Genomic DNA, 91,726 nt, shown 5'->3' with positions numbered 1-91,726 from the left:
CCGAAGTCCCCAACGGGTTCACCGTCTCCTCCTTCGGATAAGTCCTTCCGGATTTTCTGCTTTCGTTACTCACCCTGAACGCCTTGATGTACAAATACCTATTTCATGTTCGGCCCTTCCGCAGGGTGTTGCAACACCTTTACGTACTATGGCTTCTGCTGACTTCTGTACGTTCAGCCTGTATTTCTATACAGGTTTACAAAGTTTGCTTTGCGTTTCGTACAGATCTCCCCAGGTAAGAACGCTATCTTCCTCTCCATCTATCTGCTCCATTTACTCTCGCACGTCTTTGGCAGTATGGACTTTGACTTGTGTAGCAGCCTCATCCAACGTACGTTAGCCTTGTATGAAGTTCGTGTTCCTCAGACCGGAGATTTGCCGCCGACTTCCTTCAGATTCGACCTCGCGGTCGACACCCTTGTCTTAAGCTATGGCTACTACTGCCTTCGCCATTCGGGACTTGAACCCTAAAGATAGCGCCCATGCTGGGCGCACTACCAAAAACCCCACTTCATCGAAGTGAGGTTTCGCACTAGCCTTATTCATCTCGCTTGCCTTCAATCAGGTGATCATCAATCCTTACACCTTACGCGAAGTCAATTTCGCTTGTGTCAACAGCATCAAGTAGTCATAACCGCCAGCTTTGGAGTCGGTACCCGACATATTGAAACCTCCGAACGGATGCACACCTACAAGGGCTCCAGTACATTTGCGGTTGATGTACAAGTTACCGCAATGAACGGTCTCCAACGCTTCTGCGATGCGATCCTCGTCCGTTGAGAAGTACGAACCTGTCAAACCGAACTCTGTGTCGTTGTACATCGCAATCGCTTCTTTCCAATCTGCCGCTTTTGCAATCGCGAGCACAGGTCCAAAAATCTCTTCCTGCATCAAGCGCGCTTTGCCGCTAACATCTCCGAACACCGTTGGCTGAATGTAGTAGCCATTCCCATCAGCTTTTCCGCCGCCAGTAAGTAGCATGCCTTCACCTTTACCAATTTCGATATAGTCCAAAATCCGCTCATACGACGCTTGATCAATCACCGGACCTGCCGCGAAGTTTTCTTCTGGCAGACCACTTTGCAGTCTGTTCGTCAGCGCAACAACCTTCTCCACCACTTCATCGTAGACCGATTCTACGATAATGGCGCGGGAGCCCGCGGAGCATTTCTGACCTTGGAAGCCAAAAGCCGAAGCCACAATCGCAGCTGCAGCTGCATCTAGATCCGCCGTTTCATCAACGACGATGCCGTCTTTGCCACCCATTTCAGCAATTACACGCTTGATCCAAATTTGACCTGGCGCTACGTCAGCGGCTAGTCTGTTGATACGTAAGCCAATCTCTTTGGAGCCGGTGAAGGAGATAAAACGTGTTTTCGGATGCGTCGTTAAGTAGTCTCCTACCTCAGCGCCGCTGCCTGGAATGAAGTTAATAACGCCAGCAGGAAGACCCACTTCCTCCATCAAAGCGACGAACTTATGGGCAATCACAGGAGTCGTAGAAGCTGGCTTCAATAGAACTGTATTCCCAGAAACAACGGCGGAAACCGTCATCCCTACACAAATCGCAAGAGGGAAATTCCACGGCGGAATCACAACGCCAACACCTAGTGGAATATAAGAAATTTGATTGTTCTCACCTGGAATTCTCACCAAAGGCTGTGTCTCATTAATTAGACTCAAACGGATCATTTCACGCGCATAGAACTCAATGAAATCAATCGCTTCTGCCGTATCTACATCGGCTTCTACGTAGTTTTTACCGGATTCAAGGATCATCAGAGCCGAGAATTCGTGCTTCCGAGCACGCATAAGTGCTGCAGCTTTGAACAAGTATTCTGCGCGCTCTCTAGCGGGAACCTTTTTCCAAGACTCGAACGTTTCGAGTGCGGTATTCATCGCTTTTTCAGCCAAAGCCTGATCCGCTTTACTCACATAGCCAATGACTTCATCCACATTCCCAGGGTTAATCGATGTAATCTTCGCTTCTGTCATCACCTTTTCGGAACCAATATAAAGCGGGTATTCACGCCCAAGCTCTCCCTTCACCTTCGTGATCGCTGCTTGCATCGCCTTCACATTGTCCTCCAGCGCAAAATTCGTAAACGGTTCATTCGCATATGGCAAAACCTTCGTTGTTAAAGTACTCATCGTATAATTGCTCCTCTCCGAATAGAAACTTTGTTTGTATGGTGAAAAGTGTTTATTTAAACATATTCTTCAGAACAAACCAGACATTCGCTGGACGCTCCGCTAACCTTCTCATGAAATAACCGAACCAATCCACGCCATACGGCACATAAATACGGACACGGTAGCCCTCTTTCACCAATTGCTTTTGCAGGTCTTCACAGATGCCATAGAGCATTTGGAACTCGAACTGGTCCTTAGAAATCTTATTTTCATTAACAAATTGCTTCGTAAATTGAATGATAGCCTCATCATGACTCGCGATCGCCGTATAATGTCCGTTCAGTAGATGCTTATGGATGATCGCCTTGTAATTCTCATCGACAGCACTTTTCTCTGGAAAAGCAACCTCTGGCGACTCCTTATATGCGCCTTTCACCAGTCGCAAATTCGCGCCTAGCGCATGTAAATCATCGATATCCTGCATGGTGCGGAACAAATATGCCTGAATCACAATCCCTACATTGTCGTATTCTTGGCGAAGCTCACGATATATATCAAGAGAAACTTGACAGTGCGCATAGTCCTCCATATCGATTCGGACAAAGTTCCCATGCTGACGAGCACGATCCAGAATCCGTTTCATGCTGTTCACGCAAAGCTCTCTGCTTATATCAAGCCCTAATGAAGTCATCTTCAGGGATAAATTGGACCGAACACCCGACTCCGCAATCGCATCCAAGGTTTGAATGCACATCGCAGCTGATTCTAACGCTTCCTCCACGCTGAAAACAAACTCTCCCAAATGATCCAACGTCGCTACGCGGCCATCCTGATTCAAACCACGTACGACATCTATCGATTGCTGTATTGTCTCTCCCGCCACAAAGCGTGCTGCGCCAAAACGCAGACCGTATTTCTTCGCTAAGCGGTTTGCTGCGCGACTTTTACCTAGGGATTGAAACATATTTCGCATCATGAGTTCCATCTGTGGTTGCCTCCAAGAAGAAATTGTACACTTTTGTTTAATTCATAATTGAATTATACACTTTATTTTTAATATTGAACACTAATTGTTCAATATTATTTTTAAACTTATACATTTACCTGAATTTCACTCCATATCTGTACGATATTCAGACAAGAGACAACATGTGTTGAATCGCCTACCTTTTCATGGTAAATTAATACCAAATAAGGCTGATAAATGAGGTTAAACATGTTCATTCCTGAACACTTTCCATTGAACACTCGGATTCAAACACTTCCCATAGAAACAACACTGACAGAGCTATCTGCTGCCATTCAAAAGGATACGGCTGTACTCGTCCATCACGGCAGTGACATAGCTTTATTTACAAGAGAAGATGCCCCTTTATTGGATGCCATCACTGAATCGACGGTGCAGGCATTACTGCAAATGAACACCTATTTCAACTCTCCTATACGTTCCATCGAGGAACTCACCGATCTGTCCCAAACACAAGAGCTTCCGCAAGACATGAGCAGACCCCTTCTTTGCAAAAATGAACATGGGGCCATTCTAGGCTATGTCACCCTACCTGCGTATGCCGCATACGCGATGAAAGAGGGCCAGAAGTGGTACGCCTACTTCGCCGCCTTGGCGGATACCGTGACAGACGCCGTAACCGTCGTCGATCGGGAGGGGGCCGTTATTTGCTGGAACCCTGTCGCGGAAGAGCTCTACGGGCTGCCGCGTGCAGACATTGTGGGTAAACGCATTGGTGAACATTTTGACGTGGAAACCTTGATGGTTTTGAAAATGATAGATGAAGGCCGTCTCATCCGGAATACGTATCACCGGCCAAGACCGGACACACATGTCCTTATTAATGCTTCACCAATCAAAGATGGGGCAGGCTCGATCATCGGTGGAATCGCCACTGAACAAGATATTACCCAGCTTGTTCGCTTGAACGAGCAGCTGACAACCGTCGAGTCTGTTGGACTGCCTACACAGACGTCGCAGGAGGATCCTTTTGCCCTTATCAAAGGAAAGGGGCCAGCTATCGGAAAGGTGATTCAATGGGCCAAAAAAGTTGCAGCAACCGAAACACCCGTCCTACTCATTGGGGAATCCGGGGTTGGCAAGGAGCAGCTCGCGCTAATCATTCATCAATCGAGCTCGCGGTCGGCGCAGCCTTTTTTAACCGTTCATTGCGGAATTGTACCTGCAGGCATACTGGAGACGGAATTATTCGGCTATCAGGGCGGGGCTTTTAGTGGGAGTGAAAGTGGTCAACCCGGTAAATTAGAATTGGCCAAAGAGGGTACACTATTTATTAACGATATTGAGAAAATGTCTCTGGAGCTTCAAGCCAAGCTCTATCGATACATTACCCAGCAGACACTTGTCCGCTCGGGCGGCACGCAACCCATCCCTGTACGCACACGTATTATCATTGCGACAACAGAGGATCTAGCCAGCAAGTTAGCTTCCCATGAATTCCGATCTGACCTCTACTATGCGTTGAATGTCGTCTCGATCCGAATCCCGCCTTTGCGGGAGCGCATTGAGGATATTCCAGCGATGGTTCATATGTATCTGAAGCAGTTTTCCATGCACTATCAGAAACCAGCCCCTGTTTTATCGCCTGAGGTCATTTTGGCATTGACGCAATATCATTGGCCTGGCAATATACAAGAATTGAAAAATGTCATCGAGCGCTGCATCATTTTAAATGAAGATGAAGTAATTACACTAGAGCATCTACCCTCTGCCCTTCAGGAGCAACAGCCCAGTCTGATTCAAGATGTAGAAGCGCTTAGTACTACGTTAAAAGAAAAAATCACCGAAATGGATGAAATCTCCCTTATTGAAGAAGCACTTGCCAAAACAGCTGGAAACAAAAGCGCAGCCGCTAAGCTGCTCGGGATTTCGCGTGGAACACTTTATAATAAGATAAAAGAGTTTGAGTTGGAATGAGCTTTTCTGAATAATATTGTTAAAAACCCCTGAAAATTTCAAGGGTTTTATTTTTTATGTTCAATTACTTCTTAAGTTTTCGTCACTTTAGCCTTTTGGAAGGAATAGATTGAAGGGGGATAACGTTTGTTGGATAGGGAGGCTATCATGAAAGGAATCATTCTTGCCGGTGGTACCGGCTCTCGTCTGTTTCCTCTAACCAAAGTGACCAATAAGCATTTACTTCCGGTAGGAAAATATCCAATGATTTTTCATGCCATTCATAAATTCAAAGAAGCAGATGTTACCGATATCTTAATCGTCACCGGGAAAGATCATATGGGTGATGTGGTAAGCTTACTTGGAAGCGGTCAAGAGCTGGGTGTATCGTTTACTTACAAAGTACAGGATGCTGCCGGAGGGATTGCCCAGGCTTTGGGACTTGCTGAACATTTTGTTGGTAATGACCGGATGGTCATTATCCTTGGCGATAACATATTTGAAGACAGTATCAGAGTTTTTGTAGAAAATTTTAAAAGTCAGACTGTCGGAGCGAAAATTTTCATACACGAAGTTCATGACCCTCATAGGTATGGGGTACCTGAGTTGCAAGGTGATTTGATTGCACATATTGAAGAAAAGCCGCACTATCCTAAAAGCAGGTATGCTGTTACCGGAATATATATGTACGACAATCGCGTATTCGATCTGATACGAACATTGAAACCATCTGAGCGAGGTGAGCTGGAAATTACGGATATCAACAATGCCTACATTGAAAGATGCGAGCTTTCTTATGGCGTGCTTCAAGGTTGGTGGACGGATGCAGGCACACACGAATCGCTGGCTCGGGCTAATGAATTAGCGAAATGTTTCCAAATGGGCAAGACATTCGGGTAGCTGAAATTGTAGAGAGTTTAAATGATAATATTTCACTTTCCAGTTTCATTAGCATACTCACAAAAAAGCTCAACTTACTATCATTCATTCCTAGCCTAAATAGCGATCCCGATGCTGTAGCTGAATATATCATAAATAATCGAGTTATTGCTGTTACAGGAATGCAATCGGTGAAGTAATACCACCTGCAATCGGACTAAGAATATTACTTGTCGCACTATATAATTTTTCAGTGATTAACCAAACAAATGAAGTTGCTGAAGTTTCTTGCCGCTTCAAGCGCCAGGTATGGAGCACCAAAAGCATGCCCGAGACTCAATCGCTCAGCTAAAGTATAATCGTTGACGTCTACCCAGACCGCGTCGTCATTCTGCGCCGCGAGCATACAGAAAAGCGATGGATTAAACCATCCATCGCTAAGAGGTATGATGTGAAGTAGACTAGTTGTTGAGCCTCGTAGTCCATAGCCTAATTACAGGTTCTTCCCTACCAAGTATGAAGTCCATAATGACAAAAAACAGTTCCTACCTTGAATTAGGTGAGACTATTTTCCGTTTAAATATACTTTATTTAAACCATTAAACCTGTAATTTGACAGATCGACACTGCTACTGGGTTAGTTCCGGCACCTGGGGGATCAATGATAACGATTCCCATGCCGATTCCAATGATAGTACCTGAAACAATGCCGAATGTTCCTCCATCTGTCGTCATGGCCGTTACAGTGGTAAGCGTTGAAAGTCTTTCTCGAATTGGTCTTTCGCAACAATTGCATTCGCCAGACGTTTCGATAGCTGGATTAGGGGGAGTCAGTGGGAACGCTGCTGTAATAGCACTTGATGATACACCAACGATAAAGCAGATCGGCAAAATTTGCGTTCCACCTTGTGCTGGAAAGGTCAACAAGAAATCGTTTATTGTTACAGATGCACTTGAAAAGTCGATATTATTGAAGATTTGGTCAACGCTTCCTACATCAACCGATGTTGCGCCTAGTGTTTTTAGCTGTTGTAATACAGACTGCATAGGGGTTACACAGCAATCGCATTCACTAGATGCAGCTGGTCCTGTAGCTCCTGTTGCTCCGGCGGCTCCGGCGGCTCCGGTGGCTCCTGTTGGTCCCACTGGACCCATTGGACCAATGGGTCCGAGTGGTCCTTGATCCCCTTTATCACCTTTATCCCCTTTTTCACCTGTTGGACCTGTTGCACCTGTTGGACCTGTTGGACCCGTCGGTCCAGTATGACCTTTTGGTCCGCGATCACCATCATCACCATGTTTTCCTTTTGGTCCTGTGGCTCCTGTATCTCCTTTTGGACCAGTTGCACCCGTTGGCCCTGTTGGCCCTGTCGGTCCTTTTGGTCCGCGATCGCCATCATCACCATGTTTCCCTTTTGGGCCTGTGGCTCCTGTATTTCCTTTTGGACCAGTTGCACCTGTTGGTCCTGCTGCTCCTACTGCTCCCGCTGCTCCGTTCGCACCTGTTGCTCCGGTCGCTCCTGCTGCTCCTGCTGCTCCGGCCGCTCCAGCTGCTCCGGCCGCTCCAGCTGCTCCATTTAAGCCTCTGAAACCACGTGGACCGCGATCTCCTTTTGGGCCTTTTTTACAGCATTTGCGCTTGATTTTCACGACAACAATTTTGTGACAAGTTTTCTTTACTTTTTTCTTACGTTTGCGACAGCCGCATCCACTTACTTTGTGGAGCTTAACCCCACTTTTTTTAATAATCAACCGTTTTTTTCCTGTATTGGTACTTTTCTTTTTGCCAACTAAGAGACTCATTACAACACCTCCTGTGATGCTTCATCATACGAGGTATCCCAAAGGTTTGTCTGTACTTTTTGGCAATAGATGGTTGTCCATTACAAAATATGCATTTGACTATACGTAAAGAAAATGTGTTTCTTCAATAAGGCCATCTTTAATCGGTATGTGATTTCATCTCAAAAAATATGTAGAGAAAGGGACCACCTCAACTTGTAGATAACCACGTGACGGTTAGGGCGATCCCTCTCCTATTTTTCTCATTTACAGTTTTTCATTCTATACGTTCTACAAAAAAATGAAAAATAGTAATATTTAAGAGATTTTTAACTAATTCATTTTTTATCTATTTAATAATTTAATCAATTTCAATACCTGCACTTGCATAACCATCAACAACACCTGCGACACTTGCTGAAACACTAAATACTACTAAAATTCGATCGCCTGCTGATACTGGAATAGCTAATGGTGCCACATCACTTACAGCTGTTCCTGGTACAGCTAATGGTGGAAGGACAGGTAATGGTATAGCAGCTACTTGCGTAAAAATAATTGAAGGTGGAGCTGAAATGAATACTCTTGCTGTTATTGTTGAAGGTGCTACTAATAGTAGTGAAACATCTACACTAAAAAATGCTGCAATGGAAGTAAGTGTTCCATCTCGAGGTACAGAAAATGCAAAGTTGATTAGTGTACCTGGTCCACCAGTCAAATCAATTGGATTTCCTAAGATTTCAACGATTGGTCCAGAACCTCCAAATCCAATAGCTGCTTGAGTTGATGCAACACCTCCTAATACACTAGTCAATGCTACTGGCGAACCTGATGCAAACGGAATAATAGCACTAGAACCAGTTGCTCCTGCTGCACCTGTTACTCCAGTTGCTCCCGTCGCTCCTGTTGCTCCTGTTGCTCCTGTTGCTCCCGTTGCTCCCGTTGCTCCCGTTGCTCCTGTTGCTCCCGTTTCACCTGTTACTCCGGTCGCTCCTGTTGCTCCAGTTTCACCTGTTACTCCGGTCGCTCCTGTTGCTCCAGTTTCACCTGTTGCTCCCGTTGCTCCAGTTTCACCTGTTACTCCAGTCGCTCCTGTTGCCCCAGTTTCACCTGTTACTCCTGTTGCTCCTGTTGCTCCAGTTTCACCTGTTACTCCGGTCGCTCCTGTTGCCCCAGTTTCACCGGTTACTCCTGTTGCTCCTGTTGCTCCAGTTTCACCTGTTACTCCGGTCGCTCCTGTTGCCCCAGTTTCACCTGTTACTCCTGTTGCTCCTGTTGCTCCGGTTTCTCCTGTTGCACCTGTTGCTCCGGTTGCTCCGGTTGCTCCAGTTTCACCTGTTGCTCCTGTAACTCCCGTTGCTCCTGTTGCACCTGTTGCTCCAGTGTCACCAGTTGCACCTGTTGCACCTGTTGCTCCGGTCGCTCCTGTAGCTCCTCCTGCTGGACCTGTTTCACCTGCTGGCCCTGTTGCACCTGTAGCTCCTGTCGCACCCGTTGCACCTGTTGCTCCTGTCACACCGGTAGCTCCTGTAGCTCCTGTTTCACCTGTAGCTCCTGTTGCACCTGTAACACCCGTAGCACCCGTAGCACCCGTAGCACCTACAGCTCCTGCAGCTCCTGCAGCTCCTGTTACTCCTGTTGCTCCTGTTGCCCCTGTAGCACCCGTAGCTCCTGCAGCTCCTGTTACACCCGTAGCTCCTGTAGCACCTGTCGCACCTGTAGCTCCTGTAGCACCCGTCGGACCTACATAACTATCAGGAAATTCGATCTCTATTTTTCCTCCGTTGTACAGTTCAATTTCAATTTCCTCGACCTGAATCCAATCAATGGCTGCTAAAAAATCCTCAAGTTCGGATAATCTTTGAATTGCACCATCGCCTGTATTGAATTTTAATTTGTATTCAGTATCATTAAAATACTCAATTTCAATTTTTTTAATATTCGTAATACCCACGATTCCAATTAGATTCATTAACTGAGCAAGTTTACTCAAAAGCCTTGCACCTCCTTATGATTTTGAATACTTTTTACATACAATCGAGATACATTTTCTATTAATAACACCAACCTCCCTTACTTAACATGAAACTACTCTAGTTTCCTCGTATATTATATGAATACAAGCTTTCAGTGCATGGACGAATGAGAGAGGACAAGTGCTGAAAAAAACATTTTTTGTAAATATTGATTGAATTAGTAATTAAAATCGGGACTATAGCCTAAAATCGAGCTACTAAACATTCTGTAAAGTATGGAATAGTTAAGAGTATCTTAGTCTCATGTACGAAAAAAAGCAGCGGCTGCGCCCACGATGAAATGGGGAGCAGCCGCTGCTTTTATAAGCCTGAGGTATCAATGATATACTGGATCACTGTATCTCTCTTTTTGTCACTAGGGACAAGAATACCTAAGCCATTATTTGTGTAAACACGGTGAAAGCTAAGAGAAAAAGCCGTTACCTTTAGGAAATCTTCAATTGCCGTCAACACACCGTTATTCTCTCCGTATTCATTCATCGCATTGTAGTGATTTTCATTTATGCCCCCTGTCTCAACAAGCTCGCTGGAGCCAGCTTTCAACCCTTTTTGGGCATGCGATTTTTGATATTGAATTGGAATGTTTTCCGGAAAGTAATACGAATCACGTCTTCCATATGGCCACTCCGTGTCATGAAGAATAACGATCGGAAATTTACCCGTTCTTGTTGCTATTTGCTCAATCGCCATTAGTTCATGATAAACGGTGTACCAGTTATGATCTCCGTCAATGAGAAACACATCAGCTGCTTCGATCTCTGATACTACCTCCAGACTGTGCTTGATATGAATGACCAATTCCTCTGAAAAAACAGCTTTGTAAGCATACGTATTAAATCCCGGTGCAGGATCAATGACGGTTAACTTACTGTCCATCATTTTACAGAACTCAAGCAATTTTATTGTGGTACGACCTGCTAGGAAGACTCCAATTTCTACAATGTGAGAAGCCTCATATTTGATAAGAATTGGTTTAATTATTTTTTCAAAAAAACGATTCATTCTGCACCTCCTCTTTGATCACAATATTCCGTCAGAGGAATTTTGGTTCGATATAACCATCCAGTTAATCAAAAGATTCGCATGGCAGGGGACATACCATTGGTTCAACTGCCGTGCCCCATTTTGAAAGTATGAATAGATTAGAATGACTGTTTCAAACTTATAACCGAAAAGAGGTGGGAAGAAAGTAATGAATATTGTCTTATCCATCCTGATTCCCTCTGTACCAGAACGCATGGGCTATTTGTCACGAATGATTGGGCACTTATCTGTACAAACGCAAGGCATGCCTGTAGAAATTCTGGTATTGCTGGATAATAAAAAAAGTACCATCGGTACAAAACGGAATGTGCTGATCGAACAAGCAAAAGGTGATTACATCGTTTTTGTCGATGATGATGATCGCATTGAACCGCATTATGTGAGTACATTATGTTCACAAATTGAATCAACGCCCCATGCAGATTGCATCGTTTTCGATGTCGCCGTGTATTTTAATGGACGATTTAACAAGTTATGTAAATATGGAAACGAGTACTCTCATGGAGAAGATCACTTTTATTACTATAGAAAACCTAACCATATCATGTGTTATGCCAAAAGAATTGCAGCCAAACATAAGTTTAATGACATTAGCTTCGGTGAAGATGATGAATGGGGAGCAAGAGTGTCCAAGGATATCATCAACCAAATCAGAATTCCCTCTGTTTTATATCATTACGATTGTGATCTTACCAAACCAACGAGCTGGTACTCATTAAACTGAAAGAAAGTGAGTGAACACTTTGATCACCATAAGTCTTTGCATGATCGTTAAAAATGAAGAGAATACGATTCGTCCTTGTTTATCCTCCGTTGCAAAAGCAGTTGACGAGATCATAATCGTAGATACCGGTTCCACCGACCAAACGAAATCGATAGTAAGTTCCTTTACGGATAAAATCTATGATTTTAAATGGATAGATGATTTCTCGGCAGCGCGTAATTTCGCTTTTCGCCAAGCGACGAAGGATTACATTCTTTGGCTGGATGCGGATGACATTTTGAAGGAAGAAGATTGCAACAAGCTCATTGCGTTAAAATCAGATCTGGAGCCTTCGGTTGATTCGGTAACGATGTTTTATAATTATGCTTTTGATGAGTTTGGCAACCCAATCTCCAGGTTTAAACGAAACCGGCTGGTGAAACGGGAGAACCAGTTCAAATGGATTGGAGCGATACACGAATATTTGGAGGTAAACGGGAATATTTGGGACTCCGACATTACCATTACACATTGCAGAATCCATAATAAGAGCGACAGGAATCTGAAAATATTCCAGAACAGGCTGCTGCGAGGAGAGCCATTCACGCCCAGGGACTTATATTACTACGCGAATGAATTAAAAGATCATAACAAGTACTCTAAAGCAATTATTTATTATAATAAATTTCTGGCAACCGGAAAATGCTGGGTGGAGGATGAAATCTCATCCTGCAGCAAGCTAGCGGATTGTTACAATCATCTAGGCAACAGTGAAATGGAATTACAGTCCGTATTCCGATCATTTCAATATGACAGTCCGCGTGCTGAGTTCTGCTGTCGTCTAGGCTATTATTTTCTAACCCGCAAGCAATACGAACCAGCTGTGTTTTGGTACAAATTAGCAACAGAATTAAATGTTCCTGCACACAATTGGGGATTTTCTAATCCAAAATTTTCGACTTGGCTGCCCCATCTACAACTCTGCGTCTGTTATGACCAGCTAGGGCAACATGCAACGGCTAATAAGCACAATGAAATTGCCCGCAACTACAGACCCGAAGACCCGAATATATTACACAATAAAAAGTACTTTGAGACAGTTCTGAATGGTTCGTAAAACTCCAAAACTGCGGAATGAAAAAGCAGCGTCTGCGCCTTAATTAAATCTGGCGCAGACGCTGCTTTTGGGTTTTATCCTCTTTCTTCCTCGATGATTGTCTGATATATTTCAAGATATTTATCTGTCATCCTGCTTGTCGTAAAATGCTCCAGTACATATTCACGGAGCTCATCGGGATCAGGTAAAGTCGCATGGATTAATTTATCCGCCATCTCTTGGACAGAGCGGCATATCAATTGGGGAAAACCGCTCATAACCTCAGGAACGGAACCATTTGGTAATGCTAAGACAGGTGTTCCGCATGCGAGAGCTTCAATCATGACTAGACCGAACGGCTCCTCAACCAACGTCGGGAACAACATGCATCTGGCATGCTTCAATAAATTTTGACGATCTTGCCCCCCGACTTCACCTACATATTGTATAGAGGGATTCAACATGGTCTTGGAGAGGATCTCCTTATGGAAATAATCATGATCATAGACAGGTCCTGCTATAATTAATTTCTGGTTGGCCCGCTCCGCCGCCTCTATAGCATGATGAACGCCTTTGTACGGAAGAATCGCTCCAATGTAGAGCAGATAGTCGCCTTTTTGATCAGAGAATTGAAATTCATTCGGGTTTAAGCCGTTATAAACAACGTTGTCTTGAGGACTGCCGAACAAATCCCGGTGTCTTTTACTCAAATATACAGCATGTTTCACCGGATTGGTTAATGGGTTGTGAATCGTACAGACAGTTGGTACTGAAAGTTTCTTTTGGCCGACAACGGAAAGCTGCGTATGGTCATGAATGATATCAACGCCTGAAGGCAATGTAAGCTTTACAAAACCAGGAATTTTCCACATGTCATGACCCTCGTGTAAATAGGGCATCAGTTTTCCGCGTACTTGGCTTCCGAACGGAGCATATAGAATGACTTCATGTCCTCGATCTACAAGCTCCTCTGCTAACGTATATACAACCCGCTCTATACCGCCGTATTTTACGGGTGGAACGGGAAGATAATCCGGACTTATCAGCGCAATCCTCATTCCATTTCCCTCCTACAAGTTTCTCTTTGAGAAACTACTTCATACTATAGGAATATAATGCCGTTCTACCCGGAAAGGCTTTTCTCGTTCCACAATTTCTGAGGGATTGTAACCAAATTGATCCAGTTCTAAACCGGAGACGCCCAACGACCACTTTCTAGAAAATCTTTCTGCATTCATATAGGCGCTGGCTGAATAATTGGTTTGGTTCGTTTTGAACGTACTTCCACCATAATGATGGATATAAACATCGTTAGCTACCCACAAAATTTGACCACTTATACGTGCACGTAAACAGAAATCGTCATCTTCATAATTCCCAGGAAAAAACCTTTCGTCCAGCCCGCCTATTTTGGTAATGAGATCCTTATGAAACAGCATACAGTGCCCGATTAATTTATGCGGGAAGAAGCCTTTATCTTTATGCTGAAGTGACCATTGGAAGGCGAAAACATCCATTTCCTGAGACGACTTATAAGGAACATTGTAGACGAGCTGCGACCATGCGACATTGTTGGAACGTGGCCCTACGATGCCGATGGTGGGGTCCTTCTGAAGACATCCCAGTAAACGAGTCATCCAACCTTGTGTAACAACGGTGTCGTTGTTAAGCAAACAAATATAATCACCATCAGCGGCCAAGATCCCTTGGTTGTTTCCAGCTGCAAATCCCTTATTTTCGTGATTACATATGAGCTTGGAGGAAGGGACTGTCCGTAAATAATCCACGGTTCCATCCGTCGAGCCATTGTCTACAAACACAAATTGAATCCTTATACTGTCATCGGAATGACGCAAAATACTTTCTACGCACTCTTTCGTAAATTTCAAACCATTCCATGTGAGCATGACAATAGAAATAAGCGAAGACACCATGGTTCCTCCTTTCAACTCGCCCCTTTTTATCTAAAATGACCATATTATTATTATTCATTTGATTTTCATATGGTGTAGACTCTGTTGCACTTCAATTGAAAAAAAAGCCCCCTTTCAACATCGGTAAGTTGCCAATCTCGTATCGCATAATGAGGCGTAGCCCCATCCGCTTGGGAACCTGGGATGACATGCATACAGCCATTATCAAGCGCAGCTTCATCTAGTGTGATCCACACCCCTTCAACGGCTTTCTCATAAGCCAGGTTACCGTATGCCATATCTTGATGCCATGGCTTTCTCCCCTCCACCAAGAGGAGGCTTGAGCAACGCCATATTCTGAACGAGAAATGGTGTTTCACCGAGAATATCTCGGACCATGGCGAGAATAGACGCAATCCCTCTCAAACGATCATCCACTTGAACAAAATGTCATTAATGTCATGACAAAACCAAAGAAACCCCTTAAGCTTAACAGCTTAACGGGCTGATTTTTATGGATACTTTTACGTAAAGTCATCCATCGTTAACATCTCATCAAAGTCAATAGTGCGATTCGCCGTTTTTCCGATAAGGAGGTCCATGGAAATAGGTGAAATACCCGTGCCAGGCCGTTTCGTATCCAAATCATCGTAACCGATGACAGCTCCCGCTTTGATTTCCCTTGCGGCAACGATACTACGGCGAAAAAATTCCCTATTTTTTCGTTCCTCTTCGCTTACTTGCCGTTCATAGCTGCCCAGCGCCGCGTTGATGCGTTTGGCATCTGTCACAATTCGCTTCATTTCGTCCGGTGTGGCAGATACTTGATGATCCCAGCCGGGCAAGCTTTTGTCCAGCGTAAAATGCTTCTCGATGACACGTGCGCCTTTTGCCACGGCAGCAAGCGGGATGGCGGTTCCGATCGTGTGATCGGAAAAACCTATTGGATATGGAAATTCCCTCCTCAAATTATCCATATTGTTCAAATTCACGTTGCTGTCATTGGGGGGATAAACAGAAACGCAATGAAGGATTACGATTTTTGTATTGCCCGTCTTTTCCAGGATCCGGACAGCTTGAGCAATTTCTTCCGACTCTCCCATTCCGGTCGACATGACAATCGGCAGCCCTGTAGCGCCTGCGTGCCGAAGCAGCGGAAGATTCGTTAATTCGGTGGAAGATAACTTGATGAAGGGCACACCCAGCTGAACGAGGAAATCCGTTTCACCCTTGGAAAAAGGTGTACAGGCGAAGGCGATACCGATTTCATCGCACAGTCGTTTCATTGTGGCCAACTTTTCTTCTGTCATACTGTAAAGATCTAATGCACGCTCCAGCTCTTGATCAACTCTGCTATGAATCATCAGACTGTGTTTTGTCCAAGATTGAAATTTCACACAATCACAGTCTGCTTCTTTCGCCAACTTGATCAACCGCTCAGCAAGCGCCATATCCCCATTATGATTAGCTGCAATTTCAGCGATAACATACGGTTCGGCGTGTTCTGCAGTTAGTCGCTCCCAAAAATCCATGCTATTCGACTCTCCTATCATTCATGCGGCGGGACTGATGAAACGGAACTGCCGCCATCCATCTGTCTAATCACGCGAGCCGGAGCCCCGAAGGCGAGACTATGGTCTGGTATATCGGAGAGGACAACGGAACCTGCTCCAATGATACAATGCTTGCCAATTGTTATACCTGGGAGTACAATCGTGCCTGTACCCAGTTCACATAGCTCGCCAATGTTCACGGAGCCGGACAATCTACTCCCTGGCCCTATATTGACAAAACTTGCAATCCTGCAATCGTGATCGACACTAGATGATGTATTTATTATGCATCCCTGTCCAATAACAGCGTAGGGGTTGATCACTGCGCCAGCCATTAAGCTTGAGCCTTCCCCGATGACCGATTGCTCCGAGCACACGCTTCGGTCATGAATCGCGCTGATTAGCGGGAATCCGTTCGCAAGCAGCCACTCTATTTTCCGTTTACGGATCGCTGGACTGCCGATGGCCACATGCCAGCCCTCCACAGCTGAACGGAAATCCAGAATTTGCTGCTCGCTGTCAACATAAATAAGACCCTCTTTTATTGCAGAAGGCGAAGTGTCTGCCGAAAAGTAAATAAAATCCGCATGACGGTTTCTGCGCCGCAGCGTATCTGTAATCACCTTGGCATGACCGCCTGCTCCAATAATGCCAAACATCACGAAAGCCCCTCCCCTGATCGTTGCAGCAGTTGTCGAACGAGCCGTTGAACCTCGACCCCTGGCTCCGTTTCGCTTGGATTAAGCGTTAGGTTTTTAAATAATGTGCCTCGCTCCACAAGCTCACGGCGAACATCTTGCTCTTCCAACCATCTTCGTATATATTGCTTAAGTTCTAGAGCAGATTTTGCCACAAAACCAGCGTCCGCTCTAGCCAGATGACTCGCATATCCATTGTAATTCAAATGATAATCATAAGGCATTTCCGGCTGCAGGATGATGACCCCTTTTCCATACATCGCGGATTCAACAGCCGTTGTAGACGATATCGTCAAAATCAAATCGGACGCTTGAAGAACTTCATGTAAGTGAAACCCTACTGGGATTTTTCTCAATTGTTCGCTTATATATGGCTCATATGTCAAAGAATCATCGGGGTGCGGTTTGATTAAGACCCAAACTGGTAAAGAGCGAACAGCCTCCTTGATCCACTCCATGACCTGATGGTTAACTGTGTATCCGTACTGTTCAGTCATAAACGTAATGATCGGCTGCTCCTTCTCCCATCCCAATTCTTGATGAAGGTTCTCACTCGTTAGACTAATTGGCTTTTGGCTAAGCTCCAACCTTACACTGCCTACCTCCGAGATTGCCGCTCGTTCAATGCCTCTTTGGACCAACCAATCGGACATGTGCTTTCCCCAAACCGCATAATGGCTTGCTCGAGTAGGAATCATGGAAGCGTCACTGGTTAAATGGTGCTGGATATGCAGAAATGGCAATCCATGCATGCGAGCAAGCAGTGCAAGTATGCTTTGTCGAGGCAGTATATCTGTATGCTCAACGATCAATTTAATTGGTCTTGACAGAACAATGTCATGCAGCTCATCGATTAATTCAGTCATCAGCGGAATTTGTTCATGCATCCAACGCTGAAATGAAGGTTTGGCAAGTATCGGGTGGGCGCCTACTTGCTTGCGCATAGCATGATAGATGTCATCGAATGTTTCTGTGAGCTCTTTTTGTTTTCTTAACACTCGTCTGGGTACTCGGCCGAATAACAATTTCTCACCCAACCGGTAAACTTGAAACTGTTTAGGAAGAGTTCGGTTTTTCAAGTATTTGCGTTCATACAAATAATGTGAAAGTAGAATGACTTTATGTGAGGCAAGATGCTTAATCGCAAAATCAGCATAATTCCCGCACAACAGAATCATATCCCGGCCGGGATCTTCGCTTAATCGGTTTCGTTGCCTAGGCAGCCTCTGTAATTGAGCTTGCGCATCGGACATCGATTGAAGCTTCCATTGCTTATTTTTGATTCGTAAATAGGCATCGTTATCCAACTGTTGATCGACGAACCTGCGAATGTACTGATGATAGGGCCTGATTTGCGGCAAGGGCAGCTCGATACCATGAAACCGAAGCGGCGAGTACGATTTGAAAAAATCCAGCGTGTAGCCATAACGTAAAAGTAAATGTGGATTCCATTGATCACCGCCATACACAGCTAACGCCCCCGATCGTCAGCTTGATTAGAAGCTGTCACCGTTTTCTAAATCGCGAATCAAACGGATCAAGAGCCTTCGGTTTCTTCGAATGCTTCTTCGCAGAAGCCGGAGCTCAAAAAGCAATCTTCTTCTCACAACCAGACACCTCCCCCTATTCGGTTATTTTTGCTTAACAAGCGTAAACGTAAATGAATTGACGAGCTTGCGCAAATTAATAACCGCTGTCACATCTTTCAATCGTATCTTTTTGCAGTTTTCCACTTTCCAAGTCAAAAAATCAACAACATCAAGTGCTTGATTCATTACATGCAGCTCCATTTTCAGAATATCCAGGAGACTGATAGTTAGTTTCGTATTATTTGCCACTCGGATCATACTCCCTCCTGCAATGCCTATAGACTAGTAAATGCTCCCAACTGCTTACCTGTACTAGGCTAATATCTTACGAATGAAGCCTATTTTACGATTAGCCCTTGATGATAGTAGGTTAGCGCATTGAACATTGTCATTACTTATCCTGTCTTTTCTGAAAAAAGGCTTCTGCTTTTATCAAGTCCCATTCCGAATCGATTTCAATAGAGCGTTCTAGGGGCATAATGAACCCCAGTGTTTCGTTCGAAATGAACGTTCGATGCTTAAGAAACCATGCTGATCGAGCGATATAGACAGCACCATTTAACAGGTAGGTGTCTGGCGCATCCTGCCTTCTCGGATAAAGCATTTGATCGTGACAAATAGGTTGTATGCGATGCTGTTGATCGCAATGGTACATCCATGAAGGAGGCTTCTCGCTAAGTGTCAAAGATACGCAGACATTGGCTTGCTCCTCATGGCACATCTCCATGCAACGATCGATATCGGAAACAAGACGCAGCGGAGATGTAGGCTGCAGCAAGATGATGTAATCATACGTAGGTAAGCTCTCCAAGGCATGCACAATAGGCTCGATGCCTGAGACATGATCCTGCGACAGCTCCATCGGGCGGATAAAAGGTACTTCACAGCCAAATGCCATGGCTACGGAAATGATGGCTTCATCTTCACTGGATAAAATCAACCGATCGATATAGGATGATTTCATCGCCTCACGAATCGTCCAGGCCAGCAGCGGTAAGCCAGCCAGGTTTCGTATGTTTTTGCCAGGCAGTCCCTTTGATCCTCCGCGTGCCGGAATGACAGCCAAAACCGACTTATTGTGAATCATGGGACGGCCCCCGTAATTGATCGATAAACTTCCGAATCCGCTCGCTAGGTGTCTCTTCACCTTTAACCAAAGTATGGTTGAGATAATTCTGACCTTGCTCTACAACTAGCTGGGCATATGCTGGTTCGAGCATCCATTTTGAAATTTCAGAAGAAAGCTCGTGTTCCGTATGAACGACGATGCCTGCTTGAGCTTTGGATAAATGATACGGATACCCGTTGTAATTGATGTGATAGTCATAGGGAAGCTGGGGATGCAGCACGAGGATACCTTTCCCCAGCATCGCGCCTTCTAAAGCGGTCGTTGAGGATATGGTAGCAATGATATCGGAGGCATTCAAAATCTCCTGTAAATCAAATGAATCAGGAGATATAACTATGCGATTGGACAGATACTGTGTATAGGATAGACGGTCGGATGGGTGCGCTTTTACGATGACGAGAACAGGCTGCTCGGTTGTCAAATACTGAAACCACTCCATCATGTGATAATTGATTTCTGACGAATAGCATTCTGTCGTATAGGTGAGGATCAATTGTTGCTCTGGCAGACCTAAATAAGTTAAAAGATCCTCTCTCGATTTTTTGATTTTTTTGTCGTTATTTTCCAACCTCAAACTTCCTATCTCCCATATTTGTTCGCTCGCAACTCCCCGTTCGCGTAACCATTCCGTCATATGCTGGCCCCATATGGCATAGTGTGAGGCGCGCGATGGAATAATGGAAGCATCACTGGTCAAATGATTTTGTACATTAATAAACGGCAAATTGTATTTTCTTGCAAGCAGCGCCAAAATGCTTCCTGGATATATAAGCTCCGAATGATCAAGAATCACGCCGATAGGATACTTAATGAGCAGGTTATCTAAAATGTTAACAAGGATAAGCGCCTGATTGGTTTGGCCCCGCATCCATTCATGGAATTTCGGATGAGAAAAGACGGGATGCTGAGCGACGTATTGATCTCTGGAAGTTGCTCGATTCAGCAAAATTTCATCGACAGAAATGTGAACATCCTTGGGCATATTCCATTCCAAAAGCTTCTCATGCACGCTGAAAACTGAAAATCCTGCAGGCAGCTTTTTACCCTCTAGCGCTTTTAAATCATAGGGGTTGGAGTGAAGTAAAATTACCTTGCGGTCACTAAACTGATTGATTGCCATATCCACGAATTGACCGCACATTAAAATTGTGCTCCGGTCCTTTCGGTTTTCCCAATTTCTCTGTTGTTCAGGCCAGTGCTGTAAATCCATCTGTACATCTTTCATGGATCGATAGCTCCACTTTTTCCATTTTTCAGCTACCCAATCCCCATCACTTAGTTGTTGATCAATGATGTCTCGAATGAACACATGGTAAGCCCGAAGCATATTAAGCGGTAATTCCACACCTCTATACACCAGTGGTGAGAACCATTCCAAAAAATCCTTTGTATATCCGTATCGAAGGAGCAGGTGTGCATTGAATTCATCCCCACCGTACATGGTTTATCCCTCCTTGTGTTCTTCTCATAGCCATTTATGACGCATAACTTCTTTCATCAGGTGATACAGTCTTTGCGATGGCGAAATGCTGTCAATGACCATCGAGGAGTGAAGAAACTTGCTTTCTCTGTACATCAAATCCTTTTTCTCTGAATCATTATGCATGATGGTCAAAAGCTTCATTCGCAATTCCTCGGAAGAACAGACTGTCACACCCGCTGAAGCTTTGGCAAGATGCTCAGGGTATTCATTGTTATGCAAGTTAAAATGATACGGAATTGGCGGCTGCAAAACGAAAAGCGGCTTGTGAAAATAAGCTGCTTCTAAGGCAGTTGTTGATGAAATCGTCGTCACATAATCGCTTGCGATCAAAATATCCTGCAAGGTAAATCCCTGTGGCTGGAGCTTGATATTGGCACTCAACCAAGGATCATACGAGCAGAAATCGTCTTTATGCGGGATGATGACGAGCACAATGGACAGCTCAGCAATCGCTTCTTTCAACCAAGTTATCATGAGCTCATTCGTTTCAACGGAATAAGGCTGAGTGGTCCATGTAAGAAAGGAAACTTCCTCCGTGATCGACCATTCTTTTAATAAATCCAATTTGGTTTTCGCTGGTATTTTCTTTACATGTTCAAATCGCAAATTCCCGATGGCTCTAACCTGGTAAGGATCCACGCCTTTTTGAATAAGCCATTCCTCGGTATATCGCCCCCAAACACAGTAGTAGCTCGCCCATGAAGGAATAATACTTACATCGCTTAGTAAATTATTCTGCACATTGAAAAATGGAAAATGATATTTTCGGGCCAAAAGCGACATGACATTCCCTGGATAAATAAGCTCGGAATGATCTAGGACGATTCCAATCGGGTATTTTTCCAACACCATCTCACCTGTTTCAATGAGACAAATATTTTCAATGATTTGTGCGTACAACCACTCCACAAAGCTCTCTTTACCAAATAGAGGATGATCTCTATACGGCTTCGTTAACGCTGTAATTCTTGGTATCCATTCTTCTCTACCCTCATAAATCAACTTGCTGCGAAACTTTACATATTGTTCCTGAAAGTTAAACTGCTTGAAATGGGTTGGAATGGATTGACCTTGAACAGCCGCAACATCCAAACGATTGCTCAACAGGAAAAGCACTTCTTGATCTTGAAATGCTTTAATCGCTGTGTCGATAAACTGACCGCATATGAGAATCATGGTCCGATCCGGATCGAGCCTGTAGTTTCCTTGCCTCTTCGGATATCTCTGCAAGCCCGTATAAAAATCATTCATCGTAGTTTCATACCTTTTGACACGTAATTTAGCAACATATTCAGGAGACTTCAGCTGCTTGTTTACGGTATCCTTCATAAAATTGTACCAGGCCTCGATCATCAGCAAAGGAAGCTCGATATCCTTGTACTGCAAAGATTCGAAGGCAGTCAATAAATCATCCACATAAACATACCTCAGCAGCATATGATCATTGATTGTGTTTTCTCCATACATGTTACATACCCCACAATCCTCAAACTATTGAATGTGCTCCCAACAGAAAGCTTCGCCAGCCTTCAAATCCTGAAGCAACGTTTTTCCAAGGAGTTGTACAAAATCGCCTTGCTCCATATCACCCTGAGCTTCCGTCCGTTTAAATTGAATATCTTCCTCAGCAAGCACAGTACCGATGGGCAGATCTTTGGATGCGAGCATGCATTTACGAACCAACGAGAAATATTCACGTTCCTCCGCCTTGAGATCGAATTGTTGGTTGCCTGTCATGACACTGACTAGCTGGAGCTGTTGCTTCAGAACTTTAAATCCCTCCACCTCTAAGGCCGCTTCGTCGTCTTCTCTTTTAACGGTCAGATCTAGCGTGACATGTTGTTCGAAAATCCGCACACCCAAACCATACGCAGACGCATATACCAAGTAACGGGTTAAATGATCGATACTAGCGGTATGATCGGCATATCCGACAGGGCATTGAAATCGATTTTGATACAGCAGGAGCTTATGCAGATGAATACTTTGAGGAGGCGTTGGATAATGTTGAATGCCATACATCAAAATAACGCTTTTCTTGCCCGACAATAATTGCAAGGAACGTTCAATTTCTGACAGCTGAATGCCGCCGATACCGATAAATAAAGGTTGTTCCATTTCCGACAGCCGCTTCAGCATAAAATAATCGTTGATACAGGTTGCGTGAATGCCGATAGCATCGACCTTCTCTTCAATGAGAAATTCCAACGCAGGCAGTTCATCCGCCAGTCCAACGATTTCCAATCCTCCCTGACGGCAGCGGGCAAACACTTCCCGCCATTGCTCACGGGTAAACAGCCATTTCTCCAAATCTGCATATAGAGGATGTTCGGCTACCATGTAAGCATCTAAATCAAGCATCAAGTGAAACTTGACCGCATCAGCACCTGATGCAATCAAAGCGTCAACGAGATCAAGCAAATACTGGAAGTCGCCTTCATGTGTATAAGCGGGCTCCGCAATCCAATACATGTCGGATGAATGGTCTTGATTCTCATCGAACAACCGATTTATACGTGTCATTCCTCATTCACTCCCTATCTCTTGTAATTCGCTGCTTTGATTTGCAAAAATTTGTCCTTCTGATGCTCGTAGTGCAGCCGAACCTCATCCATCACTTCCTGCGGAACTTTCATCTGAATAATATGCTGATTGACAAACGCTTGAGCAGGCAGCTTATCGATCGCTTTGAGCAGATCCGGGTAGCTGATGCCGTCTTCCGTTCTACGCGCTTCCTCGAGCTTCTGAAAAAAAGCGAAATCTTCTGGCGTATCCAAGGTGAGCCTTACCTGCCTATGTTCTTCCTTGCGGGCTTCAAATACATGAATTTGAAAAAGATCCGGATGGTTGAACCAAGTTCCCCAGATCTCCGTATCTTTCCGATTTTTGAATTCAACCACGGTTTTGAGCGCTTCATAGCGCATCCCATAGAGACCAATGCCAATCGGAAGTCCTTCTGTATACATATAATCCGGTTGGGTCAGTATCGCTTGATTAGCCAACCGATTTGCATATTCGACGGAAAAGTACACATCGTCGGCTGTTACATTCAATATATAATCCAGCCGATAAAAGGTGGCAGCATCGTATAATCGTTTGAGAACATCATCAGGTTCTCCCATAAAATAATGGATATGATGTTGCATTGCAGCGTCGACAAGCGGGGCATCCTGCGGATGGGGTGAGGTGCAAAGAATGACCTGATCGACAAAGCTGACAGCCTTACACCTTTCAACGACATGGTCGATGACGCGTTTTCCATGGAGATAGGCAAGCAGCTTCAGTGGTAAACGAGAAGATTTTAATCTTGCCGTAATAAGAATGCCAATTTTCATGAACGATCCCCTCTTTCAACTCGTTACCATGCGCCAAAGCCTCCGTCTACGACCAGATTGTGGCCATTGACATACGAGGAAGCATTAGACAATAGAAAAAGCACTGCTCCATTCATTTCATTTTTTTGTGCCATTCGCTTGAGCGGAGTACGCTCGCTATACCGATTGATGAACACCTCAGGCTGACCATCCTCAATACCGCCTGGTGTAATGGCATTCACCCGAATTTGACGCTCACCCCAATAACAAGCTAAATAACGCGTCAATCCTAGAATGGCTGATTTGCTCGCTGCATAAGACGGAGGGGTGTTGAAAGGCAAGCCCTCGTACAGCGAAAAATTAGCGCCATTCACGCCGTAAATGGATGAAATATTGATGATGCTGCCGCCCCGCTGATTTACCATCGCCTTGCCGAAGACTTGCGTGCAAAGGAATAAACCATCGAGATTGACGGACATTACTTTACGCCAAGTAGCCAGCTCATAGTCTTCAACAGATGCACAGAAGCCTTCGGGTTGAATGCAGGCGTTATTCACCAGTCCGTCAATCGCTCCCCATTGGCTAAGTATTTGGGCAGCTGCATCTTTAACGGATTCGGGTACTGTGATATCGACCGATAACCGCAGCTCTGTGTCGGAAATAACGGACATACCAGAAGGAAAGGTGACATCCAGCAAAGCCGCCCTCCCGCCATGCTTCTGAACAGTTTGAGCAAACTGCGAACCTAACCGGCCTCCAGCACCTGTAATCACAACCACTTTCCCGTTCAGATCAAACTCATCCATGCAGAGGTCTCTCCCATCTTCCCAGTATGGGTACATCTTATAAATATCACCTATCGTGCTTGCCTGCTTAATTGATCAACCAATTTCAAGCTGTTCCAGCGTCTCAAGCAGCTTTAAATCATCCGGATAATCGTGTGGAAACGGACGCTCACCTAAGAGGGCCAGCAGGAACGCTTGCATCTCGCTCACATACATATCTTCATATTGAAATGGGCGTTCTCCGCTCATGAGGGGCACACACGTCGTTATTTGCAGCTCTCCATCATAAATGACCAGGTTCGGCTCAAAGAAATTCCAACGCACCGTCCCCTTCTCTCCCACCCATGTAAATGTCCTCGTCGCTTGACGAGACACCACATCCACTGTCATTTGTCCCTGAATACTTGGCCCAAATTCGAGTATCATCTGATACACATCGTCGATATCAGCCTGCAAACGGCTCACCTTACGCTTCAACGAATAACCCTTACCGATGGAGCCGAAAACGGAAGTCAACCAAACCCATTCAAAAGGAACGATTTCCCGACACCCGCCAGTTTCACGCTTAGAGACATAAAAATGCCGGTAATCTTCGAACGGATGCCAATCCGGCAAATATTGTCCGGAATGATAAGTAAAAAAGCTATTTTCACCTAACGTATTATTTTTCATAATCTCCCGCAGCACGTGGGTAGCGGGATGAAAACGCATGGTGCATGAAGGAACAGCAACAAGTTCTGGTTTTTCTTTCAACTTCTCGATAAGCTCCGGCATCCCTTCCTTTGTCACGCTGGCTTCTGTGAAGAATGGGATATTTAAATCTGCTGCCAAATGCGCATATGGCATATGAAGATCAGGCGGTGTCGATATGATGATTGCCCTCACCGGCTCTTGAAGCGCACGTTCTATAGAATCGAAGGTTTCGATGCCGAATTTGCTTTCAGCCTCACAACGCCGATCTTCACGAAGGTCAAAACCGATGACTCGCTCCCCGCTTAAAGCGATAAGATCCCTAATCCGGCGCTTGCCCATCGATCCCAGTCCGATGACCAAATAAGACATAGGATTCCTTCTTTCTAATTAAATTTACGAAAAACCGGCTTGACAGCAGGACCTATCAGAAACGAATCGACACCCTGTTCCAAAGCCTGTTTATAAATGGCGCAGGTTCGATTTAGTGCTTCAAGTGTCCGGGCCACTTCACGCTCGCCATGCGAATAACTGATTGAAATATAAGGTATCAATACGCCTTCCTTAATCATTTCCTGGAGAAATAAGGTGCGGAATGAGGCTGAGGGAAGCTCATGTTCATCCTTGCAAACGACGATAGGGCTATTCGGATACCCCCCGATTTGCACATGCGGATCCAAACCATGAGCTTTCACTGTATGCCGCCAGCCATTTTGCAGCATTTTTCCAATGGTTTCAATATGGCCGACCACATTTTTTTCTCGGAATTCAAGTATCGTCTCCTTGGCGGCAGCTAGTGAATGTGTTTCTGCTCCGTTGGTAGCAGACAGTAAAAACAGCCTAGGCTGCTTATGTTCGAGTCCTCCCAATGACATAATATCCCGTTTGCCCGCTAAAACAGCGCAGGAGAAACCATTCCCAATCGCCTTACCAAAAGTGGATAAATCCGGTTCGACACCAAAAATCGTTTGCGCCCCAGGCAGCCCGAACCGGAAACCCGTAATCATCTCATCAAAAATAAGCACAGCACCATGCTGACTCGCTAGTTCACGAACACGCTCCAGGAATCGGTCAGCGGGTGCTTCACTTGTGACTGGCTCTAAAATAACAGCTGCCACATCGTCAGGATACAAATCAAAAATTCGCTCTAAACTTTGGGCATCATTGTAATGAAATGGAATGGAAAGTTCAGACAGTTCTTCAGGTATCCCGTTATTGCATGGCGTCGTGCCAATAAACCAATCATTAAAACTGAAAAAAGGATGCTCTTTGCAAAAAGCAATTCGTTTGCGGCCTGTATATGCCCGGCTTAAACGAATCGCCGCGGACGTCACATCGGAACCATTTTTTGCGAATTTCACCATCTCGGCAGAGGGAATCACGTCCATGAGCAATTCAGCTAATTCCACTTCAATTGGTGCCGGTCTCGTAAAATTAGTGCCTAACTGGACATATTCAATTACTTTCTGTGTGATTCGAGGATACCCGTATCCGAGTGACACAGAACGCAGCCCCATTCCCCAATCGAGAAAGGTGTTGCCATCAACATCCGTTACCCAGGCTCCCTTTCCTGACTGGATAAAGCCCGGAGAAAGCTGAGGGAATTGATCCACACCTTTACTGTACGTATGGCATCCGGCAGGAATCCATTGAACGGCCTTCTGCTGGAGAAGATGTGATTGAACATAACTTTGGCCACTCACGCAGATCCCCCGTCTCTGTGCCACATATACTGTTGATGAAAGCTGGTAATCATCTGCTTCAACTCGCTCTTCCCGATACGCACATCTAGATCGGAGCGGTAAGTATGCACGCTGGACGGTTTGAAGTGCAGATACGGTCCTTGCCTACGAGGTCCAAAAATAACCAACAGTTCATCATCCTCATACAATTGGCCGGTTTCGTTGTCAAAGACAAGCTCTTCATTCATTTTCTCGCCATGCCGCAAGCCTACGATTTTGATGTCTATATTCATTTGCAGTTCTCTAAAATAAAGGCGAACTTCCTGTGCTAGATCTCCAATACGCAGCGTCTTCATTTTCAGCACAAATGTTTCTCCGCCCTGACAGTAAAATGCGGTTTTTATGATTCGATCTACGGCGTCAGGTATTGAAATAAAGAAGCGAGTCATTTCCATATCCGTGACCGTCAGCTCTTCTCCCCGATTTGCTTGATCAAAAAATATAGGCAGTACAGACCCCCTGCTTCCCATCACATTACCAAAACGAATTGTACACAACTTGGTATGCTTATTCATTGGATCGCTATTGCCTTGAATAAACAGCTTTTCCGCAATCAGCTTGGTCGCTCCCAACGTATTGTAGGGATTGACAGCCTTATCTGTACTTATATTCACGACAGTATGCACACCATTACGTATCGATGCACGCACCACATTTTCACTTCCGATAATATTCGTTTTCACAGCCTCGAAAGGGAAGCTTTCACATATGGAAACCTGTTTTAAAGCAGCCGTATGAAATACGATATCGATACCCGAAGTCGCATTCTCCACATCTGAATAATTGCGAATATCGCCCAAATGAAAGTTAATCATCGGCTCATGCTGATAACGAAGCTGCATCATATATTGTTTGGAATCATCTTTATTGAACACAACGATCCGTTTAGGCCGAAAAGTCAACAATTTTTCCACGATCCCCCGACCAATTGACCCGGTACCTCCTGTTACCAACACTGACTTATTCGAAAAAAAAGAATGTAAATCCTCAGCTATAACAGTCAACGAAGACACCACCTTCCTAGATGTATACATATGTAAGCACCAGATTTTTGCCTATGCTGTTGTCTATTTGCCAATATTTGGGCAGTATTAGGAAGCGTTCTACGGACCATTCTTTCGACCTTACATAAAATAAAATGACATCAGCTAGAGTTCTGGGAGGAATGAATGATTCATGATGATTTCATTAGCGCGGCCGGACATATCCGAATTAGAGAAACAATATGTGTTTGAAGTGCTCGATTCTGGTCAGCTTAGTTTTGGCGAGAAGCTAAGCCGTTTTGAGCAATCTTTTCAGAAGGAGCTTGGCATCCGCCACGCCATTGCCATGAACAGTGGAACAAGCGCCCTGCACGTTGCAGTCAAAGCGCTCGGACTTCAGCATGGGGATGAAGTCATTACTACGACTTACAGCTTTATCGCCTCAAGCAACTGTTTGTTGTACGAAGGTGTTAAGCCCGTGTTCGTCGATATTGACCCCCTGACGCTGAATATGGATCCCCGTGCCATCGAAGCTGCGATAACACCAAGAACAAAAGCCATATTAGCCGTTCATGTGTTCGGTCAAACCTGTGATATGGATATCATCATGCAGATAGCCAAAGAGCATCAGTTATATGTCATTGAGGATGCTTGCGAGGCTCTAGGGGCAGAATGGAAAGGCAAAAAAGCCGGAACCTTCGGAGATGTCGGGGTATTTGCCTTCTACGCCAACAAGCAGGTAACTACTGGGGAAGGAGGCATTTTGGTTACAAATCAGGAAATCCTTGCACAGACAGCTTTAAGCCTTCGAAATCAAGGCAGAGGAAACGATAACGCTTGGTTGGAACATGTACGAATCGGCTATAATTACCGGATGTCTGATTTGCAGGCAGCCGTAGGCACAGCTCAGATGGAGCGTTTAACAGAGCTGATGGAAAAGCGTGAAAGAGTCGCCCAAACGTATAAAGAGCTTCTCCACGCTTATAAAGTTCCCATCACTTTTCCAGCTGTTTTGGAAGCTTGTACCCTGAGTTGGTTTGTCTTTATTGTCATACTGCCAGTTGGCGTTAATCAGGTAGACGTTATTAACGATTTGAAGAATCAAGGCATACAGTCTAAACCCTATTTTCCTGTGATTCATCTGCAGCCGTGCTATAGAGAGATCTTTCAAACGACCGAGGGGTCTTTTCCCATTGCAGAGGAAATGGCACAGCGTACGATCGCAATCCCTTTTCACACGCTATTGACTGGCGAGGAGCAAGAATATGTTGTCAGACACTTGGCTGAAGCCGTAAAGAGAGGATGACGTACTTGCCATGCATATCATATGCTTCACAGGAACCAGAGCGGACTATGGAATCCTTCGGCCCGCACTCATGGAACTGCATCGCGATCCTCGCTTTCATTTAGAACTCGTCGTAACAGGGATGCATCTGCTTCCTGAATACGGAAACACTTGGATAGAGGTGACGAATGACCCTGTCCCCGTTATTGCTATGCCATCGATTCTCATGAAAGGAGATTCGCTTGAAAACCAAAGCAAATCACTTGGACTCGGATTGCTTCATTTTGGTGATATTCTTCAGCGTAGTAAACCTGATTGCGTTTTACTCCTCGGTGACCGACCTGAGATATTAGCCGCCGCGATTGCCGCACATTATCAAAACATCGGAATCGTGCACCTGCACGGCGGAGAACAGAGCGGGTCTGCTGACGATGCCGTGCGCCATGCCATCAGCAAGCTCGCGCATCTCCACTTTGTCGCATCAATAAAAGCAAAGCAGTTATTGCTGCACATGGGCGAATCCGACTGGCGAATTGTACCTATCGGTTCGCTGAGAAAACAACAAATAAAGTGTGTTCGTACAATAGATGCTGCGACGACACAACTTTGGAATGAACGCTATGGATTGAATTCCATAAAGAACAAGATTCTGTTATGTATGCATCCGGATTCCAAAGAGCCGTTATCCTACAACCATCAAATCGACTGTGTGTTGGACGCATTGCATCCTTATGCCGCGGACAGCAACATCTATGTAATCGGACCCAACAGCGATCCAGGAGGCGAATTATTTCGCGAGAAGCTCCTGGCCTTTGTGAGCGAAAACGAAAATGTAACCTACATCCCGTCTGTCCCCAATGATCAGTTTCTTTTTTTGCTTCAAAATGTCGATTTGCTCATGGGCAACAGTAGCAGCGCAATCATCGAATCGCCTTTTTTCGGATTGCCTGCTGTTAATATCGGAGGCCGCCAGTATCGACGCGAAACCGCTGATAATGTTCTCCATGTCCCTTTCGATTCCATAGCCATTCAACAAGCGATTAAACAACAATTGAGCAATAACAACCGTATACCATGCTCCAATCCGTACGATCTTTGCGAGAATCCTGAACGGGAACTAGCAGATCAGCTTAACAGGCTTGCCCAAAGGCCTGAGGTTTGGAATAAATTGAAATAAGATGAGCGACCGCGTTTAATAGTAAGTTTTAATGTCAATTAGATAGTATAAGTTTTCAGTAACCGAAAACTTATACTATTTGATGTGGTAAACTATGAAAGCACCATTCTATTTGTACTATTTTACATAGAGGAGCCAATAAATTTCATGTCTGTTTTCTCACCGCAAGATCTGCTGCTCAACCCTTATTTCGGTAAAGTCATCTGTGAGGTGAATTGGAAGTGGAGCCGCGATCACGAGCCCTTCCAAGACTTCGATTTCTGGTATGTATGGGATGGTGAAGGTGAGGTCACCTTAAATAGTAAGCGTTACCACGTTAGTTCCGGCGATTGTTTCCTGTTCAAGCCTGGAGACTTATCCAGTGCCAAGCATAATCCAGAACGACCGCTAACGGTAACGTACATTCACTTCTCAGTCCAAGGGGACCACGCCCTCCTGATGTCATTACCATCCTTTGTTCACTTCGATCCTGCTGAGTTCCATGAATCCTACTTAGATCGTTTCGTACATGTGCGTCTGACGGAAGCTTATGGACATGAGGAAGAAGCGAAAGCGCTGCTCAGGCTGGTTCTGTTGCTTTTTGAACGTCAAGCACCTGCCCATCAATCACAGGGTGATCCGGCACGACGCTCCATGAACCGAGTGATGATGGATATCGCGGCTCACATTCGTCAAGATCCGGGGCGTCAGCATAGTATTCAAGATTTAGCTAAACAAGCCCATCTTTCTCCACGTTATTTCTCTTTAAAATTCAAAGAAATCATGGGCCAAACGATTGAATCCTATCTCATTCAGTCCAGAATTGAGCGCGCTGCTTATTTGTTAAAACTAGGGATGAATGTCAGTGAAGTCGCTGAAGCGCTGGGCTATCGGAGCATTTATTTCTTTAGCCGCCAGTTCAAAAAAGTTACAGGAACGAACCCATCTCAGCTCCGTTCTTGATAATTTTTTTTGCAACTCTGGCTGGGCGTGATAAAATGTACATTTACGACAGCATCGCGCTAGTTCATCACGGAAGGTTTGGTCATCATGAATTCATCCAACTTATTGCGCTCCTTTAACTTTTTGTATTTCGCTTTACTCGCTCTCTTCGTTTCATTTCTGCCCGTCTATTTAGATGCTCAGGGACTTTCCACATCCAAAATTGGTCTCATCATAGGGACCGGTGGCTTTATCGCTATTTTTTCCCAGCCATTATGGGGCATGATTAGCGACCGAACGAAAACCATCAAAAAAGTTATGTTACTTCTACTCTTCTGTTCGACGATCATCGGCTACTTGCTCTATGATTCCAAAACCTTTATCGTCCTTCTCCTTTTTACCATGCTGCTTTACTTCTTCTTGATGCCCCTGGATCCATTGACGGAAAGCCTTAACTTCCAAACCGCGGAAGCCGTTGGCACCAGTTATGGTTCGATCCGTACTTTTGGCGCTGTTGGGTATGCGGTGATGTCTTTAATTGTTGGCTATGCGGCTCAATACTTCGGCATTCATAGCTTGGCCTACCTTTTTGGTGGAATAGGTGTCATTAGCTTAATTATTTGCTTCGCGTTGCCAGATGCTCCTGTGACTGGGAAACCTATCTCACTGCGAAGTCTACGAAATTTTCTAGGCAATAAAGAAACCATATGGTTTATGGTATTAATCTTCATTTGTGCAGTTCCGCAACGGATTAACGATACGTTCCTTGGCGTCTATATCCGAGAATTGGGCGGCAGCAATCATTTGGTCGGAATTGCTTTTTTCTTAGCAGCTGGGAGTGAGATTCTAGTCTTTGCACTTAGCTTCTGGTGGCTTCGAAAAGGGAAGGAATTAGCTCTTATTTCATTCGCAGCGTTCTTCTATTTCTTACGTTTCCTTATCAGCGCTTTGGTGACTGAACCGCATGTACTCGTCGCGATCCAGCTCCTTCAAACCTTCACATTCCCTATCTTCTACTCAGCTGCCATACAGTATTTATATCAAATTGTCCCTGAAGAATGGCGTGCAACTGGACAAACGGTTCTAGCTATTATCTTTTTCGGTATCTCGGGTATTGTCGCTTCTTATCTAGGAGGATGGTTCTATCAAGTATTTGGTGGGGGGCAGCTTTTTATCTGGGTGTCAGTCATGTCGTTCGTTGGATTCTTGTTTAGTCTAGTGCTGCGTGCGGTCTATCGTAAACAGAAGCTGGCATACTAAGCATTTTCTGCTAAAATGATAGGATAGAGATGAAACGGGGGCACACACCATGGATTACATTATATTAGATATCGAATTTAACGGCCGAAAGTTTGCCAGTGATCTACCGATGGAAGTTATCGAGATTGGGGCAGTTCGATTAGATGCTTCTCTGGGGCAAATAGATGAATTTTCTGCTTTAATTAAGCCCGTCTATTTCTCCAAATTGAACGCATTTATTAAGAAAAAAACGGGAATTCCCCAAGAAGATATCGATGAAGCTGCTGGCTTTCGCAAAGTGATTGCCGACTTCTTGGAATGGCTCGGACGGAGTGAAGAATTGCTGCTCGTGACATGGGGCGGCGAAGATCTGAAGCGTATCATATTCGATACCCGCATGCACAAGCTAGATGATGCGTATTGGATGGCAGCCTACTATTTCGACTTACTGAAAGGGTTTACCCGCTTCAAAAAAGTAACAAATGACGTCAGTGTGGAAGCAGCGCTCGTTGATCTGAATATCGAAGCGCAGGGCTCAGCACACAGGGCTTTGGATGATGCGCGGATGACGGCGGAGGTATTCCGCTCGATCTTCACTGAGCTAGACTTTGATCGCAAGCAACAGTACGTCGATATGTACACGAATGCCAAGGAACGAAGGCTGATCAAAACAGCCGTAAAAACCATCCACATGCAAAAGGTCGTTCCGACCTGGGAGCTGTTCGTGGAGAAGTATTACGCGGATAAAATCGAGGCAGCCGACGCCAAAAAGATCGCCGAAATGCAAACGCTATTCGCCGCGGAAGTCGCGAAGGGCATACCTGCAGCGAAACCTGCGGGGAATACTGCGACATCGAAATAGCCGCGCCAACAACGAAAAAGCCAATCTACCGACTAATCTTGCTGAGCAAGCTATCGGGTAGATTGGCTTTTTAATATGCCAACCATTACAGCTGATCCACGCCTAGTCGGTTCTGATAGAAACCGGGGATCACTTTGTCTTTGGTCGTCTTGGATTCGTGGGACTGCAATGAAAGCAAGGTATCCGTTAGTTCCATAAACCACAGCTGATCTTTGATTTCAAGGGCAATGTCGATCATACTGCGTACGCCAACTTCTGTATCAAGTCCGCTTATTGGTAATGTCTTCACACTGGAGATTTTCACTTCAATTTGATGCCCAATAATTTCATCTTGATCGGAAGCAATGACATGAACGAAGGCGATACCATGCTGCCAAGCGATCGCTTCCACATAACCATGAACCAATTCATCTTCACTTGTTGTTGCGACTACCCAATCACCAATTGCAACGTTCAACATACGCCTCGCCACCTTCACTAAGAATGTTAATTCATACTGTAATTATAATGATTACAGTATGAATTGTCAAGTGAGGTTAAAAGACTTTGGAGGCATCCACCAGATATGGACATCAGCTCTTTAGGAAGTACAAATTGTCCCTGTTAAATTTACAAGTTAGTCTCGACATTTTATACTAGATGAATGTCATCTTATCGTAGGTATCCAAAGGAGTTTGAACATGTCTTCTACACCCGTTTTGAATGATGACCAATGGTCGAAATTGCTTGAATATGTGGCCGAAACGTTCAACGAAGTTACACTAAGTCGGGGCTTTCATTTCTATAAACAACAGATGGTTACGTCTCTTATTATTGTACCTGAGATTCGGAAGGTTCATGCGGTCGTGGAAGAGTTTGGCGAGAATTGTAAGGTTGCGATTGACCTCAATCAGCTGAAAACAAGCTCATGCACATGTCCTGTGCGCACGTCCTGTAAGCATGTAGCAGCCGCTCTCATGGAATTAGCTGATCGACAAGGTTACCCTGCTTCACAAATTATGAATGCTAAGATGGCGTTAAAGCGGGTAGCTGCTTTGTCCTCTAATGTGTCTACGCTGGAGAATCTGCCAGAGATGACCGTGGCTGGCTGGCACAAATTCATGGAGCATTACACGTATCACTTTAAACCCTCCTACGATCAATGGAACTATGTTGAATTGCTGCGAGGGCAGTTTGCAAATCTCAAGCGAACGACGATTCCGTTTTCCGAGACGGATCAGTTTTATTTCGAATTCCATCAGAGGTTGTTCATTCTGCGCAAAATTGTCGAGCAGAACACACAAGCTGGCGTCACGTTCTACACCGCCGCAACCGTATATCATTTAAGTGATGAGCTCGATGATTGGCTGAAAGAAGCTTCTGGTTTGCCAGATGGCTCATGGCATGGCGAGAGATCTACACAAACCTTGGATTATCTCCGAGCGCAGATGGCGATCGAGTCACATAAGAAGCTGCATCACTTTCGTGTGTTCACAACGTTCTGGGCTTTCAGAGGCCCAAGGGATGCAAACATAACAACAACTGAGCTTGCGGCTTTCGAAGCGATGGAAGCGGCCGAGCTCTCCTTTTCACTCTGTGCGGGAAGAGCCTATCTAAACCTGCATCAAGCGAGATACAGCGAAGCATGGGAAGTTATAGCCTCACACGCCTCGTACAAGGAAGCGCCAGCACTTCTTTTCACACCTTTTCTTGCTTATCTAGAACACATTCAGAATTGGAGCGAGATTGTTCATTGGCTGCGGAGATTATGTTCTTTTTATAATGGAAAAAGAATGCACGAAATCGAATCTTACGCCGCTTATTGGAAGATGGCTGTCGCTCAACTGCCAGAAGCTGAGCCAGAGATGTGGCAGGCCTTAGAAGAGCTTTTGCCAACCTCCTATCGGATCATAGAGACGCTCTATTATGAGAGACGCCAATGGAAGTCTTGGATCGAAATGCAAATTATGCAGGGATACGATCCCTTCACGCATCGCGTCAATGTCCTGCAGCCGATTGAGAAGGAATCGCCTGAGCTTCTACTGCCCTACTACCACCAAGCGGTAGAACACTATATTCGGTTGAAAAACCGCCACGATTACAAATCGGCCGTACGTCTGCTGAAACGTTTGGAAAAAGTATACAAAAAAATGAAGCAACCCGAACGATGGGAAGCGTTCTTCACCCGATTCGTCAGTCGGTTTAGCAGGCTGCGTGCCTTGCAAGAAGAATTGAAGAAAGGGAAGCTGCTAGAATGAGTACCAAATTGCATGAAATGTCGTTATGCATGTCCCTAACGGACGGCGGAGATGCCTTGTTATGGGGCTTCAAAGATGGAAGAGATGTCTCCGGCGATCACTTCCGTAAGTTGTTGTTCACCTGGCATGCCTCTTCTCTATATGGTACTTTGCTTGAGACGCAACAGGCTGGCGAGTTGACCGTGACCATTCTCCCTGTGGAGCAGGTGCTCTCTTTCTTTGCAGCGCCGAATTTGATGGATATTGTGAGCTGGGAAATGGGCACCGAGTCTGCGCAGATGATGCTGCGAGTAGCCCCGCTTCTCTATGATGCCACTCAGAAAGGGCAATATATTCCGAGCTATGAGGATTTCCGCAATGGCCAGTTGATTTGGACTTGGGATCGTAGTGCAGAAGAGCTGGCGAAAGTAGATTGGAACATGTTAGAGAGCATGGATGACCTTGGCGAAGGCTTGATGGGTTTACGCGCAGCCTTCTCAGCGGCGGTCGTAGAAGCTCATTATGCCGATGAGGCGGCAATGGCCGATTTGCGGCGGGATTATCCGGCGTTATTTACGGCTAATCGGAAGTCGAACACGGCAGATGATTCACCTGCAGCTTTCACCGAGAATGAATGGCTCTCTGCCATGGGTTGGCGTCCAGACTTAGCGCCTTTCCGTCCTGCATTACAGCTGCTTGAGCCTGACGAATTGGAAGATGAGTGGCGTCTGCGGCTCGTACTGCAGGATAAACACGACAGCACCCTGCTCACACCGATTAGCTTGCATGTTGATGGCACAGCTTCGGGCGCATGGGCAGCCGATTGGACGCCGCATGTGGTGGAGCGTGCACCTGGTTGGGTGACGCGTTTGCTAGAAGCTTTGCCCCGTATGGCGGATGACGGGGAACTGCTCGCTCATCCGATGAGCGACGATTCAGCTTGGACGTTCCTGACGAAGGACAGCCGTATTCTGTTGGAGGATGGTTGGAACGTGATGCTGCCAGCCTGGTGGGAAGCAGCCGCCAAACGGAAGCCGCGACTCAGCGCTAAGGTCGCTGCTGAAGCAGGCGGCGGTGCTGGCGGTGGCGGCAAAAGCGAGTCCTTGTTCGGCATGAACTCGCTCGTCAATTTTGATTGGCGAATTGCCATCGGGGATTCCGAATTGAGCGAAGCCGAATTCAATAGCTTGCTCACTCGCAACGAAAGGCTAATCCGTTTCCGTGGGCAGTGGATCTATCTCGACCCTGCGTTCTTAGAGCAAATCCGCAGACTCATGGACAGCATTGATCCGGCTGAGGGATTGTCCCTGCAAGATATTTTCCAGCTACACTTGTTGAGTGAATTAGAACGGGATAAAGTGAAAGCTTCGTGGGATAGCGAAGCTCCCGAGGAGCTAGACTACGAAGAGGAAGCTAGATTGCAACTGGAGGTTGAACTGAACGGACATCTGCTAGCCTTGGTTCGGCAGCTTGGTCAGCCTTCCGAGCTAGAGCTCGTCCCCGTGCCGCAAGGCTTACGCGCCGAACTTCGCGGCTATCAGCACCAAGGCTTCACTTGGCTGACTTATCTGCGGAAGTTCGGACTTGGCGCTTGCTTAGCCGATGATATGGGACTTGGTAAAACCGTTCAATTTATCACATATTTACTGCATCACAAGCAGGATTCGGAACAGCCAGCTCTACTCATCTGCCCAACTTCTGTGCTTGGGAACTGGCAGAAGGAGCTTGCACGCTTTGCACCTGAGCTTAATGTCATGCTGCATTATGGGAAAGGTCGACTCAGTGACGGGGCGCTGGATGATGCTTTGCAGGGGATCGATATCGTCCTCACCTCTTACACGACAGCCCTTATGGATCAAGAGACGCTTCAACCGTATACGTGGAGTTCTCTCTGTTTGGACGAGGCACAGAATATCAAAAACGCGCAAAACAAACAATCCGCCGCGATACGCTCATTTAACGCTGTTCACCGAATTGCCCTGACAGGGACGCCGATTGAGAATCGATTATCAGAGCTGTGGTCGATCTATGATTTCCTGAATCCAGGCTACCTCGGGAATCAGCGCGGCTTTCAAATTCGCTTCGCGAATCCGATCGAGAAACATCAGGATACGGAACGTACCGCGCAGCTGCAGCAGTTGGTTAAACCGTTTATGCTGCGCCGCAAAAAGAAAGATCCTGCCATCCAGCTCGATCTGCCGGACAAGCTAGAGATGAAAGTCTACATCAACTTGACCGCTGAGCAAGGTGCGATGTACGAGCAGACCGTCAAGGATCTGATGGAGCGGATGCAAAAGCTCGAAGGCATGGAGCGCAAGGGCGCGATCCTTGGCGCATTGACACAACTGAAGCAGCTGTGTGACCATCCGATGCTGCTTTCGAAGGAAGCGGATCAGGCAGAGGACATGATGCAAAGCGAGGATGGGCGCGAAGCGCTGGTTCTGCGCTCGGCGAAGCTGGAGCGGCTCGTTGCGATGGTCGATGAGCTCCGCGATGAGGGCGATTCGTGTTTGATCTTCACACAGTATGTGGGCATGGGCCGTATGCTGGCGAATGTGCTCTCCGCGCAGCGCGGAGAGCCGGTGTTCTACCTTAACGGGAGCACGCCGAAGCAGGAGCGCGACCGCATGATTGAGCGGTTCCAAGCCGCCGACGGGGATGGACCGAATATTTTCGTGCTGTCGCTGAAAGCCGGCGGCGTCGGGTTGAACTTGACCGCGGCGAACCACGTGTTCCACTTCGACCGCTGGTGGAATCCCGCGGTCGAGAACCAAGCAACCGACCGTGCCTACCGCATGGGCCAGACGCGGAACGTGCAGGTCCACAAGTTCATCTCGCTCGGTACGTTGGAGGAACGTATCGACGAAATGCTCGAAAGCAAAATGAGCCTCAGCGACAACGTCATCTCCTCCTCTGAAGGCTGGATTACCGAGCTTTCGAATGATGAGCTGCAGGATTTGTTTACGCTGCGCAAGTCTTGGTAGTTGGGAGCAACACCTGCGCACTATGAATAAGGGCTGTCTCCGCGTAGATGCATCTACACGGGGATAGCCCTTGCTTTTTGGGTTGGCTGCAACTTTCAATTCAGTCATTTTCGAGTGTCCATGTTGTATTTTATATTATTTTATACAACATAACGAGGGTTCTGCTCGGCTTTATGTTACTGATGTTGCACTTTGTGCAACATTATTTCTCTAAATGAGCCATTTCCCACCATTCTGGCTCATTTTATTGTACGTTTTACAACATAGGTTACCCATACGCCAATTTCACCCCAATTATGTTGTACATCGTACAACTTCACGCCCCAATTAACGTACGAAGACATAGCCACTCCCCTAACAACAAGAAATCATCAACTGCTTCTCATCACTTGACCTACGTCATAAACACCACAGCTCGTCCGAATGTTATACGTAAGTGATCAATTTTCAGCAAATTTCGACAATCACCCTACCAAAGGAGACATCCGCATGTTGTATAGAAAACTCATCATACCTGCTACTTCCCTGCTGCTTAGTGCAGCTCTCCTCACCGGAGGGGCGCCAGCTTCTGCCCTCTATTCCCCATCTGTTAACGCGGTTACGAAACTCGTATACGCTTCAGGTAAAAACTTCACTGTTAACGTTGTAACGGTTGACCTCACAGATCCGACGCTAGAGCTTGTACCCGCTTTGGCCGAAGGCGGCATTGGGCACGACGCGTCCATGCAATCCATCGTTGAGGGCGAGCAAGCCGTTGCCGCGATTAACGGAACTTTTTTCAACGCCTACGAGTCTGATCCTTATATCCGCTATCCCAATGGGACCTTGCTGAAGTCTGGCGAGCCCATGCATTCTGGAGAGAATCAAACGCTTTTTCTAAACAAAGATAAAGTACCGGACATTCAGTTCGTTAATCTCGACATTGCCGTTCGCACAAGCGAAGGCGGCGGCACCTATACCATTAACCCTTGGGGTATTAACAAATACTACGGAGACACGAGCACCGACCAGATTGTCTGGTATACGCCGGATTTTGGCCGATGGATCGGATTTCCAAACGGAACTAAAGTGGTTATCAGTGACGGACTTGTCACTCGCATTACGCAGGATTCCGTGTCAGTTCCGGAAGGCGGTTACGTCCTGTTTGTCGGCAACAGCGCCAACAATAAGCAGAACGTTTTGACCAAGTTGGACGTGGGTGACAGAATCACGAACGAGATTGTAGCGAAGGGTGAAGGCGGAAGCAATCTCGATGCCAAAACATGGCTATCCGCGATCGGCGTCGGTCCGAAGCTGGTTACGAATGGATCTACAGATATCAATGTGAAACGCGATGGCTTTACGGACCCTAAAGTTACGCAATCTTCCGCAGCCAGAAGCTTCGTTGGGATCGATAGCTCTGATCGCCTCGTGATGGGCACCGTTCCGAGTGCAACCTTATCAGAGCTTGCGGCCATCTCCATTCAACTAGGATTGAAAGAAGCGATGAATATGGATGGCGGGTCCTCCTCCGGCCTTTATGCCAACGGCACGATGATGACCTATCCAGGTCGGAAGCTCAGTAATGCACTCGTTGTACGCAAGCTAGACAAGCCAAAAGTGCAAATCGAAATTAATGGACAATACATTTCCGATTTCACTGGTTTCATCGACAAAGAAACGACCGTCGTCCCGATTCGTCCGTTTATTACCGCGATGAATGCCAAGTTTGCCTGGGATGCAGCAACGCGCACCGCAACGATCACCAATGCTGGCGTTACCTTGAAGCTACAGGATGGCAGCACCGTTGCTTCGGTCAACGGAAAGTCCGTATCTGTGCCCGTCCCTTTGCAAATCCTGGGCGACAGCCGGATGTATGTCCCGCTACGCCTCGTTGCCGAATCGCTCAAAAGCACGGTGGCGTGGAACAGTAAGTTGTACCGTGCATCGGTGCGACTGCCATAAATTTGTATAGCAAGAAGGCAGCCCCTAAGTAGTTACTTGAGGGCTGCCTTTTATTTCGCCAAAACGTTGTCTAATCTCCAATCAGCCTTAGTGCAATCCCTCTAACGCGACTTCTGTACGCGCTTCTTGGTGTGCTACTGTCTTACCACGGCGAAGGAAGAGTCCGAGAACAACGCCACACATCGCGATCAACATCATGACTTTGAACGTATATCCGAATGCATCAGGCGCTACGGAAAGCATGGATTTTTGCATCTCTGCAGGGGAACCCATAGGAAGCTTTTGCTCAGTAATCATCGTCGTCACGCGTGAAGTAAGAATCGTTACCACGATCGCTACACCGAACGAACTGATGACTTGCTGCATAGCACTAGTCAAAGAAGTAACCCGACTGACGAGGTCCTGTGGAGCTTTTTTAATCAAATGGGAGTTAATTGGCATCATCATGAGACCCATACCCGCACCAGCCATCGCAAGCGGAAGGATGAGATCCGTTCGTTGCGTGCTCAAATCCATGTGGGAATATTGGAAAATCGCCCCAGATACAAGTGTAAGACCGATAACAACCAACCAACGAACGCCGATTTTATCAAATAAATAACCGCCAATTGGCATCATAAGACCCGAAGCGATTGCCTGCGGGAACAAGGTCAGGCCTGTATCAAACGCACCGTAACCTCGGGCTTGCTGTAGGAATTGCGGCAGAAGGAAGATCGCCCCAAACATACAGAATTGTATCACCCATTGAATGAATATACTAAAAGAAAAATCGAATGATTTGAACACTTTCAGCTCAAGCAATGGAATTTTCGTTTTCAACTCTACGATTACGAATGCGATTAAGGCAACAGCACCAACGATGATACCGCCAAGTGCTTTATCGGAAGTCCACCCTGAAGCACCTTGCGAAATCCCATAGGATAGCGATGCGAAAGCAATCGGTCCTAAGATCATACCTGGCAGGTCAAAACCAGCAACCTTTTTACGAGCAACGACAGGTAATTTCCACAATCCAAAAATAAAGCTAAAGATACCGACAGGCAGATTAATAAGGAAAATCCAGTGCCATGAATGGTACTCAACTAACCAACCAGACAAAATTGGCCCAATCGCTGGCGCTAACAAAATAGGTACGCCTAGCATACCCATGACTTGCCCAATTTTGCTCGGAGGACTAAGTCTGTATACATAAGCCATGGCAACAGGCATCACGAAGCCCCCACCTAAGCCTTGCAGGATACGGAAGAAGATTAACATTTCTGCACTGTTAGGTGTCGCGCATAAAAGTGATGCAATCGTAAATAAAAGCACTGACGTTAGGAAGACATTCTTCGCTCCAAATCGGTCAGATAACCATCCCGCTAATGGAATCACCGCTGCGGATGCTAGCATATAACCCGTCACTGCCCATTGGATCGTTGGCAGATCCGTCTTGAAATCAACCACCAACTTCGACAGGGCAACGTTCATTGCTGTCGTGTCGAGGATAACCATGAATATGCCCGTAATAATGGCGATGAGCGGCACCAGGATGCTCGTAAACTTAAATTCCGGCTCAGTTTCACCGGATACAACTGTTTGACTCATTCCTTACTCCTCCTTAGACAATCTAACTCTTGTCGTGTTACAATAAAAACGGGACAATTGTCCGCTACTACATGTTACGGACAATTGTCCGCAAAGTCAAATGATTTTTTCATGGACGATCTCTCTACCAGGAGGAACGAAACTATGCAGCATCCAGATGATCATAAACAAGTCTTTTGTGAACCCGATAAGGAGACTAATCCGCCAAGCAGTCGCCGTGGAGAACGCGATTCGGAGTATCGCCGTCGTATCCTTTCTGCCGCTCAAACACTTTTGGAAACGAATGAGATAGAATCCGTCACCATGCATCAAATTGCGAAGGAATCCGGTGTTGGTCAAGGAACCTTATACCGCCGCTATACCCACATTGGGGATGTGTGCAGCGATTTGATCAAGTCCACAACCACACGTTTTATTGAGATGCTTGAGAAAAAATACACGAAGACCGCTCCCGTCGGCACAGGTTTGGAGCAGTTATCCGCATGTATACACGATGTGATCGATTTCGTCGATGAAAATGTCGCTCTCTTGTCTGTCATCTCTTCCATGCATGCCGACAAACGCAGCGTCAGCATACACAAAAAGCCGTTCTTTATTAGACTCCATAATATCCTAGCTCCACTTATTCAACGTTCCATTCAGAATGGCGAGATTGCGGAAATCGATATCCCATTGACAGTTAATACGATTCTGATCTCTCTTTTTCCAGAACAATATATGTACCATAAAGAAGTACTCGGTTACACCAAACAGCAATTTACGGAAGGCATATGTCGGTTATTTGTAAAGGGTATATGAAACTATGAAACCAGATATGAATGCTAGTCAGCGTACCTTTTGGAAAAAATACATTGCAAGAGCGAAAATTGATGTCTACTATGCAGCATACACGAAAGTAATGAAAACCTGGAATGATGAGATCCCATCATGTCCAGTAAATCGTTTGTATTTTATCATCGAAGGTGAAGGCTTTGTAAAAGTTGGCGATCAAACCTACTACCCGCGGCCTGGTGAACTGTATCTCCTCCCTGCGGGCAGTGACCAAGCTTATGGAACGATCAGTGATGATACTTTCGGCAAGTATTGGTGCCATTTCACGGCAAAAATCGGGGATTTGGATCTCTTTCAGATTTTGCATACGACCCCTTCGATTGTCGTCAAGGATCCGAAATTGCTTCAACAAACGTTTGAAAAGCTGATTGCTTATCGCCGAAGTGACGCCTTATCGGCCGAATTCCGAGTCAACGGCATCCTTCACGAGCTCATCGCCGAATTTATTGAGGGGAATGCATCTGTGAAGTTACAACTAGCCACAACGCCAACTTACGAGAAAATGAATGCCGTTCTGCGCTACATGGAGCAGCATATGGCAGAGCAGGTCTCGATCGACAATTTGGCCCAACTCGCCCATTATCATCCTAATTACTTCATCAACGCGTTCAAACAATTTACGGGTTACTCTCCGATTCAATATATGAACCATCTGCGTTCGGAAAAAGCGAAAGATCTGCTCCTGACGACGGAGCTGAATGTCTCTCAAATTGCCGATTCTTTCGGCATGGAATTATCTTACTTCTCTCGTATGTTCAAGGAACAGACGGGGTTTAAGCCGACAGCGTTCCGCGATTTGCGGCCGCGGTGAGATTTGGATGCGGTTGCAGGGTAAGCGTGGGGGGCATTAAAAACCGTTCTTAATTCCTGACCAAACTCATAATATTTTCATGATATTATGCGGCTCAGGGGGTTTTGGAATGAAATTTATTAATTGGCTAAGCTTCCTACGCTATAACACACGTGCTAAAAAAGCAAATAAACCTTTCCCGCAACATACGAAATATAAAGTTGGAACCATTAAACCTAATCACGTTGGTCAAACACAGTTGGATAAGGTTGTAAAAGATTTTTATGATATTTGGAAATCCAAGTATCTTATTCAAAATCCGATGAAACAAGATCAATATTACGTGTTTTACAATCTGGAAGGGCAGGACATGAATAATTCGAACTCCGTATCCACATCGGAAAGCCACGGCCATGGCATGCTTCTTACAGCTTTTTTGGCTGACTATGACCCCAATGCCCAGAAATATTTTGACGGATTATTCCGTTATTACAAAGCATATCCTAGCTCCGCTAATCCTATGTTAATGGCGTGGAAGCAAATTAAAGATATAAACGGGAACATTATAGACGCAGAAGGCAGCGACTCTGCAACGGATGGTGATATGGACATTGCTTATTCACTATTGTTGGCACATTACCAATGGGGAAGCAAGGGAACAATCAAATACTTGACCGAGGCAAAAAAGCTGATCCAGGCGATATTGAAACATGATGTTAACCAGCAAGAATGGTATTTAAAACTAGGAGATTGGGTGAAAAAGGATACCCCCAAGTATTATTCAGGAACCAGACCCTCTGATTTTATGACTGAACACATGAAAGCCTTCCAAATCGCAACAGGTCATTCCAAATGGACATTGGTCGTCAATAAAACTTACGCCATAACCAAACAACTCTTTCAGGATTACAGCCCGAATACCGGGTTATTGCCTGATTTTGCAGTAAAGCGAAACAACAAGTTTGCACCGGCTCCCCCTGATTATTTGGAAGGACCTTACGATGGTGACTACTACATGAACGCTTGCCGGACAACATGGCGAATCCCATTGGATTATATTTTGACTGGGGATCGAAGAGCTGTACCCCAATTCACAAAACTGAACAGTTGGATCAAAAAGAAAACATTGGGAGAGCCGAGTAAAATTCGTGCAGGGTACTTTTTGAATGGGAATGATTTGCCATTTGCATTTAATAATCATCTAGCCTTTGTGTCTCCATTTGCCGTAAGCGCGATGATCCAATCGAGCAATCAGGAATGGCTTAACAAACTTTGGACACACATGAAGAATAGCGGCTTCGAGAATAGTGATTATTATGGGAATACAATTAAGCTGCTTTGTATGTTAGTAGCATCAGGCAATTGGTGGTTTCCCAGACCTAAGTTGTAGAACACAAAAACCCACTGGACTTATTATTTCCAGTGGGTTTATTCTGTCTTAAATTGGGTTTTTAATTTGATCCATGTATAAATCGAAATATAACTTGCCATTCGTTCCCTTTACCGCATAGCAAACTTCGGCCAAAGTCAATTTTCTCTTTTTCAATTCCGCATTAATCCAAGATTCAGTAATTTGATTTTGTTTTAAATTTTCTTGCACCAATTCCCCATCCATGATTAGTTCTACTGGAAATGTCACTTTCGAATCAATGTGTCCCGTAAATTTGGGCAAGTCTTTAAGAAGAACTTGTCGGAATTCAGCTTTTCTTAATACAGATAATCTACCGTTTAATTCGAGAACCGCAAATTCAACTTCCTGAATATTAAAAATATCTTTCTCCCTTAACTCTTGATTTAAAGTATCCAGAGTTAGACGCAGCTTTTTAAGATTATTTTCAAGAATTTTCCCATTTTCTATCACCATAGTGGGCTTCCCAGACAGCCATTTCCTTGAATTCCTGCTTTTTAACGAGATGAAGGTGACGATAAATGCAATGCCACTGAATAACAATAAGGACGTTATTAGGGTCCAATAACTTAGTTTTGTGTTAAATGCTAAATTTGCAGTGATTGCTCCTAACGTTATTGCAGCAACAAAATCATGATAAGTCATTTGTGAAATTGTTTGTTTTCCTAATAACCTAGCAATAATCATAATGATAATAAAAGCGGCACTCGTTCTAATTAAAACTTGAATAATATCATCCATATTCCTCCCCTCCCCCTTAACCTGAAAAATTTTAAATTAAACAGAACGTAAAATCTGCAAGCTCCATACGTATAAAATTCCCAATTCCTTCGAGAAATATTTCTTTGTCATCATGTTTTTTTAAACTGAAAAAATGTCTACCGTGTTCGTTTCACAATTCCACCTTACTTTAGCTCCAAGACTCTAAGATACAAATCTTTCGGTGTAAATACGATAGTTATTTTTTCCCTACGCAAAAAAAACGATCTATCCCATGTTATCCATGAGTATAGATCGTTTTCTCATTCAATTATCCGCCAACTAAACTTACGGATAAAACGCATTCTTCGCCGTCGTCGTTGGACACCAACGCGCGCCCAGCAGGAACTTGATGAGCGTGTTCTTCGCACGATCAGTCCCGATGTAGTTCAGGGATTCCGCCGCATGCGCGCGAACGTAACGGTTCTCATCGTCCAACGCGATTTCCAAATGCGGAATCGCGGCCTCGGCACTTGCCCCTAATCGGGACAAGGATAGGCTCGACATAAACCGCACCTGCGCACTTTCATCCTGCAGCGCTTCCGCTAAGCAAGACACGATCGCTTCGTGGCCATCTTCCATCAGGCCTAGGGCATCCACGACTGCGCAGCGAATCGTCTCTGACGGATGCTGCATCAGCTCTATAAGTGCTGGCACAGCTTCGCTCGCGAATCCTCGCAGCTCGCCAAGCGCGAACACAGCATGCGCTGCAACATCCTCACTTGCACTAGCCAACGTTGCAACCACCCCCTCAACTGCTGCGCTTCCCGCTACAGATAAACCATATGCAGCAATCCGTGAAACATTAGCATCTCCCTCGCGGAGCGCATCTAATAAAGCGTTCACGCCACCTTGCCCACTCGCCGCCAGCTCATAGGCAGCATTGATCGCGTCCGGCTCGAAGTCACTCAACCCTGCCGCCAACGCTTTGATCCGATCTGGATCGGAAGCAATTGTATCTGCCAAGCTGCCGACTTGTCCAGATAGCCAATTCCACGTCTCTTCCCACATCAAATCATGTTCCGCGATCGGCAGTTTCAAGCCCTCTGGCTTCCGCCAGCCACTCTCCTGATTGTTCCAGCTTGGTGCTTGCGGCAACTCTGTCCGCATGAACTCAAACTTCAACATATACCGTTCTTTCCCAAGCACATTCGGCGTAGAACGGTGCCAAATATCATAATGAATCAGCGCAAACGTCCCCGCTTCCCCACTCGCTAAAACCTCAGCCACTTGCTCATTTCCTTCAAATGTGCGAGATTCATAATTTTGCGTGCCTGGCAGGACGCCAGTCGGTCCTAATTCCACGGGTGTATCCTGCGGGAAATACATAATCATCGCCCATTGCGGATGATGGTTGCGCATTCTTTTATAGCCCCAATAGCTATCTTTATGCCAACCACCCGCTACGCTCGAAGCATTGAAATGCCCATGACGATGCGCATGCATCATATAATTAGGTCCCAGCACACTCGTTAACGCGCCCGTCACAACCGGATGATCAAATACTTTGCGCAGCTCCCGAATACGAGGCAGCAGATTATTCCCTGGATTGCCTTCCTCGGTGTACACCGTGTTCAGTTGCTCAACCAGACGCTCGTGAAACTCGCTTGGAAAATCGGTTTTGAGAATCAGGCAGCCATTCGTAATAAAAGATCTCATTTGCTCATCCGTTAATAATAAAGGTGTGTTGCTCTGCATTGTCTCTGCCTCCTTGGCATGTTAGGAATGAGTGAACCATGCCTTTATTATAGGAGTGATGATTCGGACATTAAATGAACAATCTTAATCCGTGCTAGCACAAAATTAAGGTAGTATTATCCACCTCGTTACACTGGGTTTGGAACAAAATCGCCACCACGACAGCGCTTCAAATAATTCAGCGCATGCACCTGCCCCGTCATCTCCAGCTCATCACAATAGACAGGATCATGCCAACCTTCGATATCAATTGTGCCTTGATAGCCGTTCTGACGTAGAATCGTGATCACATCTGACCAGTTCGTATCCCCGAAGCCAGGCGTGCGATGCCAGACGAATTCCTGACTGCCGTGTACGCCATATTCCCGCACAATATCCCACGCAATCGTCGCGTCCTTGCCGTGAACGTGGAACACTTTATTCACCCATTTGCGCAGCTGCGGGATCGGATCAATAAGGCTAACCATTTGATGGCAAGGCTCCCATTCCAACCCCAAATTAGCGGAAGGAACAGCATCAAACATCATGTTCCATGCGGTCGGATTATGTGCAATATTCCAATCACCCGTTTTCCAGGTACCACCCATGTCACAATTTTCAAAAGCAATACGAACCCCGCGATCCTCTGCTCTACGTGAAAGCTCGCCAAACACTTCTTTGAATTTCGGAATGGACTCTTCAATAGGACGATCCGTAATCCGGCCTGTGAATCCGTTGACAATATCAGTCCCAAATAGATGCGCATGATCAATCAGTCGCTCCCAGCTTGCAAGCGTATCACGATTATCACCCGCACCGGTCAGCGGATTTCCAAAGATACCCACGGTCGAGATGACGGCATCATGTTCAGCAACAATTTCTGCCACTCGCTTGGCTGTTTCCTTCAAATCAATCTCGCCTGTCGTTTGCCAGAAAGATAAACTGTACGATTCAAAGCCATGTTTGGCGATTTGCGGAATCACACGAACCGCATCACCGCCGCCAACTAAAGTTCCTATGCGAAGCTTATGATATGTCATTGATAATCACTCCTATTTTGGTATAAAGTTAAGATATATGTTCATTATAGCTAGGCTTTACCACGATCACCCTATCCAATCTTGTGCTATTTATGCGTAATCTTGCATCTTCAAGAAATGAGAGGCGAACCTGATGACTTATCCGCAGGATTTAAAAGAACGAACGCCGCTTTGGGACAGTAATTACCCGATTCGGTTTTACCGAAATATCCCCGCTCAAAGCGCGAAGGATAATAATATTCTGTATCTGCATTGGCATGAACATTTTGAAATTATCGATATGCAATACGGCAAGGCTGTGTTTCATATTGATAGCAAGCCCATTGAAGTTGAAGCTGGCGACCTGCTCTTCGTCCCCGCTGGGGCCCTGCATGTGGGCTATAACTTAGCGGATGAGCCTATGGAATATGTCGCTGTTGTTTTTAACGCATCCTTGCTCCGGATGGTGAACCCCGATCCTGTCTATGAGCGTTATATGCTTCCTTTCTTAGAAGGACGCGTTCTTCCACCATCCATACTGAAAGCCAGTGATGAACAAGCTGCCCCTTACCGGCGACTCATTCGTGAATCGACAGCTGAATTTGAACGAAGGGATCCCGCCTATGAGCTATTCATTAAGCACAATTTCCACATGCTTTTCGCCTTGCTTTCTAGGCAATTCCTGCCGGAAAAGTTTGTTGCGAAGCCTTTTCCCATAAGACACACCGAGGCCTTTAAGCCATTAATTCGGCAGATGGAATCTCAGTTATCCGAACCTCTTTCCGTGGAACAAGCAGCGCGAATTGTGAATCTAAATCCATACCATTTTTGCAAAACATTCAAAAAACTAACCGGGCGCACCTTCATCGATTATATGAACTGGCTGCGGATCAACGAGTCGGATCGTTTGCTCCGTGAAACCGAATGGACAGTTACCGAAATTGCTGAGCGAATCGGTTGTGGGAATGCGAATTATTTTACAAAGCTTTTCAAGAAATATAAGGGCTTTCCCCCGTCCGAAGTGCGCAGAAAGTTAAATGCAAAATAGTACCGCGCGCTTTCACTGCCTGGGTTTGCTCCGAGTGAATCATGGAGTGGGATTCCTACCTCAACTCGGATTGCATCGAGTAATGCGGGAGCCGGATTCCCACCACCATGTTGTATTTCATACAACATTATCAAGTAAAATCCCTGACTCCCCCACTTCATGTTGTATTTCATACAACAATTTCTCCAGGAATCGGCTGTTTCAGTCCATATCAACTCATATTGTTGCACAAAGTGCAACATTAGTGACCAAAAGTGGGCAAATCCACCTTTTATGTTGTATAAAATACAACTTCAAATAGAGAAGAAGCTGCAAGTAGTGGTGCGGAGCGTATATGGGTTTGATTTTGGCAATATGCAAAATGATCTTAATCTTGTGCTAATTTCAATGAGAAACGTGCTTATTCCAAGCTATCCAGATGCCGTTGTTGTGCCGCATCAGCACGGGTGTAGTCAAATCGGGGATGAAAAATCGAACCTTCGATGTGCTCGCTGGCACAGGCATAAATCCGAATGTCGGCGCCGCGATCATCATTAGCTTGGGCTGCGAGGTCATTGACCCCACGGCGCTTGCTGATGCGATCAAAGCTACAGGCAAGCCTGTTGCCGTCTTCGATATTCAATCTATGGGCGTTTCCATCAAAGCGATTCAGCATGGGACAGAATTAGCCCACACGATGCTCGCAGAGCTCCAATAACAGCCGAAAGTGCCGATTCCGATCAACAAGCTTAAGGTTGCGGTCAAATGCAGCGGCTCCGACGCTACATCTGGCCTAGCCTCTAATCCTGCGCTTGGCGTAGCAGCTGATACGCTCATTAACGCTGGCGGCAGCATCGTCATTGGCGAAACGACTGAGCTCATAGGAGCTGAGCATATTTTGGCCCATCGCTGCGCTTCTCCCGAAACGAGCGAAAAGCTGTATAGCGCCATTCACCGCTTCGAAAAAGAAATCAAGCGCATGGGCGCCGATATGCGCGGCGGTAATCCGAGTCCTGGCAATATTGCCGGCGGCCTCTCTACCATCGAGGAGAAATCCTTCGGCTGCATCAGCAAATGCGGCACAGGGTCGTTCCTGTGATCAAGATAGCCGCTAACAAGCACGCAGCTACCCATATGTCCGATAATATGGATGTCGATGTGAGCCCGATACTGGATGGATCGATGTTATTGGAGCAAGCGGGCGAGTTGATTTGGCAGGAAATCTGTGAAGTGGCCGAAGGAAAGCCGACGAAAGCCGAAATACTCGGTCATCAGGAGTTCAGTATAAATCGCATCGAGCCTAGCTTATAGGATTGCGGGCATTACGTAGCTATAGACAGCGATGAAATGGCAGGCACTTCCTGCAAGCACGAATAGGTGCCAGATTGTATGATGATAGCGCAATTTACGCCAGAGGAAAAAAGGAACACCTACGATATAGCTCATCATCCCTAGACCTAGCCAAGTAAACGCCATTTGGGGAAGCCGCACATACAAAGGTACGAAGAAGAGCATCATGAAGGCCCCCATGCCCAAATAAAACAGCAGGCCCCACGGCATAAAGCGTTGAATAATGAGATGCACATAACGCACGCCGCCGAAGGCTAGCGCCCAAATGACAATCAACAGCTCCGTCGCCATTCGGCTGTGCCAAGTAATGAGCAGGAAAGGCGTGTAGGAACCTGCCATTGCGATGAATATCGCTGCATGATCCAGCTTTTCGAAGCGTCTCCCCCATTTAGGTGAGCGTATCCCATGCAGAAGCGTCGAGGACACATACAGTAGGCAAAAGGAAGTGCCAAAAATTATGTTACTCGCCGTATACAACCAGTCTTCAAAAAGTGCAGAACGCTGCAACAGCAGTATGAGTCCGTAGACGCTTAAACACACGCCAACTCCATGACTTATCGCGTTTAAGCGTTCTTCATTTCGTGCCAACCGATCCTCCATAAGCAAGGCACTCCTTTCACGAATATGCCCTAGTTTTTCCCAAGGAAGGCTTGCGTATGTAACGAAATGCGGGGACATAAAAAAGAAGGATCTCCGCATCATGAATGCCGAGATCCTTCTTTGATTTGTCTTCTTTTATGAAGCAGAACTGCCAGCTCTTTCCGATGTGTGAGTATGAGGAGCAGCGTATTGCCAAGCCATACCCACAGCTCCACGACGCTGGCATCTCGCACATACAGATACACACCCAATAGCACCATACCAATGACAACCTGCTGACCATCAACATCAGATGAGATAGGCTTCCATTTATTAACGATTTTCATGATCCCCAGCATGACGGCCAAAATAACAGCCAGCGCGAGTGACACCTCAAACTGTGTCAACCCACTCCAAACGCCGAAGGTGACGGCAATCGCTTTGCCCCCTTTTCCGTGCAAGAATGGTGAAAAAGCATGACCTAAGATCGGAGCTAATGCGATCGGGATCAATCCGTAGCCTGACATCCCGCCAGCTTCGACAGCCAAACGAATGATGAGATACCCTTTGATAAAATCCAACAACACACCTAGGATACCCAGCCGATATCCCGCCGCTTTCCACAAATTAAGGGCACCCGGGTTGCCGTCTCCGACGGTTTTCAGATTTTTCCGAGCCAACTGACCTAGCCAATAGCTAAACATAAGCGCTCCCGATACAAAAGCACATACCGTCCATACGATGATCATTGCTCTCGCCTGCTTCCTACTTTGACGTGCCGCCCCTTCCAGGCCACATGCCCTAGAAATACGACCTGATACATCGAGTACAGCATGACCATAATGAAAAATAACGTCGACACCGCATGCAAAACAGGCATGATAAGGCCGAATATCCCAACGTATTTTACAAAATAAAAGAGCTGTGCCATGTAAAGCAGGTAACCAATGAGAAGCGGAACGCCCCATGAGGTGCCGAGGAAAAAGGGAAAGGCTGATGAGAGGAGCAAGCCAACAACCCAAATCGCCGTCAACGTGAGTGTGCCTACTTTGAGCTTAGATGTCCCCAGAACAGCACCTTTGCCGAAGCCTTGGATCTGGCTTTTCATCCCCTGCGGATACATACGAAAGGAAACTAGCCCATAGCCGATAAAATTGTTCACCGGAATGCCTGCCCTTGCATAGGTAGCGCCGAGATTCAGATCGTCCAGCATTTCAGACTTGATGCCTTCATGGCCTTTGATCGATTCGTAATCCTCCCTAGTCGTTAAAATACAGGACCCATAAAGGCCCTTCTGAGTATTATTTTTTTCAAAAGGAGAAGTAAACGCGTAAATGCCCAACACGTTGAAGATCAACGCGAGCCTCTCTCTCAGGTTCTCCGTGTAATGGTAAGGCACAATAGATAACGCTCCACCTAATTTATTCCGCGCCTTCACCAATAATTCTAATGCCCGAGGGGCAAATCGAATATCTGCATCTAGAAAAACAATGAGATCCCCGGTCGCATGGGAATAGCCATTCCATACGGCCCAGTTTTTGCCCGTCCACCCGTCAGGCAGATTTGGATTCGAAATCACCGTAACCCCATAGCTTTCGGCAATCTCCTTCGTATTGTCTTGCGAAAAATCATCCACTACAATGATTTCATAAGGCATCAGGGTTTGAATTTTCAGCGTATGAAGCAAATGAGGTAGGTTGTCCGCTTCATTTCTGGCCGGAATAATAATAGACAGCTTAACATCATTCAGAGCTTGATCAGCGCTGCGTGGTATCACATTTTTCCTGAAAATGATGAAACCAGACAGACATCCGAGGACACATATAACTAGAAACGCCATCCTTAGAATTCCCCCTTCGCATCCCGATGTCAACGGATCCTGAACGAGCCCTTCATTCGATCCGGGTGATACAGGCTATATAGATGTATATGAAGGATTAATCGCACTTCATGCGAACAATTCACTCGGTATGTTATAATAATCCTTATCACTTACTAGGAGGCATACCATGCCTATGAAAATTTATGTCATCCTCTCGTTTGATGGGGAAACACTTGAGAATGTTTATGTCGGGCCGGACGAGGAAAAAGCGCTTGCGTTCAAGCCGGCTGATTTTGAAAATTGCGATGCACTCTTCGTGGAAATTTGGGAAGACGGGGAAAAAACCGATGACTTCCGGTTAGAGAAAGATGAAGTAGATCAAGATGAAGTAGATGAAGATCAAGATCAAGATCTAGACGAAGATGAGGACGAAGTGAAGTAATTCTTCCTTCTATATAAAAAAGAAAGGTTGATCACATATGGATTACGCGTTCGCCATTCAACCAGCTGCGTTTACTCGTTTTGATGACGAGTCCGAGCTGATCGAGCAATGCAAAGAATGGGGTTTAGTTTCGGAAAAGGCGACGAAAGCCAAAGCCTTTTTCTATAAAGGTAATAGCCTGAATGTCGCTTGCAGCATTATAGGCTATGTAGATCCTATGACAGCTGTTATTGAGTTCGATACGCAGCAGCTGCACTGTATTCATCCCTCCTATTTGAAGGAAATGCAGGCAGCGAACTACAGTCAGCGTGGTGCGGCACTGGCCGAGGATGCTGCTTTAGCAGAGGAAGTGGAAGCTGAGCCGGAAGAGAAACCGGCAAAAGCAGCCAAAGCTGTTAAGGTTGAAGTTGTAGCTGAACTTGGGGAAAATGGACAGGCTGCCCTTGCTGAGAAAGCCCCCGCGAAGGGAAAAGCGAAAAAAGAAAAAGCTCCTAAATTGGAGCTTCCCGAAGAGAAAGTCAAGATGAAGGCGACGGTTACGGAGTTTACGACGGTGCCGAACAACTTCTCTGACACCGATGATGAGGTCATCATCTACGAAGCAGTATCGATTCTGGAACCAGCAATCGACGTCGGCACCGCTTGGTCGAGCCACAGCGCAACGCTCAAAAAGCTCGAGCTCGCAATCGGAGACACCGTCACCTTCGAGTGCAAAATCGTTGCCAAGAAACTCAGCAAGCACCCTGTGCCGTATAAGATCAACAATCCGGGGAAAATGCAGAAGATAATGGAGTAAGAAATATATGGGATTTATGAGACTTCAGCCCTATGGGGGCTGAAGTTTTTTGTTGTATGGCGGAGCCTTTAAACAACTTTATTATTTTGTCTTGCGGTACGAAGAACTCGCATCAAACGTAAAAAGCAGCATTTCCAAACCAGGACAGCTACCAAGACTCTATTAACAACGAACTAAGTTTCGAAGAAATAAAACAAAACAATGAAAGAAATCTTATGTAAATACAAGACCGTCCGAGCTACACTTAATGCAAGACGAAAGAGCTTTCGTCACATTAGCCAAAATAATCAAGGGGTATAAGGAGATGTTCGAATGAGAAAGAAATTGTGGGGATTAGGAATGGCGACAGTCATGCTAACATCAATTGCACTTACCGGCTGTGGGAGCAGTGACTCGGCTTCTGGAACTAAAGTTCAGCCAAGCGACGGGGGTGCAACTCAAAAAGCTACGGGTAAGAAAACAACGATAGATATTTGGGGGGCAGCGGTTACGCCAGAGAGGGAGCAGTTCTGGCAAGGTGTTGTAAAGGATTTTAATACCAAAAACCCAGATATTACAGCCACTTTCTTAGGGGTACCAGGAGATTTAGCGGGATACAACCAGAAGGTTAACGTAGCGCTTGCCGCAGGAGAAGCCCCAGATATTATTAGCAACTTTACTTCCGATCTTGTGAGTCGTGGAGTATTGGAACCACTAGACGACTATTTCACGAAGTGGGAAAACAAAGACAAAGTCGCTACTACTGCAATTGCTTCGGTTAGATCCATGGATCCTAAGGGCGGTAAGCTTTATGGTTTGCCAACATCGATTCAGCCATGGATTATGTGGCTCAGATCAGATTGGCTGAAGGCAGCAAATTTACCAATGCCAGGAACATGGGATCAATTCTTCGACGATGCCCAAAAGTTGACAGACAAACCTAAAGGCCTTTATGGTTACGGAATTCGGGGTGGAGCTGGAAGCGCTAACACATTGGAAATGCTGATGTACTCCTATTCAGGCATTACAAATTACTTCAAGGACGGCAAGGCAACGATTAACGATCCACTGCATGTTCAATTCCTGGAAAAGTATCTAGGCGGATATAATGTTAACACGCCAGAAGATGATTTGAGTAAAGGCTGGACTGAATTAGCTGCTTCATTCCAAGCTGGTAAAGTCGGCATGATCTTCCATAACCTAGGGTCGGCCAGTGCCCATGTTAAAGCGTTCAACGGAGATTTGTCCAAGTTTACAGCTGCACCTTTCCCTAAGAGTGTCAAAGGCTATAATGTACACCCTGGGGTAACACCAAGCACGTTAATGATGACTAAATCCTCCAAAAATAAAGATGCGGCTTGGAAATTTTTAACCTATTATTATATGAATTATGACGGAGCTGCTGGAAAACTTTATGGAGAAATCCCAACTAATATTGACGCAATGAAAGAAGAGTGGATCCAGAATACAACTTACATCAAAACAGGCGCCGATCTCATGTCATCCAAGGATACTAAACTTACCGACAATCCTGTCTACATGCCAGGATACACGAATATTCAACAAACGATGGAACCCATGGTTCAGAAGGTAATGGCGAAGAAAATGACTGCCAAAGAAATGCTTGACGAATGGGCTAAGTTGTTGGAAAAAGAAAAAGCCACTTTTGATGCTTCTACGACTAGCAAGTAAGCAATGAAGGAAGACAGCCAGATATTACTCTGGCTGTCTTCCTTTTTTATACGCCATTTTTCAAATTAAAACGAGTTGTCATTTCGAAATACGAAACCAATCCACATCTACAAACCCATTGGCTTCACCTGAGCAAAACAGGCCAACTTTTGCACCGACCCATCGCCCCTCACTTGCCATAAAAGGTTCTAATGGTATGGCCTGAAAGTCACTCCCATTTTGGCTGAAGCTGTAGGAACAACTCGCAGTTTCTCCCACTTTGACTCTTAAAACAATATCCGTTGTATCCTCTAACGATATGGACCACACCTCCTCCTCCCCGTTATCATCACCTTTCGCCATAAATAGAGTCAGCGACTTACGCTCAAATCCGAAATCGCTTTTGCGCAAGCCAAGATATAAATAACGATATCCGAATACGATCAGACCGGCGAAATCGTCATTCACTAATCCAGAAGCGTCGAATCTGCATGTTACTTCAAATGCTGGGGCAGTAAACTTCTGCAGGAGTAGGTGCGGTGCATCATATAAGCTTTTTGCAGAAGACTTCGAAACAGCCTGCAGCCGGATATAACTTTCATGTGCATGCAAGCTGTACCAATCCTCTTGAGGATTAGCCTGCCATTGCCATTGAAGCCCAAGCTTAGGAGTATTAAACTCATCCGATGCATCTGGTATGCTAACGGGGAACTCTGCACCCACATTAGGCTTCTTATACATTAGTACCGGTTCACCTATAAGCTCTCCCTCTCTCCGTACACCCATCAGCGGCCAGTCATCTACCCAATGAACAGGCTGAAGATGCACAACTCGACCGTAGACTCCTTTGTCTTGGAAGTGTACAAACCAGGATTCCCCTGATTCCAATTCGACCCAGCCACCTTGATGAGGCCCATTTATAGGGGTATTACCCTGATGAAGTACGATTTTATCCTCATAAGGACCCCAAATCGTAGTCGAACGGAAGATCGTCTGCCATCCTGTTGCAACGCCTCCAGCCGGGGCAAATATGTAATAATAACCATTACGTTTATACAGCTTTGGGCCTTCGAGCGTAGGATGCGTCTCTGTACCATCGTAAACAATTTGCCCGTCATCCAAAAGCTGTCTCCCATCCGTTGACATTCTGCAAATCCGAAGCTTATGTTTAATACCGCTTCGACTGTGAGCGTAAGCATGAATGAGATAAGCTTGTCCGTCTTCATCCCAAAAAGGGCAGGTATCGATCAGACCTTTCCCTTCTTTCACCAGGTGCAGTTGCGTCCATTCACCAGCGGGATCTTCTGCAGTCGTCATCATAATTCCAACGTCTGGATCGCCATAAAAAATCCAAAACTTACCTTCATGGTAACGAAAACTAGGAGCCCATACGCCATTCCCATGTTGAGGAACATCATAACCGTTCAGATTCATCTTAGGAATTGCATGATGGATAAGCTTCCAATTAACAAGGTCTTTCGAGTGTAAAATTGGTAATCCCGGGATATGTCCAAAACTTGATGCTGTCATGTAAAAATCCTCACCAACACGAATCATATCCGGATCCGAATAATCCACGTGCAGGATGGGATTCATGTAGGTTCCGTCACCTTGATCTGAAATCCAGGGCTGTTCGTTTATCGTACGTTTTAAGTCATTCATTTGTGAGCATCTCCTTTAGTCAAATTTGATACACTACATGTTTAAAAAAGGCCCTGCGCGTTTACTTTCCCACGCACAGAGCCAATTTTCAATTGTAATAAACTAACCTTTAACCGAACCTCCAGCAAGCCCTTGTACCAGGAATCGTTGAATATACATGAAAAGAAGGATAGGCGGGATTAGTCCAATTATGCTCCCTGCCGCTAGCGATCCATACTCAACGCTATACTCTCCAATTAAAAACTTGAGTCCGATAGGAATTGTAAATTTCTTCGCTGAAGTAATGAAAGAAAAGGCAACTATGAATTCATTCCAACAACCAATAAATGCAAATGCAGCTGTTGCAACAATACCCGGAAGGATGACGGGAGTGATAATCGTCGCTATGATGCGGAGTCTACCGGCTCCGTCGACCATGGCAGCCTCGTCAATTTCTTTCGGAATGCTGGAAACGAACCCCTTCATAAGCAAAGTGTTAAAAGCAACTTGAGATACGATATAAAACAGAATGATGGCATATGGCGTATTGATTAATCCCATATTTTTAAAGATGAGAAACAAAGGGATAACAAATAAGATAACCGGCAGCATTTGCGTGCTAAGAAGTATAAGCATAAAAACATTCTTTCCCATGAATTTATATCTGCTTAAGGCATACCCATTAGCAATGGAAAGAATAGCAATGAACACAACAGCTATGATACTAATGTATAAACTGTTAATAAAGTATACCGAAAACTTATTCACACTCCATACTTTTACGAAATTATCGAAGGTGATTGGACTCGGAATATAATGAATCGTAGCGCTAATGATGTCACTTTCCCTTTTTAGTGAGGTGGAAACTGCCCAAAGAAAAGGAAACAAGACAAACAAAAGGGTGAAAGTCATAGGGATATAAAATAACGTCAATGAGGAAATCGCCTTTTTGAATTTAATCATCTTGTCCACTCCTGCTTAGCTTCAAATAGATCAAAACAAAGATCATTAGAAAAAAGAAAGTGATTACACCAATGGCTGAACCATATCCATAGTTGCCTTTTAAAATTGCCGTCTGCATCATATAGATGGGAAGTGTTGTTGTCATATTCATCGGGCCACCATTCGTCATTGTGAAGATCATATCGATGGAATTAAATTCCCAGATCGCTCTTAGCAGTGTTGCGAATACGATGCTTTCTTTCAGATAGGGAAGTGTGATGTAAAACAGCTTTCTAACTTTGCCGCAACCATCAACTTCACAAGACTCATAGACATCGCTTGGTATCGACTGCAAAGATGCCAGCAGTGTCACTGTGAAAAATGGGATCCCTCTCCATAATTCCGCTACGATAATGGATCCGAAGACCGTTGATGTATTAGACAGCCAGGCAATATCTTGATGGATGACCCCAAGCTTCATTAGAACATCATTGATAATGCCAATATGTTGATTGTACATCAGCGTCCACAACATGGTCGTCAGGACGCCCGATACGGCCCAAGGCACCAAAACGAGTGAACGTACTAATCCTCTTAATCGAAAGCTTTGATTGAGCAATAAGGCAACAAATAAGCCAATGACGAGTTGAAGCACAACTTCAATGCCAACCCACTTTGCCGTAACGCCTAATGTTCCAAAAAACATCTTGTCCTCGAACAAAATATGCTTAAAGTTGGCCAGCCCAGCGAATCCAAATTCTTGGGGCCGTGTTAAATCATAGTGCTGCACGCTTAATTCAAATACACGAAAAATTGGAAAAACCATAATAACCGCAATTAGAATTAGCGTTGGAGCAATTAGGAAAAAGGGTAGTGCTTGATCCCCTCTTAACCGTGTTCTCCTTTTTTTGACTGTGCTGACGGGACCTTCCGAAGCCAGCTGCTGTATTTTCATATGATCACCTCTCTTCTATCATAGGTGTTACACGTTTTTTTCTAAATAAGATATCTTATAGAAGATTGTTTGTTTTTTTTAAATGAAAAGCTGGAATGAAGTCAACCACGTTGACTTCATTCCAGCTCTATAAACGACGACTTATTGACGGTGATTTTGTCTATATTCCATTGGGGTTAAACCTGTATATTTCTTAAATGTTACACTGAAATATTGTGTGTTGGGATAGCCCACACTCTCAGCAATCTCATAGGCTTTGAGGCTAGTATGAACGAGCAATTCCTTGGCTTTTTTCATACGTACACGAATAACATAATCACTAAAATTAATATCATTATATTTTTTGAAAAGCGTACTGACATAGGAAGGGGTGATATGAACCCTTTCAGCAACTTCTTTCAAATCCAAATCCTCATTTTGATAGTGAACATCAATATAATCCGTAATAATTTTAATAAGAGAATGATGCGAACTATTCGATTGCTTAACTTGATCGGTAAATATAACATCTTGAGCTGCAAAAATGCCTTTCATTTGTACAGCAATCAATGCTTCCTCGTAAGATAAAGCAATGTGTCTGAAACCCTCCCCAAAGCTGCCTATGCCAATGTTCACTGTTATTTTGAGGTATTGGTTAATAGATGCAATAATTGTCCTAGATACCCGCTCTACAACAAGTCTCCAGTTATCAGAAATGGCCTCCGCGAAATTAAATAAGAGGTTAATGCGGTGATTATATTGAATAACCTGAACTTGGCATTCCTCCATTTCTTGTGCTTCTAGCACTTCCGTACACAGATTTTTCATCGAAAATAAAAGCAGTTCCAAATCTTCAGGTTTATTAGGCTTAAGATACCTTTTCACACTGCCCATATCAATACTACCCATAGCAAAAGTGTTCCCGCAAAAGGACACCTCCAGTAATTGGCTGTCTCGTTCGATGGTATCGTCGTTTCCCACGCCAGCGATCAAATCACTAAAGAATTGGTTGATGATCAGCCCTTGGCTTTTTTTCTCTTTTAAGACCACTTTTCTTTCCACATGGAGTCTGTTAGCCGCGTTCACAACAGCTTGTAAGATTTTGTTGTTATCTTCGTACTTTAAGATATAATCGGATGCTTGCAACTGGACTGCTTGCTTGGCATAAGAAAAATCGTCATATCCAGTTAAAAATATGACTTTCGTATCCAATCCATGATCTTTTATTAGCTCTGCTAACTGTAATCCATCCATGAATGGCATTTGGATATCTGTAAGCAAGATATCAGGCTTGAGCTTCTGAACAAGGTCCCATGCCACTTTACCATCCTCAGCAACACCGACTACTTGGATCTGTTCTTGCTCCCATGGAATGTTCCGTCGCATTCCCTCTCTGATCCACTCATCGTCATCTACGATGACCAGCTTATACATGGATGTATTCCTCCCTATTTGTAAAAGGAATAGAAAGCTTAACAAGGGTATATTCCCCTTCGCGACTTTCTAATGTCATCTCGCAACTGCTGCCAAATTGAAGGACAAGCCTTAAATAAATATTTCGAAGCCCAAATGTAACAGGCACCTCCTGAACAGTCGGTGCTTGGATGGACGTTTGAATTTCATGCAACTTATCTCCACTCATGCCGGCCCCATCATCAAAAACTTCCAACACCGCATAATCCCCTTTCCTGCTCCCCGTGATTCGAATAATCCCACGGCCTCGTTTACTTTTAATACCATGATAGATGGCATTCTCAACAATGGGCTGCAAGGTCAGCTTCATAATGGGAAAATGCAAAATAGATTCTTCGACTTCAATTTCAAATTCAAAATCTTTGATATAGCGTATATTTTGGATCAGTAAATAATTTCTAACGTGCTCCACTTCTTCACCAATCGTGATCACTTCCCGGCCCTTGCTTATCCCTATTCGAAAAAAATGGGTTAACGCGCTCACCATGGTGGAAGCCTTCTCTTTTTCTCCCAAATCAATAAGATGCTTAATCGAGCCTAACGTATTATACAGAAAATGAGGCTTAATTTGGGATTGCAGAGCAAGCAATTCAATTTGCCGCTTCTGCTCTTGCTCGTTTTTCACTTTTTGCAGCAACTCCTGAACCGATTCGACCAAGCTTTCGAGACCTTTGGCCAAAACACCTATTTCATTTTTTTCTTCTAAACGGAAACTGACTTTCAGATCACCTTGACTAACCCTTTGAACCTGTTTGGATAGAAAACGAATCGGATTTGAAAGGCTGCTAGCAAAGATGGTCGCGACGATAATACAAACAAATAAGATGATTAACACAATGCTTAATGTGATCGATTTAATTTGACTTGCATTGCTTAAAATATCACTTTCGGGAACAATAGCTGCCAGCTTCCATTTATTTAAAGATAATGTAGAATATCTAATCATCATTTCATGATTAGCTGTACTACTTTCTACTATGCTACCTTGTGGTTCTGAACTACTCTGAATATCTCGAATAGCTTTCTCATTAATCGTAAAATCGGAAGCCAACTCTTTAGAATACATAATGCCATCTGGACTAATTAAAGCTAGTACGCCATTGGGACTAACTTTCACATTCCGTAAAATATGAAGTAAAAAAGTTTCCCGCATATTGAACAGTACAACACCGTTTACTTCAGACTCTTTATTGCCAATGATTTTAAATAAGCTGACCACATTTCTTTTTTCAACCGTGTCAAACACATGATCCTCATGCCGATTCAACCAATAATAGCCACCTTGATTATTACTGCGTGCATATTGGGACATCCACGCGTTCAAATTAATTCCTACATGTCTGGGAACGAAATCCTTTTGCAAATTGAAAGAACGACCATTATTAAAAGTCACATAGATGGAGTCAATCATCTGAAAGTTATTCTCGTAGGATTCCGCAAATTGCCTTTGAAGATCGATAATATCGTCATAGCGATGCTGTTCCACTAACTGGCCATTGTTGGCCAAAATATTTCGGAAGGCAGCGTTGTTTTCAATGAGCACAAGCTGTTCAAATACGGTATTAAATTTATCATCTAGAAAAGTTTTTGTTTGTTCGACGGTATCATTCAATAAATAATAAGCGTTGTTCTCCAGTTGTTTCACAGAAGATAAGTAAGAGAATAGTCCTGTGAGAACGACAGAAGAAATCAGAATAGGTAAAAAATACATCAGCAATTTAATCCTAATTGGGCTTCTTGTTATCAATGAAATCATGAAGTCCCTCCGAACTCATTTCTATGAATCGTAGTTTCAAATCTTAATTTTTCATCCTCTAATTGCTTTGCCCATTTGTCCAGCAGCTCTTTGGCGCTCATTTTCTTTGTCATGACATTCTGAATCAGAGGCTCCATGTTCTTCTGAATACTTGTGTAGCCCGGCAAATAGATAGGATTATCGGTAAACTTTGTTGCCGTAGACAACATTAGCTCAGCACCCATCTTAAAGTAGGGGGTATTCTGTATCCAATCTGCTTGGATGGCATCTAAATTTGGTGGAATTTCTCCGTACAGTTTGCCATAGGCATTGTTATAATTGGTGACAAAAAAAGTCATAAACTTCCACGCAGCATCTTTATTCTTAGAAGAATTTAGCATCATCATAACGGATGGCGTTACGTCTGGATGGACGCTATACCCTTTAACACTTTTCGGGAAAGGGACTGCTGCTAGTTTTGAAAGATCACCATTGAAACTTTTTTCATGACTGCTGGACGAGCCCAAGTTGTGGAATATCATACCTACCTTACCCGACTGAAATGACGCGGCCAATTCTGTCCACCCTTTTCCTAAATCGTCTTCGGGTGTATAAACATTAAATCCCCCCAAATACTTTTCCAGGAATTGAACATGCAGTGGATCGTTAATCGTCGCCTTGCTATCCTTTGTGAAGTAATTCGTGATGCCGGAATACGAGTACATGAGCATCTCCAGTGTGCTAGCACTTCCTGCTCCGCCTCGAATTCCGTAACCGTAGTGCCCCTTGGACTTATCGGTTAGCTTCTTTGCGTCGTCAAAAAACTGATCCCATGTTTCTGGAAAAGGTAAATCGTGTTCCTTCAACCAATCTGGCCGGATCCACATCATCCATGGCAATATGCCGTATGGCAAGCCATAAAGTTTGTTGTCCTTGGGATCAGCAGACTTGACCGAAGCAATCGATCGAGGCGTAATTTTATTTTTACCATCCCAATTGTCAAAATATTTTTCGAGTGGTTCCAGTACGCCACGTGATACAAGATCAGTTGTAAAATTATTCATGATGTCGGGAGCTTGACCAGCGGCAATGGCAACATTCACCTTATTGTTGTAAGCGTTTAAATCTCCGGGAATTCCTAATAAATTAACCTTAATTTCTGGGTTCTTGGCCATAAAATCCTTCACGACCTCTTCCCAGAATGCTTCCCTCTCCAGCGTAATGGCACTTGCCCAAAATACAATCGTCGTCTGTTTGGCCAATCTATGGTTAGGCTGGTCGTTTGGGTTGGAAGTAAAGTAACTTACCGCATAACCAGTCAATATGACTCCGGTCAGCAAAGCAGCCGTAATTGCAAATCTCCATCCATTACTTTTCAATTTGCCATCTCCTCAGGTCAACGCCACATCGACCACCAATTGTTCCGCAGCTTACATCAATGTACCAAATTAAACCTAGAAAAAGATAGCATTAATTACTAATAACTGTTACTAAAAAAATGCAGCTCCCCTGTTATGGAAAAGCCGCATTTATGGCAAAGGACCGATGTGAAAGCAGACACTTCTAATTAATAATAAGCCAAAAATAGGTTCAACTAAATAAGAAATAATTCAAATATTGTTTGTTTTTATTAAAAGATTTAACAATTTTATAAAAGAGGCGAGCCTCACTATGGATTTAGACTCGCCAAGTAAATTAATGACTTAATATTTTCCTCGCAATTGCTGCCAGATCAACAATATCCAACTTGTTATCCTGATTAATATCGTATCTTTTGTTTTGAGTCCAAGATGAACTAACTGAAGTCATACCGTAGTTAGCAGAAATAATGGCCAAATCACCAATACTGGCTTTTGTATTTATTGAACTCAAGAACCTTTGCAGCGCTTGATCTAAATTAGTCACAGCTTGATCCACTGCTGATTGATCGGCATTTGGATTATTTAACACAAGGACCGGACTGCTGATGGAAGCGTCCAACCTATTTGCCTCACTCTGGGAATATTGCCCCCATCTTTCACCAATCGATGCAGAAATCAACATGGCTCTCACAGCAGCTATTTTCGAGTTTAACGCAGCCTTGGAGGAGACGGTTTCCAAGAGATCTTCTGCTGTTTGCAGATTCGTTATAGCTGCATTTACTTGACTTTGCGTGGATACCGTACTGTTATTTACTGAAATTGCAGATTCTAAATACGCTTGCAGCACCGTCCAAGAGGTTGGCGTGTAGTGATCGGCATTCAGAACTGACATTGCAGCAATCTTACTGACTAATAAAGCTTTATCAATCTTTAGCTGCAGGGATGCAAATGTATTGTTTATCGTCGCTTCCGTCCCAACTTCGTCAGCAATGACAATACGATTTAAGTAAATGAGTGTCGTTGCCTCTCCGGGCTGATCCAACCCTGCAGCCTTCCAGATCAATTTCAATATATCTCCGCTTGTACGAAGTCCTGAGTTCAGACTTGCGAGTAAGATTCTGACTTTCCCAGTCGAATCATTATCCACGCTTACTACGGAAAGTCCAGGGATCATTGATTCCGCAGAAACGAAATGAATAAGATTCGGGTTATATTGGAACGTCAAGTCTTGCGCATATACAGCAGAGTAGACACTGTTGGCATCCATGCTTAACCCATAAAAGAAGTTTAAGTTTTGGCCAACATAACCGGACGCTGCTCCTGTTAGATTGGCTACTGGCAAGCCGGCAGATGTAATGGCAATAGTGGCAACTACCTCATTTGATTGACCGCTCTCCCCAGCCGTATTCATTGCTGTTACAACATAATAATAGGTATTCGCATTCAGTCCAACATCTGTATACGTGCTTCCAGTAACAGTAGCAATCGTTTGGTACCCCGTACCACTAGATGTGCTTCGCTTCACGTTGTAAGAAGTCGCTCCTGCTATGGTGTCCCAAGCTAAGTGCACTTGGGAATTGCCTGTTAATTGACTAAGGTTGGTAGGTGCTTTCGGAACTTGCACAATTCCTGAATCAAGAATTTTGATTACCCCTGGACTAATCCCTTGATCTAATTGGAATGGAACTCCGGCTGTCGAATAATCTGTATTCTTCATCTGAATATTACTTGCGATTCCTTCCAAATGGATAAAAGTACTCGTACCTCTAGGAACTAAGACATTGTTAAACAATACGTTAGAAGCATTGGTTAATGTGTAGAGTGCCCCACCAGAAGGCGTAATTTGAACATTATTCAATTGAACGTTCGCCATATTGGTAGATACCCAGCCAGTCGTAGACTTGATCTTCACGTTAGTCAGATCAATATCGTGAACAGGTACATGAACAAGCGCGTCAATATTCACTGCTTGATCAGCTCCGTCAACCGTAACATTGCTAATATGAATGTTTTTAATCTCAGGAACCCGTCGATCTACGCCAAGTTGGGCATTATCCAACACAGCGTCATGGCCATTATAGAAATCACTTATACTAATAGCCGTTCCACCAATATTTTGCATATGAATGCCATCGATATAAATATTTTCGATAGGTCCGCCGTTACCTACATAACTTTTGATGTTAATGCCGGCATCCGTTCCGATATACTGGTTGTTTCTAACCGCAAGGTTGTTAATGCCACCGGAAGTGTTGCTACCCATCGACAATCCTCCGTGGCCACGGAATACGATATTATCGGCAACGACGACATTCGATAAGGCGGTGGACGGGCTTGGGTCATTGCTGGACTTCATGCCAATCCCATCATCCCCGGCATTAACCGTATTATGGTACATAACTACGTTTTGTGAAGAAGTGACATCCAGGCCATCGCCATTCTGGTTCCACGCATCGTTGTTTACCGTTGCATTTCGAATGACGAGGTATTGATCGCTCGTGAAGCTTGTAGCAAATTGCGGTGAATTCGTAAAGGTAGGCCCGTCGATAAGAACATTCGAGCTATTATTTATATCAAGCATCAGAGGTCGGCCAACGCCTACGGCTTGTTGAGACGGATACCACATGCTTCCATCTGCGCTTACCACGCCGCCCAAAGACAACATGTACGTCCATTGACCTGCGGTGAGCTTGGATTTTTTCAAATAACGCCAGTACTGGCCGTTTCCGTCAATCACGCCATTACCAGTAATGGCAATATTGCTGAGCCCTGTTGCCAAGAGCATGGACTGATATCTCGTGGAGCCTGGCGTGTAATCGCTATAGTCAGGACTAAAGAGGATTTTGGCGCCATTCTCCAGATGGAGATTGATATTGCTCTTCATCTGAATCGGTCCAGTCAACCAATCGCCCGCCGGTACTACGACCCGACCTCCGCCTGCATTCGCAGCGGCTGCAATCGCATTCGCAAACGCGGCTGTATTCTTCGTCACGCCATCGCCAACCGCACCATAATCCTGAATATTAAAGTCCTGGTTCGGATACGAATAGAGCAAAAACGAAGGCATGGCGAACGGCAAGTTCGTCAAATAGGATTGAAGGTCGGTTCCACTTGTGACTGCACCTACGGAACTCAGCGCTTGAACGGTTACATTCGCAGTCACCGGAACGTTGGTTCCAGTTATCACCCCTTGAGCCGTGAAGCTGCCGGCCGATGCATATTGTGTCTGGCTGACACTGCTCCAGGTTACACTCAGGGCTTTCTCCGTTTGGTCAGTGAAATTTACAGGAACGATACTTGGCAGATAAGGCGCAACGCCTTCAATGGTATAAAGCTGAAGTGCCGGTACATTCGAAATCGTTTGACTTGGAACCGATGTCGTGTTGACAACTTGAATAGCGAAAGCCAGCGTGTTGCCAGAATTAAATGTAAACGTTAAGGTGGATGCTCCAATCGGCAGCTGAGCCAAATAGGATTTGTTAATCGTATACAAATTTCCGTTCACACTGAAGTCCGTCGTAGGTACCAGCTGATACGTGCCATTAGCAAGACCGGTAACGGATTCCCCAGGAACTTGCACGGCCACGAAGAGATCCGCTTGATTAGCAGTGTTTCGATCAAAGGTCCCTACGCTTGAAATCGCCACTTCATTTGAAGAAGCACTTTCACCAGAGTCATTGACAGCGGATACCTTATAGAAATACGTCGTTCCCTGACTTAAAGAGGTATCCGAATATCCGGTTGCAGTAAGGCTTGTTGCAATTTTCGTGTAAGGACCTCCAGCGGTCGAACTGCGATAAACCGAATAGGTTTTAGCGCCAGCAACCGCATTCCATGCTATGTTAATTTGCGAATAGCCTAAGACCGCAGTTAAACCGGTAGGGGAAACTGGTTTGGCCGATTGAGGCTTCTGAGGAACGACGCCGATTAAAGTCGGGTCCCATCCATCCGATCCTTTGAACACATTCTGTACGGTATATTGATTGGCTTCACTTGATGTTAATTGACTTGTCCACTTATATCTGCCTTTGGGGTTCGCTCCAGGTCCGGTGGTGTTGTATTCCCCATAGAGCGCGGTTGATTCGTTAGCCGTATTCCCCCAGTTATCCCAGCCAACCGCTTTAATATGCGCATCCATCCAAGTGTTAATGTACTTCACATTGGCGTATGCTCTCCAAGGTCGGCCTAAATCCACGGTACCGTTGGTAGCGGCAATATTGTTGTCAATATCCCAAGATGGATCCCAGGTTCCGACCGTTACTGAATTTTTCAGTGAGGACGTGCCTCGACTCAATTTGGAATTCAGGAAAACGTAACCGTAAGTGACAAGCTGATCCGTAGAGGCCGCTGTCGTATGCCCACCACCATTACCGACAAACTTTATTTCCGAATTGTCAAAAATGGCGGTTGCATTTCCGAAAATCCAGTCTACATCGCCTTCAATAATAGCGTTTCTATAATATTGACGGCCGGAGTTTACGTATAACGTATCTTGAAATCCAGCAAGTCGTACATTGGTAAATACAACCCGGTCTGCAGTCACATAAAGTGCAACAGATGGACCTACAGCCGTTCTGTTGAACGCCGTATTCTGGATCGTCAAGTTATCGGCTGTAAAGTTATTCGCTGAAACGGAAAGCGTGTAGCTGTTACTAGTACCTACAGCATTACCATAATCATTGTAGGTCAGAATCGTTCCGTCCCTGCTTTCCCCTACGAAGCTAATATACGGTTTCGTGCCAGGTACATTCATTTTCTCGTTGTAAACACCATTGCGGATATAGATGACCCGTCTGGTCGTATTGCCTCCCGGAATCGAATCGACGGCCGCTTGCACCGTTGTGAAATCCCCCGTACCGTCCTTCGATACTACGATGACATGCGCAGGTGTAGCTATCGCAGCCGAGCTGTCGGCACTCTCGCTGCTCTCATTGACGGCGGAAACTGTATAATAATAGGTGGTTCCGTTCGTAACACCACTATCCGAATAGCTCGTTCCGGTTAAGTTTGCAATTGTCGCGTATGGACCCGTGATCGAGGCGGCACGTTTTACATGATAAGACACAGCACCGGCAACCGCACTCCATGTCAGACCGATTTCACTATCCCCCGCTTCACCTGCTACATTGAGCGGAGTCGGAGGAGAACCGGGTTGAGCATTGAAAGGGGTCACACTTACCTGATTCGAATTCATGCTTTCCGTCTGAGCGTTGGATGCAGATACGACATAATAATACGCGCTGCCGTTGACAACGGTCGTATCGGTAAAGGCAGGCGTGGTCACATTGCTGGCAACGATGGAATAAGACCGCCCCGACAATGTACTCCGCTTCACCGTGTAGTAGGTTGCACCCGTTACCGTATTCCAGCTTACATCTACTTTGGAATTGCCCGAAACTGCGACAAGACTCATTGGGCTAGCAAACGTGGATACAGGCGCAATCAGCAGTGGTGTCGAATTCCCGCTTACTCCGCCAATATTTTTGGATTGAACCACGTACGTATAGTTCGTTCCGTCGGTCAATCCAGAATCGGTATAACTCGTTGTTGTTACGCCAAGGGCAATATTCGTATATGTAGCTCCTCCGTCATTGCTCCTCAGTACATTATAACTATCCGATCCTTGTACGGCACCCCATTGCAAGCTGACTTGACTATCCCTTGACGTACCCTTCAGTCCTGTAGGGGCAGTCGGCGGGTCTGGCGAATAAACCGGAGTGACATTAGCTTGAAGCGAATCCGGACTTTCTCCATTCCCAGTTACCGCACTAATCACATAATAATAGATAGTGTCATTCAATAGATTCGAGTCGGTATAACTGTTGCTTGTCACATTTGAAATGAGCTGATAAGGTCCCCCAGACGTCGTGCTCCGTTTCACGTTATAGGAAGCAGCCCCTGTTACCGCAGTCCATCCAATTGTCGCCTTTGTATTGCCGGCAATCGTGTATAACCCGGTTGGCGTCGAAGCAGACAACGAGCTTGGAAACACGGTATTTCCAAAGGAATCCACAATGGTCACTTGGCTAAAATCAACCGTGCCATAATCTACCCCGAGCCCGATATACACACTGCCGGTACCAAAAACAGCATTGTTGGTATCCGTAAATGAATATAGTGCTGTACCGGTCGTGGTTCCGTTGCCGTAATTCGTACCGTCATTAGATATATACGTTAAATAAGTGCTGTTCTTGCTAACTGGATCCGTTCTCTTCACCAGCTTAAAATAAAGCGATTTTGTGCTTAAATCACTCATCAAGATCGGATAACCAGCGAGTTGATTGGTTTCACTCACGGCAGTTCCGACGTTTCCTGCGGAAGTCGCGGATGTCACATGGTTTTGCCATGTATATACATAGCTGCTATTTTTCAATGCATTGGAGGAATTCACCTCCGTCGACTGTTTCGGCTGAAACGAAAGCATAATTGAAGGAGAAATCGAACTTGCATTTGCGTCATTAGGATCGATCGACTTCTTGACAAATAGCAATGCTTTGTTCTGATAGCTTAACGCTCCCGAACCCGAGGTATCCGTTGCGTTCGAAGGTTGATTCTTAAAGTTGTTTACTTTCGCGGTAACAGTAAAGTCTCCAGTAATTGGTGTATACGTCGCATACATGGTGTCACCTTGGGACTGCAACTTGCCGCTGGCGGTTCTCAATGAAATGAGGTTGTTAACATAATTGGCATCGTAATTCGAAAGCGCGGGACAAGCCGCATCGGTACATTTGATGGCAGACGCACTCCAATATTGCGGCAAAGTACCTGCCAATGCAGCGATTGGTAACATCGGAATACAAGTAGTTAAAAGTATCAATCCCAATAAAATCTGAATCATGATTCGGCGGTTACGCTTCATTTCCTATCAATCCCTCCTTGAATGTAAGCTCTGATCCATCGGATTCTCAATTCTCATTAATGATTGTAAATGTTGTACATGAGCACTACGGTTTCCGCACGAGTCGTAGTTTCTTGTGGATATATAGCTTGATTGTAGCCTTGTACGAATCCGCTATTCACCAAAGTTGAGATGCTGGTCGCTGCGTAAGAAGAAACCAAGCTTGCGTCCTTAAACTGATTGAAGGCATCCTTATTCGTGTTAATTGCCAGCCCACCCGCTTGATTTAAAGCTCTAGCGGTTAATACCATCATATCTTCCCGAGTTATAGGCTTGAGTGGACTAAACTTGTTATCGCCAATTCCGTCCGTAATCCCCAATCCCCTTGCTATGCGCAGCGAATCGTTATAGTAGGCATCTGCCGGAACATCGGAGAAGGCAGCTCCTTCGTCTCCATGTAATTCCAATGTCCTAACAAGTAATACCAAGAAATCAGCTCTTGTGATGGCTTGGGAAGGCTGAAATTCTGTTTCTGACATGCCATTGACAATGCCTTTGGAAGCCAAAACTTCAATTTGCTTTTTGGCCCATTGTACAGATTGAAGATCGTCGAACGATTTAACTAAGTAAGCAACAGCGTACGTGCTGAAATGCGTAGTTTTAAAGGTCACACGTCCTGTTGTTGAATCGTATTTGGCGCTAGGAACTGATGTCACGTTGCCCGTACCGTCGATATACCAAACTACGATATGTTCTGGATTTTGGAGTTCTTCAGGAGTAGGCGTATAAGGTATACTTACCGCTACCGCAGCTTGACTATTTTTCCAAGGGATAACCTGATCACCTGATTCAAGGCTTAACTCAATGACAGGATGGTTACCTACTTTACTTCTAGCATCCGCTTGTAGATTCTCTGGTTGAGCTTGAGCAATGCGAATACTTACATCTGCCGAAGAAGCATCTCGTTTTTGAAGCATATTACTAGGTAATACAATCGTGGCAAAATCGGACATAATTTCGATTTCCCCATTTTTTGTACTCGTAGACACAAGAGATGTTGGAACGACTTGCAAGTATCCCTTTGCTTCAGAATTTTTCGGAATATCAATAACAACTTTTTTAATTCCCTTCTCATTTTCCACAACTTCATCTTGTGCCCGTTTCAAAGCATTTGAATCCACCGTCGATGTCACTGTTTTTGTAGCTTTATCAAACTGCACATCTGGAACAATATTGCCTGTTTGGCCATTTCCTTGTTGACCATTTCCTGTTTGGCCGTTTCCTGATTGACCATTCCCTGTTTGGCCGTTTCCTGTTTGGCCGTTTCCTGTCGAATCATTAATCGTCACGCTCTTTGATGCGTTACTGGTATAAACAACAGAAGCCAGTTGTGAATCAACAAGCTTTAAATTGGAGAGACCAATCTTGGTACTGCCCTTTTGAAGCGATTTAAATGTTACCTTCGCTAAAGTGGCATTCCCATTCGCGCCAGGTTTATTCCCTATATCAGTATGAGCTAATTGCACACCATTACTGGTAAAAATGGGATCAATATTAAATCCCCCATTACCTGCCGTATAGCTGATAAACTTGAGTTTGGATCTGTCATAAGTCAGATTAATTTCGTAACCAAACAAATCCGACAGATTTGTGGCGTTAACAGAAACTTCAAATTGACTATTAAGAGTTGAACTATCTTGAGTTGTAGATAGCGAGAAATCAGGACCACCGCTTGCTTGTATGACAGCTGGTTTAGTTAGGATAATTAAACATATCATCAACAACATTATTCTTAATCTAACCATTAGGACACCAACTCCCTTCCAAATTAGAGAGCAGCTGTTCTGCTCTCATTTTGATACAAATACCGATTAATTATTTAATATTTTCCGTGCGATCGAAGCCAGATCAGCAATATCTAATTGATTATCATGATTGAAATCATATCGCTTCACGCTCGCCCAATCACTTCCCGTCCATGTTTTTCCATAATGAGATGCAACGACAGCCAAGTCGCCAATGCTAGCACGCGTATTCACTGAGGCAATAAAAACTTGGATCGCTCCAGTTAAATGAACGACAGCTTGATCTACGTCCGCCTGTGTTGCTTGAATCGTATTCGAAATTGCCTTTGCTCCCGTGATTGCTGCAAGTAAAGTATCCACCGATGTTTTTGAATACTGTCCCCATAGCGTTCCGACAGTTCCTGCATCTACTGCGGTTTGTGCTTCATTAATTTTTGTAAGCAACGCTGTTTTATTGGCTGCATCTGGCGACTTAATTAACACCTGATAAGATGAACCATCCATGCCAGATTCTGCTCCACTTCCATCTGCAATGATGGCTTGGGTTAAATTCACAGTACTTGATACATTCTCTGCTACGTTGCCTGCCTGGAAGTGAAGTTGAAGAATACTTCCCAGATTTCCAGTCATGGATACACCAGGCGTAGAGCTTGCAACAAGAACTCTCACTTGTCCTGGAGTGCTCGACTGATCTACAACGGATATGCCATTAATCAATGATTCTGCCAATACAAATTGCAATTGATTTGGATTATAAGTCAATGTTATATCCAGCCCATATACTTGCTCCGACACCCCTGACCATCCGTAAACAATATTCAAGGATTGGCCTGCTGTAACTGATGGAGGCCCCGTCAGAACGCTGCCAGCACGAACGTTAACAGTCGCAATAGCTTTTATCGTTGTACCTTGAACGGTTCCTATTACCGTAAAACTGCCATTTTGGGCATACAGTTCCGGAGCGATAGTATCCCATGAAACTTGAACCTGTTGTGTTGTTCCATTTGAATAAACAGCGTCGATAACTGAAGGCAGCATCGGAGCCGTACCAACTGGTGTAACGATCTGTATAGAAGGAATAGAGACAATAGAGGCAACAGGCGTTTGGATAGATGGATCCCAATTGTCTGTGCCGCCAATCATGCTGCTTGCTTGGAAAATCTGGCGGGGCGTATAGCTTTGCGCTTGATCGCTAGTTAGCTGATGAGTCCAAGCAAGCCTCCCAGTAGGATTGGCTCCAGGCCCACTGCTGTTATATTCCGCATAATTAGCTGTCTTCTCATTTGTAGCATTACCAAAATTGTTCCAACCTGCTGGCGAAATATGCTTCTCCATATACGTATTTAAATATACAGTTTGAGCATAAGGACGCCATGGTCTACCCAGATCTGATGTACCTGCAGTGCTTTGTATCAGCGATTCGGAACTGACTTTGCTGTTCATGAATACGTACCCATACTGTTGCCCCTTCGGCGTCGAAGCGGCTGTCACATGGCCTGCCAGTCTGGAATGCAATTCGCTGTTTTCGAATACGGCTGTTCCCGGCCCGAAAATAAAATCGACAGAACCGGCAATGTAACAATTTTTAAAGTAAGAGCGATAGGTTTGAATCGTATTGTTATTAGCATAATTCGTCGGATCCGCATTATCGGTCAGGTTACGCGTCAGCAATGTGTCTTGATAACCAATCATTTTACAATTTTCAAAAGAAGCCTTATCCGCATACACGTCGACTGCTACGGACTGCCCGGCTCCAGATCCTGAAGAATTGATGAACGTCATATTTTTAGCGTTGAAATCATGGCCTTTAATCATAATCGTATAATCCGTATAAGTACCCAGACCAAGCAATGTACCGTCCAGACCTGTCTTTTTGGGATTGTCGTCGTAGGTTAAAATCGCTCCGTCCTCACTTTCACCGATTAGGGAAATGTAAGGCTTTGTTTCAGGTATCAACACTTTTTCGTAATAAACACCATTCTTCACAAAAATCACGGTTCTAACATTATTCTGATCCGGCACAGCATTAATTGCAGCTTGAATAGTTGTGAAATCACCGCTGCCGTCTGCTGCCACGAGGATCGTTTTCGCATCTTGACCAAGTTCTGGAAGTACCGATACATTCGCTATAATCGGCAAAGTCGACCCTTGTATTGTGCCCTGCACCTTAAACCCTTTGACATTCGTTTGGGCATACTGATCCGCGGGAACATTATTCCATACTACAGGAAGAGATTGGGATATATTATTGTTGTAATAAGCCGTCACTTGAGCCGGTAAGCTTGGTGTAACTCCTGCTTTTATTTTAATGTCTACAGGCTGATAACCCTTAATCGCCATAGGAACAACATGAATGGATAAAGAGGCTCTTTGCGAAAAGCCTGTTACAGTCCCCTGGATACTTACAGTACCCATTTGTTGATATTTAGCAGGATTAACTAAATCCCAAATAACAGGGGCTGAGGTGACAGAACCATCATCTCTTATTACCGTCACTGTGGAAGGTAAAGATGGTGCAGTCCCGATTGCAGTTGTTACGTTTACTGCTTTGAAACCTATCGTAGATTCTTGCCCAGTTATCGTAATGGGTAATAAGCTTGCGATGGCTGTGCCGTCATTCATTGACGCAGCAACAACGACTTTCCCATTTTTCTTTGCAGTTAACAGACCGCTTGCATCAATCGTGGCAGCATCAGTAGGTGTAAGATCGCTATTGTAAACAGCCCATGTAACTGTCGATGGAGATCCATTTATCGTTTTCAAAGCGCTGATTTGCAAGCTGTCACCTTTACCAGAAATCGAGGTAACACTATTCGGCGTGCTTAGATTAATTCCGTATCCTTGACTGTCCGTCACAGGTGTGCTAATCGTTAAATCATCCAGAAGCACCTGGGAGGCTACGGTCGTATTATTGTTTGGTCCTATGGATTTAAAGGTGTTGATATCAGGCGGAATGACGGTCTTATCATAGAACGGCTGCCCGCTTAGAACCTTTGACCCGTTATAATAAACATCAACAGCCTTGTTCGGGATATCCACTACAGTCTTTACTGAAAACCATGTGTTAAGAGATATTGCGGGAATGATAATAGGCGAAGTGACACCATTAATAACGTAGCTTAACGCTCCTGAATTTTCAGTGTTTAACCATACGGCAATCTTGCCGTTTGAACCTAACAATTGAAATACCCTGTTGTTACCTGTTGGTTTTGTTGCATAAGTACCATTAGGTACACCGTTCGTTAAATTCGGAGGAGATGGAAATTTCATGTATACCTCTGCCGTTACAACACCTGTTTGCGCCGCAAAGTTGCGTAATACGGAGACATAACCTGAATTTTCATCATCTAGAAACAAACTCTTCGCATCTCGAGCTCCATCTGCTGCGATACGAATTAAGCCTGGGGCATAACCTGATGCAGTCCAGTAACCGCCTGGCACATCACCAACGTTATAGCTGGTAAAATCCTCATTAACGGGAAAGGATTTGTCATGCACGACAGCGCCGTCCTGCACGATATTCGTACTATTCGTAGCGTTAATCCCTCTAGCTAAGCTGCAATTATAAAAGAATATATTCTCTGTGTAGGCTAGTACTGCCTGAGTGAATGAACTGTTGATGAATTGCACATTCTTCAATGCATTGTCTGAAGTAGGTGTCGAGGCCGCCCCAGTCAAGGAAATGATATTATCTGTTCCCGTTCCGGTCGTATCATTATTTCGAAGATTAATAAAACGAAAATTGCTCATATCGGAAGGGTAAATATCGGGAACCGTCAACTTATCGTAATTGGAGTTTAACTCAATTTTGTTAATTAGCGAGTCTCTAACCTGAATATTACGTATATACCCGCCCCTTGATGTACTCGTCTTAACTTTAAAACCAGGAGTAACAACGTTAGACGACACATCGACAGGTATGAGATTACAATCTTCTGCATATACGTCGCTAACGCCGCCGGACATTTCACTTCCGATTACTATTCCACCATGTCCACCACTGAACGTATCTCCACGATAATAGATAAAGCGGGAGGGTCTGCCGATATCTCGGCCTTCTTGGTTGATACCGGATTTTATCGCACTGCTGTCATCACCGGTTTGAAAGGTAGAGGAAAGGATGTATACATTTTCAGAGGAGTTAGGGTCAAAGCCGTCCCCGTTATGGACGGATGTGTTTATGTCGAGTCCATAAGCTGTAATATCTTTACTGTAGACAGGGACAATTGTCCACATCATCCCGTTTCTGATTTGCAATCCGTCTAGATACACATTTTGGGCGTTCATGAAGCTAAGCAAGCTTCCGCCTCCATAGGTCTTGCCGACTTCTTTCACGTCATTGTCATATTCCACCCGTAAGTCTAGACCATTTTGCGCGTCCCCAATCGTCCCTGGTCCTATGATGGCGATATCATGGATCGAAAAACCATAATTGTTGTGGTCCATAATCCCTGCGTTAAAAAGACTTGCATAGGATTCTGGTTCTTCTAAACTATGCCTGGCCATCACAAAAGGCTTAAAATCGGCTTTGTGTGTGCTCGGTTTAATCTGGGCCCCTGCATCCACATACACGGTAATGTTGCTGTGATTAAAAAATAGCGCCCCCGTTAAATATGAACCAGCAGGGAAATATACAGTTCCGCCTGGTGGACATGCATCTAATGCAGCTTGTATGGCAACTGTATCCATGCTCGTACCATCGCCGGTTGCCCCAAAATCCTTCACATTCATTTTTACCCCAACTGGCTTTGTTGTAATTTGTACAGTGTTACTATCTTGAGATTCCAGTCCTGAAGCATCTTGAGCCCGAACAATAAAATGATTTGTTGTATTAGGCGACAAGCCTAGAACCTTATAGTATGTTTTGGAAGTCTTTCCAACTAACAAACCATCACTGTTGTAAATGTTATAATTAGTTACGTAAGAGTAGGTCAATGGCTTTTCCCAAACTAGGACCACCGAATCTTCCGTGTTTGATGCCGGCGACATTCTAAGATCTGTTGGAACATATACAGCATTTGTAGATGCCCCGATGGCGTCAGCTAGAGCATACTGAGATACTCCCGGTAAATAAGAAACAATTAATAGGAAAATCATTGCAAATATCGTACTTCGCATTTTTTTCAAATTATTTACACTCCCCTTATAAAATTTTGACAAGGCTACAATACAAAGCGTACTTTAAATAAACCGCTTTCAAAATAAGTTTTCTTATACAGTTTTGTTTGTTATTATTAATGCTTTATTTTTAATAAGACTTATGATTTTTTCTTGCTAACCTTATAAGAAAAGCTCCCCTAAACCATTTTCATGGTTTGAGGGAAGCCCCTTTTCTTCTTATTAGTTTGGAACTACAAGATGATGTTCTTATCATCCAATAAAACTAACCGCTAGCAGGAGAAGGCTGCCGATCCATTGACTTCGGTGCTTTCTCCTGCAACCTCATGATGTGATGGTAGTAGTTTGCTTTTATCACTTTTTGCAATCCGCTTGCAAAGGTCCACTTTGCTTGACATGATTTGAACATTTTTTATTTATGAGAAATAACATTAACTTACGCTGTAACCGTAATAATAGGTGCAGAAATAGTCGGGTTCGTTACATTCGTTGCGATGTTTTCAAAGCTTACAACCTCTAGGGCAACCGGTGCACCAACCGTAAAAGGAGTAGGTAAACTAGTTAAAACAAGAGTTGTATCTGTTAGTGATGTCAACAAACTCCCCTGTTGCAGAACTCCATCCACATAAATATTTACATAACCACTTGCTGGCACCCCATTTCGCAAGCCATTAGCCTCAATGGAGACAAATACGATCAATTCCGCGATAATGTGCTAATTTCCGATTGTTATTATGGTATAAAGGATTTGCTATCGCGGCAAAATCTCTTCTGTTGCCAAAGGCACTCTTCAAATTCACTGCTTCATGCTACACTAGTGCATATAGAAAGGTGCTGATCAAATGGCTCCCAACCTGACTACTATGCAGCCAGCAGAAACAATTGGAATGCTGCCGGATTACCATTTTCCGCCCTATATCACGCTAGCCCATATGTTCCATGCCCCAAAGGGGTGGGCGATTCGCAATCGGGAGATGACGCAATTTATCCTGCAATATGTGGTGGACGGTTTTGCCCACTATCCCGTTGGTGACAATCCCTACGAGACGCACCGTGGCGATCTCTTATTTCATCGTCCCAATGAGCGTCACTCCATCATTAAAGAGGATCACAGTCCTTATGTGTGTATTTCGCTCGTGTTCCATTTCGGTAAGTCCGCGTTCCCATATGAGGAGCTTTTCAAGCATAAGCATATGCTCGGCAACTTCGCGGATCATCCGGTAGAGACCATGCTTTCACAGCTTGTTTCGCATTATCGCCAGCCGGGTCTCGTGCATCAGATGCACTGCCAAAGCCTGCTCATGCGCATTCTTGCTGAAGCTGCATTAGCCATCGAATCAGGCACAACACGCACCAAAACAGACGCGCTCACCATGCCAAAGCTGGTCTTAATCAAAAACTATCTCACCGAGCACTACAGTCGGGAGATTCAAATTAAAGAGTTGGAGGACGTTTCCGGCCTCAGCAAAAATTACATACTGACTTTATTCCGCCAGCATGTCGGAATGTCCCCCATGCAGTATTTGACGTGGATTCGCATCAACAAAGCGAAGGAGCTTGCCATTCAAAGCAGCCTTTCCTTTAGCGAAATTGCGGATCGCGTCGGCTATTCCGATGTCCATACCTTCGGACGTATGTTCAAGAAAAAAACGGGGCAAAGCTTAACCCAGTTTTGTGCGAATTTGATATATTCCTAGTTGGTGCTGTCTCACATAGCGCCGCTGCTCTCCTTTTACCAAAATGAAAAAGCTGCCCACAAGTAGATTCATCTACTTGTGGAACAGCCTCATCATTTCTCTTCCTAGCCACGCCAGTAATCATAATGCACATACCGACGTCTTCGGCGTCTGTTTCGCGCCAATCGCGAATGCGCCCGTAGGCTGATACTCGTAAGGAGTTTCACCCGACATATGAGCAGCTTCCTTACGCTTTTCGATGCAATCCACAAGCATATGCTGCTTAAGCGCCAAATACTCCAACGTATGCGGCCCGAACTTCGCTTCGATTTCGCCTGGACGGAACTCGTAATACACGGTCCTGCGAAGCGCATTCCCATCCCCTTCCGGTGAGCCATGAAGCAACTGAATGTTGTGGAAAATCACATCACCGGGATTCACGGGCACAGGCACAGCATCATAGGAACAACCTCCTCAGATATCATTCATACTTTTACTTTACTGCAATGCTCAGAGAAAAGATTTAGTCTAAACAGGCATTTTGGTTGCCAAAAGCACACTGTCTATTCAGATATTCCTTTGCCGCCATGCCAACTGCTTTTTGAATAACAGACCGAGCTTGTCTGCCGTGCAGCTTAGATGGCACAACGCAAAAAACACCCAAAGGGTGTTTCAGTTCTTCCATATGTCTTCGGGTAATCCCGCTTCAGTTAATACGCTAATGCTTCAATCTCCTTCTCGCTTCGAGTTCCTGCTTCAGCGCTTGTTCCACCAACTCTGCCATCGCATCAAATTTCTCTGCAACCGAGTAGGTCAGCATCGCCCCGCAGTGCGTACAACGCTTTAACTGGAGATCTGTTCGTTTGGAACAAGATTTGCAAGTAATCATGAGAAGTCGTCCCCTTTTATGTAATCAGATAGCTCTATTATACACATTTGGAAATCATCACACATCTCAGGTTTCGAAGGTTTATGATATACAATTAAAAAGTCAGCGTATCTTCAGATATTCTACTTCCAGAACCAAAAAATGAGTAACAACATCGTGAAGCGAACAACCTCATACGAGGAGTCAACGGCTACAACTAGCCAACTTTTGAATTGCCATACCTTCTTGCCAACGGTGAATGGAAGCGTAGAGCCCGCTGCTAGGAGCATAGTAAACCAGAACGCATTCGACAATCGATCTCCGTCATAATTAAACGCTTGTCCACCAGCTTTCCATAACTCTAAGCATACGGCAAAAGCTATGGAAGTCACGAAAGAGACAAGGATATAAATGACAAAGGATTGAATCTTAACTGACTTACTTACGGTATTATTAGCCTGTTCCAACTTTCCGTACATGTCCTTCTGATAAGGCTTTGCCCATATGACTGCCATCCATAAAAAGCCTACAACTAACGATAAAACGCCTGTGACCAACACTGCCCAATAATTGATTGAATTCAACAACATATCCTATCTCCTCATCTCATTTGCACAATTTAACGAAACCTTTTGGTTTCGCTTTTTATTATATACAACCATTTGGTTTCATGTCAATTCAATCTTTTCGGTGAAAAGTCGAACGGAAGACTCATCGTTTTTCATGAAACTCCACTCTTGTACATATCAACCATTCACCTAATGACATATGCATAGAAATAGATAAACCTAATCTGGTTTATGTGAGGTGATCTTTCATTCGCAGCAGTTCGATGATGTAAAGAAGTGGATCACAATAGCAATATCGCAGCATCTGTAAGTGTATAGTACGTACAATTCACTTTAAAATACGTGATGGAGTGATGGTGGTGGAAAATTATCAAATCGTCCCCTGGATCAATGACGTCTTGGATCCAGGAATCGTGGCTAACATGTATGTTCCTCCTGGGTTAGAGATGTTGGCAAGAGAGGTCATGACTCATTATGACATGCAGGTCTATGATATGCTCTTGATTACCTCCAAACCTGATAAAGGTGGCGCTATTTGGAAAATCAGCACAAGTAAGGGCAATCTTAGTATTAAATGTTTACACAGACGGCCAAGAAGAAGTCTTTTCAGTGTAGGCGCTCAAGCGTACATGTCAGGGTTAGGTTACCGAGTCCCTTCTTTCATTCCTACAAAGGAAGGCAATTTCTATGTTGAAGCTGGTGGTAAACTATGGATCGTGACCGACTGGATCGAACCTCTGGTACCCGTATCAAAAGTTGACCTTGAAGGAGCCTCGCAGCTGTGCTTCGGATTAGGTGAGTTCCACAAAAACTCCAAGGGGTATGTCCCACCTAGCGGCTCTGAGAAATCTTCACGTATTTACGGTTGGGGTAAATATTACGAAAAAATAATTGCCAAAATTGGCTGGTTTCAGGATATCGCCCACGCCTACTCAGAAACAGCAGCAAGCGCAAGTTTACTTGCCGTCATCGAGGAATTCAAGCGGCAGGCTAACGACATGTATCAACGTTTTCAAAACTCCCCTTACAACAGCATGTTAGCCAAAGGTGAGCCACACTGGGGGCTTGCCCACCAGGATTTTGGTTGGTCGAATGGTCAGATGGGGCCTGGCGGCATCTGGGTTATCGATTTAGACGGGGTTTCCTATGATCTGCCGATTCGTGATTTACGCAAATTGATTACGAGTACCATGGATGATATGGGTGTTTGGGACTTGACATGGATACGCGGCATGATTGAAGCATACCATCGAGCCAATCCACTTGACCAAGAAACCTTCGAAATATTGTGGATTGATATGGCCTTCCCAAATGAATTCTACAAGCATGTTAAAGAAATTGTTTTTAATCCCCAAGTTTTCCTTGAGACTGAACTAGCACCAATCCTTCAAAGAGTCATGACAACTGAAACGAGTAAATGGCAGGCATTAACAGAACTTGAAAAAGACAAGGCAAATTACCCTGCTGGGGACTACTCGGGAACCGTCACACCATTTATTACTGATCGTCCGATTGTTCTTCCAGGTGCTACGTTGCAACCAACTTACTCCAATGCCCCAATTACGCCAATTACACCAGTTACACCTGTTACACCTGTTACGCCAGTTACGCCAGTTACGCCAGTTACACCAGTTACACCAGTTACACCAGTTACACCAGTTACACCAGTTACACCAGTTACACCAGTTACACCAGTTACACCAGTTACACCAGTTACACCAGTTACACCAGTTACGCCAGTTACGCCAGTTACGCCAGTTACGCCAGTTGTAGAAGAGATCATCCCAATTCCGCTTGAGACAGAACCTGTATATGCCGAGTTGCCAGCATCGGTAACCCTGCCTGTAATAGAGGAAGAGAACATCATCTCTGTACCTTCTGCACCAGAGCCGGTTTATTTAGAAAAGCCTGCTGTCGTTACCATCCCTTCTACGAGAAAATCAAAACGTGTTTACGCCGATGCACCTAAATCAGAAAAAACGATTACGGTTCCTGTTTCACCAGATCCTGTAAATGCAGAAGTACCCGCTGCGATTACCGTGCCTGCAATGCCTGCAATGCCTGCAATCCCTGTAATTCCTGCAGTCCCTGTTCCAGAGCTAATTCAATTGCCAGCTCGTAGACAAAGAAAATTCACACTTCGTGTACCGAAACGTCGCAAAACCAAAATCATCAAAAAAACGCGAACTTTCAAACGAAAAAGACAAAGAAAGCTTACGAAATGGAAACGCCGCACAGGTGTAAGAATTATTTGGGGTTACAAAAAATGGCGAGCTAAGAAAACTTTGAAGCCGTTACTTCGTGCTAAAAAGAAACAAATGAAACGCAAACAAGTATTGAAGAAGCCTGTTAAGCGAATAGCGAAACCTTATCCAAAAAAAATACAACAAACACAACGGAATATGAACGTTTCACCTCCGTTGTTAAAAAAGCAGATTCAACTCAGAAAAAGGACTGCCTGAAGAAAGGAAGCTGTTAACTTGTGAACATTCTGATGATTTGTACAGAAAAGCTGCCTGTCCCCAACATTCGAGGGGGAGCCATCCAAACCTATATAGACGGAGTGGCCTCGCTGTTAAGTAAACATCACAGAATTACGATTCTTGGAAGAACGGACCCCGCTTTACCAAACGATGAAGTTGTAGATGGCATCCGTTATGTGCGTGTTGATTCAGAAAGTTTACTTGAGGCATACGCACCGAATGTCATTCAGTTTCTGGAGAATACGTCAGAACACTTCGATATCATTCATATTTTTAACCGTCCCTTGCTGGTCCTTCCTGTACGCAAGGTTGCCTCTTCATCCCGCATTATTCTAAGCATGCATAACGATATGTTTAATCCATTTAAGATTGCGCCCAGTGAGGGCAATGCTGTGATTGAACAAACAGAACGTATCATTACCATTAGTAATTATATTGGAACCGCCATCTGTGATTTCTATCCTCATGCAGCTGATAAAATAAAACCAATTTACTCCGGCGTCGATTTAAATCGCTTTGCGCCATGGATGGAGTCCGAAAGTGCACGAAGAGCTCGGGAGAGCCTTAGGGCAGAACACAACCTCACGAACAAGAAAGTCATATTGTTTGTCGGGAGGCTAACCCGTAATAAAGGGCCCCATGTGTTAGTACGTGCGATGTCGCAAATCAATCATCCGGATGCTGTACTCGTTGTTGTTGGTGGTGCTTGGTTTAGTGATAACTCAATAAGTGATTATGTCGCTTACGTAAGAGCGCTTGCCGTACGCTCACCACTTCCAGTCATAACGACTGGCTATGTTCAAGCCAACGATGTTCACCGCTGGTTCTGTGCGGGAGATGTTTTTGTCTGTACGTCCATTTGGCAGGAGCCTTTGGCCCGAGTACACTATGAAGCCATGGCTGCTGGTCTGCCTTTCCTCACGACAGCTAGAGGCGGTAATCCGGAAATCGTTAAGAACAATAACGGTATTCTCATCGATAACCCAGAAGACCCTAGAGAATATGCACAGAAATTGAACACGCTGCTGACTGATCTGGGCAATGCACGTCAAATGGGACTTAACGGCCGTAGATTAGCAGAAGGAAATTTCTCGTGGGAACGTGTTGCTCGGGAAATTCTGGCCGTCTGGGAACAAAGATAGGCATGAACAAGGGGATTTCTAGTTAGCAGTTAGAACGAAGAGGCTGTCCAGTAAGTAGACATTTCTACTTGGGGACAGCCCATTTTTCGTACCAAGAGACTCATGACACGTCTACTTGACTGCAACCTAAGAATGTAGAAAAAACCCCTTACTACGAGTATGAATCTACTGCGAAAACGAGCAGAAGCCATAACAAGAGTAAGAGGTTTTCCATGCATGGAGTGGCAAAGCTTAAAGCCAGTACCCTTCTTTCATGACTCAAATCGCTATCGACGTGCTTATTGTTCTTCTGCTACTTATGCTTCTTCGTCTTCATCATCATCGTCGTCGTCGTCATCTTCATCTTCATCTTCATCTTCATCTTCTTCGTCTGATTCTTCTTCACCTTCTGCAGCAGCTACTGTCGCTTCGTCTTCATTTTCATCTTCTTCGTCATCATTGTCGTCGTCATCATCGTCATCATCGTCATCTTCTTCGTCTGATTCTTCTTCATCTCCTGCAGCTGATACCGTTACTTCGTCTTCGTCTTCGTCCTCGTCATCTTCTTCGTCTGATTCTTCGTCTTCGCCATCTTCTTCATCGACTCCACCAAACTCCAACTTTGTTCCGTCAGCTAATTCCACCTCAGCTTCGTCGACTTGCTCCCAATCAATGTCTTTCATTAAATCATTGATTTCAGTTAAGTCAACCTTGTCTTTGTCACCGTTCACATACTCCAATGAGATCTCTGTCACTTCGGGATGCGCTTTTAAATAACTGAGTAATTGTTCTAGACTTTCCAAAATAATCATTCCTCTCGCATTCATTTAGAAACTTTAATTGTCTCCATGTATACTATGATTTTTCCAACCCCCTGCTTAGGCTCTTGATAGAGTAGATTCGCGGATTATGATTGGCCTGATAGAAGAAGTACATAAAACGTATACATATCAGCTTATTTTCCCTGTGAATAGCCCTTACATTTCATAATTTTCATCATAAATTAATAATGTCTTCATATAGACAAGGAGGTAAAAGCTTATGAAAGGATTAATTCTCTGTGCAGGCAAAGGTACTAGACTTCAACCTTTTTCCAATATAAAGCCTAAAGGTTTGCTTCCAGTGGCGAATAAACCCTTAATTTATTATGGTATCGAAAAGCTAGTGGAATTAGGTATCTACGAGATCGGTATCGTAATCCGGCCTAGTCTCCACACCATGTTTTTGGAAGAAGTAGGTACTGGCGAAAGGTGGAATGTTAACATCACATATATTTTCCAAAAGAATCCTTTGGGTATCTCAGACGCTGTCAAACACTCCGAGTCTTTCATGGACAACGAACCCTTCGTGCTGCTTCTTGGCGATAATTTGATAACGCAAGATCTTCATGGCTTATGTCACGCAATTACACACGATGGACACGATGCAGCTATTCTGCTAAGAAAAGTGCCGAATCCAAAGGCTTTTGGAATTGCCGAAATTAACAAAGATCGAATCGTTGGTCTGGAAGAAAAGCCTTCAGTGCCCAAGTCAGATCTTGCGGTACTGGGGAGTTACGCGTTTAAACCGAGTATTTTTGAAGCCGTTCATGCGATCAGTCCTTCTGCCAGAGGCGAATACGAAATTACGGATGCCATTCAGTGGCTGATCCATCAACAATTTTCAGTGTCTTATCAAATAACGGAAAAGAATTTCTCGGATGTCGGTACCATGAAAGGCTGGCTAGACGCGAACAAGTGGATGTTGAAGCTTATGGAGGATGAAGGTTTGCTGACGTATCGAACAGATTTCCCAGGAACCACCCTAATCCCACCTGTATGTATCGACCCTAGTGCAGAATTAATCAATTGTGTGATTGGACCTTACGTGTCGATCGGACCTAATGTCAGACTAGAAAGTTGTACATTAGAAAACAGCATCTTGCTAGAGTACGCCATTCTTAATCCTAACCATTATCCAATGACGAACTCGATTATCAGTCCACAGTCGGTGTTCGTTCAAGAAGACGGAGGGTCGAGAAAATGAAACAAATGAACATTTTAATCATGGGTATGGGCTATGTAGGGATTACAACTGGATTGGTATTTGCTGAACTGGGATGGCAGGTTACGGGGTTAGATACGGATATGATGAAAATACAGGGACTTTCTGAGGGCAAGTTATCTTTTTACGAACCAGGGCTGGACCACTTATTAAAGAAACACTTAGCATCGGGAAACATTCGCTTCACTTCCTCTCCAGAAAAAGGAATACGTGAAAATTCAATCCTCTTCCTCTGTGTTGGCACCCCCTCCGATAAAGATGGAAGCGCTGATCTTCAGTCCGTTCGAGCAGCTGCCCAAAGTATTGGTACTTTCATGGATGACTATAAAATAATTACTGTGAAAAGCACAGTTCCCATAGATACAAACCGCAAATTAGTCAACTGGGTCAAAGAATCACAAACTCATCCCCACCCGTTCGATGTTGTTTCCAATCCAGAGTTCCTTCGGGAAGGCAGCGCGCTGTATGATTCTCTTAATCCCGATCGCATTATTATAGGAAGCGACAATGCGCAAGCCGCAAATGTCATTACATCCTTATATGGGCAATTAAAAGCCCCCGTTTTGGTTACCAAACCCAGAACTGCAGAATTGATTAAATATGCATCGAACGCCTTCTTAGCAACTAAAATCTCCTATGTAAATGAATTATCAAGACTATGCGAATCCCTGGAAGTAAATGTATCCGACGTCACTAAGGGAATGGGCATGGATCAACGGATCGGTCCCCATTTCTTAAAAGCCGGGATCGGTTATGGCGGTTCTTGCTTCCCGAAAGATAGCATGGCTCTCTTATATACGGCGAAGGAGCAACAAGTTGATCTCAGCATTCTTGAAAAAGTCGTTAACGTTAACAACTCACAATCTTCGCACTTTTTGAACATATGGGAACAAAAGTTAGGTGGCTTCAGCCATAAAACCATTGCCGTTCTTGGCATTTCCTTTAAACCGAATACCGATGATTTAAGGGAAGCACCTGCCCTTTCCATCATTCAACAATTACATCGCAAACAAGCGAATTTAAGAGTACACGATCCCATCGCAAAACTTCCTGAAGTTCTTCGATCTGAAAATGTTCAACAATTCGAATCCATCGAGGTGACGTTGCATCAATGCGACGCAATTCTCCTTTGTTCAGAATGGAAAAACTATATCGATGCTGATTGGGCGCAATTACGAGCGTATCTGAAAGATTATTTCGTTTTCGATGGAAGAAATATGCTAAACGGCAAAGAAATGACCAAGCTGGGCTATTCGTATTTCGGCATCGGAAATAGATAATCTGCCTCACGAAAGGAGCTTACTTAGCATGAAAATACTCGTCACGGGAGCAGCTGGGTTTATCGGATCTCATCTATGTGAAAAGCTTCTACAAGATCCAAGACATGAAGTCATTGGCTTGGATGCTTTCGTCCAGAAGTCTCCAACCCCTGTTCAGGTAAGGGAGTATAACCTTCGTTTTTTACTCCAACATGACCGATTCACTTTCATTAACCAGAATTTATTACATGTTCCGTGGGAGGCAATTCTTCCAGACGTTGATATCGTTTACCACTTGGCTGGCATGCCTGGCGTTCGTTCTAGCTGGGGCGAGGATTTCAAATCCTACGTCAGCAATAACATCGAAGCCACCCAACGGCTGCTAGAAGGCTGTCGCAAGCATCCCGTGAGTAAATTCGTGTACGCATCAACATCTTCCGTTTACGGCGAAAAAACAAATCAAGTGAATGAGGCCGCTACTACAGAGCCACTCTCGCCTTATGGGGTCACCAAACTGACTGGAGAGCAGCTCTGTAAGGTGTATGCGCATAACCATGAACTACCTGTCGTTATTTTACGATTCTTCACTGTGTACGGTCCTAGACAGCGTCCTGACATGGCCTTCCATCGTTTTATCCAGCATATCCGGCAAAACAAACCAATCCCCATCCACGGTGACGGGCTGCAAACTCGCGACTTTACGTATGTTAGCGACTGTGTGGAGGCCATCGCAGCAACGGCCTACGCTGCAAATATCATCGGCGAAACCATCAATATCGGTGGGAAAGAACGTGCATCCGTACTTGATTGCATCGCCATTCTTGAGGAGCTTTTTGGTCGAAAAATAGACAGGCAATTTCTCGGCAAAGCCTCGGGAGAGCCTCGTCATACTTGGGCGGATATTCGTAAGGCACAATCCCTGCTCGGCTATCAACCACAGATCGATTTACGCACGGGGCTTCTAGCGGAAATGAAGGATTTAACGCAGACTCCTTATTAATAAGGAGCATCTCTATGACGAATAACTGGATTTCTTACATCTAAATGATGTGGAAATATCCAGTTTTTTATTTGAAATGAATTTTCTTAGAGTACCCAGCATACAAGTTCGGAAATTAGACAAAAAATAGACGAATTTAACGACAATAGATCCAGTTATTTGTATAAAAAGGATAAAAACAACCATTTTAGATGCCTAAAATCCAGTTATTTGATAATTGCAAGTCCCACCTCCCTCTAAGCTGTCACAATTAGAAGCGTTTCCATAAGATCCTCATAGGAAATTCGCAGTTACCCTGCGCGATGACGCTATTTCAAGTTTGCAAATCCTACCCTTATCGTTTATATTCTTATCTTGCTGGCTATTCTACTAACATAGAATTCGGTTTATTTAGTAATATAAGCCAGTACATAAATGACGATGAGGTGTACCCAAATGACATTGAAAAAAACGGCTGCAGGGCTTCTTATACTTACAATGGCAGTAACAGGCGCTGCATGTTCTTCCAAAGATTCCACAACTTCACCAACTCCTGCTGCTACAGCAACGGCAGCTCCACAAACAACGGCTGTAACTCAGGATGCAACGAACATGAAAGGCTATATCGCAGTTAGAATTGCACGCGAGAAAGTAGATTACTTATTTGCAGAAGCGAAATCCGCAGACGGCGCATTTATCTTAAACCCAATCGCAGCTACAGATAAAGAGACAGCAAAGAAGTTTCTATCTAGCTACTTCGACGCTTCGATGTTAGATACCCTAGCGAATCATTATGTTACGGATACGAAGGCAGGTTCGACGTTCCTTACGAATACCAAATCGTACTTTACTTCCAATATTCTGACGACAAAAAAAGAAGAAATCACGTTTGATAAAGCGAACACGCCTGAGCTCGTGAAATTTACGACCAAAGACGGCGTTACGTATACTACGAAAAAAGTGAACGATAAATTCGTTCTTTCTGAAGTTAAATAGTTTTACTTGCATGTACAAGAAAAATCCCATGTGAACAATGATACATCATTGTTCACATGGGATTTTTTGGTCATGAGCAGTTCATAGCAGCCCTACTCATTTTTTTCTATTGTGCAAAATAGTTGCTCTCATGAATCCAATTGGCGATTTGGAACGAGCGCAGAATATGATCTTTCTCTGACTCCCGCGGCGCTCCAACCAACGTTCCATTGTTGAGAATGGTAAAATTCTTATTCGTATTCACAAGAATTTTCCCCATCGCTGTTGACTCAAATTTCGCTTTATCAACACCCATTAGGTAGGCAAGTGTAGGAAGCGTGTCAATTTGACCACCGATCGTGGGAATTTCCTCGCTTTGCATCCCTTTGCTGTACACAATGAATGGCAGTTGCAACGAATGCGTTCTCCACGCTTCATTTTCCAATGATGGAATCGCGTCGACTTGGTCCTGATAGTACTTATGAACCCCTGTATGATCGCCATAAATCGCAATAACAGATTGATCCAACAAGCCTAATTGATCCAGCTTGTCTATGAATGCGCCGATTTGTTTATCCGTGTAATTGATCGCTTGGAAATAAGCGCCCATGATCGTCTTGTCCAAGCTTGGATCTAGACGAAGCTTCCTCGTTTTCTCTGGTAAATCGAAAGGACCGTGGCTGGACAAGGTAACTACATGAAGCATGAACGGGGATTGCACATCTGTCATTTTATCCCCTAGCTGTTTGAGATAAGACTCGTCTGACAAGCCAAGTCCTACCGTATCGTCTTCCTTGTACTTCCTTAAATCCCAGCTCGTTTGGTATCCGATATTGTGATGGGCTTCGACCCAGTTCCAGCTTCCCGCTGGCTCCGCATGGGTAGAAATTGTTTGATAACCCATACCCTCCATCAGCTTCGGCAGCGAATTATAGGTGTTCGTCGGATATCGGAAGAAATTCGCGCCTGATCGCAATGGAAACACCGATGTAGTCGTCATCAAATCACTATCCGAGCTAGTACCATTGTTGACTTGCTCATAGAAATTTGTGAAATACAAGCTGTT

At 44.7% G+C, this 91,726-nt stretch carries 71 protein-coding genes and 1 pseudogene (1 of these 72 only partly in view); 27 read left to right on the top strand and 45 right to left on the bottom strand.

What is annotated here, in order from left to right; translation table 11 throughout:
- Window positions 1-579 precede the first annotated feature (579 nt).
- Together pruA and AC58P7_RS09325 are read right to left on the bottom strand one after the other, a co-directional pair.
- Window positions 580-2,151 (bottom strand): L-glutamate gamma-semialdehyde dehydrogenase, encoded by a 1,572-nt coding sequence (gene pruA / locus AC58P7_RS09330; RefSeq protein ID WP_497342038.1) that lies wholly within the window; start codon window positions 2,149-2,151, stop codon window positions 580-582.
- A 52-nt stretch (window positions 2,152-2,203) separates the two neighbouring features.
- On the bottom strand, window positions 2,204-3,118 hold the full coding sequence (locus tag AC58P7_RS09325) for a proline dehydrogenase family protein (protein ID WP_497342036.1): 915 nt from the start codon (window positions 3,116-3,118) through the stop codon (window positions 2,204-2,206).
- 231 nt (window positions 3,119-3,349) lie between these two features.
- Here AC58P7_RS09325 and AC58P7_RS09320 point away from each other — a divergent pair, with 231 nt between their 5' ends.
- Window positions 3,350-5,077 carry a sigma-54 interaction domain-containing protein gene (locus AC58P7_RS09320; protein WP_497342034.1) on the top strand — a complete coding sequence of 576 codons (1,728 nt, stop codon included), beginning with the start codon at window positions 3,350-3,352 and terminating at the stop codon, window positions 5,075-5,077.
- Window positions 5,078-5,224: 147 nt separating this feature from the next.
- The gene (locus AC58P7_RS09315; RefSeq protein ID WP_497342032.1) at window positions 5,225-5,956 is read left to right on the top strand and encodes a sugar phosphate nucleotidyltransferase; all 732 of its coding nucleotides are present in this window, start codon (window positions 5,225-5,227) and stop codon (window positions 5,954-5,956) included.
- A 570-nt stretch (window positions 5,957-6,526) separates the two neighbouring features.
- On the opposite strand, the gene AC58P7_RS09310 is transcribed toward AC58P7_RS09315, so the two are convergent.
- From AC58P7_RS09310 to AC58P7_RS09300, 3 genes are all read right to left on the bottom strand, one after another.
- Window positions 6,527-7,738 carry a bclA protein gene (locus AC58P7_RS09310; protein WP_497342030.1) on the bottom strand — a complete coding sequence of 404 codons (1,212 nt, stop codon included), beginning with the start codon at window positions 7,736-7,738 and terminating at the stop codon, window positions 6,527-6,529.
- 340 nt (window positions 7,739-8,078) lie between these two features.
- A complete protein-coding gene (locus AC58P7_RS09305) occupies window positions 8,079-9,710 on the bottom strand; it encodes an exosporium glycoprotein BclB-related protein (RefSeq protein WP_497342028.1) in 1,632 nt (543 codons plus the stop codon).
- Between the two features lie 343 nt (window positions 9,711-10,053).
- Window positions 10,054-10,755 carry a class I SAM-dependent methyltransferase gene (locus AC58P7_RS09300; RefSeq protein WP_497342026.1) on the bottom strand — a complete coding sequence of 234 codons (702 nt, stop codon included), beginning with the start codon at window positions 10,753-10,755 and terminating at the stop codon, window positions 10,054-10,056.
- Between the two features lie 190 nt (window positions 10,756-10,945).
- On the opposite strand from AC58P7_RS09300, the gene AC58P7_RS09295 reads away from it, so the two are divergent.
- Both AC58P7_RS09295 and AC58P7_RS09290 read left to right on the top strand, forming a co-directional pair.
- Window positions 10,946-11,521, top strand: a complete 576-nt coding sequence (locus AC58P7_RS09295; RefSeq protein ID WP_497342024.1) for a glycosyltransferase family A protein — start codon at window positions 10,946-10,948, stop codon at window positions 11,519-11,521.
- Between the two features lie 19 nt (window positions 11,522-11,540).
- On the top strand, window positions 11,541-12,617 hold the full coding sequence (locus tag AC58P7_RS09290; RefSeq protein ID WP_497342063.1) for a tetratricopeptide repeat-containing glycosyltransferase family 2 protein: 1,077 nt from the start codon (window positions 11,541-11,543) through the stop codon (window positions 12,615-12,617).
- Between the two features lie 74 nt (window positions 12,618-12,691).
- Here AC58P7_RS09290 and AC58P7_RS09285 read toward each other — a convergent pair whose 3' ends face one another.
- The 16 genes from AC58P7_RS09285 to AC58P7_RS09210 all read right to left on the bottom strand — a co-directional run bounded on the left by AC58P7_RS09285 (window position 12,692) and on the right by AC58P7_RS09210 (window position 28,526).
- Entirely contained in the window at window positions 12,692-13,654 is a 963-nt protein-coding gene (locus AC58P7_RS09285) for a glycosyltransferase family 4 protein (RefSeq protein ID WP_497342022.1), read from the bottom strand.
- A 39-nt stretch (window positions 13,655-13,693) separates the two neighbouring features.
- On the bottom strand, window positions 13,694-14,527 hold the full coding sequence (locus AC58P7_RS09280) for a glycosyltransferase family 2 protein (RefSeq protein ID WP_497342020.1): 834 nt from the start codon (window positions 14,525-14,527) through the stop codon (window positions 13,694-13,696).
- A 68-nt stretch (window positions 14,528-14,595) separates the two neighbouring features.
- Window positions 14,596-14,838, bottom strand: a complete 243-nt coding sequence (locus tag AC58P7_RS09275; RefSeq protein ID WP_497342018.1) for a phytanoyl-CoA dioxygenase family protein — start codon at window positions 14,836-14,838, stop codon at window positions 14,596-14,598.
- A 195-nt stretch (window positions 14,839-15,033) separates the two neighbouring features.
- Entirely contained in the window at window positions 15,034-16,041 is a 1,008-nt protein-coding gene (locus tag AC58P7_RS09270; RefSeq protein WP_497342016.1) for an N-acetylneuraminate synthase family protein, read from the bottom strand.
- Between the two features lie 17 nt (window positions 16,042-16,058).
- Window positions 16,059-16,721, bottom strand: a complete 663-nt coding sequence (locus tag AC58P7_RS09265) for an acetyltransferase (RefSeq protein ID WP_497342061.1) — start codon at window positions 16,719-16,721, stop codon at window positions 16,059-16,061.
- Window positions 16,721-18,229, bottom strand: coding sequence for a hypothetical protein (locus tag AC58P7_RS09260; protein ID WP_497342014.1), 1,509 nt, complete (start codon window positions 18,227-18,229; stop codon window positions 16,721-16,723). Before AC58P7_RS09260 ends, AC58P7_RS09265 begins: the two co-directional genes overlap by 1 nt.
- A gap of 162 nt (window positions 18,230-18,391) precedes the next feature.
- A complete protein-coding gene (locus AC58P7_RS09255; RefSeq protein WP_497342012.1) occupies window positions 18,392-18,598 on the bottom strand; it encodes a hypothetical protein in 207 nt (68 codons plus the stop codon).
- A gap of 142 nt (window positions 18,599-18,740) precedes the next feature.
- Window positions 18,741-19,436, bottom strand: a complete 696-nt coding sequence (locus AC58P7_RS09250; protein WP_497342010.1) for an acylneuraminate cytidylyltransferase family protein — start codon at window positions 19,434-19,436, stop codon at window positions 18,741-18,743.
- Entirely contained in the window at window positions 19,423-20,919 is a 1,497-nt protein-coding gene (locus tag AC58P7_RS09245) for a CDP-glycerol glycerophosphotransferase family protein (RefSeq protein WP_497342009.1), read from the bottom strand. Before AC58P7_RS09245 ends, AC58P7_RS09250 begins: the two co-directional genes overlap by 14 nt.
- Before the next feature lie 24 nt (window positions 20,920-20,943).
- Window positions 20,944-22,428, bottom strand: coding sequence for a hypothetical protein (locus tag AC58P7_RS09240; RefSeq protein WP_497342007.1), 1,485 nt, complete (start codon window positions 22,426-22,428; stop codon window positions 20,944-20,946).
- A gap of 24 nt (window positions 22,429-22,452) precedes the next feature.
- Complete coding sequence (locus AC58P7_RS09235) at window positions 22,453-23,484, bottom strand: N-acetylneuraminate synthase family protein (protein WP_497342005.1); 1,032 nt, start codon at window positions 23,482-23,484, stop codon at window positions 22,453-22,455.
- 14 nt (window positions 23,485-23,498) lie between these two features.
- On the bottom strand, window positions 23,499-24,296 hold the full coding sequence (locus AC58P7_RS09230; protein ID WP_497342003.1) for a cytidylyltransferase domain-containing protein: 798 nt from the start codon (window positions 24,294-24,296) through the stop codon (window positions 23,499-23,501).
- A gap of 23 nt (window positions 24,297-24,319) precedes the next feature.
- Window positions 24,320-25,081, bottom strand: a complete 762-nt coding sequence (locus tag AC58P7_RS09225) for an SDR family oxidoreductase (RefSeq protein WP_497342001.1) — start codon at window positions 25,079-25,081, stop codon at window positions 24,320-24,322.
- A gap of 75 nt (window positions 25,082-25,156) precedes the next feature.
- Entirely contained in the window at window positions 25,157-26,122 is a 966-nt protein-coding gene (locus tag AC58P7_RS09220; RefSeq protein ID WP_497341999.1) for a Gfo/Idh/MocA family protein, read from the bottom strand.
- Window positions 26,123-26,136: 14 nt separating this feature from the next.
- A complete protein-coding gene (locus AC58P7_RS09215) occupies window positions 26,137-27,453 on the bottom strand; it encodes a glutamate-1-semialdehyde 2,1-aminomutase (RefSeq protein ID WP_497341997.1) in 1,317 nt (438 codons plus the stop codon).
- Window positions 27,450-28,526 (bottom strand): polysaccharide biosynthesis protein, encoded by a 1,077-nt coding sequence (locus AC58P7_RS09210; RefSeq protein WP_497341995.1) that lies wholly within the window; start codon window positions 28,524-28,526, stop codon window positions 27,450-27,452. Before AC58P7_RS09210 ends, AC58P7_RS09215 begins: the two co-directional genes overlap by 4 nt.
- Before the next feature lie 142 nt (window positions 28,527-28,668).
- On the opposite strand from AC58P7_RS09210, the gene AC58P7_RS09205 reads away from it, so the two are divergent.
- The 5 genes from AC58P7_RS09205 to AC58P7_RS09185 all read left to right on the top strand — a co-directional run bounded on the left by AC58P7_RS09205 (window position 28,669) and on the right by AC58P7_RS09185 (window position 33,959).
- A complete protein-coding gene (locus AC58P7_RS09205) occupies window positions 28,669-29,781 on the top strand; it encodes a DegT/DnrJ/EryC1/StrS family aminotransferase (RefSeq protein ID WP_497341993.1) in 1,113 nt (370 codons plus the stop codon).
- 10 nt (window positions 29,782-29,791) lie between these two features.
- On the top strand, window positions 29,792-30,937 hold the full coding sequence (gene neuC / locus AC58P7_RS09200; RefSeq protein WP_497341991.1) for a UDP-N-acetylglucosamine 2-epimerase: 1,146 nt from the start codon (window positions 29,792-29,794) through the stop codon (window positions 30,935-30,937).
- Between the two features lie 147 nt (window positions 30,938-31,084).
- A complete protein-coding gene (locus tag AC58P7_RS09195; RefSeq protein ID WP_497341989.1) occupies window positions 31,085-31,879 on the top strand; it encodes a helix-turn-helix transcriptional regulator in 795 nt (264 codons plus the stop codon).
- A gap of 87 nt (window positions 31,880-31,966) precedes the next feature.
- Window positions 31,967-33,118, top strand: a complete 1,152-nt coding sequence (locus tag AC58P7_RS09190) for an MFS transporter (protein WP_497341987.1) — start codon at window positions 31,967-31,969, stop codon at window positions 33,116-33,118.
- A 49-nt stretch (window positions 33,119-33,167) separates the two neighbouring features.
- The gene (locus AC58P7_RS09185; RefSeq protein ID WP_497341985.1) at window positions 33,168-33,959 is read left to right on the top strand and encodes a 3'-5' exonuclease; all 792 of its coding nucleotides are present in this window, start codon (window positions 33,168-33,170) and stop codon (window positions 33,957-33,959) included.
- Between the two features lie 85 nt (window positions 33,960-34,044).
- Here AC58P7_RS09185 and AC58P7_RS09180 read toward each other — a convergent pair whose 3' ends face one another.
- Window positions 34,045-34,419, bottom strand: coding sequence for a hypothetical protein (locus AC58P7_RS09180; RefSeq protein WP_497341983.1), 375 nt, complete (start codon window positions 34,417-34,419; stop codon window positions 34,045-34,047).
- A gap of 220 nt (window positions 34,420-34,639) precedes the next feature.
- Here AC58P7_RS09180 and AC58P7_RS09175 point away from each other — a divergent pair, with 220 nt between their 5' ends.
- The 3 genes from AC58P7_RS09175 (at window position 34,640) to AC58P7_RS09165 (ending at window position 41,103) form a co-directional block, all read left to right on the top strand.
- Window positions 34,640-36,196, top strand: a complete 1,557-nt coding sequence (locus AC58P7_RS09175; protein ID WP_497341982.1) for an SWIM zinc finger family protein — start codon at window positions 34,640-34,642, stop codon at window positions 36,194-36,196.
- Window positions 36,193-39,159 (top strand): DEAD/DEAH box helicase, encoded by a 2,967-nt coding sequence (locus tag AC58P7_RS09170; protein ID WP_497341980.1) that lies wholly within the window; start codon window positions 36,193-36,195, stop codon window positions 39,157-39,159. Before AC58P7_RS09175 ends, AC58P7_RS09170 begins: the two co-directional genes overlap by 4 nt.
- A gap of 489 nt (window positions 39,160-39,648) precedes the next feature.
- On the top strand, window positions 39,649-41,103 hold the full coding sequence (locus AC58P7_RS09165) for a stalk domain-containing protein (protein ID WP_497341978.1): 1,455 nt from the start codon (window positions 39,649-39,651) through the stop codon (window positions 41,101-41,103).
- A gap of 87 nt (window positions 41,104-41,190) precedes the next feature.
- Here the strand turns inward: AC58P7_RS09165 and AC58P7_RS09160 are convergent, their stop codons facing one another.
- On the bottom strand, window positions 41,191-42,690 hold the full coding sequence (locus AC58P7_RS09160; protein ID WP_497341976.1) for a DHA2 family efflux MFS transporter permease subunit: 1,500 nt from the start codon (window positions 42,688-42,690) through the stop codon (window positions 41,191-41,193).
- 144 nt (window positions 42,691-42,834) lie between these two features.
- On the opposite strand from AC58P7_RS09160, the gene AC58P7_RS09155 reads away from it, so the two are divergent.
- From AC58P7_RS09155 to AC58P7_RS09145, 3 genes are all read left to right on the top strand, one after another.
- Window positions 42,835-43,488, top strand: a complete 654-nt coding sequence (locus tag AC58P7_RS09155) for a TetR/AcrR family transcriptional regulator (RefSeq protein ID WP_497341974.1) — start codon at window positions 42,835-42,837, stop codon at window positions 43,486-43,488.
- Window positions 43,489-43,492: 4 nt separating this feature from the next.
- Window positions 43,493-44,332 carry an AraC family transcriptional regulator gene (locus tag AC58P7_RS09150; protein WP_497341972.1) on the top strand — a complete coding sequence of 280 codons (840 nt, stop codon included), beginning with the start codon at window positions 43,493-43,495 and terminating at the stop codon, window positions 44,330-44,332.
- Between the two features lie 109 nt (window positions 44,333-44,441).
- Window positions 44,442-45,701, top strand: a complete 1,260-nt coding sequence (locus tag AC58P7_RS09145) for a family 8 glycosyl hydrolase (RefSeq protein WP_497341970.1) — start codon at window positions 44,442-44,444, stop codon at window positions 45,699-45,701.
- 48 nt (window positions 45,702-45,749) lie between these two features.
- Here the strand turns inward: AC58P7_RS09145 and AC58P7_RS09140 are convergent, their stop codons facing one another.
- The 3 genes from AC58P7_RS09140 to AC58P7_RS09130 all read right to left on the bottom strand — a co-directional run bounded on the left by AC58P7_RS09140 (window position 45,750) and on the right by AC58P7_RS09130 (window position 49,195).
- Complete coding sequence (locus AC58P7_RS09140; RefSeq protein ID WP_497341968.1) at window positions 45,750-46,460, bottom strand: DUF421 domain-containing protein; 711 nt, start codon at window positions 46,458-46,460, stop codon at window positions 45,750-45,752.
- Between the two features lie 306 nt (window positions 46,461-46,766).
- Window positions 46,767-48,176 carry a HEAT repeat domain-containing protein gene (locus AC58P7_RS09135; protein ID WP_497341966.1) on the bottom strand — a complete coding sequence of 470 codons (1,410 nt, stop codon included), beginning with the start codon at window positions 48,174-48,176 and terminating at the stop codon, window positions 46,767-46,769.
- Between the two features lie 128 nt (window positions 48,177-48,304).
- Window positions 48,305-49,195 (bottom strand): sugar phosphate isomerase/epimerase family protein, encoded by an 891-nt coding sequence (locus AC58P7_RS09130; protein WP_497341964.1) that lies wholly within the window; start codon window positions 49,193-49,195, stop codon window positions 48,305-48,307.
- A gap of 133 nt (window positions 49,196-49,328) precedes the next feature.
- On the opposite strand from AC58P7_RS09130, the gene AC58P7_RS09125 reads away from it, so the two are divergent.
- Window positions 49,329-50,222, top strand: a complete 894-nt coding sequence (locus AC58P7_RS09125) for a helix-turn-helix domain-containing protein (protein WP_497341962.1) — start codon at window positions 49,329-49,331, stop codon at window positions 50,220-50,222.
- Window positions 50,223-50,636: 414 nt separating this feature from the next.
- A pseudogene (locus AC58P7_RS09120) lies at window positions 50,637-51,512 on the top strand (UxaA family hydrolase); the annotation flags it as partial.
- Here the strand turns inward: AC58P7_RS09120 and trhA are convergent.
- The 3 genes from trhA to AC58P7_RS09105 all read right to left on the bottom strand — a co-directional run bounded on the left by trhA (window position 51,507) and on the right by AC58P7_RS09105 (window position 53,970).
- Window positions 51,507-52,151, bottom strand: coding sequence for a PAQR family membrane homeostasis protein TrhA (gene trhA / locus AC58P7_RS09115; protein WP_497341960.1), 645 nt, complete (start codon window positions 52,149-52,151; stop codon window positions 51,507-51,509). The pseudogene AC58P7_RS09120 and the gene trhA overlap by 6 nt on opposite strands.
- 98 nt (window positions 52,152-52,249) lie before the next feature.
- Window positions 52,250-52,879 (bottom strand): glycerol-3-phosphate acyltransferase, encoded by a 630-nt coding sequence (locus AC58P7_RS09110; RefSeq protein ID WP_497341958.1) that lies wholly within the window; start codon window positions 52,877-52,879, stop codon window positions 52,250-52,252.
- The gene (locus tag AC58P7_RS09105) at window positions 52,876-53,970 is read right to left on the bottom strand and encodes a glycosyltransferase family 2 protein (RefSeq protein WP_497341956.1); all 1,095 of its coding nucleotides are present in this window, start codon (window positions 53,968-53,970) and stop codon (window positions 52,876-52,878) included. Before AC58P7_RS09105 ends, AC58P7_RS09110 begins: the two co-directional genes overlap by 4 nt.
- Before the next feature lie 169 nt (window positions 53,971-54,139).
- On the opposite strand from AC58P7_RS09105, the gene AC58P7_RS09100 reads away from it, so the two are divergent.
- From AC58P7_RS09100 to AC58P7_RS09090, 3 genes are all read left to right on the top strand, one after another.
- Complete coding sequence (locus AC58P7_RS09100) at window positions 54,140-54,394, top strand: hypothetical protein (RefSeq protein ID WP_497341954.1); 255 nt, start codon at window positions 54,140-54,142, stop codon at window positions 54,392-54,394.
- Window positions 54,395-54,431: 37 nt separating this feature from the next.
- On the top strand, window positions 54,432-55,190 hold the full coding sequence (locus AC58P7_RS09095; protein WP_497341953.1) for a hypothetical protein: 759 nt from the start codon (window positions 54,432-54,434) through the stop codon (window positions 55,188-55,190).
- 312 nt (window positions 55,191-55,502) lie between these two features.
- Entirely contained in the window at window positions 55,503-56,861 is a 1,359-nt protein-coding gene (locus tag AC58P7_RS09090) for an ABC transporter substrate-binding protein (protein ID WP_497341951.1), read from the top strand.
- Window positions 56,862-56,939: 78 nt separating this feature from the next.
- On the opposite strand, the gene AC58P7_RS09085 is transcribed toward AC58P7_RS09090, so the two are convergent.
- The 10 genes from AC58P7_RS09085 to AC58P7_RS09040 all read right to left on the bottom strand — a co-directional run bounded on the left by AC58P7_RS09085 (window position 56,940) and on the right by AC58P7_RS09040 (window position 79,354).
- Window positions 56,940-58,502, bottom strand: a complete 1,563-nt coding sequence (locus AC58P7_RS09085) for a glycoside hydrolase family 43 protein (protein WP_497341949.1) — start codon at window positions 58,500-58,502, stop codon at window positions 56,940-56,942.
- A gap of 102 nt (window positions 58,503-58,604) precedes the next feature.
- Window positions 58,605-59,444 (bottom strand): carbohydrate ABC transporter permease, encoded by an 840-nt coding sequence (locus AC58P7_RS09080; RefSeq protein ID WP_497341947.1) that lies wholly within the window; start codon window positions 59,442-59,444, stop codon window positions 58,605-58,607.
- On the bottom strand, window positions 59,437-60,378 hold the full coding sequence (locus AC58P7_RS09075) for a carbohydrate ABC transporter permease (protein ID WP_497341945.1): 942 nt from the start codon (window positions 60,376-60,378) through the stop codon (window positions 59,437-59,439). Before AC58P7_RS09075 ends, AC58P7_RS09080 begins: the two co-directional genes overlap by 8 nt.
- Before the next feature lie 141 nt (window positions 60,379-60,519).
- Window positions 60,520-61,791 (bottom strand): response regulator, encoded by a 1,272-nt coding sequence (locus AC58P7_RS09070; RefSeq protein ID WP_497341943.1) that lies wholly within the window; start codon window positions 61,789-61,791, stop codon window positions 60,520-60,522.
- A complete protein-coding gene (locus AC58P7_RS09065) occupies window positions 61,784-63,586 on the bottom strand; it encodes a sensor histidine kinase (RefSeq protein WP_497341941.1) in 1,803 nt (600 codons plus the stop codon). The genes AC58P7_RS09070 and AC58P7_RS09065 overlap by 8 nt, the downstream gene beginning before the upstream one ends.
- Window positions 63,583-64,944, bottom strand: coding sequence for an ABC transporter substrate-binding protein (locus AC58P7_RS09060; RefSeq protein WP_497341939.1), 1,362 nt, complete (start codon window positions 64,942-64,944; stop codon window positions 63,583-63,585). The genes AC58P7_RS09065 and AC58P7_RS09060 overlap by 4 nt, the downstream gene beginning before the upstream one ends.
- Before the next feature lie 316 nt (window positions 64,945-65,260).
- A complete protein-coding gene (locus AC58P7_RS09055; RefSeq protein ID WP_497341937.1) occupies window positions 65,261-71,785 on the bottom strand; it encodes a pectinesterase family protein in 6,525 nt (2,174 codons plus the stop codon).
- Window positions 71,786-71,841: 56 nt separating this feature from the next.
- On the bottom strand, window positions 71,842-73,551 hold the full coding sequence (locus tag AC58P7_RS09050; RefSeq protein WP_497341936.1) for an S-layer homology domain-containing protein: 1,710 nt from the start codon (window positions 73,549-73,551) through the stop codon (window positions 71,842-71,844).
- Window positions 73,552-73,635: 84 nt separating this feature from the next.
- Window positions 73,636-78,687, bottom strand: a complete 5,052-nt coding sequence (locus AC58P7_RS09045; RefSeq protein WP_497342059.1) for a pectinesterase family protein — start codon at window positions 78,685-78,687, stop codon at window positions 73,636-73,638.
- A 436-nt stretch (window positions 78,688-79,123) separates the two neighbouring features.
- Window positions 79,124-79,354 (bottom strand): hypothetical protein, encoded by a 231-nt coding sequence (locus AC58P7_RS09040; protein ID WP_497341934.1) that lies wholly within the window; start codon window positions 79,352-79,354, stop codon window positions 79,124-79,126.
- A 175-nt stretch (window positions 79,355-79,529) separates the two neighbouring features.
- Here AC58P7_RS09040 and AC58P7_RS09035 point away from each other — a divergent pair, with 175 nt between their 5' ends.
- Window positions 79,530-80,384: a helix-turn-helix transcriptional regulator gene (locus AC58P7_RS09035; protein WP_497341932.1), complete on the top strand. Its 855-nt coding sequence runs from the start codon at window positions 79,530-79,532 to the stop codon at window positions 80,382-80,384.
- Between the two features lie 120 nt (window positions 80,385-80,504).
- Here AC58P7_RS09035 and AC58P7_RS09030 read toward each other — a convergent pair whose 3' ends face one another.
- The 4 genes from AC58P7_RS09030 to AC58P7_RS09015 form a co-directional block, all read right to left on the bottom strand.
- On the bottom strand, window positions 80,505-80,810 hold the full coding sequence (locus tag AC58P7_RS09030) for a hypothetical protein (protein WP_497341931.1): 306 nt from the start codon (window positions 80,808-80,810) through the stop codon (window positions 80,505-80,507).
- A gap of 76 nt (window positions 80,811-80,886) precedes the next feature.
- Window positions 80,887-81,048, bottom strand: coding sequence for a hypothetical protein (locus tag AC58P7_RS09025; protein ID WP_497341929.1), 162 nt, complete (start codon window positions 81,046-81,048; stop codon window positions 80,887-80,889).
- Between the two features lie 33 nt (window positions 81,049-81,081).
- Complete coding sequence (locus AC58P7_RS09020; RefSeq protein ID WP_497341927.1) at window positions 81,082-81,252, bottom strand: hypothetical protein; 171 nt, start codon at window positions 81,250-81,252, stop codon at window positions 81,082-81,084.
- Between the two features lie 122 nt (window positions 81,253-81,374).
- Window positions 81,375-81,821, bottom strand: a complete 447-nt coding sequence (locus AC58P7_RS09015) for a DUF1761 domain-containing protein (RefSeq protein WP_497341925.1) — start codon at window positions 81,819-81,821, stop codon at window positions 81,375-81,377.
- Window positions 81,822-82,159: 338 nt separating this feature from the next.
- Between AC58P7_RS09015 and AC58P7_RS09010 the strand changes: the two genes are divergently transcribed.
- A complete protein-coding gene (locus tag AC58P7_RS09010) occupies window positions 82,160-84,262 on the top strand; it encodes a CotS family spore coat protein (RefSeq protein ID WP_497341923.1) in 2,103 nt (700 codons plus the stop codon).
- 20 nt (window positions 84,263-84,282) lie between these two features.
- Window positions 84,283-85,425 carry a glycosyltransferase family 4 protein gene (locus AC58P7_RS09005; protein WP_497341921.1) on the top strand — a complete coding sequence of 381 codons (1,143 nt, stop codon included), beginning with the start codon at window positions 84,283-84,285 and terminating at the stop codon, window positions 85,423-85,425.
- 296 nt (window positions 85,426-85,721) lie between these two features.
- On the opposite strand, the gene AC58P7_RS09000 is transcribed toward AC58P7_RS09005, so the two are convergent.
- Window positions 85,722-86,207, bottom strand: coding sequence for a hypothetical protein (locus AC58P7_RS09000; protein ID WP_497341919.1), 486 nt, complete (start codon window positions 86,205-86,207; stop codon window positions 85,722-85,724).
- A 238-nt stretch (window positions 86,208-86,445) separates the two neighbouring features.
- On the opposite strand from AC58P7_RS09000, the gene AC58P7_RS08995 reads away from it, so the two are divergent.
- The 4 genes from AC58P7_RS08995 to AC58P7_RS08980 all read left to right on the top strand — a co-directional run bounded on the left by AC58P7_RS08995 (window position 86,446) and on the right by AC58P7_RS08980 (window position 90,681).
- Window positions 86,446-87,429 (top strand): sugar phosphate nucleotidyltransferase, encoded by a 984-nt coding sequence (locus AC58P7_RS08995; RefSeq protein WP_497341917.1) that lies wholly within the window; start codon window positions 86,446-86,448, stop codon window positions 87,427-87,429.
- Window positions 87,426-88,727 carry a UDP-glucose dehydrogenase family protein gene (locus tag AC58P7_RS08990; protein ID WP_497341915.1) on the top strand — a complete coding sequence of 434 codons (1,302 nt, stop codon included), beginning with the start codon at window positions 87,426-87,428 and terminating at the stop codon, window positions 88,725-88,727. The genes AC58P7_RS08995 and AC58P7_RS08990 overlap by 4 nt, the downstream gene beginning before the upstream one ends.
- A gap of 28 nt (window positions 88,728-88,755) precedes the next feature.
- Window positions 88,756-89,706, top strand: a complete 951-nt coding sequence (locus tag AC58P7_RS08985) for an NAD-dependent epimerase/dehydratase family protein (RefSeq protein ID WP_497341913.1) — start codon at window positions 88,756-88,758, stop codon at window positions 89,704-89,706.
- A 435-nt stretch (window positions 89,707-90,141) separates the two neighbouring features.
- A complete protein-coding gene (locus AC58P7_RS08980; protein ID WP_497341911.1) occupies window positions 90,142-90,681 on the top strand; it encodes a hypothetical protein in 540 nt (179 codons plus the stop codon).
- Between the two features lie 106 nt (window positions 90,682-90,787).
- Here the strand turns inward: AC58P7_RS08980 and AC58P7_RS08975 are convergent, their stop codons facing one another.
- Window positions 90,788-91,726, bottom strand: partial view of an LTA synthase family protein gene (locus tag AC58P7_RS08975; RefSeq protein WP_497341909.1) — the 3' portion only. It continues 936 nt past the right edge of the window; 939 of the gene's 1,875 nt are visible here — the last part of the coding sequence; its start codon lies off the right edge, out of view; it ends in the stop codon at window positions 90,788-90,790.

It is taken from the genome of Paenibacillus sp. J22FR5, from assembly GCF_059691975.1.
This window is presented reverse-complemented; position numbering and strand designations above follow the sequence as displayed.

Bases quoted from the DNA above. Each gene is read 5' to 3' on its own strand.
- AC58P7_RS09180 (WP_497341983.1), bottom strand. From the start codon at position 34,419: ATGTTGAACGTTGCAATTGGTGATTGGGTAGTCGCAACAACAAGTGAA.
- AC58P7_RS09170 (WP_497341980.1), top strand. From the start codon at position 36,193: ATGAGTACCAAATTGCATGAAATGTCGTTATGCATGTCCCTAACGGAC.
- AC58P7_RS09015 (WP_497341925.1), bottom strand. From the start codon at position 81,821: ATGTTGTTGAATTCAATCAATTATTGGGCAGTGTTGGTCACAGGCGTT.
- AC58P7_RS09195 (WP_497341989.1), top strand. From the start codon at position 31,085: ATGTCTGTTTTCTCACCGCAAGATCTGCTGCTCAACCCTTATTTCGGT.
- AC58P7_RS09025 (WP_497341929.1), bottom strand. From the start codon at position 81,048: ATGGAAGAACTGAAACACCCTTTGGGTGTTTTTTGCGTTGTGCCATCT.
- pruA (WP_497342038.1), bottom strand. From the start codon at position 2,151: ATGAGTACTTTAACAACGAAGGTTTTGCCATATGCGAATGAACCGTTT.
- AC58P7_RS09220 (WP_497341999.1), bottom strand. From the start codon at position 26,122: ATGTCTTATTTGGTCATCGGACTGGGATCGATGGGCAAGCGCCGGATT.
- AC58P7_RS09100 (WP_497341954.1), top strand. From the start codon at position 54,140: ATGCCTATGAAAATTTATGTCATCCTCTCGTTTGATGGGGAAACACTT.
- AC58P7_RS09085 (WP_497341949.1), bottom strand. From the start codon at position 58,502: ATGAATGACTTAAAACGTACGATAAACGAACAGCCCTGGATTTCAGAT.
- AC58P7_RS09240 (WP_497342007.1), bottom strand. From the start codon at position 22,428: ATGTATGGAGAAAACACAATCAATGATCATATGCTGCTGAGGTATGTT.
- AC58P7_RS09325 (WP_497342036.1), bottom strand. From the start codon at position 3,118: ATGGAACTCATGATGCGAAATATGTTTCAATCCCTAGGTAAAAGTCGC.
- AC58P7_RS09185 (WP_497341985.1), top strand. From the start codon at position 33,168: ATGGATTACATTATATTAGATATCGAATTTAACGGCCGAAAGTTTGCC.
- AC58P7_RS08985 (WP_497341913.1), top strand. From the start codon at position 88,756: ATGAAAATACTCGTCACGGGAGCAGCTGGGTTTATCGGATCTCATCTA.
- AC58P7_RS09190 (WP_497341987.1), top strand. From the start codon at position 31,967: ATGAATTCATCCAACTTATTGCGCTCCTTTAACTTTTTGTATTTCGCT.
- AC58P7_RS09270 (WP_497342016.1), bottom strand. From the start codon at position 16,041: ATGGATTTTTGGGAGCGACTAACTGCAGAACACGCCGAACCGTATGTT.
- AC58P7_RS09080 (WP_497341947.1), bottom strand. From the start codon at position 59,444: ATGATTAAATTCAAAAAGGCGATTTCCTCATTGACGTTATTTTATATC.
- AC58P7_RS09245 (WP_497342009.1), bottom strand. From the start codon at position 20,919: ATGTACGGTGGGGATGAATTCAATGCACACCTGCTCCTTCGATACGGA.
- AC58P7_RS09235 (WP_497342005.1), bottom strand. From the start codon at position 23,484: ATGACACGTATAAATCGGTTGTTCGATGAGAATCAAGACCATTCATCC.
- AC58P7_RS09045 (WP_497342059.1), bottom strand. From the start codon at position 78,687: ATGCGAAGTACGATATTTGCAATGATTTTCCTATTAATTGTTTCTTAT.
- AC58P7_RS09230 (WP_497342003.1), bottom strand. From the start codon at position 24,296: ATGAAAATTGGCATTCTTATTACGGCAAGATTAAAATCTTCTCGTTTA.
- AC58P7_RS09145 (WP_497341970.1), top strand. From the start codon at position 44,442: ATGAAATTTATTAATTGGCTAAGCTTCCTACGCTATAACACACGTGCT.
- AC58P7_RS09155 (WP_497341974.1), top strand. From the start codon at position 42,835: ATGCAGCATCCAGATGATCATAAACAAGTCTTTTGTGAACCCGATAAG.
- AC58P7_RS09135 (WP_497341966.1), bottom strand. From the start codon at position 48,176: ATGCAGAGCAACACACCTTTATTATTAACGGATGAGCAAATGAGATCT.
- AC58P7_RS08990 (WP_497341915.1), top strand. From the start codon at position 87,426: ATGAAACAAATGAACATTTTAATCATGGGTATGGGCTATGTAGGGATT.
- AC58P7_RS09125 (WP_497341962.1), top strand. From the start codon at position 49,329: ATGACTTATCCGCAGGATTTAAAAGAACGAACGCCGCTTTGGGACAGT.
- trhA (WP_497341960.1), bottom strand. From the start codon at position 52,151: ATGGAGGATCGGTTGGCACGAAATGAAGAACGCTTAAACGCGATAAGT.
- AC58P7_RS09295 (WP_497342024.1), top strand. From the start codon at position 10,946: ATGAATATTGTCTTATCCATCCTGATTCCCTCTGTACCAGAACGCATG.
- neuC (WP_497341991.1), top strand. From the start codon at position 29,792: ATGCATATCATATGCTTCACAGGAACCAGAGCGGACTATGGAATCCTT.
- AC58P7_RS09095 (WP_497341953.1), top strand. From the start codon at position 54,432: ATGGATTACGCGTTCGCCATTCAACCAGCTGCGTTTACTCGTTTTGAT.
- AC58P7_RS08995 (WP_497341917.1), top strand. From the start codon at position 86,446: ATGAAAGGATTAATTCTCTGTGCAGGCAAAGGTACTAGACTTCAACCT.
- AC58P7_RS09225 (WP_497342001.1), bottom strand. From the start codon at position 25,081: ATGGATGAGTTTGATCTGAACGGGAAAGTGGTTGTGATTACAGGTGCT.
- AC58P7_RS09140 (WP_497341968.1), bottom strand. From the start codon at position 46,460: ATGGATGATATTATTCAAGTTTTAATTAGAACGAGTGCCGCTTTTATT.
- AC58P7_RS08980 (WP_497341911.1), top strand. From the start codon at position 90,142: ATGACATTGAAAAAAACGGCTGCAGGGCTTCTTATACTTACAATGGCA.
- AC58P7_RS09105 (WP_497341956.1), bottom strand. From the start codon at position 53,970: ATGGCGTTTCTAGTTATATGTGTCCTCGGATGTCTGTCTGGTTTCATC.
- AC58P7_RS09285 (WP_497342022.1), bottom strand. From the start codon at position 13,654: ATGAGGATTGCGCTGATAAGTCCGGATTATCTTCCCGTTCCACCCGTA.
- AC58P7_RS09020 (WP_497341927.1), bottom strand. From the start codon at position 81,252: ATGATTACTTGCAAATCTTGTTCCAAACGAACAGATCTCCAGTTAAAG.
- AC58P7_RS09175 (WP_497341982.1), top strand. From the start codon at position 34,640: ATGTCTTCTACACCCGTTTTGAATGATGACCAATGGTCGAAATTGCTT.
- AC58P7_RS09050 (WP_497341936.1), bottom strand. From the start codon at position 73,551: ATGTTGTTGATGATATGTTTAATTATCCTAACTAAACCAGCTGTCATA.
- AC58P7_RS09055 (WP_497341937.1), bottom strand. From the start codon at position 71,785: ATGAAGCGTAACCGCCGAATCATGATTCAGATTTTATTGGGATTGATA.
- AC58P7_RS09090 (WP_497341951.1), top strand. From the start codon at position 55,503: ATGAGAAAGAAATTGTGGGGATTAGGAATGGCGACAGTCATGCTAACA.
- AC58P7_RS09165 (WP_497341978.1), top strand. From the start codon at position 39,649: ATGTTGTATAGAAAACTCATCATACCTGCTACTTCCCTGCTGCTTAGT.
- AC58P7_RS09035 (WP_497341932.1), top strand. From the start codon at position 79,530: ATGGCTCCCAACCTGACTACTATGCAGCCAGCAGAAACAATTGGAATG.
- AC58P7_RS09130 (WP_497341964.1), bottom strand. From the start codon at position 49,195: ATGACATATCATAAGCTTCGCATAGGAACTTTAGTTGGCGGCGGTGAT.
- AC58P7_RS09300 (WP_497342026.1), bottom strand. From the start codon at position 10,755: ATGAATCGTTTTTTTGAAAAAATAATTAAACCAATTCTTATCAAATAT.
- AC58P7_RS09250 (WP_497342010.1), bottom strand. From the start codon at position 19,436: ATGATTCACAATAAGTCGGTTTTGGCTGTCATTCCGGCACGCGGAGGA.
- AC58P7_RS09070 (WP_497341943.1), bottom strand. From the start codon at position 61,791: ATGTATAAGCTGGTCATCGTAGATGACGATGAGTGGATCAGAGAGGGA.
- AC58P7_RS09065 (WP_497341941.1), bottom strand. From the start codon at position 63,586: ATGATTTCATTGATAACAAGAAGCCCAATTAGGATTAAATTGCTGATG.
- AC58P7_RS09110 (WP_497341958.1), bottom strand. From the start codon at position 52,879: ATGATCATCGTATGGACGGTATGTGCTTTTGTATCGGGAGCGCTTATG.
- AC58P7_RS09315 (WP_497342032.1), top strand. From the start codon at position 5,225: ATGAAAGGAATCATTCTTGCCGGTGGTACCGGCTCTCGTCTGTTTCCT.
- AC58P7_RS09075 (WP_497341945.1), bottom strand. From the start codon at position 60,378: ATGAAAATACAGCAGCTGGCTTCGGAAGGTCCCGTCAGCACAGTCAAA.
- AC58P7_RS09160 (WP_497341976.1), bottom strand. From the start codon at position 42,690: ATGAGTCAAACAGTTGTATCCGGTGAAACTGAGCCGGAATTTAAGTTT.
- AC58P7_RS09310 (WP_497342030.1), bottom strand. From the start codon at position 7,738: ATGAGTCTCTTAGTTGGCAAAAAGAAAAGTACCAATACAGGAAAAAAA.
- AC58P7_RS09265 (WP_497342061.1), bottom strand. From the start codon at position 16,721: ATGTTTGGCATTATTGGAGCAGGCGGTCATGCCAAGGTGATTACAGAT.
- AC58P7_RS09210 (WP_497341995.1), bottom strand. From the start codon at position 28,526: ATGTATACATCTAGGAAGGTGGTGTCTTCGTTGACTGTTATAGCTGAG.
- AC58P7_RS09150 (WP_497341972.1), top strand. From the start codon at position 43,493: ATGAAACCAGATATGAATGCTAGTCAGCGTACCTTTTGGAAAAAATAC.
- AC58P7_RS09205 (WP_497341993.1), top strand. From the start codon at position 28,669: ATGATGATTTCATTAGCGCGGCCGGACATATCCGAATTAGAGAAACAA.
- AC58P7_RS09320 (WP_497342034.1), top strand. From the start codon at position 3,350: ATGTTCATTCCTGAACACTTTCCATTGAACACTCGGATTCAAACACTT.